A 113,090-nucleotide genomic window follows, 5' to 3' on the forward strand; every position below is an offset into this window, starting at 1 on the left:
CGGGTGAGCTTCGTCTCCACGTCGTCCAGTCGTTCGTCCAGTCGGACGGCCGTCTCGGCGTGGGCCTGGAGCGACTCGCGGACCGCTTCGAGGTCCGCGTCCTCCACGGCGGGGCCCTCGCGCTCGAGCGACTCGACGTCGTCGCGCAGGTCGCGGACCGTCGCCCCGAGTTCGTCGACCTGCGCCCCGAGCGACGCGAACTGCTCCTCGGGGACCTTCGTGTCCGTCTCCTTCTTGAGTTGGACGACTCGGCGTCGTACGTCGTCCAGTTTCCGTTCGACGTCCTCGTCGTACTGGTCGAGACGGTGGTTCACCAGCGGCACCACCCGGTCTTCGACCAGCGACTCCACCGCGTCCTCGTCCGTGGTCGCGTCGCGGTACGCCGAGAGTAGCGCGAGCAGGAGCTCCTCGCGGTCCATCCCCGACCCGGCGGCCCGCTCGGAGAGCCACTCCTCGAGGGGCGGTGGAACGACGACCGACACGGTCCGTCCCTCGGACGGTTCACTCGCCATCACGTTCACGTAGTCGGGAGAGACGTTTAAACGTTCACACGGATTTCGAGCGCGGATTCGGCGGCGTCAGCGTATCTTGCGCACGTCGCTGATGTCGAGGCCCGCGTCCCCGATCTCCGTCTCGAACCGGACGATGTTCTCCTCCTCGATGCGCGAGAGGACCCCGCGGAACTGCTTGACGACCATCGTCCGTGCCCGTGCGGAGCCGCCGGACTCCCACTCGAAGAGGAGTGTCCCGTCGGCCGCGTCGATGAGCTGCCCGTGCTGTTCGTCGGTGAGCGTCTCGTGGTTCACGTGGACGAGGATGAGGCCACCCCACTCGTAGGCGGCCCGCGAGATCCCCTTCAGCAGGACCGGGATGTCGTTCCAGGTCAGTTCGTCGCCGCTGGAGGCGATGAGGTCGGTCAGCGAGTCGAGGACCACGACGTTGCCGCTGGCGTGTTCGGTCAGCCGGTCGCCGAGCGCCTCGGGCACGGAGTTCCGGTCCGAGTTGGCCCCCAGCCCGGTGATGGTGGCGGCCTCGGAGGTGTACCACTCGCGGGGGACCGGCGAGATGCGGAAGTACTCCGGCGAGAGGTCGTGGAACGTCACGTTCGAGAGGCCGCTGTCGACGAGTTCCTCGTCCATCGCGAGTTCCATCTCGTTGCGGACCTGCCGCTCGTCGGTCGTGAACGAGACGTAGTGGACCGCTCCGGGCCCCTCGGCGGCCGGTTCGAGCCCCCCGTAGTAGAGGTCGAACAGGTCGGGATCGCTCCCGATGAGTCCGTTCATGACGGTGCTGGTGTAGGTGAACTCGCGGGCGCCGGCACCGGCCTCGCCCGACAGCAGGACGACACTCCCGGCCGGCGCGCCCCCGCCGACGGTGGTGTCGAGCCGACGGATTCCGAACGGGATGCGCTGCATACACCCCGCTCGGTGGCCGACCGACAAAAAACCGTGAGTCGGACCGTCGACCGTTGCGATACGCTGATACCGTGGACTCGCGAGGGAGTCGCATGGAGAGTACGGACCGGACCGTCTCCCCGTCGGGACGGCCGAGTGAGCTGACCGTCCTCCACGTGGAGGACGACCCGGCCTTCGCCGAACTCACGCAGATCAACCTGGAGCGGGCACGGGACTCGCTGACCGTGGTGTCGGAGACGGACCCGGAGGCGGCCCTCGAGTGGCTGGAGACGGCGGGTGTGGTGGACACCCCACCGGTCGACTGTATCGTCAGCGACTACCAGATGCCGCGGCTGGACGGCATCGAACTGCTCCGGGCGGTCCGCGAGCGGTACCCCTCGCTCCCGTTCGTCCTCTACACGGGGCAGGGGTCAGAGGAGGTGGCGGCCGACGCGTTCGCCGCCGACGCCACCGACTACCTCCGGAAGGACTCGGGCAGCGGAGCGGCCGAGGTGCTGGCGAACCGCATCGAGTCGGCCGTCACCGTCGAGAGCCGGCGGTCAGACTACCGCGAACTGTTCGACGTGGCCGGCGACGGCATCCTCGTCCACGAGACGAGCGGCGGCCGTATCGTCGACGCGAACCCGGCGTTCTGCGACCTCGTCGGCTACGAGCGCGAGCAACTGCTCGGGATGGGCGTCGGCGATTTCAGCGCCGATACCCCGGAGTACGATGCCGAGGCCGCCGCCGCCCGCATCGAACGGGCCGCCACCGGCGGGCCCGAGACGTTCGAGTGGGTCGTCCGGCACGCCGACGGGCAGCTCGTCCCGGTGGAGGTGACGCTCACGCGGGCGGCACTCGGCGGCACCGAGCGCGTCGTCGCGCACGTCAGGGACGTCTCCCGGCGGCGCGAGCAGGAACGCCGGTTCGAGGCCATCTTCAACGGGACGTTCCAGTTCATCGGCCTGCTGGCACCCGACGGGACGCTCCTCGAGGCGAACGACACGGCCCTCGAGTTCGGCGGCGTCGAGGAGACAGCCGTGGTCGGCCGGCCGCTCTGGGAGGCCCCGTGGTGGGCCGGCGACGACGAACGGGTCGCCGAACTCCGTCGCGCCGTCGAGCGGGCCGCAGCCGGCGAGTTCGTCCGGTACGACGTAGAGGCCGAGGGCGTCGACGGGCCGGCCGTCATCGACTTCTCGCTGAAGCCGGTCCGGGGCGAGGGGGGCGAGGTGGCACTGCTCATCCCGGAGGGGCGGAACGTGAGCGACCTGCGGCGGACCGAGGCGGCGCTCAGGGAGAGCGAGCAGCGCTACGAGCGCGTCGTCGAGAACGTCCGGGACGTGGTGTTCGAGACGGACTCCGAGGGGCGGTGGACCTACCTCAACGACGCGTGGGAGGTGGCCACCGGCCACGAGGTGGCGTCGACGCTCGGCGAGCCCTGTCTGGAGAGCGTCCACCCGAGCGACCGCTCGCGGGGGGAGTTCGCGCCACTCCTCGCCGGCGAGGCCGACGTCGGCCGCCAGGACCTCGAACTGCAGACCGCCGACGGCGAGACGGTCTCAGTCGAGGTGTTCGCTCGCGCGGTGCGGGGCCCCGACGGCGAGTTCCAGGGGACCGTCGGCGTCCTCCGCGACGTGACCGACCAGCAGGACCGCGAGCAGGCGCTCTCGCGGCAGAACCAGCGGCTGAAAGCCGCCTACGAGCGCCTCGACGAGGGGTACTACGCCGTCGACGAGGACTGGACCATAACCTACTGGAACGACCGGATGGTCGAGCGGACTGGCCTGGACCCGCCGGAGGCCGTTGGGCAGTCGCTCTGGGACGCCGTCCCGAGTTTCGTCGGCACGGAGTTCGAGATCTACTACCGCGAGGCGATGGCGGCCCAGCGCTCGGTCTCGTTCGAGGGGTTCGACGAGGCGTTCGACCAGTGGGTCGAGGTCCGGGTCTACCCCTCGTCAGACGGGCTCTCGGTCTACTCGCGCGACGTGAGCGAGCGCAAGGCCCGCGAGGACGAACTCGCGCGGATGCGCGACCTGCTGGACATGGCGCAGGAGCTCGCCGGCGTCGGCGGTTGGGAGTACGACGTCCGGACCGGCGAGGGCCTGCTCACGACCCAGACGCGGGTCATGTTCGGCGTGGACGACCTCCCCGAAGGCTGGGCGCCGACGATGGACACGGTCGCCCGGCGGTACCACGAGGACGACCGCGAGGAGTTCCGGTCGGCCGTGCGCGCGGCGCTGGACGACGGCATCCCGTTCGACCTCGAACTCAGGCTCGCCGAGACCACCGCCGACGGCGACCCGCGCTGGGTGCGACAGATCTGTCAGCCGGTCTCGATGGGCGGCGAGACGGTGCTCCTGCGCGGGACGGTGCAGGACGTGACCGAGCGTCACGCCTTCGAGCGCCGACTCCGCAGCCGCGAGCGCGAGATCCGTGAGGAGCGGGCGTTCACCGACTCGCTGCTCGACGCGCTCCCGGACCCGTTCTACCTGTTCGACGCCGGCGGGTGGCTGGCGCGCTGGAACGAGACGTTCGGCGAACGGACGGGTTACGCAGACGCGACGCTGGCCGGGATGCACGTCCTCGATTTCGTCCCGCCGGCGGACGCCGACCGGGTGGAGGCGTGGCTCGACGACGTCGCCGACGGCCGGACCGCCACCGTCGAGTCCGCGCTCGTCACCGACGACGGCGAGCACCTCCCCCACGAGTTCAACGCTTCGCCGGTCTACGACGGGCATGGCCGCGACTACGGGCTGGCGGGTGCCGCCCGCGACATCTCCGCACGGGTCGCGCGCGAGGCCGAACTGGAGCGACAGAACGAGCGGCTGGAGTCGTTCACCTCCATCGTCAGCCACGACCTGCGCAACCCGATGGCGGTGATGCGCGGTGCCCTGGAGAGTGCCGAGGCAGACCCGGAGAGACTGGACCGAGCCCGTCGAGCGCTCGGCCGGATGGAGACGCTCGTCGACGACCTGCTCACGCTCTCTCGGCAGGGCGAGGACGTGGGCGAGACGATGGGCGTCGACCTCGAGTCCATCGCGCGGCGCTCGTGGGGGCTGGCCGACACCGGCGAGGCTGACCTCATCGTCGAGGGGACCGTCGCGCTGCTGGCGGACCCCTCGCGGCTCACGCAGGCGTTCGAGAACCTCTTTCGCAACGCCGTGGAGCACGGCTCGCAGGCTCGGCAGGACGCCATCGAACACGGGAGCGACGACGCCGACGCCGAGGTCCGCGTCGGCCCGCTCCCCGACGGCGACGGCTTCTACGTGGCCGACGACGGCCCCGGCATCCCACCGGAGCGGCGCGACCTCGTGTTCGAGCACGGCTTCACCGACTCGCCCGACGGGACGGGGTTCGGCCTCGCCATCGTCCGCTCCATCGTCGAGGCACACGGGTGGACGGTCTCGGTCACCGAGAGCGAGACCGGCGGCGCCCGCTTCGAGGTGCGCGGCGTCGAGCGGGCCGGCCAGTAGCGCCGCCGCGTCGGCTTGGCTTGGCGCCGGGCAACGCGAGGCTCAATCCCGAAGCGTGCGTCCTGGTGGCATGGCCCTCGAAGACACCCCCTACGACGACGTCGTCTACGTCGTCGACCTGGCTGTCGGCCGTGCCGCCGCCGGGGACACAACCGGCGTGCTGACGCTGGTCGACGCCGCGCTGGAGCGACTGGCGCGGATGCCCTACCCCGGTCTCCTGCGCGAGGCACGACTCGCCGGCACGGACGCCGCCGACAGCGCACGCCTCGGTGACTTCGAGCGGGCAGCCCAGTCGCTCTGGCTGTTCAGACACGTGGTCGAGGACGCCGCCCGCCTCGAGTACCAGACGCTCCTGACCGCCTGAGCGCCGAGAACACGGGGATCGGGATGGGAGGAAGAGGGGTTCGGTCCCGCTCTCGCGTCAGTCCAGCCCGAACAGTCGCTCGCGGAGCGAGCGCTTGCGGGCCTTCTCCGCCAGCAACACGGAGCAGTCCACGTCGTCGACCACGTCCATGACGAGCGAGCCACGGACGAGTCGCGAGAGGAGGCCACGCTCGGTGGCCCCGAAGACGACCATCGTCGCGTCGACAGCCGCGTTCTCGATGGCCGCCTCGACGTCGCCCGTCTCGACCCTGAGCCGTGCGTCCGCGAGGTTGTGTCCCTCGGCCCACTCGCGGAGGAACGCCTCGCCCTCGGCCTCGTCGTCGGCGACGTGCAACAGCGTCACCTCGCTGTCGTACTCCGACTGGAGGTGACGTGCGATGACGGCAGAGAGGTCCGAGTCGGGACCGCCCGCTGTCGGGACGAGCACCCGGTCGGTCTCGAAGCCGCGGTCCTTCAGGACGAGGAAGTCACACGGCACCGCCTCGGTCATCTCGCCGATGCTCCCCTCGACGCGCGAGCGGTCGCCCGGCCCCCAGCCCATCACGGTGAGGTCCGCGTCGTACTGCTTGGCCGCGGCGTAGATCTCCTCCACGCCGCGGTGCGTGACGACGGTGTGTGTCTCCACCTCGACGCCGAACGTCTCGGCGTCGCGGCGGGCGTTCTCCAGCAACTCGCGGGCGCCCGGGTCGAACTCCTCGATGTTCGCGGCTCCCGAGGCGAGCGCGGTCTGGTCGGGCACCTGCACGGTGTGGACCGCGACGACCTTCCCACCCTCCTGCTTGGCGATGGCCGACGCGAGCGAGATGAGGTCCTTCTCGGTCTGCGGGTTCGAGAGCGCCACCATCACGCGGTACTGGCCACCGTCGGGCTGGACGGCGGAGACGGCGTCGACGGCCGAGGCCGGCATCTCCTCCGAGCGCGAGAGGACGTACTCCGAGAGGACGCCCCGTTCGGTCGCCTGCGAGCGGGCGTAGCCGACGTACCAGAGGACGGCGAAGAGGACGAACGCCGCGCCGACGGCGATGACGAACCGCGGCTCGATGAACGCGATGAGCGCGGCCGACAGGATGGCCCCGAGTATCGGCGTGAACGGGTAGAACGGGACGGTGTACGACGGTTCGTACTCGACCACGTCCGTCTCGCGGAAGACGATGAGCGCGACGTTGAGCAGGGCGTAGATGATGAGGTGGAGGATGCTCCCGAGCGTCGAGAGCGTGCGGACGTTGCCGAAGAGGATGAACACGAGGATGAACGCGCCCGTCAGCGCGATGGAGCGGTACGGCGTCCCGAACCGGGGGTGGATCTCGTTCAGGTCCGGCGTGACGATGCGGTCACGGCCCATCGCGAAGTTGATGCGCGAGGAGGCGAGGATGGAGGCGTTCGCCGACGAGGCCGTCGCCAGCAGGCCGCCGACCAGCATCGCGATGGCGCCGACCGGCCCGATGATGATGCGGGCGACCTCGACGACGGCGATCTGGTCGTCGCCCAGCCCCGCGATGAACCCCTGTTCGACCGCCGCGCTCATCACGAACAGCACGAGCGCGTAGATGGCGGTCACGATGAGGACGCTCCCGATGACCGCCCGTGGGAGGTTCCTGCCCGGGTCCTTGATCTCCTCGGCGACGCTCGTGATCTGGACGAACCCGAGGTACGAGACGAAGATGAACCCCGTCGTCGTCACCATCGGGCCCAGCCCCTGCGAGGCCGGGAGGTTCGCCGTGTCGGCCCGGAGCGCGCCGATGACCGTGAACACCGCGAGGATGGCGACCAGGACGACGACGATGACGTTCTGGAGGCGGCCGGTCTCCTTCGCGCCGATGTAGTTGATGCCGATGAACAGCGCCGCGCCGACGAGCGCGACGAGCTTCAGGTACGAGAGTTCGACCACGACGAGGTCGATGCTCCCCTGCAGGCCGAAGATGGCACGGATGTACTCGCCGAACCCGACCATGTAGAACGCGGAGGCGAACGCGAGGCCCATCCAGTTTGCCCATCCGGCGACGGAGCCGAACAGCGGCCCGAGCGAGCGGTTGACGTAGTAGTACGCGCCGCCGGATTTCGGCATCGCGGTGCCGAGTTCAGACGCGGAGAGGGCCGTCAGCAGGGCGATGGCCCCGCCGAGGACGAACGCGCCGACCGCGAGCGACCCGGCCTGCGCGATGGCGGCACCCGGCAGGACGAAGATCCCCGCCCCGATCATCGTCCCGACGCCGATAGTCAGGGCGGCGAGCGGGCCGAGGTCCTTGGCGAGTTCTTCCGTGTCGCCGCTCATGTGGTGTCCTCGTCCGCGTCGGCGCCCGTGGCGTCAGCGTCGTCGCCTACCGGTTCGGGGGCGTCGTGGACGGGGAGCGAGACGACGGGGCGGTCGGCCTCCGTCACCAGTCGGAGTGCCACGTCGCCGGTCAGGAAGCGGACGAGCCGGCCCCCCTCGCGCGGGGTGAAGACGATGGCCGAGGCGTCGTGGTCGCGAGCGGCCGCGAGCAGCGTCTCGACCACGTCGGTCCCGTAGCGAACCTCGGTCTCGACGGATCCCAGTCGCTCGCGGAGTATCTCGAAGCCGGCTTCGGCTTCGGCTTCGACGCCCTCCATCGGGGCCTTGTCGACGGCGCCGCCGGCCTTCTCGACGACGCTCACCGCCAGCACCTCGCCGTCGGCGTAGGGGGCGAACGCGCGGGCGGTCTCCTCGGCGTCCTCGTCGTTGGCGACGGCGACGAGCGGGCGCGAGAGCAGGTCACGGTGACGGTCGCTGTCGGCGGACATCTCAGCCACCCCTCCGGGATAGTCGAGACTCCGTCGGCAGTTGGTCCATACGCATCCTCACTCCGCCACACCGTTTAACGGTTCGTGTCCGGGGGGCCTCGCGATGGAAACCGACTTGTCGGGTCCCACCCACCGGCGTGGCATGGAGGGGTCCCGTTGCGCGTCGTGATCGTCGGTGCCGGGGAGGTCGGCTCCAGTATCGCCGCCAGCCTCGCGTCCAGTCACGAGGTCGTGGTCATCGACAACGACCCGACACGGGTCGACGAACTCACGTACGACCTCGACGTCCTCGCCATCCACGGCGACGGCACGGACGTCGACGTCCTGCAGGAGGCCGGCATCGGCGACGCCGACCTCCTCATCGCCAGCACGGACGACGACCACACCAACATCGTCATCTCGGGCACGGCGAAGGCCTGCTGCTCGTCGTTCACCATCGCCCGCGTGAAGAAGCCCCAGTACCTGCGGACGTGGGAGCCGAACCAGGGCGCCTTCGGCGTCGACTTCATGGTCTGTACGGACCTGCTCGCCGCCGAGACAATCGTCGGGGTCATCGGCCTGCCGACCGCACAGGACGTGGACCTGTTCGCCGACGGTATCGTCCAGATGACGGAGTTCGTCATCCCGGAGGACTCGCCGGTGGCCAACCAGACGGTCCGGGAGGCCGACCGATTCGACTCGCTCACGTTCGCCGCCATCATCCGCGAGAACGGCGACGAGCGCGACCGCATCATCGTCCCGTCCGGCCAGACCGTCATCGAGCCGGGCGACGAGGTGGTCGTCATCGGCTCGCCCGACTCGACCCGCGAGTTCTCCTCGTCCATCGCGCCGGAGGAGGAGCGTCCCCGCGAGGTGGTCATCGTCGGGGGCGGCGAGATCGGCTATCAGGTCGCCCGCCTGCTGGAGGACCGCGGCTTCTCGCCGCGGCTCGTCGAGCGTGACGAGGAGCGGGCGCGCTGGCTCGCCGAGAACCTCCCGGGGACGACCGTGCTCCAGTCCGACGCCACCGACCGCGCGTTCCTCGACCGCGAGAACGTGGGGATGGCCGACGTGTTCATCGCCACGCTGGAGAACGACCAGCAGAACCTGCTGGCGACGCTGCTCGCGAAGCGCCTCGGCGCGGACCGGGCCGTCGCCATCGTCGACACGGGCGAGTTCGCCGACCTGTTCGAGGAGGTGGGGGTCGACGTGGCCGTCTCGCCGCGCGACGCCACCGCCGAGGAGATCACGCGGTTCACCCGCGCACGCCGCGCCGAGAACGTCTCCATCATCGACGGCGACCGGGCCGAGGTGATGGAGGTCGAGGTGGACACGGACTCGGCCTTCGCCGGCCGGCCCATCCGCGAGGTCGCCGCGGACCTGCCCGAGGGCGTCGTCGTGGGGGCCATCACCCGGAACGGGACGCTCATCACCCCGCGCGGTGACACGGTCATCGAGGTCGGCGACCACGTCGTCGTGTTCGTCGACAGTGACGCCGTCGAGGAAGTCAACGCGATGATATGAGGGTGGACTGGCGGACGGTCCTCGCGCTGGTGGGGACCGTCCTCCAGGCGCTGGCCGGGCCGCTGGTCCTCTCGGCGCTGGTCGCGTTCGGCTACGCCGAGTCACCCGTCCCGTTCCTCCTCCCAGCGGCGCTCGCGCTCGGCGTGGGGCTGGTGTTCGCGCGCCTGCCGAGTCGCGACATCGGCATCCGCGAGGCGTTCCTCGTCGTCGCGCTCGTCTGGCTGGCCGTCGGGACCGTCGGCGCGCTCCCCTTCCTGCTGGCCGGCACGGGCGTGTTCGCCAACCCGGTCGACGCCGCCTTCGAGTCGATGAGCGGCATCACCACCACGGGCGCGACGGTGGTCGTCGACTTCGACGCGCACGCTCGGTCGTTGCTGTTCTGGCGTGCCCTGCTCCAGTGGATGGGTGGGCTGGGCATCCTCGTCCTCGCGGTCGGTCTACTCTCCCAACTCGACGTCGGTGGCGCCCAGTTGATGGAGACGGAGACCCAGACCCAGGACGTCACGAAGCTCACCCCCCGCATCGAGGAGACGGCCCGGCTGCTGGGGAGCCTCTACCTCGGGCTGACGGCGCTACTGGTGGTCGTCCTCCTCGTACTGAACGTCGTCGGCCTCGGGCCGAACATGGACCCGTACAACGCCGTCACCCACGCGCTGACGACAGTGTCGACGGCGGGGTTCTCGCCCGAGCCGGCGAGCGCTGGGGCGTTCAGCCCGGTCGTCCAGTGGGTGCTCGTCGCGTTCATGCTCGTCGGGGCGACGAACTTCGTCCTGCTCTACGCCGTGACGCGGGGGCGGCCCCGTCGCCTGTTCCAGAGCGAGGAGTTCCGGTTCTACCTCGGCGTCCTCGCGGGTGGGAGCGCGCTCGTCGCGCTCGTCCTCGCCGTCGACGGGGAGTTCGGGAGCGTGGAGGCCACCGTCCGCCACGCCACGTTCCAGGTGGTGAGCATCGTGACGACGACGGGCTACGCGACGGTGGACTTCGACCTCTGGTCGCCCGCGGCGAAACACCTGCTGTTCCTCGGGATGTTCGTCGGCGGGATGGCCGGGTCGACGACGTGTTCGCTGAAGGCGTTCCGGTGGCTGGTCGTCGCCAAGACGCTCCGGCGTGACCTGTTCACCGAACTCCACCCCGAGGCCATACGGCCGGTCCGGGTCGGCGACCGTATCGTCGACGAGGGGACCGTCCGTGACGTGAACGCCTACGTGCTACTGGGGCTCGTGGGGTTCGCCCTACTGACCGTCGTCGTGGTGGTCCAGACCCGGGGGACGGGCGTCGGCGAGTTCGAGGCGATGGGCATCGCCGCCTCGACGTTCCTCAACATCGGGCCGGCGTTCGGCGCCGCCGGACCGTACGGGAGTTACGCGAGCCTGCCGACGACGACGAAGTGGGTGCTGGTGGTGCTGATGTGGGTGGGCCGTATCGAGATCGTCCCGGTGCTGGTCGTGCTGACCCCGGAGTTCTGGCGCTGAGACCGGCGACGGTGGCCACCGACCCTCGGTACGGTTCCTTCCCGGGCCGGAACGGTGGATTGATGCCACGCCCACGATTGGCACCTGACGTGTTACCGCTGCTCCCCGACGGCGGCACCCGTGGGCTCCGTGTCGACTGGCGGGCCTCCATGAGTCTCGTCGGGACGGTGCTGAAGTTCCTCGCCGTCCCGCTGCTCGTGCCGCTCGCGGTGGCGGTCTACTACGGTGCCGACGTCCCCACCTTCGTCGTGAGCGTCGTCCTGACGTTCGGCGTCGGGGTGGCGATGGAGCGGCTCGACCCCGACCCGGACATCGGCGCCCGCGAGGGGTTCCTGATGGTGGCCGCGACGTGGCTGTTCGTGAGTTTCATGGGCGCGGTCCCGTACCTGCTGGCGGCCCACGGCGTGCCGATGGTGTTCGAGGCCACCTCGCCGACCTCGACGCTCGGCGACCCGGTGAACGCGCTGTTCGAGTCGATGAGCGGCGTGACGACGACCGGGGCGACGGTGATGGGCGACATCTCGTTCGACACCCACTCGCACGCCATACTGCTCTGGCGACAGCTCAGCCAGTGGCTCGGCGGGATGGGTATCGTCGTCCTCGCGCTGGCCATCCTCCCCGAGCTGTCGGTCGGTGGTGCCCAGCTGATGGAGGCCGAGGCGCCCGGCGTCGGCATCGAGAAGCTCACTCCCCGTATCGCCGAGACCGCACGCGTCCTCTGGCTCATCTACTTCGGGCTGACGCTGCTCGAGATCGGCATCCTCTACGGGATGCACGTGGCCGGCCCGCTCGTCGGCTGGCCGGACCTCGCGCCGAACATGACGCTCTACAACGCCGTCGCGCACGGCCTGACGACGATGCCGACCGGTGGCTTCTCGCCCGAGGCCGAGTCCATCGCCGCGTTCTCCGGGGCGGTCCAGTGGGTCGTCATCCCGTTCATGTTCGCGGCAGGGACGAACTTCGCGCTGTTCTGGCGGGTGTTCAGCGGGAAACCGCGCAGGCTGTTCGAGGACGCCGAGTTCCGCGCCTACTTCGGCATCGTCGGCATCTTCACCGCTGTCCTCGCCGGGATGCTGTTCACCGGGATGGCGCCCGTGCTCGACCTCGGCGGCGTCACGCAGGGGAACTTCGAGAACTCGCTCCGACAGTCGGTGTTCCAGGTGCTCGCGATGGTGACGACGACGGGCTACGCCACCAGCGACTTCGCCCAGTGGGGGACCGCGGGGAAGTACTTCCTCCTGTTCGCCATGTTCGTCGGCGGCTCCGGTGGCTCGACCGGTGGAGGCCTCAAGATCATCCGCTGGATGGTCATCCTCAAGTCCGCCCGCCGCGAGCTGTTCACGACCGTCCACCCCGAGGCCGTCCGCCCCATCCGACTCGGCGGGCACGTCATCGACGAGTCGGCGGTCCGGGGTATCTACGCCTTCACCCTCATCTACTTCCTGCTGTTCGGCGTCTCGACCGTGTTCATCGTCGTCGCCGGGGGCACGGGGGACGAGACCCTCACCGTGCTCGAGGGGATGAGCGCGGCGGCCTCGACCATCGGCAACGTCGGGCCGGGGTTCGGTGACCTCGGACCGTTCGGCTCCTACCTCTGGTTCCCGGACGTCTCGAAGCTCCTGATGGTGTTCCTGATGTGGGTCGGCCGGCTGGAGATCATCCCGGTCCTCGTCCTGCTGACGGGCGGCTACTGGCGCTCGTAGGCCGTTCACGCCGTGAACGGTCGTCCAGAGTATGCCAGCCAACTGTTATGATTGCCGGCGCGAACTGGCGGCCACGACCGGACCTCCACGGAGACAGGAGTGTGGAGACGGGCGGGGATTCAGCCGGCGACGCGTGCCGTCCACGCCGCGTGGCTCCCCCACGAGACGAGCGACGGCACGCGCTACTTCAAGACGTTCTTGGGGCTGACGACCAGCGGGGCGTTCTACGAGGGGAACGCGGAGGGCCACCCGGAGCTGACCTGTCTCGAGACGCTGCGGGCCGTCAACCACGTGGTGCGCTCGTGGCTGGCGCCGAACCCGGAGACGACCATCGGGGACCAGCGCTGAGCCGTCATCGGAGGGTGGCCGCCCCGAACGGCGTGCGGAAGCGGTCACACCAGACGCCGACGCCCCGGTAGTCGGCGGGGTCGACGTCGCCCGGGATTCGCTGGAGGAACGTCCCCTCGACGGTCGACTCGCCGCCGTCGGCGCCACCGTCGACGAGGATGCGACGCCCCGCGGCGATCTCGGCGCCCGTGTCGGGGTCCTCGGCTGGCGTCAGGTAGACGAAGACGTCCGGCCCCTGCTCCTGGTCGTAGTCGACGAACCGGAGGTAGTGCTCGCCGTCGAGTTCGACCAGCTGGACGCGGCCGGAGACGTCGTGCCCGGCCTTCCCCTCGAAGCGACCCTCGGAGAGGACGACGGCCCCCTCGGGGAGCGGCGTGTCCACCGCCTGCGTCGACGCCTCGGCGGCGAAGAAGACGTCGAAGACGAACACGCCACCCACCACGGAGAGGGCGGCCACACCGAGTGCGACGACGGTCCGGTTCTGCATGCCACTCGGTGGCTCCCGGAGGCTAAAGCCGTTCTTCGAGGTCGGACTAGAATCTCGGCCGACTGCCCACCGAGTGTGTCACGAGTCGGAGCACACGGCCAGTCCGGTCCCGTCGGCTCCGCCCCTAGGAGAGGTCGTAGTGGACGGCGTCGTCCGACCCGCACGAAGGACAGGATACCGGGGGCGGCGAGAGCGTGGTGCCGCAGTCGCGGCACTCCACGTAGGGGTCGGACCGGCGGCCACCGAGGACGAGTCGCTGGACGAGTGTGTGCACGTGTACCGAACAGTCTACCCTCCGAGACATTGTTACCGACCGAGTGATCCGGTCACGTCGGGTGGATACCCGGGACGGGCCGACGCGGCGTCACCGCTCGGTCTGGTCGGCGCCCTCGCGCGTGGGGTCGTCGACGCCCTCGCCGCCGGGCCAGGTGACGTCGCCCCAGAAGTCAACGCCCATCCGCTGGGCCGCACGCGAGATCATGTGCGCCCCGGTCGGCGCGGTGAGGAACAGGAACAGGATGCCGACGAGCGAGACGAGACCGGCGCCCTGCGGGCCGAAGTGGACGAACCCGGCGAGGAAGACGCTCGCGGCGCCGAGCGTCGTCGCCTTCGAGGTGGCGTGCATCCGGTTGTAGACGTCCGGCAGTCGCAGGAGTCCGACGGCACCGACGCCGAGGAAGAACAGGCCGACGAGGACGAGCGCGATGGTCACAGCCGTGCGGACAGGGCCACCACCGGGCGTGGCGCCGCCACCGTCGGCGACCAGAGGGACGAGGAGGTCCATCATTCGATGATATCACCTTCCGTCACGTAGCGGGCGACGGTGATGGTGCTGATGAAGCCGATGATGGTCAGGACGAGCGCCACGTCGATGAAGAAGCCGCTGCCGGAGTCGATGGCGAACAGCACCGCGATGGCGACGACGGTGGTGCCGATGGTGTCGAGGGCGACCACGCGGTCGGGCGTCGTCGGCCCACGGATGACGCGGTAGCCCGCGAGCAGGGTCACGACGATGGCGCCGAGGATGCCGAACAGGACGACGTCGCCGAGCAGTCCCTCAGCGGCCATCGGACTCACCTCCCGTGTCGTCGGCGGGAGCGACCGTGCCCTCCTCGTCGGCGGCGGTCGCTCCAGCGACGGTGGCCCCGCCGTCGGTGGCCGCGTCGGGCTCGGGCGTCTCCGGGCCGGGGCGGCGCGGCACCTCCAGACTCGGGTCGCGCCCCTCGAACATGACGAGCGCGTAGTCCTCCCACCGGCGGATGGGCGCGAGGACGCTCTCGCGGTCCTTCGCGGAGATGGCGTGGACGTAGAGCGTGTTCGTCTCCGCGTCGTGGTCCATGGTGAGGGTGCCGGGCGTGAGGGTGATGGAGTTGGCGATAGTGGTGATGGCGACGTCGCTCTCGACGCGGAGGGGGACCGCGACCACCTCGGGGTCGATGGGGAGCGACGGGGCGAGCACGCGGTAGGCCACGTCGACGTTCGCGGTCAGGAGCTCCCAGAAGAACGTCACGAGGTACGCGAGCGCCGCCGGCACCACGCGGATGCTCTGGTCGACGGCAAGCTGGTCGGCGAAGTACCGCCGGATGGCGAACGCGACGGCGAGGCCGACGACGAGACCGATGAGGAACTCGCCGGCGACGTTCCGGAGCGTCGCATCGAGCGTCGGGCCGGCCTCCACGCCACGGACGAACAGCCAGAGGACGGCGAGGGCGAGCCCGGAGAGCGGCCACTTGCGGGTCACTCACCACCACCTCCGTGGCCGCCACTGCCGGTGTCGCTCGGGACGAACCGGTCGGGGTCCACGGCCTCGACGTAGGCGTCGACGTCGAGGGCGGCCTCGGCGGCGGCGTTCGCCGCCCCCACGAGCGGGTCGAAGCCGACGCCGAGGGCGACCACCGACACCGCCAGCACCACCGTCACGCCGACGAGGACGCCGTTCCGGGAGGCGCCGATGACGTAGTCCGTCGGCCGGCCCCAGAACGCCTGGTTCCACGCGCGCGTGACGTACGCGATGGTGAGGATGGCGCCGCCGAGCGCCACGGCGAGCCCGAGCGTCGACCCGGCCCGGCCGGCCACGTCGAAGACGAGGAACTTGCCGAAGAAGCCGGTCAGCGGCGGGATACCGACGAGGGCGAGCCCACCGACGAAGAAGGCCGCCGAGAGCACGCGGTCGTGTTCGCTCAGCCCGCCGAGTTTCGGCAGTTCGCACGTCCCCGTCGCCGTCCGCACCGCGCCGCTGACGAGGAAGAGGAGCGACTTGGCGAGGCCGTGGTTGACGGCGTAGACGAGCGCCGCGGCGACGCCGAGCGCCCGGAGGTCGGGCACCGTCGCGGCGACGGCGAGCGGCAGGACGACGAACCCGATCTGGCCGATGCTGGAGTAGGCCAGCAGACCGTCCATGTCGTCCTGCCAGACGGCACCGAAGCCGCCGAGGAAGATGCTGGCTGCGGCCATCACGAACAGGACGGGCCCGAAGAACGCGAGGAACCCCTGGCCACCGATACCGGGGAACGAGACGGGGACGGTGGCGGCCGCGAACACCATGAAGTAGAGGCGGACGATGGCGTAGATACCCACCTTCTTGACGACGCCGGCGAGCATCGCGGTGACGGGTGCCGGCGCCGCCCGGTAGGCCGCGGGCACCCAGAACTGGAACGGGACGATACCCGCCTTCAGCGCGAAGACGGTCAGCAGGACGGCCGAGAGCCCGAGGACGGGCGCGGGGTCGATGCCGAACGCGGCGGGGTCGGCGAGCCGGCGGGCCATGTCGGCCATGTTGAGCGTGCCGATCGTGGCGTAGAGCCCACCGATGGCGAGCAGCATCACCGCGCTCCCGAGCAGGTTGAGCACCGTGTAGAGCAGCGCCGCACGGGTCTGTGCCGGCCCGGAGTAGAACACGACGAGGACGTACGAGGACATCAGCATCACCTCGAACCAGACGAAGAGGTTGAAGATGTCGCCGGTGAGGAACGCGCCGGTGACGCCGACGACCATCAGGTGGTAGAGGGGGTGGTACGCGAGTCGCTGGTCGCGCTGGTCGACGAACTCGAGCGAGTAGACGAGCGCCGCCAGCGAGACGACGGCCGCCAGCCCCAGCATCAGCACCGAGAGCGCGTCGGCGACGAGCGTGATGCCGAACGGGGCGGCCCAGTCGGACACCTGGTAGACGAGTCGACCCTCCGCTGTGACGCGGACGGCGAGGAAGAGGACGGCCACGCCGTAGGCACCCGCACCGAGGAGCGAGACACCCTGCTGGGCACGGGGGTAGACGCGCGTTCCGAGCGCGAGGATAGCCGTCGAGAGCGCCACGAGCAGCGGGATGACCGGCGCCTGTGCGGCCAGCGTGCCCGCGAGGGACGCCTGCAGGGCGAGTTCAGTCATCGCTCACCTCCCGTGCGGTCTCCCCGTCGCCGACGCGTGGCGGCGCGTCGTCGTCGAGGAACGAGAGGCCACGCATGTCGATGGTCCCCTGCTCCTCGTAGACGCGGTAGGTCAGGACGAGCGCGAACGCCGTCGTCCCGAAGCCGATGACGATGGCGGTGAGGACGAGCGCCTGCACCAGCGGGTCGACCGTGCTCGCCGCGCCACCGCCGTGACCGAGGACGGGCGCCGTCCCCGCGCCGGTCGCGCCGAAGCCGACGGTGACGAGGTAGACGTTGGCCGACTGCGAGATGATGACGACACCCCAGACGACGCGGACCACGTCCCGTCGGAGGACGAGGAAGGTACCGACGGCGAACAGCGTGCCGAGCGCGAGGGCGAGGACGAACTCAGTCACGGCGACCACCCCGTGACAACCCCCACGCTCGCGGGGGCTCGCGTGGACTCGGTCATTCGGCACCCACCACCGCGAGGATCGTGAGGAGGGCCCCGACGACGACGAAGTAGACGCCCATGTCGAACATGAGCGCGCTCGCCACCTCGAGTTCCTCGTAGAGCGGGACGTGCTCGAGGAACACGACCCCCTGGGTGAGGAAGGGGAACCCGAGCAGTATCGAGCCGAGGCCACCCACCACAGCGATGGCGAGGCCGACGGTGAACGCTCGGGAGTAGGCCGCGGTCGGCCCCCGGAGGATGGCGATGGGGAAGCCGTCGGGGTGCCGGACGAGCGAGTCACCCACGCTGTCGATGCCGTAGATGACGTACAGCAGCGCGAACGCCGTCGCGGTCAGCACGCCCGCGATGAAGCCGCCACCCGGGAGGTTGTGTCCCTGCAACAGCAGGGCGACCGAGACGAGGACGATTATCGGGACGACCGTCCGGGTGACGGTCCGGGCGATGACGGTGGTGTCGCGCTCAGTCATCGCTGGCACCCCCGTTGTGTGCGCTGGCGGGCGCGTCGACCTCGCCCGCGGCCGTCTCGCTGTCGGGGCGGTCCTGTCCCCGCCCGCGCCCGCGCATGGCGACGAGGACGAGCACCGAGAGGGCGGCCATCGCCACGACGGAGATCTCGCCGAGCGTGTCGAACGCCCGGAAGTCGACGAGGATGACGTTCACCACGTTCCCTCCACCGCCGGCGTCGAAGAAGAACGGGCCGTGTTCGGCCGGGACCGGGGCGGTCTCGAGGAAGTAGCGGTAGATGGGGTCGTCCGGGCTGGCGCCGGTGGCGAGGAGGACGGTGAAGAACACCGCGACGCCGACGGTGCCCGCGACGAGGACGTCCTGGATCCCCTCGCGGCGCCCGATGTCGCCGTAGTACGCGGGCAGGCGGTCGAGGACGAGCAGGAAGATGACGAGCAACAGCGTCTCGATGACGAGCTGTGTCAGCGCGAGGTCGGGCGCGCTCGCGAGCACGTAGAAGACGGCGACCATGAACCCGAGGATGGAGAGGGTGAGCACGCCCGCGACGTGCGAGGGAGCGCCGACGACGGCGAACGCGCCGACGACGGCGACGAGGAGGACGAAGACGATGGGGAGTGCGACGTTGATGCCCTCGAAGGCGGGGAGCGCCGCGCCGGTGGCGACGTAGCCCGCGAGAGCGAGGCCCGCCACGGAGAGGAGGTAGGCCTGTGCGTAGGTGCGGAACAGGCCGGTCTGGACGTAGCGGTCGACGAGCGCACCGCCGCGCCCGAACGCGGCGACGGTCCGGTCGTAGTACCAGTCGGGGCTCGTGACCGGCACGGCCATCGCGCGGAGGACGGCGCCGTGGAGCAGGTCGTACTGGGTGTAGGCGGCCGCGCCGAGCACGATGGTCAGGAGACTCATCCCGAGGTACGGCGTCGGGTCGAGGAGTTTGACCAGCGAGAGTTCGAGCGCGTGTGCCTCGACGCCGGGCGGGAGCGCCGACTCGAAGGCGGACTGGACGATGGCGTCGATGGCCAACTGCGGGACGAGGCCGACGGCGAGTGCGATGGCCGCGAGGAGCGCGGGCGGGGCGAGCATCGCGACCGGGGGTCGGTGGACGTGCCCGAGCGCGTCGGGCTTCTCGCCGAAGAACAGCGAGAGGAACTTCATCGAGTAGAGGAAGGTGAACACGCTGCCGAAGACGGCGACGGCGGGGTAGAGCCAGAAGATGCCACCCTCGGCCTCGGCGACGTAGTAGGCCGTCTCGAACAGGAGTTCCTTCGACCAGAAGCCGTTGAACGGCGGGACGCCGGCCATCCCGAGCGCGGCGATGGCGGTGATGCCGGCGACGATGGGCATCTCCTCGCGTAATCCGCCGAGTTCGTCGATCATCCGCGTGCCGGCCTCGTGGGCGATGATGCCGGCGACGAGGAACAGCGTGGCCTTGAAGATGGCGTGGTTGAAGATGTGGAAGGCGCCGGTCTCGGCGCCGAGTTCGACGCCCGCCGCGCCGCCGAAGCCGAAGCCGGCGACGATGAGCGAGAGGTGCGACGCCGTCGAGTACGCGAGCAGTTCCTTGATGTCGGTCGCGCCGACGGCGAGGATGGCGGTGACGGTCATGGAGAACAACCCGAGCGTGGCGAAGACGAGCATCCAGTCCGGCGTCGGGAGTTCGGGCAGGAACAGCGGCCGGACCCGGCCGACGAGGTAGACGCCGGCCTTGACCATCGTCGCGCTGTGGAGGAACGCCGAGACGGGCGTGGGTGCGGCCATCGCGTTCGGGAGCCAGCCGTGGAACGGGACCTGTGCGGACTTGGTGATGGCGCCCATCCCCACCAGCAACATCGTCGGGACGAACAGGCCGGAGGCGGTCAGGGCTTCGCGCATCAGGTCGGCGTTGCCGATCATCGACTCCAGCATCACGGTCTCGCCGGTGAGGGTCACGGCCTCACCGCCGACGAGGGTGAAGGTGCGGCCGATCTCCGTACCGCCCGCGACGAACGCGAGCAGGAGGAACCCGACGAGCATGAACAGGCCGCCGGCGACGGTGATGAGCATCGACTTGCGGGCCGCATAGCCCGACTCCGGGTCGCGCTGGTGGTGGCCGATGAGCAGGAACGAGGTGACGGAGGTGAACTCCCAGAACATGAACAGGGCGACGAGGTCGGCCGCCAGCGCGACGCCCACCATCGACCCCATGAACGCGAGCAGCGTGGCGTAGTACTTCAGCAGTCCCTCCTCGCCGTGCATGTAGCCGGCGGAGTAGGTGAAGACGAGCACGCCGACGCCGCTGGCGAGGAAGGCGATGAGGAACGCGAGGCCGTCGAGGTAGAACGTGAGCGAGACGCCGAGTTCGGGGATCCACGGGACGTGGACGGCCCCCTCGACGCCGGCGACGAACTGGCTGGCGAGCAGGCCGAACGTGCCCAGCGCGACGGCCGCCGCGTAGTAGGCGGTCCGCTCGCCGAGGAGACGGTAGACGAGTGGCGTCAGCGCCGCCCCGACGAAGGGCAGCGCCAGCGCTCCGAGCACGACGAGGGGACTCGGTTGCACGGGCTATCCGACCCACGGGCGCGACTTAGGTGTTCTCAAAGCCGGTCGCCAACCCGCCGCCCAGGCTACCGTGTGAGTCCGTGCGCGCGAGGTGCCGAGCCGGTGTCGCGACCCCCTCCGACGCACCCCCATATAAACCCGCACCCTGAGGTGAGTGTGTAACAACCCATTTAGCCGGCCTCGACGGGGGTGAGCGGACCGGTGACCGACCGTTCGGCGTTCGAGAGGGTCGAACCCGGCACAGAGCGGCGATTCGGACATTCTGTACGCGCTCTGAAATCGCGTGAGAAAGTCTCAGAGACCGTTTTCGGACCTTAATGTAGACTTAGCACTGGCGTGGGGCGTCTGACGTTTGGTGAACTCCCCTCAACCTTTATGTGCTCGTCAGTGTACGTCGGAATTACGCGACCCGGGCAGAAGACGGCGGGCACCGGCGCGCTGGGCTGGCCTCAACCTCCCCGTGCGCCAGTACGGGTACCACTGTGGTGCGCGGTGTCATAATCCTGCCGGCCACGGAGCCCAACGGGCGCGGAAGGAAAACAATGGATATCAAGAACATCTTCACGGACGAGGACGCGGTGTCGCCGGTCATCGGCGTCATCCTGATGGTGGCCATCACCGTCATCCTCGCCGCCGTGATCGGCACATTCGTGCTCGGACTCGGTGACCAGGTACAGAACAACGCGCCGCAGGCGACTTTCAGCTTCGACTACAATAACTTCGATGGGTCAGATGGTAGTGTCGTCGTAACCCACGACGGCGGTGATACGTTCAACAGCGAAAACACGCAGTCGCTGACGGTGAACGCTGATGGAAGTGAAATTGGTGACTTCAATGTCGCTACCAACGACATATCGGCCGGCGACTCCGCAACCACGAGTGCTATTAGTGGCGGCACAGAGGTCCGCGTAATCTGGACCTCCGCCAACGGCGGTAACACTGCAACCGTCGCCTCTGGTACCACCCCGAGCTAAACAATGGATATCAAGAACATCTTCACGGACGAGGACGCGGTGTCGCCGGTCATCGGCGTCATCCTGATGGTCGCCATCACGGTGATTCTGGCGGCCGTTATCGGCACATTCGTGCTCGGTCTGGGTGACCAAGTGCAGAACAATGCGCCGCAGGCAACCTTCAGCTTCGATTACACCGAGGACGGATCCACCGCTGACTCCTACGAAGTCGTGGCTACCCACGACGGTGGCGACACGTTCACCAACGAGAACACGAACAGCCTTGTCGTTCAGGGGACGGACGATAGTTCGGCCACCATCAGCGAGGCCTTCGGGCTTTCCGGTGGCGTGAGCGCTGGCGATAGCGCTACGCTAAACGGCGCGGGTGACGGCACCGACGTCCGCATCATCTGGACCTCGGCCAACGGCGGCAACACCGCGACCGTCGCGTCCGGAACCGTCCCGAGCTAAATAGAGCCACTCTCGGCTCGTTTCTTCCGTTTATCACCCGCCGAGTGACGACTCCCCGTGCAGAAGTCACGATGCCTTTATCAGATGACTGACCAACGCTAATCCAATGCAAGCCGGTCGGCTCGCCGCGACACTCACCGTCGCCGTGGTCCTCGTCACGTCCCTCCTCTCCGGTCCGCTCGTCGGTGCGGCGGACCTCTCGCCCGCACCAGAGGTAGACGACTCGTTCGGCCCCGGACAGGGGTCGATGAACGTCACTGTCCACTCGGTGCCCGACGAAGCCAGACTCGTCCAGTCGGACTTCGGCGCAGGTGCGTACTTCCTCCGGCTGGACTCGGCCGACGTGACCCTCTCGAACGTGGTCGGCCAGCCAATCCTCGTCTACAAGCTCCGCGTCTCCGGACTCGTCTTCGTCAGTTCGCGCAACACCTTCGTCACGGAGGCCGACGAGGGACGGATGACCGTCCCCTTCGCCGAGGACACCGTCCAGCGCGAGCGGGTGAACGAGAGCGTGGAGGAGTACCCCGCCGAGATCGTCGTCGGTGTCCTCGCCAACGACGAGGAGCGAGTCGTCCACCGGACGAACGTCACCGTCGAGGTGAAGCGATGAGCACGCCGTCGCTCGACAGCGAGCAGTACGAGAGCACCCGCGAAGAGGTGACGGCGACGCTCAAGTCCGTGGGCCGAAGCCTGTTCGGCGACCGACTCGGGCTCACGCTGTTCCTCGCCAGTGTCCTCCTGTTCGCACTCTGGTGGGCCACCGCCGTCCGAATCAACGACAACTACACCATCGCCAACACGCTCGTCGCACTCCTCGACGGCCAGCTCCACCTCGAGAGCGCCCCCTACTTCCAGCACTTCTACGGCCCGGAGGACCGCTTCAACACGCCCGGGATGCACCTCGTCGACGGGAAGCTCTACGGCCGGAACTACGGCCAGCTGTTCTTCGCGCTCCCGTTCGCCGCCGCGTTCCGTGGCATCTTCACCGTCTTCGACCCGCGGCTCGCCGTCGCGGGGCTGTGGAGTCTCGGCCTGCTCGCGCTCGCCTACACGGTCGGCACGCAGGTCGAGCGCCCCGACCTGTTCACCGTCGCTGGCTCGGTGCTCGCACTGGCCGCGTTCGGACTGAACGTCGCACTGGCCACGGACCTCGACCCGACGAACGCGGCGCTGATGGGTCTCCAGCTCTCGACGATGGTCGCCGCGGCGTTCGTGGGCGTACTGGGCTACCGACTGGTCGCCGAACTCTACGACCGACGACTCGGGCTCGCCGCGGGCGTCACGCTCGTCCTCGCCTCGCCCGTCGCGTACTGGGCCGACCTCCCCAAGCGCCACACCGTGACCGCGCTGTTCGTGATGTGCGCGCTCTACACGCTGTATCGGTCGCGAACGGCCGACTCCGACACCGAGGCGTTCCGTTTCCGCGCGCTGAGTTACGTCTGGCCGGGGTTGATGGCGTGGACGCACGCACCCGAGGGGGCGCTGCTCCTCTTCGCCGTCGGCGTGGCGGACTTCGGGACGCGTGGACTCCGTGGCCTCGACGTGCGGCAGACCGCGATGCTCGGTGGCGTCGTGCTCTGCTCGCTGGTGCCGTTCCTCCTCACGAACTACGCCATCTCCGGCAATCCGGTGCTCCCGCCGCGATTCCTCCCGGACTACGGCCCGGCCGTCTCGTCGCTGGTGGGGACGAGCGCCGACGGCGCGGGCGGGGCTGGTGGGGCCGCCGCGGGCAACGCCGCGGCCACCGCCGCGGCGAGCAACGGCCCCGGTCTCTTCAGCATCGCACGCAGTGCCGCCTTCCGCGTCGCCGAGGGGTTGCTCCGGCCTCTCACCGACCCGACGTCCGTCTACCAGACGTTCGTCCGGAGCGGCTACATCGACGGCGTGAGCGTCAACAACGGCGCGCAGGCCATCGACCTCTCCGTGCTGGAGAGCATGCCGCTGCTCGGCGCGTTCGTCGCCGCCCCCGTCGTCGTGGGCCGGTACGTGCGGCGTTCGGGCACCAGTCTCCGCGCGTCCCTCGACCGACCCGTCGCCGTCCTCGACGTGTTCGCGCTCGTCTACACGCTCGGGATGCTCGCGCTCTACCTCCCGAGCCTCCCCATCCACGCACAGGTCACCGTCCGCTACCTCCACCCCATCTACGTCCTCGGGCTCTACGCCGTCGTCCGGTTGCCGGCGGTCCGCCGAATCGTCGCCGAGCGTGGCCGTCTCCTGACGTGGACGTTCCTCGCGAGCGTGTTCGTCGGTGGGCAGTTACTGCTCGCGGGCCTCGTCCTCGTCGACGCGAGCGTCGGCGAGTCCGCGCAGGCCCACGCGCTGTTGAACCTCGCGACGGCCGGGCTGGTCGCCGCTGTCGTCCTCGGTCTGACGGTGCTGGACAGCGACGACCCGCGGGCACTCGCGGCGGGGGCGATCTCGCTCGGGCTCGCCGCGGCGGCGACGGCAGCGTTCGTCCTCCTCTCGCGGCTGTATCACGTCACGAGCGGCGAGTTCCTGTTGCCGCTGGTGCCAGTGTTCTGACCATCCCGTCCCGTTCCATCAGGCTTTAGCACCGGCCACCCGCACCGGCGACATGGACCAACTCGTCGAGTCGCTGCGGAACACGCCCGTCATCCAGAAGGGAGAGTACCACTACTTCGTCCACCCCATCAGCGACGGGGTGCCGATGCTCGAGCCCTCGCTCCTGCGCGAGGTCGTCATCAAGATCATCCGGAAGGCCGACCTCGAGGACGTCGACAAGATCGTCACGCCACAGGCGATGGGCATCCACATCTCGACGGCCGTCTCGCTGATGACCGACATCCCGCTCGTCGTCATCCGCAAGCGCCAGTACGGGCTGGAGGGCGAGGTGGCGCTCTCGCAGGTCACCGGCTACTCGGAGTCCGAGATGTACGTCAACGACGTGAAGCCGGGCGACCGCGTGCTCGTCCTCGACGACGTGCTCTCGACCGGCGGCACCCTGAAGGCCATCACCGGCGCGCTCGACGAGGTCGGTGCCGAGGTCGTCGACGTCGTCGCCGTCATCAAGAAGGAGGGCGGCGAGAACGAACTCGAAGGGACCGACTACGAGGCCAAGACGCTCGTCAACATCCGCATGGACGGCGACGAAGTCGTCATCGTCGACGAGCAGGGCGACGGCTAGTCCGTCTCCCGACCGGGACTGGCACAGGCCAATGGCAGGCTGATACGTCCGCCGCGCGTCCGGTGGACCGATGGTGTCGTTCCTCCTCGTCTACGCGACCGGTGAAGGACAGACCACGAAAGTCGCGACGCGCATCGCCGACGCGCTCGCCGAGCGCGGCCACGAGACCACGACGGTCGAACTCGGCGGCGGGGGCGGGGCCGACGTCGACGTCGAGGCCCACGACGCGGTGCTCGTCGGTGCCTCCATCCACATGGGCAAGCACCAGAAGGCCGTCCGGCGGTTCGTCGAGTCACACCGGGAGGCGCTCGCCGGGAGACCGACGGCGTTCTTCCAGGTCTCGCTCTCCTCGGCCACCGACGAGGGCGCTGCCGAGGCCGCCGAGTACGCCGAGGAGCTGTTCGAGCGGACCGACTGGCACCCCGACCGCATCGGGCTCTTCGGCGGCGCCCTGCGCTTCTCCGAGTACGGCCTCCTCACCCGGTTCATGATGAAACGCATCGTGAAGGAGAACATGCCAGACGTGGACACCGGGACTGACACGGAGTTCACCGACTGGGCGGACGTGGACGCGTTCGCCAACGACGTCGCCGCGTTCGTCGAAGGCAGACTGGGTGTGGTGCCGCCGCGAGCCGACTGACCGAGTCCCGGCGGCGACCGCTCCTCGCGTCGACGGACACTCAGCAAACGCCGGACACAGCAGCCAGAGACCGCCACGGCGACGTTTCCAGTTTCGAGTCGGTGAATCGAAGTCCTGCAGCACCGAATCGGACACACAGAATCCGAGTTGAAACGGCTCGAGAGGCACAGAGAGTCCCTCTCCAGTCCGCTCCGACCACTGACACCCACAATATCTCCCGGAGTATCACTATCGTGAATGGCCGTGTCCGAGTGTCTCAGGCTCGCCAGCGCGTCGAAACGGAGCCCACGGGAGCTATCGATATCCGAGGGGGGTCACCGACCGTGCTCGTGCGTCAGGGAGTCGACGTCGCCCACCGAGACATGAAAGGGACGTTGACAGCCACGAGGTGTCCCCAGACGACCGGATTCGTACACTGCAAATCCGCGAGACAGGCCGCCCCGCATCGTTCACCCACCGCTCGGCACGGTGTCTCTCTCGGGGATTCAACTCGGTGTTCGAGGCTGGAGGCGACTGTAGACGGTTTATCTCGGCCGGAGCCGCTCTCGTTCGCCTGGAGCCGTGTGTCCACAGCCATCGTCCGAGCCTTTCGTTCACGTCTCCTCGCGGCTCATCGTGCGAATTCGTGGGGACACTCGGCTCTGCCGCCCGAATCCGAGTGTTCGTATCACCGGTGAGAACCACGGTTCAGCAACGAGCGTCCCAGCTCCAGAGCGGGAGATAGATATCGGTGGTCGGCTACGCAGCCGACTCATCGGCGGACTCCTCCTCGGACCCGACTGGGTAGGGGTGGAACGCCCCATTCGGATTCACCGTCCCCGATTTCAGGGCACACCGACGGGTGCCCGTCCGTGACGACGACTGTTGGCCGCCACGGACCGCTCGCATCGCGACGTTCTTCGCGGCGTTGTAATCCGCATTCGCACTCGCGCCGCACTCCAGACACCGGAACGTCGCTCTATCCCTCCGGTTGGACTGGTCGCAGTACCCACACTCGGCACACGTTCGTGAGGTTCCTCGCGGTGCGACGAAGACCACCTCGATTCCCTCGCTTTCGGCCTTGTACTCGACGAACCGGGCCAGCGCCGCGTACGCCCAGTAGTGCGAGAACTCGGCTCGGGAGACCAGACACTGGATGCTGGAGAGGTTCTCCAGCGCGATGATCGAACAGTCGTAGCGAGAAGCCTCGTCCACGATCGCCCGAGACACCTCGTGCAACCGATTCCGGATGTACCGGCGTTCCCGGCTCCCGAGACGCTCGACGATTAGGTGCGCAGCACGACTCCCGACCCGTTCGAGTGAACGCCGACGCTTCGCGTGCTCGCGACAGACGTGTGCCAATTCACGGCCCGAGAAGAACCGCGCCGTGCTCGTCACCGCGATATTCTCGACACCGAGGTCGACTCCGAGAACCGCTCCGTTCCCGGCAGTCTCCACCGTGCTCAGCGGCCGACGGAACCCGAGGTGGAGTCTGAGCTCTTCATCACGGAGTGACAGGGTACTCTCCGTCAGCGACCACGCCTCGTCCTCGAGGAACTGGTGCTGATACCCCTCCCCATCGCTCGGCAAGCACAGGTCACACCGGACTCGACCCTCGACCGTCGCGAGCGAGACCGTCCCGTCGTCGAACAGCGAGAGACACCGCGCATCGTACGTCAGCGTTGGCGCGCGGAAGCGTGGCTTGCTCGTCGGGAGCCCCTTCTCACGGCGATCCGCACACGTCTTCAGCGCGGACGCGACCTGTTTCGTCACGAGAATCGCGTGTTGACTGCCCAGGTCAGTCTGCTCTCGAATGGCGTCGTACGCCATCGACTGGATCGTCCGCGCATCGGTCGTGTGTGGCCACGCACACTCGGTCGCCAGTCGGCACGCCTCGTGCCAATCCGAGAGCGTCCGCTCCAGCAGCGCTCGGGCTTCCTCGCTCGCGCGCAGGCGCTTCACCGCCGTTCGGTACTCGTAGTCGGCCACGAGGCCTCGTGGCGCGTGCTGGTATTTGAACTCTCGCCGGAGCGGTCAAGATATCTAATTTGGGCCGAAACGTCACAGAGCAGGCTTTAGAGAGTTTGTTTCGGCAAAAGTAGCGGGAAGAAGATTTGAACTTCTGATCTCCGGGTTATGAGCCCGGCGGAATCTCCTGGCTATCCCATCCCGCTACCTCTTCGTAATCCGACGCGCCGTTTAAGGGTTGTGATGCGGTTCCCGTCCGGGAGTTCTCCCCGTGTCAGTTCGTCTCGTGGACGCGCCAGGTGACGAGCGACTCGGTGACGTAGTTGACGAGCATCCCGAGCCCGATGCCACAGAGCGAGGCCACCAGCAGCCAGAGGTCGACGCCGAACGCCGAGAGGTCGACGAACAGCGCCCGGTAGACGAACGAGAACACCACCAGCTGGACGGCGATGCCGGCGACGCGGACGAGGTTGGAGGTGAGCAGTCGTCGGAGTCGGCTCGTCCCCCCGCCGTCGGCGCTCCGGAACGTCCAGTTGTCGTTCAGCAGGAACATCACGACGATGGCCGTCTCGATACCGAGTGCCTTCGCCACCTCCGGGGCGAGGTGGGGGACGCCGAGGAAGCCCGCGAGTGTGGCGGCCAGCCCGAGTTCGGAGCTGAGCAGGAGGACGGCGTTGTCGCAGACGGCGCCGACGACGCCGACGGAGGCGAACTGGCCGAAGCGGACGACCGAGAGGAGCGACCGGAGCTGGTCGCCGATGGACTGGGTGCTCATCTCACTCGCGCTCCACGAGTGCCGTCTCCTCTCGCGCCCGCGTCGCCGGCGGCGGGGAGCGGTCACCGATGCGTTTCGCCCGGTGGCGGACGACGAACAGCGCCCGACCCATGTCGAGCGTCGTCCGCACGGGGTCGACAGTCGATTCGGGGGCGTCCTCCCACTCGATGGGGACCTCCCTGATGTCGAGGTCGAGCGCACCCGCCACCGCGAGCAGTTCGACGTCCCACGCGAACCCCGGCTCGTAGAGGTGCGGTCTGACCCGCTCCCACGCGGCCGTCGTGATGGCCTTGGCGCCACACTGGTAGTCGTAGAGCTTCGCCGCCAGCAGCCGGCGGGCGGTCCACGCGAAGGCGTCGCCGAGCCGCCGGCGAGCGAACGTCTGGTGGCTCAACACGCGTGCCTCGGGGTGACGACGGGAGCCGGCCGCGACGTCGGCGCCGTCGAACACCGCCTCGACGACGTGGGCGGCGTACTCCGCGGCGGTGCTACCGTCGGCGTCGACGAACAGGAGGTACTCCACGTCCGGCGCCAGCGCCTCGAAACCGGCGGTGATAGCGGCACCCTTGCCCCGGCGCTCGGGGGAGACGGACACCTCCGCGGGGAGGGACTCGAGCGCGTCGACCACGTCCGGGTCGGGGGCGTCGACCTCGATCCGGATGGTGGCGGGCGCCAACCGCTCGTCCAGCCCACGGACGTACGTCGAGAGCAACTCGACGTCCGGCTCGTAGGCCGGGACCACCACACCCAAGCTACCACTCATTGCTCACCTACACCGTGCGCCGGGAGAAAAGCCGTTCGCCTCGGCGAACGCGTTAGGGTAAGATTAGTCAATACTTCTGAGAGAAAACGGATACGGCGAACCGGTCGGACACTCGGCAGTCGGCGGGCGGACGCCGTCGGGCGGCAGACGCCAGGTGACGGCCACGAGAGAGGTCACAAGGGATATAGGGACCCGCTCCCGTCTTCGCGGTAATGGAGTACGGCCTCGTCGTCGTCTGGGCCGCGACGTACCTCGCGCTCGCACTCGCCGCCCTCCCGCTGTGTGGCGCACTGTTCCCTCGCTTCCCCGACCGTGGCGCCGCCTTCGCCCTGCCCGTCGCCCTCGCCGTCCTCGGCGTCGTGGGCTACCTCGTCGGTCACCTCGCCTTCGGGTGGCCCGCACTCGTCGCCGGGCTCGTCGTCCTCGTGGCCGGGTCGTACCTCGTCGGCGAGCGTGCCGACGCCGACCTCGACTACCGCGCGTTCGCCGAGTCGAGCGCCGTCTTCGTCCTCGCGTTCGTCCTCCTCGTCGCGGTGCGTGCCGTCGACCCTGCCGTCCACCCCATCGGCGGCGAGAAGTTCCTCGACTACGGCCTGCTGCGATCGCTCCTGCGGGCGCCGGTCCTCCCGCCCGAGGACATGTGGTTCGCCGGCGAGCCGGTGAAGTACTACTACGGCGGACACCTGATCACGGCGCTGCTGACCGATCTCACGTTCACCGCGCCGCGCTACGCCTACAACCTCGCGCTGGCGGGGTTCTACGCCACCGTCGTCACCGCCGCCTACGGGCTCGCCGGAGCCATCGCCGACGACTATGGCGTCTCGAACCGGCTGGCCGCCGGCCTCGGCGCGTTCTTCGTCGCGCTCGGAGCGAACCTCTACACCGCCGCTCAGACGCTCCTCTGGCTGCTCCCCGAGGGGCTCGCCGGGACCGTCGCGGGCGCCGTAGGCCTCCCGCAGTCGGCGCTCGCGTGGCGCCCCACCGAGTTCTCCTACTGGTCGGCGAGTCGCGTGATGTCCTCCGAGCCCGCGAATCCCGACGCCTTCGCGCTCATCACGGAGTTCCCCATCTTCGCGTGGCTCAACGGCGACCTCCACGCACACATGACGAGCACGGGGTTCCTCCTGCTCGTCGCGGCCATCTGTCTCGCCTACTGGCGGACCCCCGCCGAGGCGCTCATGCGCCGGCGACTGCTCGTCTTCGGCGCGGTGCCGCCGCTGGCGGGCCTCGTCGCGGTCGTCAACACCTGGTCGTTCCCGACGGTGCTGGGCGTGACGTGGCTCACGCTCGCGTTCGCACCCGCCACGCCGCTGTCGCTGTTGCCCCCACGGCTCGCCGACCTGGTGCCCGAGCCGGCCCGGGCGGACGGGAGCGGTGACTCCAGAGCGGACGGCGGGGTCGCGCTCACCGGCCGCCAGCTCCTCCGCGAGGAGCTCACCCGGACCGGCGGGGCGCTCGTCCTCGCCGCCGGCCTCGCCCTGCTGGGTCTGCTCTGGTCGCTCCCCTTCTGGCTCGGGACCGCCTCCGGCCGCTCCGTGGGCGTCGTCCCGGGCGTCAACCGGAGCGCGCTCGGCGGCCTCCTCCTCGTCCACGGTGGCTTCCTCCTCGTGTTCGTCCCCTACGTCGCCCGCCGCGGACTCGTGGCGGTCTCCCAGCCGTACCTCACGCTCGCGACCGTCGTGCTGTTCTCGCTGGCGGCGTGGTCGTTCGGCTTCGCCGGCCTCGCGCTGTTCGCCCCCCTGCTCGTCACCGGCTGGTATCTGCTGCGGACCCGGACCGACGCCGGCTTCGAGACGCTCCTGATGATCGGCGGACTTGGCATCGTCCTGCTCGTCGAGTTCCTCTACGTCGTCGAGGAGGCCGGCCCGGGTCGCCTCAACACCGTCTTCAAGACCTACGCACAGGTGTGGATGCTCTGGTCGGTCGCGGCGGGCGTGATGCTCGCGCGCCTCACCGCGGTCGGCCGTGACTCGCTCCCCGCGTTCGTCGGCCCGGACCGTTCGTGGCGCGTCGCGGGCGCCGTCCTCGCGGTGGTCCTCGTCTTCTCGACGGGCCTGTACGCCGGCTTCGCGCTCCCGCAGCACTTCGAGCGCGGCAGCGCCACCGCCAACGAGGTGGGCCCCACTCTCGACGCGGTCACGTTCGTCGGTATCCAGCACCCGCGCGAGGCCGAGGCCATCGGCTGGGTCGACTCGCTCTCCGGGACGCCCACCATCGTCACCGCCGCCCCCGGTGGCTACCGGTGGGACCCCTCGACCGGGAGAGGGGCGTCGGCTCCCGCCTCGCTGACCGGGGTGCCGACCGTCGCCGGGTGGTACCACGAGCGGGGCTACCGCGGCGGCGAGGTGTTCGCCGCGCGCGTCGACGACGTCGAGACCATCTACACCGGGTCGGAGGCCGAGCAGGCCGCCCTGCTCGCCGAGTACGACGTCCAGTACGTCTACGTCGGCCCGGCCGAGCGCAACCGCTACGGCTCCATCACCGTCACGGACAACGCGGGCGTCACGGTGGCCGAGTCGTTCGACGCGGTGACCATCTACCGCGTCGACCAGTCGGCGCTGGCGGGCTGAGGCGGACCGAGACCGGCACAGGGGCCCGCCGGGAGCCGACGGGGAGTAGAAACCTTCTAATGCGTTTGCCACACACCTGCGGGTATGGACACGTTCGCCCTGGCGACCGGTGACCTGTTCTCGCTGTTCGGGCCGGTCGATACGTATCTGGCGCCGTACATCACGTACGTGCTGCTCGGACTGCTCGTCGTGAACATGGTGTTCCGGGCCGTCGAGTACAACCAGCACGTCTCACAGGCCGAGGATGGGGGGGCCGACGCGCTCACCCGCAATGCCGGCCGCGTCGCCACCAACTTCCTCCTCGTGGTCGGGTCGTTCTACTACCTCACCGTGGAGCCGCACGGCGGGATGGTGTTCTCCGTGCTGTTCCTCGGCGTCTTCATCACCGACCTGTTCGAGTTCGAGTCCCGGAAGGTCGAAGCCCGCCGTGGCATCCCCATCGAGCGGCCGAAAGGCGCCATCGCCGCGTCGTTCCTCAGCCTGCTCTACATCGCCTACCAGACGCTGTTCTTCGTCATCGCGCCGGTCTGGAACGGAATCGTCTAACGCCACCACTGTTTCCTCGTCGGGTGCCCGCTTCGCGGGCACCGCTCCTCGCAGGAACTGGACGAAAACTGCGCCGCTCGCGGCGGGTGAGTGTCCTCGACGACACCGCACTGCCCCGCGACAGTCAGCTGCCTGCCCGGTCAGTCGAAGAATCCCAGACTCTCCTCGACGACGGCCAGCGTCAGACTCCCGTCGCGGCGAATCCGGAGTCGCTCGCCCGCCACCACCAGACCCGAGGATCGGCCGTCGGCAAGCAGTTCGACGGGTGTCTCGTCGCGTTCGACCCGGAGGCCGACGCTGTCCTCGTCGAGCACCCACGAGTCGACGTTCGTGGCGAACGGCGAGATGGGGATGACCGACACCACGCCCGTGCCGGGGGCGACGACCGCACCGTCGGCCGCGCGGGCGTACCCCTGTGACCCGGCCGGCGTGGCGACGACGACACCGTCCGCCCGGAAGCTCTGGACGCGCTCCGCACCACACCAGACGGTGTACTCCGAGATTCGGGCCGGTTCGTCCGTGACGAGCATCAGATCGAACAGGGCCACCGTCTCGCCGAGCGGCGTCACCGCACGGAGGAGCGGCCGCTCGACGGTGTCGAACGCGCCGCGCACGAGGTGGGTGACGGCGTCGACGCCGAGTGCCGGGACCGACCGGAGCGCCGCCCCCGCACCGAACGGGAGCACCGGCACGTCCACCCCGGCACGGACGAGGTCGACCACCGCGGGTTCGCCGGCCGCGACCACCACGTCCGGGTCACTCTCGAGGACCGACCGAGCCTCCCCCTGGACCGTCTCGACCCCGCGGTCGACGAGCGCGTCGACGACGGCCGGGTGCTCACCGGCCACGCCGACGACACCCGCGCCCTCCGACGGTCCGTCCATACTCGGCTCGTCGGACCGCCCCGGCAAAAGCCTGCGGGATACGCCGCTCGCCGGGGGGGCTCGGGCCGGTCGGCCGGCCGCCCTCAGACCTCCCGGTCGACGACGAAACGGGTGAACTCCGCGAGGCGGTCCGCGCCCGCCTCCGTCAGGTCGGCCTCGTCGAGGTGCGCCCGCGCGTCGGCCGCGAGGTCGGCCGCGAACTCGCGGGCGTACTCGACGGCACCGGCGTCCTGCAGGATCTCGATAGCCTCGAGGACCTCCGCGTCGGTGTTCGTCTCGGCCTGCAGGAGGGACTCCAGCCGGGCCGCGGTCTCCTCGTCGACGCGGTTGGCCGCGTGGATGACCAGCAACGTCTTCTTCCCCTCGCGGACGTCGTTGCCCAGCCCCTTGCCGAACTCGCCGCCGTGTTCCATCGCGTACTCCACGTCGAGGATGTCGTCGGCGATCTGGAACGCCACGGACATCGACTCGGCGTAGCGGGCGACCGCCTCCTCGCTCGCCTCGTTGTCGGTGACGGTGGCGGCGAGCCGGGCGACGATGCGGCCCAGACACCCGGTCTTGCAGGCACACATCTCGAGGTACTCCGACTCGGTCACCTCGACGGCGGTCTGGTTGTGCCAGACGATGTCCATCCCCTGGCCGAGGTGGGTCCGGTTCAGCTCGTGCATCAGCATCTCGTAGGCCGCGAGGCGGCGCTCGGCGGGGAGGTCGGCGGGGTTCCGCGTGACGACCTTCAGCGGCAGGAAGTACATCGCGTTGCCGGCGTTCAGCGCCACATCGGTACCGTAGACGTGGTGGAGCGCCTCGCCACCTCGACGCATCGTCGCGCCGTCCTCCACGTCGTCGACCACGATGGTCCCGTTGTGGAGTATCTCGGGGATGCAGGCGTACTCCAGGTACCGCTCGGGGTCGTCGTCGAACGCCTCGACGAGCATCAGGAACAGCACCGCTCGCCACCGCTTGCCGCCCCGGTCCAGCAGCTCCCAGATGGGGTCCGAGAGCGCCCGCTGGACCGCCTCGGCGTCGTACTCGTAGGTAGGGGCCCCGAAGAACTCCGCGAGGTACTCCGTGGTGACCTCCCGCGGGAGGAGCTCGGCTATCGTTGCGTCCACGGCGGGCCGCCACTCCGCGAGGGTCTCGCGCATATCTCGGCCAGCCACCCGGAAGGTAAAAAGGCTGTCTTGCACGTCCGGCGTGTGACTCGCCGGCAGACGCCCCACGGGCGGGGGACCCGGTTGCCCAACACCTATGCTGAGCGCGCCCGCCCTCACCGTATGACCGACCACGACTGGATCGCGGACACCTTCACGAGCGACACCGGCTGGAGCCACCTCGAGACGCTCGTCGACATCGGCGACCGGATGGCCGGGAGTCCGGGCGAGCGCGAGGCGGCCGAGGCCACCCGCGACGCACTCGACGCCGTGGGTGCCCGCGACGCCCACCTCGAGGAGTTCGACGTCCAGGGCTGGGTCCGAGGCGACTCCCGCATCGAGGCCGGCGACACCGAACAGGCGTGCATCGCGCTCCCGCGCTCGCCCGCCGGCGAGGTGACCGGCGAACTCGTCGACGTGGGCTACGGCCTCCCCGAGGACTTCGAGGACGCCGACCTCTCCGGGAAGGTGGTGATGGCCGCCTCGAACGTCCCCTCGTGGTACGACCGGTTCGTCCACCGCCGCGAGAAGTACTACTACGCCGTGCAGGCGGGCGCGGCGGCGTTCGTCTTCCACAACCACGTCGAGGGCTGTCTCGCGCCCACGGGCTCGGTGGGGACCGAGGACGCCCCCATCGGCGACGTGCCCGCCGTCGGCGTCTCGAAGGAGGTCGGCGCCCGCCTCCGCCGCCGCTTCGAGGACGACGAGGTGACCGTCGCCGTCGACTGCGAGGCGCCCGACGCCACCAGTCAGAACGTCCACGCCGACCTCGGGCCGGACACCGAGGAGTGCGTCCTCCTCACCAGCCACGTCGACGCCCACGACATCGCCGAGGGCGCGATGGACAACGGGGCGGGGACGGCCGTCGTCGTCGAGGTGGCGAAGGCGCTCGCGGCCCGCGAGGACGACCTCGACACGCGCGTCCACGTCCTCGTCTACGGTGCCGAGGAGGTCGGCCTCGTCGGCTCGCACCACGACGCCGACGTTCGCGACCACGGCTCGATCGAGGGCATCGTCAACAACGACGGCGTCGTCCGCGGGCGCACGCTCAAGCTCTACACCCACGGGTTCGACGGTCTCGAATCGGCCGCCGAGACGGTGGCAGAGCGGTTCGACCACCCCGTGAACACGACGCCCCGACTCGGGCCGCACTCGGACCACTGGCCCTACGTCCAGTGGGGCGTCCCGGGCATCCACGTGATGAGCGAGACGGGCGACGAAGGCCGTGGCTGGGGCCACACCCGCGCGGACACGCTCGACAAGCTCGAGTCGAGGGACCTCCGCGAGCAGGCCATCCTGCTGACGGAACTCACCGTCCACCTCGCCGATTCGGCGACGGCGGTCGAACACCGCGACCCCGAGTCCATCGCCGAGCAACTGGAGGCCGAGGACCTCGCGCCCGGGATGAAGGTGACCGGCGACTGGCCGTACTGAAGCCGCAAGACACACACGGGGGGCACCGATTGGTCCGCCCATGCGAGCCCTCCTCCTGCTCGTCTGTGGGTGCTGTCTGCTCGCCGGCTGTGGCGGCCTCGTGCCCCACGACGGGCCCGCCTCCCCGACCTCCGAACCGACGGTCACGCCCGCACCCGTCCCCGACGACAGCGCGCCCGTCGTGCTCCCCGGCGTCGGTGCGGACGGTCCGAACGAGACCGAGCGGTTCCGGGCGGTCAACCACGAGGCGTTCGAGAACACCTCGCTCCGGACCCGGACGGTCTTCCAGCTGGAGACCGTCGACGACGGGTCGCCGCTCGCGCGCGCCATCACCACCCGACGGGTCGAGAACTCGACGACGATGCGGTTCGAGTTCCAGCAGTACGCTCCCGACCTGGGCGAGTACGCACCGACCGACGTCTCCGTGTGGGTCGGTCCCGACGCGGCCTTCGAGCGGGTAGAACAGCACGGCGGGACCACCGTCACCCAGCGGCCGGCGAACCCGCGGGACGTGCGCCGCGTGGTCCGTCCCGACCCCGAGCCGCTCGTCGAGACGCTGGGCTCGACGACGCTCCGACGGGAGGACCGCTACACGGTCGACGGCGAGACGTGGTACGTCCTGACCGGCGAGCGTGACCGACTCCCGGCGTTCGTCGACCGGGTGGAGACGACCGAGAACCGCGACGTGACCCTCACCGCGAGGGTGGACGCCACCGGCGTCGTCCGTGCGTTCGTCATCGAGTGGCGCGGCGAGTTCCGGGACGAGGCGGTGTGTGGGACCTACGCGGTCCGCCTCCAGCAGGTGGGTGACGTCACGGCCCCGCGGCCGACGTGGGTCGAGCGTCTGCACGAAGCGACGCCGACACGGGACACCACCGCGCCGGGGACGCCGACACCCAGCTCGGCGCGGGACGGCCGTTAAGGTCACAGCGCCCCTCCAGGGCGGTATGGACAGCCAAGTCCACCTGCTCGACCGCGGACGCATCCAGGCCGACCTGAACTTCGTCCTCGACGGGAACGTGGTCGCCACCGCGAGCGACCCGAACCCGGACCTCGAGTACGGCGAGTTCGCGGTCTGGAACCTGCTGGTCGACCACCCCGAGGGGCTGGTGCTGTGGGACACCGGCTCGCACCCCGAGTCGGCAGAGGGCTACTGGCCCGCGCCGCTGTTCGAGGCGTTCGCGCACCACGACGCCGGCGAGCGCGACCTCGACACCGCCCTCTCCGAGCGCGGCTACGCGGTCGACGACGTCGACGCCGTCGTGATGAGCCACCTCCACCTCGACCACGCCGGTGGGCTCCACCGCTTCGCGGGGACAGACGTGCCCGTCTACGTACACGGCGAGGAACTCAAGTTCGCGTACTACTCGGCGAAGACAACCGAGGGGTCGGTCGCCTACTGGGCGCCGGACTTCGACCACGAGCTGAACTGGCAGGTCGTCCACGGCGACCGGACGCTGTTCGACGGGTTCGAGTTGCTCCACCTGCCGGGGCACACCCCCGGGCTGCTGGGCGCCGAGATCGAGACGGTCGACGGCCCCCTGCTCGTGGTCGGCGACGAGGCGTACATGGAGGCGAACTACGAGGCCGGCCAGTCGATGGCCTCCTCGCTGCTCTGGGACAACCGGGCGTGGTTCGACTCGCTCCAGCGGCTGCGCGAGCGCGAACGCCGGACGGGAGCGGACGTGCTCCTCGGACACGACCCGTCGATGCTGGAGCGCTACGGCGACGGCTGGCTCGCCTGAGCCCCCGAGCAGACTACGACGGTCGCCACTCGCCGTCGAAGCCGGCGAGCCCGCGGACCCTGACCTCCGGCGTCGACTCGGTCGACGCGGCCGTCGGCGTCGCCTCCGACCCGGTGGCCGGTCCGGGGTCGGCGTGCGCATCGCCAGCGGCGTCGGCCTCGACCCCATCGGCGTCCGGGGCGCGTAGGCCGACCTCTCCGTCGAACAGCTGGACGAACGTGCGGAAGGTCTGTTCCGTGTGCGACCCCTCGTCGATGGTGTAGAGCCCGACGCCCTCCGAGCGCCGGACGTGAGCGGTCAGCACGGAGAGGAAGCGGAACACGGGCGCCTCGTCGGCGTAGACGAGGAGCGTCGAGATGGAGTCGACGACCACCACCGGCGAGTCCGCGTCCGCGAGGAACCGCGAGACGGGCATGCTCACGCCGGTCAGGTCGGCGGGCGAGGAGACGGTGCTGACGGGACCGACGGGGTCGGTCCGTCCCGGCGAGCAGTCGACGACGGCGACGTGCCCGGCCGCGAGGAGTCGCTCCGGGAGCGACCGGGCACCGGACGTGGCGGTCACGACGAGGACGTCGCGGCCGGCAGTCGCGGCGGCCGTCGCCACGTCGACGACGAACGCCCGCTTGCCGACCAGCGGGCCGCCGGAGACGAGGAGGTTCTCACCCGTCGTGTCGGCGAGCGCCGCGCTCGTCGACTCACGGCCTGCCGCCCGTCCGCTAGCCTCACTCATGCCGCAATCTGTCACGACTCTCGGAGTGTCATCATATAGAACTTGTGACGAGGGCATCCGGACGTCTGACGCGAGCCTGGAGGCCGGGGCAGGCGTGACGGACGCGCCCGTTCAGGCCGGTGTCTCGCCGTCGCCGCCGGACTTCTCGGCCGGCGCCTCGGCCGCGGCGGGCTCCGTCGTCCCGGACTCGGGGGCGGCGGCGCCGCCGCCACCGTCGAACACCCGTGCCCAGACGACGAGCGTCGAGGGGAGCACGAGCAGCGACGAGACGAAGGCGTAGAACACCGAGAGCGCGGCCAGCAGGCCGAACTGGCCGATAGCCGGGAACACCGAGAGGACGAGCACGCCGATGCCGAACACCGTCGTCAGCATCGACCCCGCGAGCGCACCGCCCGTCCCTCGGACGGTCCGTTCGAGCGCGGTGAACAGGTCGTACTCGTGGTACTCGTCGGCGAACCGGTGGACGACGTGGACCGAGTAGTCGATCCCCAGGCCGATGGTCAGCCCGAGGATGGTCGCCGTGAACGCGTTGAACGAGATGCCGGCGAGTCGCATCGACCCGGCGACGAGCGCCACGGTGACGACGATGGGGAACAGGTTCGCCAGCCCCAGCGACGGGCGTCCCTCCAGCACCCAGTAGATGAACAGGAGGAACACGGCCGTCCCCGCGAGTGCGACGGCGAGGCTCGTCAGCGCCGACTGCAGGATGAGGTCGGAGATGGCCTGGAACACGACGGTCCCGCCGGTGGCGGTGGCCGCGAACCGGAAGTTCCCCTCCAGCTCCTGCGCGTCGGCGGTGGTCTCGGCCTGCGTGGCGTCCGCCTCGACGGAGTAGATGATCTGCGTCGAGCGGTAGTCCTCGGTCAGGTACTCCCGAGCCTCGCCGGCCGACGAGGAGGCGAACAGGTAGTCGTACACCTGTTCGAGGTTGTCGTCCGGGATGCCGTTCCCGTTCGCGTCGTTCCGCTGGACGAGGTCGCGGAACTCGGGGTCGCTCGCGGCCCGCTGTTCGATGACCGAGATGATGCCGGTCGCCTCCGCCTGCCCGTTCGACCGGACGAACGAGTCCGGCGGGTCCTCGCCGGCGCGATGGATGCTCTCCAGCGCGCTATCCTCGCGCAACGGCCCCTCGACGTACATGATGACCGAGGCCGACTGACTGACCGCGAACTTCTCTTCGAGGAAGTTCAGGTCACGGGTGACCGTGTACTCGCTGGGCTTGAACGGTTCGGGCAAGGACTGGAGGTACGCCGGGTTCTCCTCCGGCGGCAGGAAGTCCTCGTTCGTGAACGAGGTGTCGATGTCAGTGGCGTAGACGCCCGCACCGGCCGAGACGGCCAGCATCAGGAGGACGAACACGACCGGGGCGCGGCGGGCGATACCGACGCCGCCGGTGAGCGCCCGACCGAACGCCGACCCCTCCTGGCCCAGCGGCGTCTGGGAGAACGTCGGGATGGGGTACTTCTGTCGTGCCCGGTCCAGCGACACCTTCGCCGCCGGCAGGAACACCCCGAAGATGAGGAAGGTGAACACGATACCGACGCTCGCGACGATACCGAAGTCCGAGATGGGCGGCAGCGCCGAGGTGAGGTTCGCCGAGAACCCGATGACCGTCGTCCCCGTGACGATGAAGAACGCGACGAGCAACTGGTCGGTCGCGGTGGTCATCGAGTCGTCGATGTCGTAGCCGAGCACCCGCTCCTCGCGGTAGCGATTCACCGCGTGGATACCGAAGTCGATACCGACCGCCAGCAACAGTGGCGGCACCGCGATGAGGATCTGGTTGAACGGGATGCCCGCCAGCCCCATGAACCCGAACGTCCAGACGATGGTCATCAACAGACAGAACAGCCCCAGCAACAGGTCCATCAGGTCGCGGTAGGCGACCACGAGGAACAGGAAGATGAAGAACACCGCCGCGGGGATGACGATGATGAGCGAGTCGCCGATGACGTTGCCGAACTCCGCGGAGATGATCCCGTTCCCGAACACACGGATGTCGCCGTCGACGGTGCTCGTGATGTACTGCGCGCGCAACTGGATGGGCGTGAGCGGCGAGCTACCGCCCTGTCCGGCCGACTCGGAGACGCCACCGGGGAGTTCGTGCGTGACGACGCCGATGGTCGCCGAGGCGCTCGCTGCCTCACGGTTGTAGTCCCTCGAGACCAGCCCACGGATGCCGCCGCGGTCGTCGGCCTGCCGGACCGCCCGGTCGATCTGGCCGGGCGTGGCCCGCTCGATGGCGGCGATCTGCTGTTCGAGCGTCGTCGCCGACGGGTCGAGCGTCCGAGCGACGATGCTGGCGACGCCGGAGGTGGAGTCGACCCGCAGCCCGTCGGCGTCCTGCAACCGCTGCTGGACCTCCAGCATCCGCAACATCTCGCGTTGCGAGAGGACGTTCTGGCCCGTCTGGATGAGCTGTGTGCTGCCGGTGTCGGTGCTGAACGACGGCCCGAACTCGCGCTGGACGTCCTCGAACGCGCGCTGGGCGGGGACGTCCTGGGTGAACCCCTCGGTCCCGGCGTCGGTCGAGACGTTCGCCAGCCCCCCCGCGAAGATCGCCGTCAGGACGAGGAAGACGACGACGATTCGCTTGGGATGGTTGACGATCTGGTCGTCCGCCGCGTCGATGAACCGCTGGTAGTCGACAGGCCCGGCCATCTACGGACGCCGTCCTCGGACGGCGAACGCGACACCACCGAGGAGCAGGACGGCCGCACCGATGCCGAGGCCACCCACGCCGAACGGGACCGTCGAGAGGATGCCGCCACCCTCGCGGGCGGTCACCGAGACGGGGATCTGGTAGGTGTCCGAGAGCTTCGTGTCACCGTCGGGTTCGGTGTACTGGAAGTCCATCGAGACGGGGTAGTCCTTCGCGGTGGCCGATCCCGCGGCCGAGATGGAGAACACCAGCGTGCGACTCTCGCCCGCTGGGATGCTGTCGACGAACGCCTCGTCGTCGTCGACGGTGATGGGCGAGTCGGCGAACAACTTCGCCGTCACGTCGGTGAGCTCCTGCTCGCCGTTGTTCGTCACCGTGATCTCCATCGTGGTCGAACTCCCGGCCTGGACGCTGACGTTCGAGTCGACGTCGAACACCTGGCGCTTCGGCCCGATCTCGTGGCGGGCGTACAGCGGGTCGGACTCGCGGGCTTCACCGTCCCCGTCGTCGTACTGCAGGCGGTAGGTGAACTGCCGGGGACCGTCGCGGGCCTCGGAGGACACCTCGACCGCGTACTCGAACGGGACGGACTCGCCGGGCGCGAGGTCACCGACCGCGTACTCCGTCTCGGGCGTGTCCACGTTCGCGCTCACGGGCTGGAGTACCAGCACCGCGTTCTCGATCTCGCTGGGACCGTCGTTGACGAGTTCACCCGAGAGCGTGCCCTCGTCACCGACACGGAGCGTCGCGTCCGTGTTCGCGAGCGAGAACGACTGCTCGGGCGCGGGCGTCACCCCGACGGTGACGGCCGCCGACTGCGCGTCGGTGCCGTCGGCGTCCTCGTAGGCGACCGTCGTGTCGACCGTGTAGGTCCGGTTCTCGGCCGTCGGCGCGAACGTGGCCTCGACGGTCACCTCGCGCGACTCGCCGGGGGCCCACTCCCCGACGAACGAGGAGGCCGACGGCGACCCGCCGAACGTCAGCCCGGCGTTGCTCGACTGCAGCGAGACGGTGGCGTCCGAGAGGGCCCGCTCGCCGGTGTTCGTCATCGTGAGCGTGAGCCGGCCACTGTCACCGGCGCTGGCGGTCACGTCGGTCACCTCGGCGGCGAACGTCTGCTCCGGGGCCGGGACGACGGAGAGCGTCACGGGGGCCGCGCTGGCGGTGCGCCCGTCCGGGCCGGTGTACGACACCGTCGCGTCGACGGTGAAACTGCGGTTCTCTGCGCTGGGTGCGAACGTGGACTCGACGGTCACCTCGCGTGACTCGCCCGGCGCCCACTCCCCGACGAACGAGGAGGCCGACGGCGACCCGCCGAACGTCAGCGCGGCGTTGTTCGACTGGAACGCGACCGAGGCGTCCTGCAGGGTTCGGTCGGCGGTGTTCGTCAACTCGACGGTGAGCCGGCCGGTGTCGCCCGGCGCGGCCGTCGTCGAGACGGTACGGGTGGTGAACGTCTGCTCGGCGGCCGGGACGACCCCGAGCGAGAGCGTCTCCTCCTGCGGGACGCCGTCGCCGTCCTCGTAGGAGACGGTGCCGGCGAGCGCGAGCGGGCGGCGCTCGGCGTCGCCACCGACGCGGGCGGCGAACGTGAAGTTCCGCACCTCGCCGGCTTCCCACTCGCCGACGTAGGACTCGGCGCTGGGCGACCCGCCGAACGTCAGGTCGCTGTTCTTCGACTGGAGGGCGAACGAGGCGTCCGAGGCGGCCTCGTTCCCGGTGTTCTCCACGGCGACGACGACCTCGCCGGTGCCGCCGACGGGCGCGTCGGTCTCCGAGGAGACCACCTCGAACGTCGCCTGCTCGGTGACGCGGATGGTCACGTCGATGGTCTCGGTGACGGTCTCCTGAGACTGGACACGGTTGGGTGGGTCACCGGCGATCTGGTTCGTGTACGAGTAGGAGACCTCGACCGGCACGTCGTAGGTGCCCGGCTTCGCGTCCGCGTCGACGTGGATGTCGAACTGGGCGGGCACGGGCGCCTGCGTGCCGACCGAGCCGACGGCCACCTCGCTGGTCTGCACCTCGATCGGCGCGTCACCCGCGGACATCTCTAACGTCGTGCCACGCGCGGTGGTGACGACGCTGCGCTCCGTGGGGATGGTCTGTTCGACGAGGTCGGCCTCGCCGCTGTTGACCACGTTGACGGTGAGCGTCGTCGACTCACCGGGGGTCACCCGGTTGTCCGACAGCACCAGCGAGATGTCCGGTTCCCCGCGCGTGATGGCGGCGGCGGGCGTCGGGACGACGAGCATCGCGACCAGCAACAGGACGGCGACGGTCCGGAGCTTCATGCGGCGGTCACCCGTGGGTCGACGGTGAAGGGCATCGTACCCCCACTCACTCGGGGGACCAGTATAAGCCCCGGTGCACTCCGGCCCGGTTCATCGGCGTTCCCCCTGCCCCCCCACCGTGTCGGGATGACGGTCGGCGGGCCCGCTCGGCCCCCGACCGAACGAACGTTCGGTAATCACGGCTGAACGAACGTTCGGTAGGGTTATGTACTTTCCGACCTGTCAGTACGACAGGAATCCGACGCGACCGTGTCGGCCCGGCCACATGAGAGAGGACCAACCCTTCGACGACGAACCCGCCACGACCGAGGAGCGCATCATGCACGCGACCTACGAGATGCTCGGTCGGCACGGGTACGCGGGCCTCTCGATCGGGCGGATCGCCGAGGCGGCCGACCTCAGCAAGTCGTCGGTCTATCACTTCTACGACGACAAGGAGGACCTGCTGGTGGCGTTCCTCGACGGGATGCTCGAGTGGTTCCGGGGGCAGTTCGCCCAGGATCCCGAGGAGGATCCGGTGACGGCGTTACGCGAACAGGCCCGGAGCGTCGTCACCGGCGTCCCGCCGGGCGCACCGGCCCCCGTCGACGAGGACGGCGTCCCGTTCGGCCCGTTCGTCGAGCTCCGGGCGCAGGCCATCACGGACCCGGCGTTCCGCGAGCGGTTCACGCGCATCGACGCGCTGTTCCGACAGGAACTCGCGGAGGTCGTCGCCCGCGGCATCGAGGACGGCGTCTTCCGCGAGGTCGACCCGGACCGGACGGCCGAACTCCTGTTGACGCTGTTCATGGGGGTCGTCCTCCGGCGCTCGACGGCCGACGGGCTCGACACGGACGGTCTGACGGCCGAGCTGGAGCGACTGTTCGAGACGTACCTGTACGCCCCGGACGCTCAGTAGGACTCGACCAGCCCGTAGGAGGTGTTGAGGTAGTCGATGATCCAGTCGACGGTGTCGGGGTCGTACGTCCAGAAGCCGTAGAACGTGCGCGGTTCGCGCTCCTCGGCGAGCAGCGCACACTTGTTCACGTCGACGCCGCCGCCGTCGTAGACGACGAACCACGAGGTCTCGATCTCGCTCGAGCGCTCGACGTGGATGGTGAGGTCGGTGTCGTGGCGGGGGACCTCGGCGTCCGGGTACGCGTAGGCGTGGACGTCGAGGCGTTCCTTCTCCGCCAGCCGCTTGTAGACGTCCATCTGGTCGTCGAGGATAGAGAGCATCTGGAAGCCGGCGTGGAGCTGGCCCTTGCCGAGCCGCCACGCGCGGTCTTCGATCTCACGGGAGGCCGCCACCATCTGCCCCGTGTCGTAGGACGTGAACATCGTCTCGTCCAGGTGGTCGAGGATGGGGCGGTACGAGCCCTCCTCGAACTCGGGGTCGTTGGGGTCGGCCTGCGAGAGGATATCGTCGATGCTCGCGGCCGTGACGAACTGGTCGTCCGCCTCGGGCGTGTCCTTCGAGAGCACCGCGAACCCACCAGGGCGTCCTGACTCCGTCCGCTCGTGTTCGACTGTGAGGTTTCTGTCGTGGAACCGCTCGCGGACCGCGGCGACGGTCTCCTCGTCGGCGTTGAAGACGGTGAGCGTCTTCTCGTGGCTCTCGACGCCGGCGATGAGTTCGGTCAGAGACATCCCTGTTCAGTCGAACCGTCGATACTCACCTTTATAGTTCCTGCGGCGGCGTGGTCCAACATTCGGTCGCCAGACGGAGGTCAGAGACCCCGAGGCGTCCGTCCCGTCCCCCCGACGCCGGGGCCCGCTCGCTGGGCACGGCGAGATAGGGTCGCCGGCCCACCCGCCGTATTAATACACATACTTCACGATTAATGTCTGCTATAGACTAGCAAACTCTTTAGTCTGCCCGCCGCCTCCCTCCGATTATGCTCAGTGCGGGTGACAGCAGATGACCGACGAGGAACTCGTCTGGCGTATCGCCGGGGGGTCCGGCGACGGCATCGATTCGACGAGTCAGAACTTCGCCAAGGCGCTGATGCGTTCCGGGCTGGACGTGTTCACGCACCGTCACTACCCCTCGCGCATCCGCGGTGGCCACACCTACGTGGAGGTACGCGCGGCGGGCGAGGACGTCGCCTCACGCGGCGACGGCTTCAACTTCCTGCTCGCGCTCGGTGACTCGTTCGCCCGGAACGAGCGCGAGGGCGCCATCTACGGCGACGAACGCGCCAAGCCGCTCTACGAGAACCTCGACGAACTCCGCGAGGGCGGGGTCGTCGTCTACGACGAGGGCCTCCTCTCTGCGGACGACGCCGAGGACTTCGAAGCGCGCGCCGAGGAGAACGACTGGCACGTCTACCCCGTCGACCTCCGTGGGATGGCTCGCGAGCGCGGGCGCGAGGTGATGCGCAACACCGCCGGTGTCGGCGTGACCGCTGCGCTGCTCGAGTACGACCTCGACGCCGTCGAGGACCTCATGCGAGGCCGGATGTCCGGCGACGTCCTCGAGGCCAACCTCGACATCCTCGAGTCGGCCTACGAGGCCGCCACGGAGTTCGAGTTCACGCACGACCTCCGGATGCCGACCGGCGAGCACGACGAGGAGCAGGTACTCGTCAGCGGGTCGAACACCATCACCTTCGGCGCCATCGACTCCGGCTGTCGGTTCATCGCCGGCTACCCGATGACCCCGTGGACGGAGGTGTTCACGCTGATGAGCCAGTACCTCCCCGACATGGGCGGTATCTCCGAGCAGGTCGAGGACGAGATCGCCGCGGCGGCGCTCGCCCTCGGGGCCTCCCACGCCGGCGTCAAGGCGATGTCCGGCTCCTCGGGCGGCGGGTTCGCGCTGATGTCCGAGCCCCTCGGCCTCGCCGAGATGACCGAGACGCCCATCGTCCTGCTGGAGTCGATGCGGGCCGGGCCCTCCACGGGGCTGCCCACGAAACCCGAGCAGGCCGACCTCGAACACGTCCTCTACACGAGTCAGGGCGACTCGAACCGCGTCGTCTTCGCGCCTGGCGACGCGATGGAGGCCTACGAGCAGACCCGCGACGCGTTCCACTTCGCCTACGAGTACGGGATGCCCGCCATCGTCGTCTACGACCAGAAGCTCTCGGGCGAGCTAAAGAACGTCCCCGCGTCGTTCTTCGACCGCGACCCCGACCCGTCGCTCGGGGCGACGCTCACGGAAGACGAGATCGCCGAGGCCGCCCACCACCACTCCGGGAAGTTCGAGCGCTACACCCACGACTCGGAGACCGGCGCGGCCCCGCGCTCGGTGCCCGGCCAGCGGGGCGGGCGCTACCTCGCCTCGGGGAACGAACACCACCCGACCGGCCACATCAGCGAGGACCCACACAACCGGGTCACCCAGATGGACCGCCGGATGCGGAAACTGACGTCCGTGCGTGCCGAACTCGACGAGCGCGACCACGAGGCGTCGAACCAGACCTACCACGGCCCCGACGACGCCGAGTACGGCATCGTCACGTGGGGGTCCAACCAGGGGACCGTCCGAGAGGCCGTCGACCGGCTGAACGACGCCGGCCACTCGGTGAAGATGCTCTCGGTGTCGGACCTCGCGCCGTTCCCCGCGACGGAGGTGACCGAGTTCCTCGAGTCGGTCGAGAGCGCCCTCGTCGTCGAGATGAACGCGAGCGGGCAGTTCAAGCGGCTCATGCAGGGCGAACTCGGTCGCTTCGGCGAGCTGCTGACGAGCTTCCTGAAGTACAACGGCGAACCGTTCGAACCTCGCGAGATCGTCGAGGGGTTCGAGTCGATGGCGAACGGCGAGGACGTCCACGGGGACGACACCCGCCTCGTGCGGGCGGCAGGTGACTGACAATGAGTGTATTCAGTGCGATCGGCGAGGAACGTGAGGTCGACCAGAACGAGTACACGCCCGGCATCGAGCCACAGGCGACGTGGTGTCCGGGCTGCGGTGACTTCGGCGTCCTGAAGGCGCTGAAGGGGGCGATGGCCGAGCTCGGCCGCGACCCCGAGGAGGTCCTGCTGGTGACCGGCATCGGCTGCTCGGGCAAACTGTCGTCGTACTTCGAGAGCTACGGCTTCCACTCCATCCACGGCCGCTCGCTGCCGGTCGCGCGGGCCGCCAAGCTCGCGAACCCCGGCCTCGAGGTCGTGGCCGCGGGCGGCGACGGCGACGGCTACGGCATCGGCGGCAACCACTTCGTCCACACCGCCCGGGAGAACCACGACCTGACCTACATCGTCTTCAACAACGAGATATTCGGGTTGACGAAGGGCCAGACCTCCCCGACGAGTCCGAAGGGCCACAAGTCCAAGACCCAGCCCCACGGCTCGGCCAAGGACCCCATCCGGCCGCTCTCGATGGCGCTCACCGGCGGGGCCTCCTACGTCGCCCGGACGGCGGCGGTCAACCCCAACCAGGCACAGGAGATCCTCGTCGAGGCCATCCAGCACGACGGGTTCTCCCACGTCGACTTCCTCACCCAGTGTCCGACGTGGAACAAGGACGCCAAGCAGTACGTCCCCTACGTCGACATCCAGCAGAACGAGGAGTACGACTTCGACATCACGGACCGCAAGCAGGCGGCCGAGGCGATGTACGAGGCCGAGGGCGCACTCTACGACGGGACCGTCCTGACGGGACGGTTCTACCACGACGAGAACCGCCACTCCTACGGCGACGAGAAGCGCTCGGTCGGTGAGATGCCGGAGACGCCGCTGGCGGAGCGCTACTTCGACGAGGAGTACGAGTGGGAGCGGAGCTACGACCTGCTCGGCCCGCACAAGTAGCCCACGGTCCCGACCGCGGCTTCTTTCGACCTGTCCGACGGCACCGAGCGGTGTGCGAGTCGCGGCACACACGAGCCAGCACCGCACGGCGAAGCGGTCGTCCCTTCCCTCCCCCGCCGGGAGCGGCCTCCCTTGCCCGTCCCGAAAGCACCATGGCCGACGCGCCGCTCCGTTCGACTAACGAATGCCACGGGTCACGGTGTCCGCGGGCGCGCGGGTCCACGCGGGGTTCTCGAACCTCTCGCTGGCGCGCGAGCGCCTCTACGGCGGTGTCGGCTTCGCCCTCGCGGAGCCACGCGTGACCGTCACCGCGACCCCCGCGGAGTCGGTCGACGCCGACGCCCCCTTCGCCACCTACGCCGAGCGTGCCTGCGACTGCCTCGGGGTCGCCGGTGCCGACGTGACCGTCGCGGAGCGACTGCCGCGACACGTCGGCCTCGGCTCCGGGACCCAGTCGGCGCTCGCCACCTACGCCGCCATCGCGGCGGCGCACGGACGCACCCCCCGACCGCGCGCGCACGCCCCAGCGCTCGGACGGGGCGGCCGCTCGGGCGTCGGCGTCGCAGCGTTCGAAGCCGGCGGCTTCGTCCTCGACGCCGGCCACCCGACGGAGCGGTTCACCACCGACCCGCCCGCGACGGGCGAGTGGCGCGTCCCCGCCGTCTCCGCCCGGCACGACCTGCCCGAGACGTGGCGGGTCGTCCTCGCGCTCCCCGAAGCCGACCCCGGCCGCCACGGCGAGGCCGAGGACGAGAGCATGCGCGCGGTGATAGAGCGGGCCGACCCGACCGTGGCCGGGGAACTCGCGTCGCTACTCGTCGGCCGCCTCCTCCCCGCGGCCGCGGAGGGCCGACTCGACGCCTTCGGCGACGCGCTCGCGGCGTTCGGCCGCCTCAACGGCGCGTGGTACGCCGACGTGCAGGGCGGGGTCTACCGCCCGCCGGCCGGCCGGCTCGTCGAGACGCTCGCGGACTCGCCCGCCGTCGTCGGCGCCGGCCAGTCCTCGTGGGGGCCCGCGGTCTGGGCGCTCACCGACGCCGAGCGGGTCGACGCGGCCCGCGGCGCCGCCGCGGACGCCCTCGCCGACCTCGACGCCCCGGGCCGCGTCCTCGTCACCCGGCCCACGAACGAGGGGGCACACGTCGACGAAGCGACTGGATCGGGGACCGCTCAGCGCGACTTGTAGTCCCGCTGTTCGACGTCGACCGTCTCGTAGCCGGCCGCCTCCCACGCCGTGAACCCCCCGTCGAGGTGCGCGACGTCTCCGTAGCCCATCTCCTGCAGTCGTTTCGCCGCCAGCGCCGAGCGGCCCCCTTCGTTGCAGTAGAGCACGTAGCGGCGCTCGGGGTGGAAGTACTCCTTGTAGTAGACAGTGTCCGGGTCGGCCCAGAACTCCAGCATCCCGCGGGGCGCGTGGTGCACGTCCGGGATGGACCCCTCGATCCACACCTCGCGGATGTCGCGGACGTCGAGGACGACGAACGCCTCGTCGTCGCCCCGTTCGTCCAGCTCGGCCCGGAGGTCCTCGACCGTGAGGACCTCGACGTGTTCCTCGGCTCGCTCGGCCATCGTCCACGCCCGCACGTCCGGTTCCAGTTCGAAGTCGGCCATGGCGCCTCTGGTCCCCCCCGGCACAAGAAGCTTCGCCGCGAGAGTGAAGTACGGCGCCGCGGTACTGGAGACGATGACGGACCACGACGGCGTCGAGGCACGCTCGGTCGGCGGCCACCCCGTCAACGGTGTCGCCGTCGGCCCCGAGACCCGGTGTGCCCACTGGGCCAGCGACCGTGACGTCGTCGCCATCCGCGCACCGTGCTGTGGGGTCTACTACCCCTGTGTGGCCTGTCACGAGGCGCTCGCTGACCACCCGCTCTCGCCCATCCCCGAGGCCGAGTTCGACGACCCCGGCGTCCTCTGCGGGGTCTGCGGGACGGCCCTCACGGTCCGGGCGTACCTCGACGCGGAGCAAGCCTGTCCGGTCTGCGACGCGGCGTTCAATCCGGGCTGTGCGACCCACTACGACCGCTACTTCGAGGGGTTCTGAGTCGGACCGGTGGCGACACCCGAACTGGGTCGGTACCGTCGAGCGCGTCGACCGATGCCTTATCACCCGAGAGGTCACACCTCCGGACAGATGACGAGACAGGGGGTGGACCTGACGGCCGTCCCGGGCGTCGACGACGCACGGGCGGCCGGACTGCGGGCCGCCGGGTTCGAGACGGTGTACGACGTGGCCGACGCGGACGGGTCGGCACTCGAACGCGCCGACGGCGTCGAGGCGTGGCTGGTCCCCGGTCTCAGACAGGCCGCGAAGGAACGCCGTGGCGACCTCGACACGGTGTTCGTGGCCGTCGCGGCCGAGACGCGGGCGACCCGCGACGAGGTGTTCGACGCCTTCGCCGCGTTCGCCGCCGACCCCGGTCCGTTCGCCACGAAGGTGCAGGCCCTCCACGCCCGCTTCGGCGAGGTCGGCAGTTCCATCTTCGACCTCGAGACGCGTGAGACCACCCTCGACGCGCTCTACCCGTTCTTCCGCGCCGGGTTCGAGCGCGTCGAGGACGTGGCCGACGCCTCGGTGGCGGAGCTGGCCGCGACGACCGACGTCGACCGGGCGACCGCGGGGGCGGTCCGCGAGAGTGCGCTCGCACACCTCGGCCGCGAGGAGCCAGCGCCACCGGCGCCCGAACCGGAGGGAGCAGAAGAAGAGGAGCCGGACACTACGGACCGGGCCGGCCGGGACGAGGCCCTCGCGCTCCTCCGGGCGGGCGTCGGTTCGGACGCCGAGTTCCGGCCGGACCAGTGGGAAGCCATCGACGCGCTGGTCAACGACCGCGCCCGCCTCCTCCTCGTCCAGCGGACCGGGTGGGGCAAGAGCTCGGTCTACTTCATCGCGACGCGACTGCTCCGGGCACGGGAGGCCGGCCCGACGCTCATCGTCAGCCCGCTGCTGGCGTTGATGCGCAACCAGGTCGCCGACGCCGCCGCGGAGTTCGACCTCCGGGCCGAGACCATCAACTCCAACAACGAGGACGAGTGGGAGGCGGTGACCCGATCCGTCGTGGAGGGTACCTGTGACCTGCTGCTCGTCTCCCCCGAACGGCTCGCCAACCGTGAGTTCCAGCGTCAGGTCCTCGGCAGGATGGAGGGGACGTTCGGGATGCTCGTCGTCGACGAGGCCCACTGCATCTCCGACTGGGGCCACGACTTCCGGCCGGACTACCGCCGCATCCGCGACATCATCGCCCGCCTCGACCCCGAGGTGCCGGTCGCCGCCACCACGGCCACCGCGAACGACCGCGTCGTCGACGACATCACCGACCAGCTCCCCGAACTCAGAGTGCTCCGCGGCTCGCTCCTGCGCGAGTCGCTCCAGTTGCAGGCGATGGACCTCGGGAGCCGCGAGCGCCGCCTCGCGTGGCTGGCGGAGAATATCGACGGCGACGGCCACTCCGGCATCGTCTACTGTCTGACCGTGCGCGACGCCGAACTGGTCGCCTCGTGGCTCACGAGACAGGGGCTCGACGTCCGCACCTACCACGGCGGTCTGGACGGCGAGGAGCGCCGCGAACTCGAACGGCTGTTGCTCGAGGACGAGGTCGACGCGCTCGCGGCCACCAGCGCCCTCGGGATGGGGTTCAACAAGCCCGATCTCGGCTTCGTGATCCACTTCCAGCGCCCGCCGAACCTCATCCGCTACTACCAGGAGATCGGTCGGGCGGGGCGGAACCTCGACCGGGCGACCGCCGTCCTCCTCGCCGGCGAGGGCGACGACGACATCGCCGAGTACTTCATCGAGAGCGCGTTCCCGAGCCGAGAGGCCTTCGAGGCCGTCCTCGAGGCCGTCGAGGCGAACCCGGACACCGTCCACCAGTGGAACGTCTACCAGCACGTCGAGGACGTGCGGACCGGGACCGCCCGCACGTGTCTGGACATCCTCGACGTCGAGGGTGCCATCTCGCGACGTGAGAACGGGTTCGTCCGCACCGAGGAGCCGTGGCACTACGACGGCGAGCGCTACGAGGCCATCACCGAGCAGCGCTGGGCGGAACTCGACCGCATCGACCAGTTCGTCGGGACCGACGCGTGCCTGATGCGGTTCATCGCCGCGGAACTCGACGGCGAACTCGAGGCCGACTGTGGCCGGTGTGCGAACTGCCGTGCCGACGACGTCGTCCCCCGGACCGTCGAGGACGAGTCGCTCGTGGAGGCCGCCGTCGACCACTTCCGTGCCGAGGGCCGGAGCGTCCTCAGCCCCCGGAAGATGACCTACACCGAGGCCGGACGCCGGACCGCCATCGACGACGACCGGCGACTCGAACCGGGCCGGGCGCTCTCCGCGTGGGACGACCCCGCGTGGGGCGACCGGGTGCAGGCCGGTGTCGAGGCCGGCCGGTTCGACGACGACCTCGTCGCGGCGGCCGCCGACCTCGTCCGGGGGGACTGGAACCCCGACCCCGCGCCCGAGTGGGTCGCCGCGGTCCCCTCCGCCTCGACACCGGGACTGGTCGAGGGGGTCGCCCGCCGACTGGCGGCCCGACTCGACCGCCCGTTCGTCGACTGCGTGGCGCAGGTCGGCGAGAAGGCGTCACAGCGCGACGTCTCGGGCAGCACCGAGCAGTGTGCGAACGTCCGAGGCGCGTTCGCCGTGGACGGCCGCGTCCCCGATGGGCCGGTGCTCCTCGTCGACGACACCGTCGGCTCGCGGTGGACGCTCACCGAGGTCGGCGGACTGCTGCGAGAGGCCGGGAGCGGAGCCGTGTACCCGCTCGCGCTGGCCCGACGCTGAGGCGTCGCCGCGACGAGGCCTGCTCCGTGGCACCCGGCGGAGCCGACCTCACGGACTCGCACGCGAGGTGGGTAACAACAGGAAGAACACGAACGGGGAGACGAGGACGACCACCTCGCCGAGCAGCCACGCGTCGTGGAAGAGGACACCGAACGAGGGCGGGAGCCCGAGGATGCCGTGCCGGAGTGCCCACTCGCTGGTCGCACCGATCAGGAACAGCGCCACACCGAACAGGACGCTCACGAGCACCAGTCGCCGGTAGGCACGCCGGTCGATGCCGCCCGGCGTGCTCCCCTGACTCCCGACCCCGACCGGGTAGAGCGGGCGCTCCCCGCGGTGCCGGAGTGACGAGAGCGTCGTCGCCCCCGACTCCACGCCGACGGCCGCCTCCGGGTGCCGCCGGAAGAACGGCAGGTCACGGTGGTCCGTGACCCCCTCCACACACTCGGCGTCGTAGTGCCGCCGGTCGCACCGGAGCCAGGTGTGGCCGTAGCCACCGCCACCGTCCTCCAGTATCTCGACCGCCACGTCGTCGCCCACTCGCTCGGCCACCGTCCGGGCCACGTACTGGCAGTAGTGGAGGTTGATGTCCCGCGCGTCCGCGACGCGTGGGCTGACGGGTTCGGCGAGCAAGCGGTCCCGAACCTCGCGGAGGGTGCGGGTGAGCTCCGCCGCCATAGTGTGCCAATACGTGTCATATCGTGTAAACGGTGTCGCTGGCGCTCGTCCCGGTCGCACGCCCGCCCGACGAGCGGGAGTGTCGTCACTGGCTACCGTGGAGAAGGCGAGAAGAGGACGTCCTCGATGTCGGTCTCAGTCGCCGAAGACCTGCCGCGTGTTTGCGGTTTTGCCACCCATTGTCACCCAGTTTTATGTGGGTTGCTAGGAGTCTATGTGTATGAGTCGGAGCGAAAGAATTAGTGTTCGGGTGACCCCGGAAAGGAAGACGAAATGGGAGTCAGTTCTAGCTGAATCGAACGAGTGGCACAACATGACGCATCTCGTCGTTCAAGCAATTGAAAACGAGATTGGTGAGCCGCAACGAACCGGGCCTCGTGCTGAAGGTGAGACGGTGGCGGCTGAAGTCGACTTGGGGCCGGTGCTGGACCGACTTGATGGAATAGAGGAAACGATGGGGGACATGGGTGACCGCCTTGACGACATCGACGTGAGGGTTGACGATAGCGACGCAATCCTGAACATTGCGACGGATATTATGGGGATTTTGCCCACGGTGAACTCGTCGGATGAACTTGAGCGCCCGCGTGACGTGGATGATGGCCGTCCGGTTGGAGACCGCATAAAACGGAGTGGGGGTGAGGCGTTCGTTTTGGAGTGGGCGAAGGAGACGTATGATTACCCGGGGCACTTGGTAACGAGGGGGCTGGACAAACTTGTCGCGGAAATGGGGCAGTTCGAATCCTACACCCGGGAACCGGATTACTCGGAGGAGTACGTTGAGGACCCTGAAACAACGGAATACGAGCGTGAAGCGGAACTGACGCCGGGTGAAGCGTCTATGGAATCACCGTACCCTATGACGCAGTATTACCGGGTGCAGGACTGATGGACCGCGAAAAGTATGAGGACCGGTATCCGGAGCCGGACGCCGGTATTCTGTGGGAGTTTGAGCGGGATAAAAAGGCAACCAATATCGACACGTCTGCCCGTGTGTGGGCTTCTGGAGCGCGAACTTTTGCGACTTGGTTGCATGAGAACGAGGATACGGGGATACTGGAAGCGTCAGCGCGACAAGTCAGGCGGTACTTTGCCCACGTTTCAGAGAAGTACGCGATAAACACGCAGGGAGGTAAATACCACGGTGTTCAACACCTCTACGAGTGGCTCGTGAATACTGAGCAACTCGGTGAGAACCCTGCGGAACGGTGGTCACGGGAAGCCCTTGGGATCGGTGTCCCTACGGAAAGAGAAGAACGGGAGCAAGCGGCTGAGGACGACGACTCGTATTACTGGTTGTCGAAGTCAGAAGTGGAGCTTCTCTGGGAACGCGACAACTTACCCGGACCGCGCCTGCGTAACGAGATCGCCGTGAAGCTACTGTGGTACACAGGTCTCAGAACTGAAGAACTGGCGTCTGTCCGCATTGAGCCGGACGATGAGCACAGTCTCGGTCTATTTCGTGACGAAGGCCGTATTCGGGTGGCCAACGCCAAGGTGTCCGGTACTCGTGACGTGTGGTATCCTCGTGAACGGCTCGAACTATTGCTCGCGGATTGGCTGGATTTCGGTGGGCGTGACGCCTTGAGTCCGTACGCTGAAGATTCGCAGTACCTGCTCGTGACGGACCAGTCGGAGCGGATGCGTCCGTCACATATCAGTCGGATAGTCAAGAACGCGGCTCAGAACGCGGGGATAAACGAAGTTGTTGACCGGGATGTGAATGGAAAAAATCGCTGGAAGGTCCGGGGGCACGTTATGCGTCACTCAATGGCCACGTATCACGCTAATATTTTGGGCACGCCAATCCCGGTGCTCGCAGACGCACTTGGGCACCGAAAGCTGACGACGACAAGACGGTATATTCACGAGGATGAGAGTGCGGTTCGGAAGGCGATGCAGCGCGTGGATTAGTCGGAGTTGAGGAGTTCTTCTAGTCGGTTCACGACTTCTTCTTCCGTAATCGTCTCATCTTCTTCGTTGACGACTTTTGACACGATCCCCATGGTTGCGTTGTCCATGAGAGAGGTTGTGATGTCGTCGGGTTTGTCCGTATCTGTCAGCATGAGTCGGGTTCCGAGTCCGTCGTAGTTTTCGCGCACTAGGGCGTCTTCTTCTTTGATTCGTCGAATGGATTCCTGCACGGCGTCCGTGTATTCGGGCCACGGGGCAACGTCACCGACAATCTCGTTTTGGTATTCTGAGCGTGTGAGGTACGGGTTGGTCATGCGTTAATCGTGGTGTGATTGTACGGTAAAACTGTGGATTTCGTGGGTGGCTGAACGGTGGGGGAGTATTGTGACGGGTTTGAGTTTGAGGTTGGGCCGGGTGATGAGGAGATGAGTGTGCAGGAGCGGGTGACAAGGTTGGAGCAACAGGTGGAACGTATATGGGAGAACATTGCGAGGATGCGTGGGGACTTGCGGACGGTAAGGGACTTGGAGGAGCAGGTGGAAGTGTTGGAGGAAGAGTTGGAGGGCCGGGCGGGGGCCGTGTGAAGAGGATTTTATCCGGTGTGACTACCGGGGGTTGAGTCGGTTATTCGCGTGATGTTAGCCTTGCGTGCTCGAACAAGGTTTAAATGGGTACGGTGTTAAGTTATGACAACGACAATAACAATGTCTAGTAAAAACCAAGCATCACTATCCGACTGGAATCAGCCAGATTCAGGAGGTGACACAGACGAACAGCAGAATGAACAACCAGTCGCGTTCACCGACTACTCAGAAACCGGTGACACCGACGTGGAAACAGTTTGTCGTCATTGTGGGCGTGAGGCCATGCACGACTCAGCACGGATTCTGACGCCTGACACGGGACGTTACGCTGGTGAATTACACGGGTGCTACGCTTGCAGGACGCAAGAGGAGATCGACTCTTACGCCGGGATGCCCGGCCCGCACTCAGGCGCAAATTCGGAGAACGCTCGCGCAGACACTTATGAAGGCAGTCGGATGCACAAAGGAGCCACGGAGGTGGCGGGTGATGATTAATGTCGTCTACGGAGTCTGGTGGCGAACCGTCAGTTCGGCCACTTTCTGAGGTGCTGGATTCCCGGGTGCCGCTTGACGTTTACTGTCCAGAAGTCGAACTGACTGAAGGTGAACTCGACGCAATCGAGAAACTTGCTTACGGGCGAAACGATACCGGCTACAACCAACGAGGGGGTGGTACGGTGTACGGCTCGCAGGAGATGGGTAACCGTTCGCGTGGGATTCATCAAACCGGACTACTCGGGGAAGCGTTGGTAGCGAAGTATTACAACGGCAACATCGATGGAATCGACAAGACTCTCACTTGGACCGGTGACGATGGCGTGGATATAGTGTTTGAGCGCGAAGACCGTGACATAGCCGTAGATGTGAAAACCGTGGACTGGGGCTTCGAGAAGGGTAGTGTCCCGTATCTCAAGGTTAAGGCCTCCAAGTTTAACGCTCAAGAAGTTGACCTGTATATTCTCGTCGAAAAGACGGGTAAGCAGTCGGGCCGAATCATTGGCCACATCGAGCCGGAAGACCTCGTGGAGCAGGGGTACAAGTTGGAGCGCGGGGAGGACATCGAGGACCACCCTGACTTTGACGCTGAGCAGTACGAGGGACGCACGTCGTTTGCTGGGTACGTGACTAATCTGGTTGCTGATCCGGCGCTTCTGACGCTTGCGAAGCCCGCTGACGAGTTGTAGAGCGGTTTGGGGTTCTTTCGGATTTTTCTAATTCCGCATAAGGGAGAGTCATTTAAACCGGCTGATACCTGATATTTTGGTAAGGACAAGTAGTCCATAGAAGCCTCCCTAACCGTCGCGGACGAGTTGACTCGTTGACTCCGCGACTGCCCCCTCTGACGAGTCACATCTGCAACTATGCACTCAACAGCAGCCGCTCAAACCGATGGTGAACTGACTCATGACTGCGAAGACTGCGAAGAATGCCATCTATGTGATTGGGATTCTCGGTGTCAATCCTGTACGACTTGCGAGTCGTGTGAGTGTCCGTCTGAAGACGCTAACACGGTGTTACAATGGTTTGAGCGTAGGCGTGAGATATGTATCAACTGCTTCAGGATACAACGGTACGGGCAGACTGAGCGCGGTCACGTCGAAGACGAAACCGGGCACTTGTATTCGGATTTGTTCCACAGTGAGTGTGGTGTTGGAAGTCAAAGCCCGGCCACCGTTCACCGTGGGTGGGGGCCGGGAGAAGACCCGCTACCACTCTCCGGGAGTGGTTCAGAAAAGGGTCTCACGGATGTGTTGAACGCGCTTCTTCGACTTCTTGAGTTGCTGTATATTCCTCACAATCGGGAGACCGCGTTCGACGAATTGCGTGAGCGGAAGTCTTCTGATTCGTGGTCTCGTCGGGATCGGGATTGTCTGCTTCACGCTTTGGATGCGGGAGTGGACGTGGATTGGTTCACGACACAAGTCGAGGATTTTGATTGGTTGGAGAAGGTGGCGTCGTTGTCGTTCGCTCGTTCGGAGTAGCCCGAGTTCGACTCTCGGGACGAGCTTGGGGCCACAAGGCCCCGTTGGTTGTATAGTCTGATGGCATTCGGTTCTGTCTGTTCGACAGAGAGGGTAATACAGAATCTGCGTGTTTGCGGGGGTTCTGGGCGACGCTTGTCTACTTTGTCGCCTCTACTCATTCGGTTTCATTGGTTTGTTTTGAGCATCCCGGGTTTGGGGTGCTCATTCTACCCGTTTCTGGTTGTGTTCTCGGGTTCGATTCCCGGGGCGGGTATCCCACATCTTAGTGGGTCACATGTGGCCCCTGTCACCGGGTCTGCGGTTCAGGTGACACACACACATAATCATGATTGACAAAATCACATCGAAACTGGAGTCGAATCCCCGGCTCCAACTCGTGCTCATCATGCTTTTCGTCTTCACCGGAAAGCTGATGGACACGGCCACGACATACCTGTTCTGGGGTGCTGAAACCCCTACTGGGCAAGTCATGGAGGAGCAGTCCTCCATCGTCGTTTCCCGTGTCGCTGAGTACGGATTACAGACAGGGATTGGAGTATGGACACTAGAACAACTTACAATCGGTATCGGAGCCACGCTGCTCGCGTACGCGCTCATCCGTGTAGCCACTCAGCGTAGTGACTACGCCGTTCTTGGAGCAGGAGTCGTTGGCGGCGTCATGGGTGGAATTTCGGCTTATGCCGCGATGTCGAACATCGGTTACTACACCGGTGCCGATCTCGTCCCAGTCAGTATTTACGGGACAGTCAACCCGTCAGTAGCCGCTGTATGGGCATTTGGTCTCGGTGTTCTCGGGTTGATCCTGATTCGTCCAGACCCACGCCCGTACGTGCGTATGATTCCACGTCCGTCGCAACAGACTGTGAGCGCGGTGTTCGCAGTCATGATGGTCACATCTGGGTTCGTCGGAATGGTTAACTTCGGTGGTGATTATAGTCCCGTTGAAAAGGTTGCAGCTGCCCCTACCATAGTGGATGATTTCGAGGAGGGGAATGGGCACTTCCTTGAAAGTAGTAGTGCGACTGATGTGCAGCAAAACAAAGTTTATCAAGGAGACTACGCACTCGAAACAAGTGGTGGGACCGGGACTGTGTTCGACGACTCCGTGAGCGCGTCATACTCACAGTTTTCGGGGTCTTTTCGCGCAAGCACACAACCCGTGAACGGCTATTACTCAGGCCTCACGATAGAAGGGGGTAGCGGGATGATTGGGCGGGTCATCATACATCCGGATACTGGAAAGTGGGCGTACCCCGATCCTAACTCGGCTCAGTACATCAACATGAGTGACGCGCAGGCTGAAATCGGTGCATGGCATCGAATCAAGTTCGTGAACATCGATTACACGGCTGAAACGTACGATATTGTCGTCGAGGATAAAACCGGTGCTGTTGTAGCGTCCGCGTCAAGTGTTGGATTCGAAACATCAGCGAGTCAAATCACACAAGTCAATTATGGACGTGACGCCGCGGGACCAATGTATTATGACTCAATAACCGCCGATGGGTACACATTCACCGAGTCTGTCAGCGGGACGGTCAGGGATCAGTCTGGTGCTCCTGTCGCTAATGCGACGGTGCAGGTGACTGGTGTCAGTTCTGCGGTGTCGAACCAGCAGTCGGAGATTGATTCGATTACGAACCCGGTCCCGTCGAGTTGGGATGCGTCTCGTGCGTTGACGGGTGATGGTGGCGTCCTCTCGACTGGTGCTTCTGATGGGGCTGCCGTCCCATTGATGTATTCTCCTGAAGAAGTCGGTGAAGGAATCTGGGTCACATCGACACCGGACCTTAGCGATCCTGACCTGAAATCTGAGGACGGGGAGACGAAGGTTGCGCTTTTGGCCGTTGACCCGACAGCGGGTGACGGCATATTCGAGAATGAGCACAACCAGCAAGTGCCGGGTAAAGTAATCGATGACGCGAACATCACGCTAACGAAACTCACTCCGTCCGGTGAAGCAGCAAGTAGTCAGACGTATGAAGTCAAGGAACACGGTGACGACGGTGGGTTCGGTGACCCAAGCAAACTGCCTTACGCGGTTGCTACGGTGACCCCGGGTTACTACCAGATGGACGTGTCCAGCGAGGACAAGTCCATCACGTACACCGTTCGTATTGGTGAGCGTGGACAAATCGTGTCCGCTGTATTGACCGACCTTCAGACGCAGTCTGGTCAGGTCAGTCAACGCGCACAAGACGTGCGCTCTAAGGTGTCTGGTGGTACGCTGTCCACGGTCACCGTTCAGACTGACGCCAATGGTCAGTTCACGGCTGACGTGGGTCAAGACTTCACGTTCGTGTCGGTTCAAGCCTACAAGTACGGTGGATTGCTGAACGGAAACTACGAGAATGTGAGCGCGACAAGCGTTGATAACCGCTCGATTCAGGAGGCGGAAGAACTGATGCGTCAGCAGGATTACAAGGGTAGTGTTGCGCTCCCGGCTGGTGTCACGACGACTCAGCCGCCAGCCAGCAACGTCGATGTCAGGGTCATCTCGGCTCCGTCGCCGTATCAGAACCTCAGCGACTTCCAAGGTAATTACGAGGACTGGCAGGGCTTCTTGAACAATTGGACTGACAGCGAGTTGCCCGGTGTCATCCAAGACGAGATCGGGGCGTACAACAGCACCGAGTTGCAGGAAATCCGTGGAGAACTGAAGAAGTCGGTTGAAAGTAATGAGGAACTGCGGCAAGAGTACCGTGACGCGCTCGCAGAAATTCGCAACCAAGACCCACGTCAAATCGATGTTGACCTTGGCGATGAGACGAACGGGTCTGACGCAGAACTCCGTGAGGAGATCACGGCGCTTCAGCGTTCGATCCAGTCACTCCAATCGCAGGTTGACGCGGAAGACTCTGCTGGTCAGGTCAGCGACGGGCTGGCCGACTACTCGGTGACTCTCCCGGCGCTGACTGATGTGAGTAAAGATGATGTTACAGTCCTTGCACACTACTCGGATGGTACGACAGAGATTGTCGGTGAGGAGTACGTCAGCGTGGAGGACACGCAACTCTCATCGGGTGAACTTGGTGACACCATTCGAGTCACGGATTACGAGATTAAGCAAGACCCCGCCAATGTGCGGTTTGAGGTCATTGCTGACACCGACGATGGACTGGTGAAGGAGACTGAAGGAATCAATAATCCGGCGTTTGCTGGTAGCAGGCCCGGTGTCGATTCCATCAGCATCAGTAATCTGCATCCTCAGACTGGTTCCAACGTTGTCGTCGGGATGAGTCCTGACGATAGTGCGGTGTTCGGGTCTGTTGACAGCGTGAACGTGATTGCTCCTGACGGGTCTACTGTCAGCACGACGGCTGACGGGAACGAGTACACGATTCCTGTTGAGCAGACTGGCACACACCGCGTCGAGATTGTTTACAGCAACTCGAACGGTGACCAGTTCCGCGAAGTGTTCCGGTTCGATAGCCGTGATTCCTCGTTCGAGAACTCTCCTTCCGTGCGGCTGAAGGAAGGTAACTCCGGGCAATATGCTCTGGTGAGCAACATGGACGGCGCAAACGTGGAACGGGAAGCAGGTCAGACAACGGTGTACGCACAATTCGCACGGGGCGATGTGCCGAACCGAGTCCACCTGTACCCGTCACAAGCGACTGACTCGAACGGCCAAGTCAACGTCGAAATCGTTGAAGGGGCCAGTCAGCAGTCGATTAACAAGCGTGTGGTGACTGAAATCCACATGTCACAGTTGTCTGAGGACGCGACTGTGTATCGTTCCAACGGCCAGCCCATCACCACGGAAGGTGTTGGGTATGGTACGATTGAAACGTCAGAGAATGGTACTGTCATCACGACGTACACGGACGCTGACGGCACAATATCGCTGGACGTGAACAATGACCCCGGGTTCGTTGAGCGCACACAGTACCGTGTGGACTCGTTCATTCAGGGGTTGCCGGTTGACATTCCCGGGCTTAGCATCGGAGGCGTCGCGCTTCTGATTCCGTTCGGGTTGTTCTTCGGGCGACGACTCGCATAGACTACTAACTAACCTTACCGTTATCTGGTGATTCTTACGGTGGTTCGATTCCACCGAGCGGCCTTAGAAGCAGAAATAATCTGCTCAAACTACAAGCATGACTGACAAGCAAAAACAGAACAACGAGAAGACCGTCTCACGCCGAGACGTACTCAAAGGGGGTGCAGCCCTCGGTGTCGCGGCAACAGCCGGGACCGGTGTTGTAGCCGCTGACGGCGCGACAGAACTCATCGGTGTCGACGGGTATGTCGGGTACGATGTCCCGGACGAAGTAATCCGGTACAGCGGTAACCCCGGTATCGGTGTAAAGTACGCGGAAGGCGAATACAGCACGATCAGCGACTGGATTAACGGTTCTGATGACCGGCGAGAAGTGAAGCATCTGTCATCGTACCGTATCGTGACGCTGAGCGCCCCAATCAATCACGTCACACACGCGGGTGTTGACCGTGTAATTGGTGACGATCCACTTGAGGCTAAGTCGTACGTTGAGGGTATCTGGTTCGACGTTCGGATGTCGTTGACAGACCCTATCAGTACGTTGAAAGCCAAGTCAGAGGCTTCTACTCCCCGGTCTCTACTGTATTCCGGGGCGTTTGACCAGACCGGGGTGGCGTACCGTGACGACGTGCAGCAGAAGACGATGACTGATGCGGTGGCGGCTGTCGGGGCTGACAACGTGACTGCTGACGGTTCTGGTGTCACGGTGGCCGTGATTGATGACGGTGTGTCGTACACGAGCAACCTGTTCGGCTCACGAGTCACGGCTGCACGGAACTTTATTTCTGACACCGAAGTTGACCCATCGGCAACGTCGCCAGCATGGTCAGCAGTTGCGAGCGGTAGTGACCACGGGACGTGGGTTGCGTCAGCAATTCTTGGAAACCCCACAGACACGACGTACACCGGTGTTGCACCGGCGGCGAACCTGATTATTTGCAAGGCGCTGGACTCGGATGGCGGCTCAACCACCGATATTGCGGAAGCAATCCGGTACTCCGCGGATAACGGTGCTGATGTAATAAACATGAGTCTCGGGTCACGGGTTTACAGTCCGGGCATGACTGACGCCATCGAGTACGCCGAACAGAACGGTGTCACGGTGGTTAACGTAGCAAGCGGGAACGCACGACAGCAAGGTGTTGGCCGGTTCGTTAACACTCCCGCCGACGTGCCTCTTGACTCCGTGATGGCTGTCGGAGCCACGAGCGTCTCGACGAATGCTGATGAAGTCAAGTCGGCTTACTTCTCATCGGTTGGTCCTGACCCGTCCGTGGCAGACCTCTCGGGAGCAGAATCAGCGGGTGAAACCGTTGACATCGCCGCTCCCGGTATGGAGATTGAGGCGCAGATCGATGGTTCGACGAAGACATACAGCGGTACGTCGATGGCGACACCGCTCGTGTCTGGTGTTCATGCGCTCGCTCTGAGCGATTCAGCACTATCGACTGAGGAACTGGTGTCCCGTACAGCCGCGACTGCGACACGTGTCCAGAACGTCGGTGTCACGGAGTGTGGGGCTGGTGTAATCGATGCGGCAGACCTCATCAGTAACACCGAGTCGAGTGACGCCCAAGAAGACGTGCTGACGCCTGAAGCGTTGGCTCGTGACGAAGCAAACCGTAGCATGGGCGGGCGATTCGGCTCGCAAATCCGACGGCTTGAACTTCAATTCGGAATCTAAAAATGAAGGACGATGCCAGTACCCGACGAGACTTTTTGCGGGGTGTGGGAGCGGCAACAGCCCTGTATGCAGGGACTGGTGTCGTTTCCGCTGACCACACCGCTGACCCTGACGGGGACGCTGACGACGAATACTGGAACGCCAAACCGTCCGGTGTCACCATCTCGTACGACGAAGCACTCCTCAGCGAGTATCAGCCGTACCTTCGCGTCTCGCATCTCAACGAACAACCCGTCGGAATGTATGCGTGGGTAGTTGATTCAACGGATAGAGACACGCAAGCATTGGTTTACTGGACGTATTACGCGCTACAAACCGGGTTATCGTCCGCTGATTCACACGTCCAAGACCGGGAACCGATCTATGTGTTCCGCGACACAGACACCGGTCAGATCGAAGAAGTCGTGTATAGCGGCTACCATTGGCTGGCGGCCCGTACACCGACACCCCAAACATCGGGGAATCATCCTATGATGTACGTGGTCAAGCCGTGGCATCATTACGTGGGTGCGAGTGATTCAGGGCGGCAAATCGACTTACAGCCATTGCATGACGTGTTCGGCAGTTGGCTGGTGAATGGGTGGGCGGAACATCTCGCACCGGGCACAGTCACGAATCCGTGGGGTATGCGGTCTCGTGAGTCATGGTGGCGGAGGAGTTCGTTCGACTTCAGTTTTGCAGAAACGTTCGCTCAAGTAAACCTCTTGTTGGGGCGTAAAGGCGCTGACACAACCGATCTCTAAACACGACTTGGTGTGCCGATGACCCCTGTTTTGTGGGCGAGGCAACTTGTGTCGGTGTTTGAGAAGCACCCCCTAAGAGGCCGTCAGGCCTCTTCCACTCATCTTGGTAGTTCCTACTCGGTTCGATTCCGAGTGTGAGTCTAAATCCCAGTACCATCCCGGGATGGGTCAGTCACGAGCGACACACGTGACTGTCAAAACAAAACTGTGTCAACTTGAAACAATGTTGAATTTCAACAAGAAGACTGGTCTCAGCGTTCTCGCGGCGCTCATGCTTGTCATGTCCGTATTCTCGGGCGTGGGCATGGCCGCGATTGACAACGAGACCACAACGACAACAAGTACCTCTGACATCGTTCAGGGGACAGCAGTATCGATTAACAGCACATCAAGCGGCTCCTACACGCTTCAAGCAGACTCGCTGACCGCTGACGGTCAGTTTGAGATTCGGGACGCTAACGGGAACGTCCTGATCGTCGCTGACAACCTCACAGTAGTTGACAGCGCATCTGGGACGTACTCAGCGAGTATCAGCGACTCTGACCTGCGCCAGAACGTCAACCTTGACGACGGCACAGCAGCCAATCTGACGCTGGTGGCCATCGACGACACGACGCTGGACGACGCAAATCAGACTGAATCCAGCGTGACGTTCGACGTGACGGCTGACGACTTCAGCAGCCGCTCTGTGGACGCTAACTCCACGGGCGTCGATCTCGGTGACGAACCGACGGAAGTCCTCGGTCTCTCCTTTGGGGAGCAGGACGCAGAAGTGGACATCAACGGCGTTGCTGTTGACGGTAACACCAGCGAGGTTGTTATCGACACGTCTGACGCCGAACTCACGGACGCGCTTGCGCTTGAGGGCCTCGACAGCGAGAACCCGGTCATTGAGCAGTCTGCTAGTGTTGGCGGGGAGCACGTCCCGCTTTACTACGGGGCCGCTCCCGCTGACGAGGATGGCGCTCACGTCGTCGCTGACGGCGACGATTACGTGTTCGTCCCCGCTAGCGGTGCGAACTACACGTCTGGCGACACCGTTGACATCACGATCAGCAGCGAGGGCTTCGGTGTTCTCGACGCTGGTGACGTTGTTGACCTGTACGAGTCCGCTGACTACGGTTACACCGGATTCTTCAGCGATTACACGAGTAGCATGATCCCCGGCTTCGTCGGCGGATTCAGCCTCATCGGTGGCGCGTTCGTTCTCGTTCGCCGTCGCAACGTAGCGTAAAACCACACACTTCAAAATTATTAAACTATGTTAAGTGATACACTCGGAAGCAATCGCAGTAACGCACTATATCGTCTCACATTCTTCATCGGAAACGTCGCAACGGGATTCGTCCCGCTCGCAGCAGTGACCGCGCTCGGTTTTATCGCCGGGATCGTGTTCATGCTCGGTGACGTTCTCAAAGGCCTTGTAACGGACTCTGACGCCAGTCTGGGCGAGTCACAGTCCATGGGGCTGTGGATGTGGGGGATCGACATGACCGCGTGGATGCTGTTCGGGGATCGTGACTTCCCGTTCCTCCCCGACTTCTGAGACCGGCTCAGAAGCATTCCAGTCAGTATGTGACTCCGTAATCGTATAGGCACACAAACAACCTGTGCCGTCCTCTGGGCGGCCTCATTCTTGCTCCTCGTGGATTAGCACGTCATCACGTGCGCGTGTTGGGTTCGACTCCCAACAGGAGCCTCAGCGGCAAACCAATATTACAATGATTTCGCCGTACCCTGAGCCCGAGCAGGTCCGGTGTGGACGCATTGAATGTGAGGGTGAGACAGGTGAGTTCAGCAACCACCTCGACTCTCTCTGCATCCGATGCCCCGCCTGTGACCGTATTCTCTGGCTCGACTACAACACAACTCAATTAGAACAATGAATAGTAAACTCACAGCAGTCCTCTTCGCGGTCCTCATCGCTACAAGCGGTGTCGGTGTCGTGTCAGCGGACCACACCACCTCAGTCTTCGATGATCTTACCGAAGGCGACGGTGTGGTGGCGCAGACAGTCGCCGGTGTAGACGGTGTTAAAGACCGTCTCGTCCGCTCAGCCATGGACCGATTCGGGGACGACGACACAACAGTGACAGACTCGGCTTCAGCATTGAAGTCAGAAATAAACCAGAACTCAGACCTGTACCAGCAGCGTTTGAACACGAATATTGACGCCTCAACGACTCGTGACACCATTGAGGTCACGCATTGTCAGGATGGTAACAAGCAGGTGCAGTACGTTACCGCTGACGTTGTTGACGGATCGTACACCAATCTGAGCGTCGTTGACTCGACGAATCGAACCGCTGACGAATGGGTGTACCTTGAGGAGCCAGCCAGCGAGAACGTTGCTGACGAACTCCAGTCACTCCGCCAGTCCTACATTGGTAGCGGTGACGCTATCCCCCGGTCTGCGGCTGTCGGTCTCGGAGCCGAGTACAAGGGATCAGCGTCTACGAGTCTGATGGAGCACGACAAGCCAACGTGCGGTGAGAACTGATGGGTGTTCTCGACTACCTTGGTGACTCCTTTGGAACCGTCAAGGATTGGACCGTGGACGCCATCACGGACACGGCTGACCTCATCGTTGATGAAGCGGAAAACAGCATTAATTACGGGTCTGTGACGCCGTTGGAGCAGATGCGTGGGTCCGTTGTGATTGCGTCCCTTGCGATTGCGTCGTCGTTCGTGACGTTCGGCGCGACATTAGCCATCGCGGGAGTGATGGGCCTCACATTCTTGTGGGGATTAGGCCGATGGTTCTGGGGTCTCGGCGGCGAACTCAGGTGATTAATTGATGCGTTTCACACCGACACTCGTGGTTCTCATGCTTCTCATCTCTGGGTTAGCAGCCGTGGCTCCAGCCACCGCCGCCCCGGAACGCATCGACTTGGGTAGTGACCCACTCGGCGCAGACGACGCAATCACGCAGTATGAGGAAGACGGCTCCGTGAAGCAGAATCTGACCCGTTACGACATGAGTATCGGGTACATGGACGACGCCGAGACGCTGGACTGGTACGAACCAAGCACAGCGTCAGAACTCGGGAATGAATGGCTGACAGTGTGCTACAATGAGGACATTCCCCGTGAATACACGTTCATAGTTGACGATTCGTACTTCAACCCGGTAACTGAAGAAGCCGTAGAATCGCGTACAGGAGATGTGACGGCTGAATACGAGCCGACAGAAGGCCGGAACGGGACACGGGTCACAATGACGTTCAACGGGGCTGGATGTCACGCATTCCCGGTGTCGAACGCTGACTCGTTCGTATTCGGATACAGCGGTGACTTGAAGGAACGGGTTGAGAACTCGACTGGTTGGAGTCCAACCATCCCGGGCATCTCTGGTAGCCCTGACTGGAACCTGATTAAAGGCTCAACGCTTGATGACCGCACGAGCGTCGCCATCCCGATTACGCAGGAGAACGCAACAGTTCAGTATCGCGTGTATTCGGATGGTGAAACCCGGTGGCGGCCTGTTCCTGAGTCCAGTCAGGAATCGCATCCCGTCTACACGATGACTAAGGACGGGGACCCCGACACAACCTACGTTGTGAGCCGTACGTCGGAAGCACCTCAAGTCAGATGGATAGAGGGCACGCCCGGGGCTGGTTCATCCATCTCTTCGGCTATCGATGATATTCTGAGCGGTCTGCAGGACTTCATCGATGACTTGACACCAAATACACCCGGTTCGATGGTGATAGTTCATGCTTGAAATTGATGTTAATCCCACGACAATCCTGTTGGTATTGGTTCTCGGGGGTGCGGTGTTTTTTGCATTCGCATACCTCGCAGCAGCACTTTCACAGTTCATTTTCTTGTTCGGTGTCCTGATTATATTGGCCATCTCGTACGGTATCATCGTACGAATCAAGAAGCGACTCAGGGGGGATAGCCGCAACGGCGGCGGTGGTCTGTAATGGCGCTTGGACTTGGCGCATCGCTGGGGATCGCGTTGGTGGCCACGATTGGCATCATCGCTTTGTCCGTGATGTTCAACGACTCCATGAAATCGTTATATGATGTGCTCCGAACCGCCCGGGGTCTCGCGTATCTGGTTCTCGGTTCGTTGTCTGCTATCGTGTTTATCTCGACGGGGAACATGGCGCTCATGGTTCTCGGATTGATTCTCGTGTTCTTTCTTGTGACGTACTTCTTATTCGACTATTATTCGCCGTGGAGTGCGGCTTCACGGCGCTTCTAACACTTCTGACTGGTGTCTTCGGTGGGGTTCGATTCCCCGCAGAAGCCTCAATGAATACAAAATCAATCGAGGAGCAACTGCAACGAGCCTACGATATTTTGGCTCGTGCAGACGTTCCAGACGGTCTTGAATCGGACGCGAATGAAACGCTGAACGTTGTCGTGGCCGAGTTAGCGCGACGACGCTCGGAACGATCATACACACGTCACGTGTCAGCCGTTATTGCACGTGAGCACAGCCTGAAGCGACGGGGAAAACGTGACCAACCCCTGTGCAGGTGTCACGACAGCCTGTGCCCGCTCAGTCGTGGCCGCCTACCCCCACAGTTGCGCCCATCATCCTCATCGAATTTCGGGAAGAGCGACGCTGAAGACCTGATCGAATCCTATGAGGAAACCCATCCAGAAGCAGTCGTATTGCGCGAAGCACGTGAGGAATGGCAGGACGATCTCGCTGACATGGAACGACGACTCCGCGAAACAATCGCCCGCATCAAGTCACATCGAACACAGACAGGAGGTTCGGACAAGTATACAGCAGTTAACGGTGGTGCAGAATGACTGAAGAAACACCTGACCACGTTATCGGTGACGAGACACGAGCGGTTAGTGACAACGTTGCTTCGAACACCGAATCCGAGCAAGAGCAAAAGCGACGCATAGTAGTGAAGCGCGGTGTGAAAACCGTGTACGAATACCTGACGCTTGGACGGTATCGGTCTGCTGGTGTTATTTTGCGTGACCGGTTACTGCCCGCATTAGACATCGATGACGTGACGATTGAAGGCGCTGACGACGTGATTCGAGGATCAGAATTGGACTGGTATTACGATTCGGTGAAAGCGTTCCTCAGAGCACCAAACCAATACATTAGAGCAGCACCAGAACGTGGGGACACAATTCGTGAGAACGCGCTGGAGAACGCTGTGAACTCGGCACACGGATACGAGTCACCGAGTCGTAGAGCGCAGACAGTTGTAAAAGAAACCGCTCAGTCGGCCCACTCGGCTGCTATCGGGCAGGGGATTATTCCGCGAACTCTGGACCGTAGCAGTCGGGTAATGGGTCTCAGCGTCCAGATGGGTCTTCAACACACGAGTTGGACAATGGACATGCCTGACCCGGTGTCGATGTTCCGGGGTGAGAAGGACATGCCGTTCGTGCTTGCCGTCGGCGACACGAGTTCAGGTAAGTCTACGTTTGTCGCGAGAGCCGTTGAAGACCGCTACGAGGCCGGTCACAAAGTCCTCGACATTCATGACCGGAAGAAGCTTGAGAACGGTGTGTACGACATCGCACAACAACAGCAGACACTCCGGGAAGTCCGTCGGAAACTCGGCCTCCAGCCGGGGCTCGACGAACAAGACGACGAAGATGACCGGGAACTCGAAATATACGTGCCTATCTCGTCGAATCTGAAAGAGAAGAAGGTACTATACTACGAGGACGGAACGTGCCGTATCAAGCCGTTCGCTGTCGATGTCAGTAGCCTTCCCGACACACTTCTGAGCGCGTTCGCAGGCAACCTGACACAGAACCAGTCGGCTGAATGGAACAATCAACTCGAATTGATCGAAGGTGACTGGACGCTCGCCGATCTGGTGGAACGGATTGCTGAGGGAGACGCTGACGACACCGTTAAACAGGTTCTCATCACCCGGCTCAAGACGATGCAGTCGAACGGGTGGCTACGGGACGCTGACTCCGATTACTTGCTCGATTGGGAGAACATTTTCCGTGACACAGACACCATCACGTGCTTCAGCACGAGTTTGATGAAGGATGACCGGTCAAAGTACCGAGTCTTCCTATACCTGTTGAGCACGATTTACTCGGAGCGTGAGCAGAAGCAGGACGGCGCGTACGCCCCTGCTACCATCGTAATGAGAGAACTATCCCATATCGCACCATCCCGGACTAATCGGTCAAGTGACCCTGTTGAACAAGGACTCCAAGACCGAATCTCAGATAAAATGCGTAAGGTAGCGTCCGAATCCGGTCACGAACAAATGGAACTCGTGAGCGACACGCAGCATTGGAAACAAGTCGCTAAACGTGTTCGTGAACACTTGAACGTCGTTGTGATGTATCGGCTGGACTACACAGCCGCTGAAGACCCGTTCTCGGATAAGTTGGGGCGAGTCAAGCACAAATACATTCGGACAGTCACGCAACAAGAGACCGGCGAGGCAACTGTTATTGCCGACAATCAACGGATTCAGGGCGAAGGGAAGTCGTACCGGTTCGTGCAACCCGTGCAGATGGTGCCCCCGGCGTGTCATCACGTGGATCGAAAAGCGCAATACAATACTGGATGGCTCTGCCGTGACGCGTACACCGACGAATACTTGGACGAGATACCGTCTGATTGGCCGGTTGACGTTCCCCCACGGCTCCGTGTTGACGCTCCTGACATCGACGAACAGAATCAGCACGAAGGCATTGTCGCGTTCTTACGTGATTGTACGTCAATGGACGACAACGAGCGAGCCCCGAAAGAAGACATGCGTAAAGCGTATAGCGCGTTCGCTGAAGAGCACGGGTACGATCTGCACGAGTCATCTGACTCGTTCGGCCAATGGGTGGCTGAACTCGTCGACGTTGAAACTGGTTCTGGTGTCCGTGCCCGGCAGTCAGACCTGAATCGTTCACAAGACGACTATGACTCACAGCGTCCGTATGCCTATGGTGGCATCCGCTTGAATCAGAAAGGTCTGGATTACCTGAATCAGCAGTAGACTCCTTCTCACCGCGTTTTATTCGTTCTGCACCGGTGTTTTTCGGTGTTGACCCCTACACTTCACCCGATTATTCTGTCGCTTAGCTACGGTGCTGCCGTTCTTGTGTAACCAAGAGCTTCTGCAGGGTGATTACACAAGATTCTCAGAACTCGTGTTTCGCTCTTCGCGTACGCGCAGGCAGCCGGGCGTGTGTCTGTGGGTGGGTGTGCTCGAAGAAATATATCTAGAAGCTTGATTCGGGCGCACACTCCCCCGTGCGCGTGTATAGTTGGGTAGGTTACCTTACAGCCTTCATAGACTCATAGACAACCCGACGCCATCACGTGATTATTCGGGTAGACAAAGACACAGACAAATTAGACGAGTCGGTACTCGTCTCCAGCCGGTTCGATGACGCCCTCATCGTACACCAACTTCTTCAACACTCGGTCTCCGAATGGTTGCGGGTACTCCGCGCTCAGGTACTCGTGAACCCGTTTTCGTGGCGCTCCACCGTCGACACCATCGCGTAGATCGGAGCGGATTGTCTGCCTGAGTTCTTTCATTGCTTCTTCGCGGCTGACTGTTCCTTCTGTCGCGGCCTGATAGTGATACCGTGACAGCGTTGGGCGGCGCGTTCCCTCACGGAGCAACTCGCCTGTGGTGTTAGCGGCGTCGACTGCTACTTCATCCAAGTCGTCGGACATCAATCGCTCGCCCTGCACCGACACAACCCAAAGCGTCTCACCGTCAGCGTCCTCGATTTTCCCGGCTTCCACAACGACGCTTGACCGGGGACGACTCCGGTCTTCGCTTGAACGTGCTTGACGGAACCTCACCCGTGAGTATAGCCCGTACACGACACGGTACACCAGCGCCAGAACGACACCAGCACCGACACCGTACACGAGCGGGAACCCAATGATTGCGCCCACACCAGCAACTGACGCGATGATGACGACAGTCGCAACTGGTTTCACACCAGCACGAGCAAGTGCCGTAATCGATGCACGGGCACCGTACTCACTCACACGGGCTTGAACGTCGGGGACGCTACGGATGCCACGAACAATGACGACACCGACAATGACACCGACAGCGAGTAGTGCGACTACTTGACGAACCGTGGTGGCCGTCACGACATCGAGCAGTTTCTGGAGTGCGTCCAGAGACCCGATGACGTACACGAGAATGAACGGGATGGGAACAACCGCTATGAGTTTCAACACGAGCTGCTCCCGCTCGCTCAATTCCTCCTCGTATTCGTACAGCATGACTGCTGCGGCAACCAACACGAGCGCGATTAGCCACCAAAGGCCGTAAATCCATGATGCCACCGACACGTACACGGCCAGTACGAGTGCGAACACAGTGTCCACAAACGGGATACTCGTCGCTATCGAGAGAACGGTGTCCAGCACCTGACCGAGTGTGACACCTGTATCGGTGTTGAAGCCGATGTCGAACGTGACGACACCGACAACAGCGAGGTAACCGAACACAGCCGTCAGGATGGCCTCAAGTGCGAACTTACGCGACAGCCCCGAAAGTGATGGGATACCGGCGCCGATAGTCTGCTTGATGCCCCGGACCGCTGACGGTGACTCAACTTCTTCCTCACCGCGAGCCAGTCGCTTAATCCGTTCAGGACTGGCTTCATCCGGCGTGTAAACGACGGTCTTCCAACCACTCCAACTGACCAGTTGACTGTTGACAACGGCCTCCTGCAGTCTGCGTTCGGTGTCCAACACTTTCCGAGGGATACCCACGCTCATGAGAAGCACGAGAAGCATCCCGACAAGGCCGAGAACCAGCGCAAACACTTCAGAGTATTCAAGCCCGAGAACGGACTGAAGAGGCGGCATCATTCGGAATCACCGCCATCATCAGCGTAATCCCAGTCAGCCCGCTGGGTGGACGTGTTGATACCATCCTGCTTAACGCGCTTCATTTTTCTACCGAGACCATCTTCCGGCTTCAGGGACTCTGAAGCGTACAGCATCGCATCCTTGTACGCAGACAGGTACTGAGCCTCGAACTGCTCACTCGACGCGGCCAGCATCCCGTACAACGCGTTCAGAAGGAAACGGGACGGGTTAGCCGAACCATCTTCACGAGCGTAATCTGACGACGCCACGTACTCCAGAACGTCAGCAATCGCGTCAGCGTACAGGCTGATATCTTCATCGTACACGTGTTGCACGTCGACACCAGTCTCGTCAGCATGGTCTTGCACCATCTGCGAGAGTGACTCGTATTCGGCCCCGGGAACAGACGGCAGTTTGTGCGCTCGCACACCTTCACGCATCGGTTTCCGGGGAATGTCGTCAAGATTGAGTGCGCCGTACGCTTCGGATGGCGCATCCTTCACCCGTACACGTGTGTGGTCAGGGTCAGGGTCTTGAGCGGTGGCTTCGTCCTGAATGTCAGCGGTCAGCACGTCACCGGTGTCGTCCGTGACGTAATCCATGACGTAATCACCGGACTGGATGACTGGTGCCAGCATAATCTGCTTCAGACTGGCTGGTGTCATCGCCGCTCCGAGAGTGTCGGTGACGGTGAACAAGTTGTCTCCGAGGTTCTGACGAACGGGGGCGGCCATCCGCTCCGTAAGCCCCGGTCCTTCGGTTAAGCCCTCTTGGCGAAGCATCTGACGGGCCAACTCTTGGCGCACGACAGAACGTGCTTCTTCAATCGAGTCGGCTTCACCGAGTTTCTCCCTAAGTTCCTTGTTGCGGACGAGCGCAACCATGAGCAGAGTCACAGGAACACCGGCCATGACCGCTAACACGGCGAGGCCACCCGGCGTGAAAAACAGGGTCACGAGAAGCGTGAGAATCGTGCCTGTAAGCGCCGACAACGGACTGATGATGAACTTAATCCATGCGACACCGCGCTCAATCCACGTGTCCACAATCTCTTGCTCTGTCGCGTAATCAGACAGGGGTTGGACGACAAGAGTCTCCCAATGCTGACTGGCGTTCGTTGTCTCCTCGTACTCAGACGCCGGGACGTGTGCGAGGTCAGCACCCGATACGCGGACTCTGCCGACGTATGTGGTGGTTTGTGGGCCACCATCCACTTGCACGTTGGCGGGCTTTTCCACGACACCAACCGGGGACGTGCTATTATTCTGCGTCCACGGCGGTGACTCGCCCACTAATGCCCATTCTTGCCATTCAGCGAGTTGCCGGGCTTCGGTGTCAGTCATGTTATTGACGTTGCTGGACTGCCGCCCCCAGTTATTGACCGCATCAATCTGTTCATCACTCAGCGTGTCTGGAGACTGCTGAGTAGCCCACAGAATCCATTTCTTGTTGGGTTCACTCGTGACGTTGACATCGCCGACGGATTGGCGGACCGTCCACCGGATCGTGTACGTCCCAGACTGACCGCTGCTGTCGAGAACGTACTGACCGATGTCAGGGTCATAACGGACGCTGGCACCGTCTTGTTCAACTTGAACACCGAGTACGCGACTGGAGTCGAAATTAGTCGGTTCTATGTATTGCACCGGACCACGAACCTCGTATATTGTCCCGTTCTGGGATTGCGTGGTTTGGACTTGGCTACTGACGTAGTGCGGCTGCCGGATGTCCAGTTGCGCCGCTTGTGTTTGATTTGCTTGCTGTGCGACTGCCATCCCCATCGGCATTGACACCGCTGAGAAGACGAGAATAAAAGCGAGAAATGCTTTTGCTACATGATTCATGATTTATCACCTGTTTGTTCATCGAACTGTTCTGAAACCTCTTCGTCGAACGACTCCACCGTATCTGACGGCATCGAACCGGGGCGTTCCCCGTCGACGCGGGCCGCTTGCTGAACCGCCTGCTCACGGCTCAGTCCCGCTGACTGCATCAAGCGGAGAGCCACGTCCAAGCGCCGGTACATCTGCTCATCAACGTCCTTCGCAAGCTCTTCCGAACGAGCCTGCTGCTTCTGATACTTCCGCATCAACTCAGGCATCTGCACATCGGTCATCACCGAGTAATCGGCCCGGATGTTACCCACCATTTTACGCGGGATTAGGGACGGGTACGTGGCTTCACGGTCTATGTCACGGCTTGTAGGCCGCGTTTCCAGACCGTCAGTTAATGTGACGTACAGGTCACCAAGCGTGTCTGTCCGCACAACAGCGGTGCGGCCACCCGGGAGGTAGTCACGAGCCGGGGCATCACCAGAGTCACCACTTCGATGCAGTTTGGCTCTGATGTCCCGCTTACTCCCGAACACGTCACGGATACGTAACTTGTCGAGTTCACCGCGAACATTGACGCTCGTACCCGGTTCAAACACGAACCCGTCTTCGTCAGGGCCGTCAGCGTTCACCTCTACCTCAGCGGCAGAGTCGGCTTCACCGTACCTGACGCTTGCAGTTTCACCCGTGAACAAGATACTCCAATCCAACTCACGGATTCGGTTGAACGCGCTTTCCCGGCCTTTCTGGAACGCCATAATCACCGCCGCAATCCCGAACGTAACCGCCAAGAGCGGTGTCGTCGGAAAGAGTTGGGACGTGTACAGCCCGAATCCGAGAACGAGCGTGATGAGGACCCCTGTAATCGCGGCTCTGCGTGGCGTTGACGGTTTCAGACGCTCAATCAGCCCGGGTTTTGATGGGTCATCCCACGAGTGCGGATCGGTGTCAGACCCGTCACCACTCCCGAACGTGACCGGTAGTTTATCAAGCAGACTCATTCCGAATCACCCGTTCGTTTGTGGTGGCGGCGATGATCCGAATACTCGGCCAGCATCGCAAACCCGACAAGAGCGATGAACACTCCCACGCTCATGACGACGAACCCGGCCAGTAACCCGCTAATTGTGAGACCAGTCACTACCGCGCTCATCATTCAGAATCACCCCGAAGACGGGACCCACATTTCTGACAGACTTGTGCCTGTTGTTTCTCGTGTTCGATACGATCTTCAAGGCCGTGAGCGTCCGCACTCGCCGCTGTAAGCGGCTCAGTACGAACTGTGTAGCACTCATCGCAAACAATATCGTAGCGTCCTAATCCATGATACAGGACGTGTTTGCTGCGGCTATTCACTCTTTGAGACATACTAATACAGTTGAAAATCAGGTATCAGGCCGTTTAAACGACTCTCCGATAAACTGAATCAATACACGGGCGCATCATCGATTCCGTCAAACCCACGGTGAGACACGTACAACGCTAACGCGTACATCAGCATCTGAACCTCGGATTCTGTCGCGCCTTCCCTCAATCCAGAAGACGCGTACCCTGAGAATAGAAGCACGAGTTCATCAGGCAGTTCCGACGGCGGTGTTCTTTCATGACCAACGTAGTCACCAATCGCGGTAGCCGTTCGGGCAACTGTGTCGGGTTCATAGTCTTCTGCTCGTTCCTGAACTGCATCCACGACTGCGCGTTCAAGCGCGAAGGCAGCCCGGCTTGGGACATCAATCTGTTGCATAGTCGTAACTACGGTGTCAAACAAGATAAGAAGCTGGAAAAACGGAAGTAAAGCGCCTACTGAACCGGATTAGAGTCTGTGGAGAATGAGGTGACGCGCCGACATCAACGCGATTACCTCGGACGAATAATGCAGATGAACTTGCTCACCCGCACCCCAGTCGTCTAAATACACCATCGCCGCCGAACCATCAGTTCGCACGCTCACAAACACGTGAATTTTGGTTTCCGGGTTAGTGTACATCATACCAATCGATGAGTCATAAACCGTCACTTCGTCTTTCGCGTACGAGCCGATCTCGTCGTCGAACGCTTCCATAGTCGTCTTGACTTTCTGCTGAATTTGAGTCGTCATAGTTGTGTTGTGGGCCATTCCGGCCCGAGCTAAAATATAGATAGAACACCTGAAACCGGGTTTATTCGTCGTCCACGTACTCGAAGCGGATTTCGTCGCACGTAGGCCATCCACGCGGAGTCGTCACGAGATTCTGCTTAATCGTGTACCATGCTTCGTCTCGTGCCATCTCCATACCCTCACGAACAACGGCTTCAAAATCGTCGTCTTCAGGGTCTTCAGAACCGTGTTCAAGAGTCGCTTGACGGGCTTCGTCCCAGCGAACACCGTGCGAAAAGTGAGTTGGGAGTTTACGCGTCTGGACTAAGTTATCGATACGAATCCGAGTCCAGCCACGCGTGTGAAGACCGGTTTCTTGTGTGGTGAGTTTAACCGTCTCTGCCGGGTTGTCGTCGCACCACGTCACGTACTTCGCCAAGTCCTCGTAGCGCCCGTACTTGTGTGGGTTATCCCATTTTTGTCGGAACGCTTCACGGAGCGCGGAGAGTGAGATTTCAATTGTTTGCGGTTCTTCGTCTTTGGAGTTTGTCTTTTGACTCATCCTATCATAATATAGATGTTTGATTAACTTATACCTTGCCCGCTTACGCAAGGCCGTTGTAACCGGGTTCCCAACATCTGCAGGCAGCCCGAGCAGCCCCGGACCGGCCGTTAAGTATCAACCACGAGTATGTTAGGATGCGTCCGGGAGTCACCGGATGCCACCCTACAAGTTCACCCTACGGAGAAGGAATCCCAATCACAAGCTCAAACCCGAACCGGCGGTGCAAATGCAAACCGCCACCAAGCTCACCAGAATAGGATTGTTGTTGTGGTTTTTGCGGCGCCGGGGATCATTACCCCGGCATCGGTCTTCTCGGAACTACCTCAGAGAGACTTTACTCTGAGAAATGTACGTAACCGAGATACTGTGACAGATGCCGAGAGAGTCCATACTGTTCTCCGTGACGGATTCAGAAGCACACTCCACGGAACAAAACGCATCCCGTGATACTGGTCTGTTCGACGCAGAGCGCCGCGTTACAGCGTAAATCATCAACGGTAGTTCCTTCTCACAAAACGAACACCTCACTCCCCATCACCCACGGTCACTTCTTCGAGTGCTTCCGATACACGGCCATCATCGGCTTCACGGTCCAGATACCAGTCACGGCGCTCATCGTCTTTCCAGATGTTCATCAACGTCTGCCGAGTGACGTTTCGCGTGTCACGAGCAACAGACCGATACGAATCCCCATCATCGATACGTTCGATGGCATCACACATATCGACGAACCCTGTCTCTCCATCGTCGTAATCCGGGGACATGTTCGGTGCGAGATAACCTTCGACTCGAACGAATCCAGCAGGAACTTGCCCAAGCCACTTCCCCTCTTTTCGGGCGCGACGAAGCCCTGCGCGGGTACGGCGAATTAGTGAGCGACGTTCTTCAGCGGCGACTGCCGCGATGATGTCCGCGATGAGTCTTCCGTGACCATCGGGTTCAATCGTACGCACAGACCCATTAACGACGTGGATAGTCACGGCGTGGTCTTCACACACGTCGAAGAACTGTTGTGCGAGCAGTCCGCGTCGGGCAATCCGACTAATTTCCCAGACGATTACGTCGGTGTAGTCGTCGTTCTCGATCTCGTCGATGAGTTGCTGGAAGTCTGAGCGACTGGCCGACGCGCCGGAGGCTTGGTCTGCGTAAATGGCCACGTCACCGAAGTCGAGTTCGCGTTGGTTGAGCCATTCTTCGATGTCGTCTCGTTGGTGTTGTTCTTCTTGTTCTGCTGTTGAGCGGCGAATGTATGTCGCGTATTCTTTGGTGTCTTCTGTCATGATTTTCGAGTTCAGGAGTGAGTTTGAGTCGGGTAGCTTACCACCAGAGACTGTAATAAACCACGGTAGTCGTTTGCAGTTCTGTAAGCTGTTGCCCAATCGCTCACACCCCCTTACTGGAAAATCAGGTATCCTATCGGAAAAGCAACGTTTACCGAACACGGAACAGGTGGAGCTGTAACCCGTGTTTGGTAAGAATCTCAGAACTCCGACTTCCACCCCCGGAACTCGTGAATGAAGGAGATCGAGAACGACACCGAACACATGGTTCTGACCTGCCCCAAATGTGACGGCCAACTCAACGAACTAAGCGTCGACGGCCCACCCGGAACAACCGTGTTCAATGAAGTCATGAAACTGACTGCTTCCAAAACACTACGAATACAAGCAGTCTGTGAGGCATGTGACGAAGTAGTCGAACGTGAAGTCACCATAGACCCCTACCGCGAAATCAAGAACTGGACCGACAATCAGGACCGCCACTCCGGCTCCTCATAAAGCGCCAACGAGCGCACAATGTCACCAATACGTCCAGCGTCGTCCGCCCGCAAGAACGCATCACGCTTGTCTTCACACCGTGAGCGCGGGCACACCCACGTACTATCCACGTCGTCGCCGAAGAACTGCCAATCCGCCACATCCCGCTCAACAGCACGGCCACACACCGCACACCGCACCGCTTTCTCCGTCGGGTCTGAGAACACGTTCCGATTAGGTTGTTCACCAAAATGCTTCTCCCACACCGTCCGCTCACTCATCTGAATCACCCACGGAAAGATGCTCATCCTGCTCCTGAATATTCTCCATCACCTCCTCAGAATATTCACGGTACTCAACCAACGGGTCAAACACTTCGAATCCGAGATACGTGTAGTGATCGATGCGCTCGTACTCATCGGCTTTAATCGCATCATCCACCAATAACCGCCAGTTCAACATCTCATACAGAACCGAGTGTGAGAGTGACACCAATCCGGCCACAGACAACACAATCTCGGACGCGGTATCCCGGTCATACATGCTGTTCTCAGCGATCTCGTCAACCATCTCCTCATACTTCAGCGGCATCTCGTCCAGCACCTCATGGTAATTCCCATCCCCATCATCCTCCCACAGACGCACGTGACTGGTATCCAAGGCCTCAACCCATTCTCTAAAATCGCTCATATCACCTGTAAATCAGGTGTCAACCCTTTTACGTCACTCCCCGTCCTGCGGAATCCCTGCCGCTTCGAGTGACTCAGCCAAACTACCAAACTTCCGAATGAACGTCTCAACTTCCGCGTTCGTCAATCTATCCGGTCCCTTCAAATCCGCTGTTTTCGGTACTGGGTCATCCATCCCGTAATCCCGTTTAAGTTCATACACACGCCACAATTCCGAGATAAGTTCCTGCTCAGAATACCCCTCACCCGGGTAATCTGTTGACTGCTCCAACCCCGCCTCATCAAGAACCCCACCCCACGACGACACCCCAAGAACACTTTCTGCCGTACCCACCGCATACGCTCCGTACTCGATATACTCAGGTGTGCTCACCGTACCACCACCAACAACCCGGTTCACACGCCTGACATCGGTAACGATCTCATTCCCGTCCACATCCGGCTCACGCTTCGACGTTATCCCGGCAGCGTCCAATGACCCAAACCACGAACCGTAACGATGAACAAACGCTTCACCAACACGATCCAACTGCTCCTCAGACCCGTTCAAAGCACCCAAAAGCTCGTTAAGAGTTGGTGTTGAGTTTTCCCGTTCAACGTAGTCAATGATGAAGAAGATCAGGTCTGACGAATCAACACCATTCGCTCGTTCAGCGTCGAGAACTTCAGCTTCCACAAGGTATTCGTCCCAACCGGTCAGTATGTCGTCGTCGAGAAGGTCCCCGTGAGCGTGCTCGTAATCGACTGAGCTTGGTAACCGTCCTTTCTCAACAACAAACCCACGTATCCACTTGACGATAGAATCGTCCATACTACTGCTGTTAGTCCCACCTGCTTGACTCTCTGGGTCTCTACAAGAGAAAATACACGCTTCAACCCCCGGTAGTCAACCCGAATAATTCCCGGCACAGAACACCTTCTTACCCGGTTTTAGAAAAACACGAAAGAACAAACACCCGATTTCGAGCGCGAGACCCACCCCAAGACCGCAGCCGTGAACCCACGGTTCACAGGCTTACGCGACACACACGACTTCGAACTTGGAGTCGAAGTCGTTCCAGTTCAAACGGTGGCAATCCTCATCCTCCAGCGGACGGCCACACGACGGACAAACTTCCATACTGTACTAATAAATCAGGTATCAGACTTATTAACACCCACGCTGTTGTGCGGTTCCCACGTGTTTGGTAAGAATCTCAGAACTCCGACTTCCACCCCCGGAACTCGTGAATAAAGTAACCACACACCGACTTGTTTGATAAGACTATGCCACACCCACACACCTCCGTAGAAACCGAACGCATCAACCCCGAGTCGAACTGGACCTCTTACACCGAATCCCAAGCCGCCAAACCCACCAACCGTTACGTCTACACCGACTGGCTCGATACCCACCACAAATACGTTCTTCAACAGTACCAACGTCACCCGGACACCCTCCAAGTAGAACGCAGCGACGGAGAAGAAGCACCGAGCGGGCGGCCCGGAATCGATCTCGAATACTACGGCAGAATCATCTACAACCTACGCAAGCAGAACACACGCTTCCACGACTCAGTAACAGCCGGTGATCTCGTAGACGTAGAACAGAAAGCCGCAAAAGACCCTCACGGAACCTACGAACTATACAAGCATCAGCACGACTCCCTGCGACTCTTCAACGGATACTACTTGTTCACGATGTACCGACAACCCCAACCCGGCGTCTATGTTGTTCCATGGCATCGCCCCATATCCGCCCACCGTCTCGACGAACTACTAGAGCTGAACTGGAACCGGACAACTCACCCAACCTTTGGCCGGTGTAAAAGAGCATCCCTCACGGCCACCAAGCTCAGACGACGACTCTCTCGTACACCTTTATCATGCTCCCGCAACCAGTCCAGATTAATCCGAGGCTCATCATATGTCTGAAACAGACTCACTCTCCCCACTTGGCGAAGAGGTCAAAGAAATACTCACCGACTGTGTTGACGGACTGAACGAACAACTCTCCCTCCGAGACCTTGAAGCCGTCCTGAGCGGTGATAAAGACGACTTACAATCCAGCGATCTCGGGAGCAAACCCGAAACCTACGCTGAAAACAACCTAATCTATCCTCTACTCGAAATCATGGGGTTAGCGTACACCGAACAACCCTACGGTGGCGGAAGTCACGCCGAAGACGAACGGGACATCGTATGGCCCGACTTCGAACTCGACACCATTGACGAGTACACAATCGGTGAGAACAAACCGTTCAACAACATCCAGAACGCGCACAAGGAAACCCTCCAATATCTTGACCGGCGTTCCATCGGCGCGGATTACGCTATCGCTACGGACGGATTCACGTGGTGGCTCTACAAAGTTGAGCAATCCGGTGACCGGACAAGCTTCCCACGCATCAAAACAGTCGAACTGAGAGAGTTGCTTCGGCAGATAGCCCTGAACAAACGGTACATTGAGACCAGTACGCTCACGGAACCAGACATCGACGGAACCATCGAAGAGTTCGTCGAATTATTCGAGCACGACGCCTTCCAACACTACACCTCTCAGACCGCACCCATCGAACTCCGAGACAGTCGAGAGGCCGACGTTGAAGAGTTCTACCAACTCTACATTGAGTACCTGTTCGGCGAATCCGATGAGCACGACGAACCCACTTGCCTAATGGACGACATTCGCTCCCCACGAGGAGCGAACGAGCACGATGAACGGAAGTTCGCGATCACTCTTATGAACCGCCTCCTGTTCATCAAATTCCTCGAAAAGAAGGAAGTCATACCACCAGAAACCCTTATCGGGAGAGTTCGCTCATACGAGTCTGAGGACTTCACCGGTAACTTCTACGACACCCAAATCAAACCGCTGTTTTACGATCTGTTCAACAAGGAAGTCCCAGAACGCGAATCAAAGCATCAGAGCGGATGGTTCGAACAAATACCGTACTTGAACGGTGGTCTGTTTCGTCCAAATATAGACGATGAGGAACGCTACCAACTGGAAGACAGAACACTCCCTGACATCATCCGCAACTTAATCGAAGGCCACAGACTGAGTGACCCAGACGGAACCATTGACCCCAGTATTCTCGGGTCTGTATTCGAGCGAACAATCAACCATATCGGGGGTGAGTTCGGGACACAGAAAGACATCGGCGCATACTACACGCCGGGTGACGTAACCGAGCTAATCACTCAACAAGTCGTAGACCCGAAAGCCCGCGATGTAATCATTGACTCGTACGCCGAAGACTATGACGACACCGTTCGCGGACGAATGGAAGACCTCGAACTCGGTGAAATACTCCGCCGTGTAGAAGACGGAGAAGGATGGTTCGGTGACGCAGACGGAACTCGTCGTGCCTATGACCGGCTCGGAGACCTCCGAGTCGTAGACCCTGCCTGCGGGTCTGGTCACTTCCTCACCACCGTCATGGAAGAGATACAGCGCATCAGACGCGGCCTGCTGCGCGGCCTGAACCGTGGCGAAGACCCGGACCCAGAAACCGAGTACGAATCCAAGCGCGAACTCGCACTTAACAGCATCTTCGGCGTCGACGTGGACCCCATCGGTGTCGAGATCGCCCGCCTGCGCGTGTGGCTCAAAATAGTTGAGGACGACTGGGACGAATCCTTTGGACGCCTTCCAAACATCGAACTCAACGTCGTGTCTGGGAACAGCCTAATCGGCTTACCCACAGAACAGACCGGTCAGACTTCGGTATCAGTCTGGGATGATAGACTCGACGAACTCGTAGAGGTCAGAAAGCAGTACAAGCAAGAAAACCCTGATGTAGAGAAGCAAGACGTTCTCAACCGGTTAGAAGAGCTAAGAGACGAGCTTGATGAAGAGTATCTACAACGACTCACCCAAACCGTAGACACCTCAGTCGAGACCGCGAACGAGTGGGCAGAATTACTCAACGGTGTGAACGGAAGCACTCTCCACCCAACAATCACCTCTGTGAAACTGAAGCGTGACGACGAAGAAGCATTTTCTGACTCGGAAAAAGAACGACTGAGCAGTCTCGGATTCAGCGCACACACCTACTCTGCACGACTCAACATCGAACGCCGTCACGACAACTTACGGGACGGGAAAGCAACACAGTCACACGCCGAAATCACCGAACAAATCACCGACGAACTCACCGAACTCATTGAAGGGAACTACTGGTTCGAAGAAGTCGAACGCCAACCCCTACAGTATGACCTCGACAACATTCTCGGTGACCCCTTTCATTGGATCGTCGAATTCCCCGAAGTCGCCAAAGAACAAGAAGACGGGAACGGCCACACAATCGAGTTCGACATCGTACTCGGAAATCCCCCGTACGGCGACATTATGCGAGACTCCGAGAAGACACTTGCCTCCCATTACACCACCGGTGACATCAACGACGTATCAGCCCCGTTCGTTGAACGACAAATACGCTTACTCGGCGACGGCGGTCACTTCGGAAACATCACAACCTTAGGTCTCGTCTACTCCAGCAACCTCCAAGACCTCCACGACTTCGTGCGCGAGAACATCGAACAAATGGACATCGCCTGCTTCGCTCACCGCCCGCAACAAGTATTCCCGAACGCCATCGTCCGCGTCGCCATCATGACCGGACAAAAAACAACCCCTGAAAACGGTGGCACAATCCAGACCTCAAAATTCCTCCAGTTCGACGTTGAGAACCGGAAAGAAGTGTTCGAGGGCATTACCTACCTCCCCGTTGAAGGACTCGAACTCCGCGAACGAATCGGTGGCTCAGACCGCAGCTACGAAGTCCTCCCGAAAGTCGGAGACGAAGAAGTGAAAGGAATGCTCGAATCTCTGGAGTCACACTCCGATCTCATCATCGGAGAGACCGAGTCCGACACCGAAACCGACTACCCGGTGTACCGACGCCGTGGTGGCGGCTACTGGCTCAACGCCGTTCCCGAAAACATTCACGGTGACGTGACCACAATCGAAGAACTCTACTTCGACACCGAGCTTGAGCAGCAGACCGTGTTCCTCATCGTGAACTCGTCCCTGTTCTACGTCTACTGGATCGCGTACGCAGACTTCCGACACCTCAACACCGGCCACATTCGACGCTTCCCAATCCCACCCGTCGAAGAATTACGCGAGTACGAAGACGAAATACTGGACGTAGCTGACCGTGTCTGGACCCGAATGGAAGACGTTCACGCTGGTGGCACCCGTGACCAGTTCGACATGCCTGCGGTCAAACCCCTTATCGATGAGGCCGACGAGCTTCTGAGCCAAATCTACGATACCACCGAAGACCAACTCGAATACGTGCAAAACTACAACTCTCAGTACGGGCGTCGCTCCACCGGCTCCACCGAACTCAGCGAATACTAAACCCTTCTTTACTCACTCAGCGTACACTTTCTCACCCATCAAATACTGACCGTCAAAATTTGAACTTCAAACCTGAGCCTCAAACAACACTTCAAAAACCCTATAAATTTGAAGTCAAACCCGGGAACGTCAATAAATACAGTCTTACACCCCGTTAGAAAACCCTGTAAGAACACAGAAGCGAGGAACACCACTCCTCACACACTCCTCAAATAACTTAAGTATCGGAGCACCCCGAAAAGGGGAACTCCTCGTTCACCGTGAACACCCCGAAAACAGCAGAAGAAGAAAAAGAAACCCTACCGAATCAGAAGACTCAGATCATCGAAGTGAAAGAGTCCCACTCAGAAGTGAACAACCACTCAAACCCCTCAATACCTCCCCGGACAGAATAATCAGCCCCGGGGAAGCACTCAACATCGACGGAATCAACAGCATCCCGAAGCACCTGAAGCCGAGTCAGAAGCACCCGATCAGCATCAAACCGATACGAAGTATTAGTCTCATAATCAGCGAGTCGGAACAGACTGGAATCCCGCTTATCAATATCCAAGGAACCCCAATCCATACCGACGTGAGTCACAGTCTCATCAACAACGATCTCGTCACCCGTGTGCTCAACGTCGTCGCTACTGACGACGAACCACTCGTTCTCCACCTGAAGAAACACCATCTCCACGTCAGGACCAACACCAGCACCGAACGAATCCCGCATATCAGCGAGCGTCCGCGTACACGGCGTATCAACAACGTACGACGGAACACTCACACCAGTCACCAACTCCACGTCAGGACCATCAGAGACGCTCTCCAACAGACTCAGCCGCCGGTCACACACCGTCCCAGTCGGCACGTCAACGAACTCGACTTGTGACTTCGGAAGCGACGCACTCGTGAGCTTGCCGTTAAAGGACGCGCTCACTAACTGGGACCCGTTGCTGAGTCGGCGAACCTCTTCTACGATGATTGCTTTCCCTGTCTCGTGCTTGAGTTCACCAACCACCCACATGTCCTCGTTGTTGCGGCTGAATCCACGGTCTTGGACAAGCCACGCAGGCACACTAACGGCCACCGCATCATCCCCGTACATGTCGTACACGGAAGCAGTAGCGGCTAACTGCTGGTCTCTGTGCAGACGCATTCCTTCCAACGCATCCTGCCAGTCCGTGGGTAGCACGTCGTCAGGATTCAGCACAGTCTGTTCATTCTCTTCCTTGTCAGACTCCGACTCACGGGTGTCACCCCCATTCTCGTCGAAGTCGTTGAGTGTAAACTGACTCATACCTACACGTAGCAGCCCCACCTTTTAATACCTTACCCGCGCACGCAAGGCTACTGTCTAACGGTTACGCCCAAGAAGAAAGCCCCGACTGAGAAACGTCACCAGAAGCCGGAACATCGTAATTACACCACAAAACCTCCGTACGCTCCGAACCAGACTGACCAGCCTGAGCACGAGTCCCACGCTCAACCCGAGACCACCCAGACAACATCCCCTCGTACAAATCAGACGTGTACCCGCTTATCGCCACGTCACCCTCCACATCAGACAACACCTCCAACAGTTCGCGGTGATCTTCTACACCCATCTCATTCTCACCATACTCACCACCCGTCGAACGCGTCTCCGCCATATAAGGCGGGTCAAGATAAAACACGGTGTCAGGACTATCGTACTCCTCAATCACCGCAACAGCGTCCCGAGACTCAATCCTGACACCGTCTAAGCGTTCAGCCGCCGAATCAAGTTTGCTAATGTGGTTCCGCCACCGCGAAATCGAACCGGCCATATCACTATACGATTCTCGCCGAACAAACGAGAACTGTGACTCCACGGCAGACAACGCCAACCCTGCGCGTGCCTGATTACACACGGTGAAGAATAACCGCGCTTTCTCAACTTCATCAAGTCCGGGATCGTCGTGATGGTTGAGCGCGTACTCATACTCTTCACGAGAGTATGGGGTTAGTTGTAGCGCCCGAATCAGGTTGTCCGGGTTGTCACGCAGAACACGGTAGAAGTCTGTCAGAGACTCGCTCAAGTCGTTGTATACGTCTACGTTTGATGGTTCTCGATGCAGTAGTATCGATCCCGAACCCCCGAACGGTTCGACGTAGGTGTCAGACGTTGGGAGCAGTGGAAGAATCCATTTTCTATGGCTTGTCTTTCCACCGTACCATGATATTGGTGTAATGTTGTTTGGTTGACTCATATCACATATTAGCAGCCTCATCCTTTAGTACCTTACCCGCGCACGCAAGGCTCAAGTGACTTCACACCCTACTCTTACACAGGATTACAATGACGAGTAAGAACACAGAAGAACGCACACGAGACACGGAAAGCGGGAGGTTCGAGAGTGAGATCAGTAAAGAGCAGGTTCGGATGGCCGTCATGGCTCACGCAGACGAACCCATGACCACCAGCGACGTACACGACACCGTTGGAGGTAGCCGTCGAACCGTTCTCCACTACCTGCAACAACTCGCGGAGAACGACGAGATCAGCGTGAGGAAACCCAGCGAAAACTACGCGCTCTGGTCACGTCCCAAGCACGTCGAACAGGAGAACGACGTTGAAACCGATGGCGGAACCCACCGTGTTGACGCAGTAAGCGCGGACGAGTTCCAGTTCTGAACCCGGTAGAACAACATCTTCACACAAAACCCCGTAAATCCCTATGTCAAATAGGCGTATCCCTATGTCTCACAAGATTCTCAAGTGATAATGTTGTTGTGACCCCCGAACGGCGAAAAACGATGGGGGGACGGGGGGAGGCGTCAAACACGAAACCCACGGTAGAGGCCGTGAGGCCGCCGTTCCGTCTCTCGCCAACACGTCAGGCACCCTAACGTGTCAACTCGTTGGGAACAACTTTGCCCCCCATATTATTATATAACTATTTATTTCATAGATGTATGTATGTATGTAAGTGAAGAGAGTATATTACGGATGAAAACCTATGTAAGAAATAGGGATGTTTATGTGGATAGCGTGTTTTTGTTCAAACGCATATGAGTCAGCGACGAAAGGCACGAGGAATCGTGCAAAGCGACGACGTGTATCAGCAAGCAAAAGAATGGTGCGACAACCACGGCTACCAGATTGGTGATTTCTATGAGAACGCGGCGCTAATCGCCCTCGGGCGGCGTGATTCCGTCCCCGGAGAGTTCTTAGATTTGGTGGACGAGAACGGCGTAGAAAAGAAACTTGACGCCCTTCTGGACCATCACGGTATCAGCGGTGACGGCGACACCCCCACCCCGGGGGAGGGGGACTCTTTTTCGCCGGTAGAGGGTCACAACAACATTTCTGACGACGACGTTGAAGACGACGAAGTTGTTCAAGGAGAAGAGCAGGAGGACGACGAGACTGAAGACGTGGGAGAAACTGAGGAGATCAGCGACTTGGTTGAGGCCGCGAAAGAGTCGGGCGAAGCGTTCAGTTGGGACGAGATGAAGGAGTGGGCGGCTACCGTGCAGTCTATGGACGACTCCGAGCGTCGGAGTGTTCGGCTGCACCCTGACCGCGTTGGCGAACTTAAGAAGTCACGGGACGCGCTGATGCCCGTGTTCTACGGCCTTATCGCGCACGAGCAGAACGAGAAGAACATGCCGTGGTATCCTGTTGAGCGGGTGAAGGACCTGATGCGGGAGTATTACCCGGACGAGAACCCGTCCGAGAATACGTTGTTCCGGCGGTCTGATGCGTCCGGGAATTACTATGATAATCTGTGCTCGGAAGGGTGGTTTGTGACGAATCCGCGTAACAACGTGATTTCGACGAGCACGGAGAGTATCCGTAAAAAGATGGATGAGTTGCTGGAGACAGGTATTAAGGATTATGTGGATGAGGTTCAGCACGACGATTCGATGGGGCGGAAGAAAGAGTGGGCTGAATCCAAGCCTGAGTCTTACGGTGGGCAGAACCCGGATTATTATCGGACGACGGCTGGCCGTATGTGGGCTGAGTGGTTCGAGATCGCCGCTAAGGTGCTGGATGATGAGGAGGTGAAGGAGAACCGGAATTCGTCTGTGGAGACGTATGAGGCGGTTCACGAGCATGTGCGGTGGGCGGCGTACACCGCTCTGAGCGACAACGTGGAACAGCGTGAGTATGACGTGACGAAGCGCCCTGAGACGCGTGAGGAGAAGGAGCAGCGTGAGGAGAAAGACAACCGGAGTGATAAGTCGCGTCAGAAGTCGAATCTGATTACGATGTAACTGGTTTTGGTGGTTGGCGTTCGACAGGACTTCTCGGTTTTGTAGCGGTTATATTTCTATGATTTGGTGCAGCGAGCAGCCGCAGCCGTGGGGCTGCTCGTGATATTGGTGATGCCTGCGTTTTTCTGCTTTGGGAACGAACACCGTGGGTAGGATGTGGCCGCTTGACTGGTCTGAGCTAAAATCGAAGACCGTTAGACGTGATGAAGGCCGATGCCGTGAGTGTGAGGAACCAGTCGAGTACGTGGCGTACGAGAAGTGACCCCCGGAGTACGGTTGGGGGACGAGTAATCTTGTGAGTCTGTGCGGGGTGTGCGCCGAAAAAAGTGCAGTTCGAAGCGGCCCGTGTCACCGATGCGGCAAAGATTGCCTAATCGGGTGACATTGGCTCAATCGTTCGAAAACATCTGGCGCATCATCGGGTGCATCTCCATGAGCTGCTCCTCGGCGATCTCCTCGTACAACTTGTACGTGATAGAGACCGTCAGCAGCAGGCCCGTACCGGAGACCTGCCCGATGGTGCCGAGCATGTTCGCCCCGACGGCGAGCAGGCCCACGAGAGCACCGCCGATGACGGTGACCTGCGGGATGTACCGCTCCAGCACCTTCTCGATGACGCCGGGCGACTGGCGGAACCCCGGAATCTGCATCCCGGAGTTCTGGATCTGCCGGGCGGTCGCCTCGGGACCCATGTCGGTGGTCTCCACCCAGAAGATGGCGAAGATGGCGCCACCGATGACCATGAACGTCAGGTCCACGCCGATGCGGACGAGGATGTCAAGGGTCCGGGGCCCGAGCGCCGGGATCCAGTCCTGCGGCGAGTAGATGGGCGCGAGGTAGTAGAACAGCCCACCGGTCGGCTCGGCGATGCCGCCGGCCGTCGTGTAGGTGCCCAGCCACGCGGGCATCCCCTGCCACTGACTGTTGAGGATGCGCCCGAGGAACTGGACGTTGGCCTGCAGCGCCCGGACAAGGATCATCGGCAGGACGCTAGCGTAGATGAGCTTCACCGGGAAGCGGCCACGGGCGCCCTTCACGCGGGCGTGGCTCAGCGGGATCTCCACGCGGACCGACTCGGCGTAGACGACGATGCCGAAGATGGCCAGCGTCGTGAACAGCGCGATGATCTGGCCCTGCTGGAGGAAGATGTCGTTGAGACCACCGGGCGTGAGCGGGCTCCGGACCTGCACCGCGCCGGTCAGGATGCCGACCCACGTCGGGAAGAAGCCGTTGTAGTTCGTGCCGAGCGCCTCCCACGCGAACAGCCCACCGATGAGCCGCTGGGAGACGCCGGCGATGATGAACAGCCCGATACCGGACCCGACGCCCCACTTCGAGATGACCTCGTCCATGAACAGGATGAGGAGCCCGCCGACGAAGATCTGGGCGAACATCAGCCACTTGACCGTGGCGACGCCGTACTGCTGGGCGAGCGCGGGGCTCACCGGAAGGAAGTTCCCGGCGAACACCATCGGCAGCCCGGTCAGCACGACCATCACCACGACCAGGAGCTTCTGGAGCCCCTGGTAGAGCGCCTGGTCACGCGGGTTCTGCGTGTCGAGGCCGAGCAGGTCGGCACCGCCGAGCAGTTGCAGGACGATGGACGCCGTGACGATGGGTCCGATACCCAGCTGCAGGATGGTTCCCTGTCCTCCCGCGAGGATGGTGCGGAACTGCCCGAACGCGTCGCTCCCGGCACCGCCCGACGGCAGGCCGTAGAGGAACACGTTCGTCAGGAAAAAGTACAGCACGAGCACGCCGGCCGTCCAGCCGAGCTTTCGGCGGAACGGCACGTGACCCTCGGGACGGGCCACTGCGGGCATGCGCGTGAGTACCGGTTCGGCGGTCTCCTTCCAGCCCATGATATCTACTCGTTGTCCTCGTCTGCCGTAGGTTCTTCGGCCGCCTCGTCCTCGGATTCGGCGCGCTCGGCACCGCGCTCGGAGAGCACGGCCTCGCCGCCCGCGGCCTCGAGGGCCGCCTCGGCGTCGGCCGAGAAGGCGTCCGCGGTGACCGTCAGGGCACCGTGGACCTGCCCGGCACCGAGCACCTTCACCACGTCCGCCTCGTGGCCGTCCTCGACCACGTCGCGGGCGTCGATGGCGTAGCCGTCACCGTCCGCCTCGGCGAGCCCACGTTCGGCGAGGACGATGGCGTCCTCGTCCAGTTCGCGGACGTTGATGGTCTCGACCACCTCGTCGGTCTTCTGGGGGCGCTTGAACCCACTCTTGCCACGCGGCGGGTAGAGCGCCTTCTCGTGCTTGTCGCGGCCGGCACGGCCACGGCCACCGCGGTGACCGGCACCGCGTCGCTTCTTGTGCGAGCCGCCGCCGTGGGTCCGCGAACCGCGCTGTCGTCGTTTCTTGGACGTCATTATCGCATCGCCTCCAGCAGTTCGCTGATGTCCTCGGTCTCGTGCTTGCCGAGCTGGCCACCCTCCTTCGTCGGGTGCTTGATGCCGTCGTGGCCACCACGCGGCGGGTGCAGCCGGAGCGTCGGGGAGAGCCCCTGCTCGCGCAGGGTCGTCTCCTCGGCCAGCAGCGCCTCGGCCAGCGCGTCGAAGTCGTCGTAGTCGGTGTGCTCGGCGAGCCACGCCTCGTCGACCTCGGCGTCGCCCTCGGCGGGCTCGGCCCGCTTTCGCAGCACCGTCGCGACGGCCTCCTGGGTGGGCGTCCCGTGCGCCACCCAGTCGTTGACCTTCGTGATCATCCCACGGTAGGTGGGCGTCTCGGGCACGAGCACGCAGTGGTTCACCTTGTGCAGGTTCAGCATCCCCAGCGTGTCTCGGACCGCCTGACTCTGGTTGACCTCACCGCGGAGCTGGACGAGCGCCTGCATCACTCCGACACCTCCTGCGTGCGGAGCGAGCGCGGGCCACGGGCCTGCGAGGCGTTCTCCAGCGCCGTGTAGGTGGCCTTCGCGAGGTTGAGCGTCGTCCGGGTGTTGCCGAACGACTTCGTCCACGCGTTCTCGACGCCGGCGAGTTCCAGCACCTTCCGGACGGTCTCGCTCGCGGCGAGTCCGAGTCCGAGCGGGGCCGGGATGAGCTCGACCGTCACCGAGCCGGCCTTGCCCTTCGTGCGGCGGGCCAGCGAGTGGGGCTGGTCGGAACGGTCCTCCCAGGAGCCCGAGCCACGCTCGACCTTGATCATGTTCAGTTTCGCGATGCCGATGGCCTTCTGGATGGCGCCGCCGACCTGGTCGTCACGCCCCTCGGCGTAGCCGACGAAGCCGTCGCGGTTGCCGATGGCGACGACACACCGGAACTTCACCCGGCGGCCGGAGTCGGTCATCCGCTGGACCATGTTGATGTCGAGCACCTCGTCCTCCAGCCCCGGGAGGAGCTGGTCGACGATCTCGGGCTCCTTCAGCGGGAGGCCCGAGTTCAGTGCCGTCTCCATGTCGCTTATCTCTCCCTCCGCGACCTTGCGGCCGAGGCGGGTCTGCGGTTCCCAGCCGTGACTCATGCTGTCTCCTCCATGATTCGCTCTCGTACCTCGTCGAAGTGCTCGGGGAGCGTGGCCGCGTCGAAGTCGCCGCTGTACAGGCCGTCCTGCATCTCGGCGTACTCGGCGATGTGCTCACCGCGCGTGCGTTCCCACTCCGCGAACACGTCGTCGTTGTGCGGGACCTCGAGCCCCGCGTCGATGGCACCCTCCTGCACCGCGAACACCTGATTGCCGGGGGTGGCCGTGTTCAGTCCGATGTCGAGGACCGCCTCCTCGAGACCGGCCTCGACGGCACGCACACCGGCGAGCAGTCCCGTCAGGTACGCCGCCGGGAGGTTCGAGGTCGGTGCCTCCCAGCCGTACTCCGACAGGTCCTCGCTGGACGCGGCCGCCACCGTCTCGTCACCCTGCGGGCCCGCGAGTATCAGCTGCGCCCTGACGTGCCGGTTGCTCTTTCGAGCGACCAGGCGGGGTTTGCCGGATTTCAGCAGGCGCAACCGCTGGTGGTAGTTGGTCCGGGCCTCGCGCCGACGCCGCATCGGCACCTTGTACCGGGGTCCGGTCGCCATCAGTTCTCACCTCCCAGTGCGTCGACGTCGTAGTCGTAGTTGTTCCGCATGTATCGTTCCAGGTCCGCGACGGAGTCGAACTCGCCACCCGAGGCCATGTTGTACAGCTCGCGGTAGGCCGAGCGGTCGAGGCCGCCCTCGTCGCGGTGGGACTTCAGGGCCTTCCGCTGCGCGCGGATGCGGCTCTGCCAGTCCTGCTTCTTGTTCTGCCGACCACCGGCCTTCCCCTTGCGGGAGCCGGCACCCTTGCGGTGGCCGTACGCTCGCTTCTGCTGTCGCTCGCGGGCCCGTCCACGGGAGTTGCCGCGGGCCGTCTCGGCCCGGATGGCACCCTCGTCGACGAGTTCGCGGATGTCCTCACGCGTGATGGCGTCCGCGATGTCCGCCTGCGCGTCGTCGTCGAACCGGACGCGGTTCTTCCCGACACCCAGGACGTCCGCGGCCAGTCGCCGCTGTGCTCGCAGGTCAGTCATTGTTCAACCTCCGTCTCGTGGTAGGTGGGGTTCAGCACCCGGATACCGGCCTCGTCGGCCTCCTCCTCGAGGGTCGCGCGCTTGCGACCACCGACGGTGCTGGCGATGCGGGCCGCCTGCGTCTCCGGGTCGATCGCCTCCAGGTCGTCGAGGTTGTGCACGAGCACGTCCTCGAACCCGGAGGGGTGCAGGCCCCGGACCGCCTTCGGCGTCCGGAAGCCGGCCTCGACCTTCGGGCCACGCGATTTGAGGCCCTTGCGCTGCTTCGAGAGACCACCACGCGGGCGGCGCCACGACGTCGGCGTCCGCTTCTTCTTGTGGTAGTCCTGCCGGAAGAACTGCGGCTTGCCGATGGTCCGACGCTCGGTCAGCAGGCGCTGCTCGCGCTCGCTGAGGTCCGGCGTCTTCTCCGTCAGCTCGGCGGAGACGTACTTCGGGACGTGTTCGGTCTCGACGTCCTCGTCGAGTTCCTCGTCCTCGACCTCCGGCTCCTCGTCCTCGACCTCTGCCTCGGTCTCCTCGGAGACCTCGAGGCCACCGACGTCGGCCTTGATACGCGCGGCGAGCGCGTTGCCGATGCCGGAGACCTCCGCGAGGTCGGACTGGGAGGCACGCTTGACGTCCTCAACGGTCTCGTAGCCCGCCTCCTCCAGCGCCTCGGCCTTCGCCGGGCCGACGCCGCTGATGTCGGTCAGTTCCTGCGGCTCGTCGTCCGCCATCAGGCCTCACCTCGCTGGGGCTTCTCCGTGATGTAGACGCCGTCCTGGAACACGCGGGTGTCCTTGTCGTTCACGCGGGTCATCTGCTCGATGCTCGCGGCCGTCTGGCCCACGTCCTCGATGGACGGGCCCGAGATGGTGAGTTCCTCGCCGTCGACGTCCACCTGCGTGTCACCACGGATGGTGACACGACGGGGGTGGCGCTCGCCGAGGAAGTTCTCGATGACGACCTCGCCGTCCTCGGCGCGGACCTGCATCGGGAAGTGTGAGTAGAAGACCTCCATCTTGTACTCCCAGCCCTCGGTCACACCGTGGATCATGTTGCGCACGTGGCTCTCGAACGTTCCGACTGTGGCGTTCGTCTTCGCGTCGGTGGCTCCGGCCGTGATGACGACCGCGTCGCCCTCGACGTCGACCGTCACGTCCGGGAACCAGAGGCGGCGGGTGACGCTGCCTTCCGGTCCGGAGACGGTCACGTCGAGGTGGTCGACGCTCGCGTCCACGTCGTCCGGAACCTCGATTCGTGTTTCTTCACTCATTGTCAGTATACGTAGGCGAGCACCTGGCCACCGATGCCCTGTTCGCGGGCCTCGTAGTGGCTCATGATGCCCGAGGAGGTGGTCACGACGAGCGTCCCGTAGTCGCGGGCGGGGAGGAACCGCTTCTCCCACTTCTCGTACTCGTCGGCGCCCGCGGAGTACCGGGGCTTGACCGCGCCACACTGGTTGATGGCGCCTTTCAGTTCGACCTCGAACTTGCCGGCCTTGCCGTCCTCGACGCGGGTGAACCCGTCGATGTACCCGCGGTCGTAGAAGACCTCGAGGATGGAGCCGATGACGTTCGAGGCGGGCTCAACGGTCTGGGTCAGGTGGCCGACGCGCTCCGCGTTGTCGATACCCGAGAGCGCGCTGGCCAGTGGGTCGTTGTCCGCCATTGTTAGCTGTACTTCTTGAAGCCCATCCCGCGAGCGATCTCGCGGAAGCACTGTCGGCAGAGCCAGATGTCGTACTTGCCGACGAGTCCCTGCTCGCGCCCGCAGCGCTGGCACTCCTGGACGTCGCCGGTTCGCTTGGCCACCTGCTCTCCGGTCTCGGTTTCTGTCTCGCTCTCGCTCATTCTGACACCTCCACGTCGTACTCGGCCTCGAGGTACGCGACGGCGTCCTCGGCGTTCAGGCGGTGGGCCTTCGGGATGCTCCGAGCGACCTTGTCCCGCTTGCGAACGCGGTAGCCGGGGCGGACGAGGTTGACCGTCACGTCCAGCCCGTAGATCCCGATGTTGGGGTCGTACTCCTGACTCGGGAAGTCGGTGTGTTCCTCGACACCGAACGAGAAGTTGCCGACCTGGTCGAACTGCGAGGCCGAGAGCTCGACGAGCGGCAGCGTCGTCTCGAGGAACTCGTGGGCCTCCTCGCCGCGAAGGGTCACCTTCGCGCCGATCGGGTCGCCCTCGCGGACGCCGAACTCGCCGACGGTGTTCTTCGCGACGGTCCGGACCGGCTGCTGGCCCGCGACCTCCTCGAGGATCTCCTCGGCGTTCGCCAGCTCGCGACCGCCCTCACCGACGCCCATGTGGACGACGACCTTCTCGACGCGCGGTTGGCGCATCTCGTGGAACTCGGCGCTCTCGCTCATTCCTCGGTCACCTCCTCACTCTCGTCGGAGAGGTCCTCGGTCTCGACGGTCTCGCCGTCCTCGTCGGACGTGAAGTTCTCGTCGATGACGACGACGTAGTCCTCGACCGTCTCGAACCAGCCGTCGTCGGTCTCCACCCGAACGTTGTTCGGGGAGGAGGAGGCCGTGACGGTGATCTCCTCGATCTCGCCGATCTCGCCGGCGTGCGTGCCGGCGACGGCGGTCACCAGCGCACCCTCCTCGTAGGGGAAGTGCGCGACGACCTCGGCGGTCTCGTTGTCGACGACGATCGAGTCCTTCGGGCTGTAGGCGCCCTCCTCGGTCGTCAGCGTCTGGCCGTCGTGGAGCGTGAGCTGGTAGACGCCGTCGCCCACCTGCTGTTTGCCCACGACCTTGCCGAGCTTCGACCCCGCGCTGTCCTCGTCGATGGGGGACAGCGCCAGCCGTCCGCCCTCGTCGGGGAACACGCGGTAGAACTCCTCGCGCGCTGCGAACGCGACGATGTCGAACATCCCGATGGGACGCTCCTCGTCGCTCACGGCCTTGCCGTTGACCAGCACCGAGTCCTGGCCGAGCGCGTAACGCGCCTCCTTGCGCGTGTCCACGTAGCCGAGGACGTCGCGCAGCAGGATGAGCAGGGGAACCCCTGCCTCACCGTGTGGGCCGGCGTCGGCCTTGACGGTGAACGTGTTCGTCTTGCGCTCGATGGGCCACGACTTCGGCACCGAGAGTCGCTTCTGGTGTCGGGTCATTCGTCGTCACCTCCGAGTGCCTCGAGCCGCTCCTCGCGGCGGTCGTCATCGAGGTCGAGCTTCGTGACGAGCAGGTTCGAGGCGTCCAGCGGACGCGGCACCTCCTCGCCGTCTGCCTTCTCCAGCGTCACGCCCTCGACGTGGACGACCGCCTTCTTCAGGTCGACCGTGGCGACCTCGCCGGTCTCGCCGGCGAAGTCACCGCGCTGGACCTCGACGGTGTCGCCCACGTTGACGCGGACGCTTCGCGTGCCGTACTTCTCCCGGAGGTCCTCCGAGAGGTGCGCGCGGACCTGGTCCTGCTTCTCGTGGAGCGGGGCCCGGCGCTGTCGGGTTCGCTGTTTGGATGGTTGTCGTGTCATACTATCATCGTCGCGGTGGACGCGATGCTGCCGAACCGCTCGGCCACCTCCCGCGCGATGGGACCTTTCATCTCGGTCCCGCGGGGGTTCTGGTCTTCGTCGACCACGACCGCGGCGTTGTCCTCGAACTTCACGCGGGTCCCGTCCGGCCGGCGGAACGGCTTCCGCTGGCGGATGATGACCGCCGGCAGCACCTGCCGGCGCATCTCCGGGGTCCCCTTCGTGACGGAGACGGTCACCAGGTCACCGAGCCCCGCTCGGGGGTGTCGGTTCTTCGTGCCGGAGTAGCCGGCGACGGAGATGACCTTCAGCTCGCGGGCACCGGTGTTGTCCGCACACACGATGCGCGAGCCCTTCTCCAGTCCGGGGGTGACGTCGGCGTTGAGTGCCTCCATCAGTCGTCACCTCCCTCCTCTGAGACGCGTTCGATGACCACGTGGCTCTTCGTCTTCGAGAGCGGTCGTGTCTCGCCTATACGGACCGTGTCGCCGACCTCCAGTTCGAGGCAGGGCGGGTGGTGCGCGGATACCCGCGACCGACGCTTCATGTATCGGTCGTACTTGGGTACCTTGACGTCGTACTCCCGCTCGACGACGACGGTCTTGTCCATGTCTGTGGAGGCGACCCGGCCCTCGATGGTCTGTCCCCGCACGCCGAGCGTGCCGTGGAACGGACAGTTGGGGTCCGTGCAGGTCTCCTCCGGTTCTGGTACGTTCAGTCCTATCGCCATTTCGAATCACCTGTGACTTCGGTCCGTCGGGCCGGGTCTGCCACGAGTCGAGCGCCCTCGACGGTGACGTACGTGCCATCGTCGAGTTCGAACTCGAACGTGCAGTCGGCCTTCGGTACCTGCATCCGAGACGCCCCGATGAGCAGGGTGTTGCGGGTCTCGTCGACCACGTCGCCGGCAACGCCGACGTACCCCTCGTGCCGGGCCTCGACCACGCGGACCCGGAGGCCCGCGAGTTCGTGCCGGGGGAGCGTCTCGGCGGTCAGCACTACGACGACACCTCCTCGGCGTCGTCGAAGTCGCCCTCCTCGTTCTGGATCGTCTTGATTCGGGCGATCGCTTTCCGCAGCTCGCCGACGCGGCCCGGGTTGTCCGGGGCGCCACCGGCGGCCTGCACCGCGTTCGCGTTGAGCAGCTCGGTCTCGAGCTCCTCCAGTTCGGCCTCTCGCTCGGCCGGCGTCATGTCGCGGATCTCCGCAGCGTGGAGCACGGTCATTCTTCCTCGTCCTCCTCGTCAGCGGCGTCTGCGTCCTCGGCCTCGTCCATCTCCTCCATCAGGTCGGCGGCCTCCTCGTCGGCCTCCTCGCTGACCTCGGACTCGATGGCCTCGTCGACGGCGTCGAGGTCGTCGCCCTCCTCCTCGGCCTCGGACGCCTCGTCCTCACCGGGCAGGTCGGGCTCCTCGATGACCTCCTCGTCGTCGAACTCGGGGACCTCCTCGTCGTCGAACTCCGCCTCGACGTCCGGAGCGTCCTCGACGTCCACGTCGCCCTCGGCGGCCGCCTCGGCCTCCGCGAGCAGCGCGTCCACGTCGCCCTCGGGCTCCTCGATGAACTCCTCGACGTCGACGTCCTCGTAGACCTCGAAGTCGTCCGGGAGCTTCGCGTTCGGCGGGATGATGCGGACCTGCACGCCGATGGTACCGAGCTTCATCACCGCGACACCGGTGCCCCGGTCGACGATCTCGTCGGCCGGCTCGCCGTTGTGCTTGATGTAGCCGCGGTTGAACTTCTCGACGCGCGAGCGCGCACCCGTCACCTTCCCGCTCAGGATGATCTCGGCGCCCAGCGCGCCCGAGTCCATGATGCGGTCGATGGTGGTGTGGCCCGCCTTCCGGAAGTACCAGCCACGCTCGAGCGCGTTGGCCAGTCGGTCCGCGACGATCTGTGCGTTCAGGTCGGGTTCGTCGACCTCCTGCACGTCGATCTGCGGGTCGTCCAGGTCGAAGCGCTCCTCGAGCTGGGTCGTGATCTTCCGGATGTTCTTCCCGCCCTTGCCGATGACCATCCCGGGCTTCTCGGCCTTGAGCTGGATCTGCGTGCCCATCGGCGTCTTGGCGACGTCCATGCCACCGTAGCCGGCGCGGCTCAGTTCCTCGTGGAAGAACTCGTCTATCTTCGTCCGCTGGATACCGTCGTGGATGAACTGCTGTTCGTCTGCCATTATTCGGTCACCTCTTCGAGGACGAGTTCGACGTCGACCTGCGGGGTGTTCCAGGCGCTCGCGCGCCCGAAGGCACGCGGCTTGCGGCCGGGGGACTCCCCGACCTTGTGGGCGGCGACGTGCGCGATGCGCATCGCCTCGCCCTCGAACCCCTGGTGGTCGGCGTTGTTGACGGCGTTCTCGAGCAGGTCGAGGAACGCCTTCGAGGCCTTCTCCGGGTAGCGCCCGGCGTCCCAGCCCTCGATGTCCGAACGGTGGCCCACGCCCGTGTTGTGGGACCGGAACGGCACCGAGCGCTCGCCCTCGACGACCGCCTCGAGGTACTCGACGGCCTCGCTGGCCGTCTTGCCCTTGATCTCGCGGGCGATGGCCTTGCTGTGCTTGTGGGACATGTGCTTCTCCCGGAGCATCGCTTTCGCGGTGGTCTCGGGGTCGGCGTCCACTGAGTAGTTGATTCCCATCGTTATATCACTTCAGTGGCACGAACTTCGAGGAGCGGGTCGCGCCGATGCCGGCCTGTCCGTGTTCGACCGACGACCGCGTGAGCTGGAACTCGCCCAGGTAGTGCCCGATCATCTCCGGCTCCACCTTGACGCGCTCGAACTCCTGTCCCGTGTAGACGGCGAACGTGAGCCCCACGAACTCCGGGAGCACGATCATGTTCCGCAGGTGCGTCCGGATGGGGTCGTTGGCCGTCTCCTCCTCGGTCCTGGCTCGGGCCGTCTCGAGCAACTTCTCCTGCTCGACGGTGAGCCCGCGCGTGATGGTTCGCCGCTGTCGTGCGGGGAGCAGTTCTGCGACCTCGTCGAGCTCCATCTCCTGCAACTCGTCGAGCGTGTGACCGCGGTACGTGAACTCCTCGTCCTTCTCGCGGCCGATCTGGTACTCGCTGCTCATGATTTGTCTCGACCCCCTTTGCCGCCGCGACCGGTGCGCTTGCTCGCGATGTCACCGACCTTGCGGCCCGGCGGGGCGTTCCGGGAGATGCTCTTGGGCTTGCCGGGGTGCTGGCGGCCACCGCCACCGAACGGGTGGTCGACGGCGTTCATCGCCACACCACGGACGCGCGGGTACTTCGTCCCGCGAGCCCGCATCTTGTGGTGCTTGTTCCCGGCCTTGACGAACGGCTTCTCCGTCCGGCCACCGCCGGCGACCACGCCGATGGTCGCCCGGCAGTCGGGCGACAGCCGGCGCATCTCGCCGGACGGCAGCTGGACGACCGCCACGCGCCGGTCGTGCGTGAGCAGCGTCGCGCTCACGCCCGAGGAGCGGGCGAACTTCCCGCCGTCACCGGGCTGTCGCTCCACGTTACAGACCGGGATCCCTTCCGGGATCTCGGCCAGCGGGAGCGTGTTCCCGGGCTTGATCTCGGCCGTGACGCCGACCTGGATCTCGTCGCCCACGGTGATACCCTCGGGGGCGAGGACCAGTCGGCGGTCCCCGTCGTCGAACTGCACGTCCGCGACCGGGGCCGACCGGGCGGGGTCGTGCTCGATGCCGACGATCTCACCGCGGATCAGGTCGCCGTCCTCGGCCTTGCGGTGCGACAGTTCGGCCTTGTAGCGGTGCGAGGGCGCACGGAACGTGGGCCCACCGCGGCCGCGTCGTTGTCCCTGGATTCTGCGTCCCATCTTAGAACACCCCGATACGCGAGGCCACTTCCTGGGCGTCGTCGTCCTCGTGGAGGGTGACGGTCGCCTTCTTCGTGCCCTGCATCGTGTTCTGCGTGTTCACGTTCGTGACGCGGACCTCGAAGCGCTCCTCGACCTCCGCGGCGATCTCGGGCTTGGTGCCCGAGGAGTCACAGATGAACTCGAGCTTGTTCTCGAAGTCCATCTTGTTCATCGCCTTCTCGGTCACGAGCGGGTGCTTGACGAGGCTCATCGGTCCGCCACCTCCTCGAGCGCGCTCTCGGTCCAGACCGTCAGTCGACCCGGCGCCGTCCCCGGCGCGAGGTCCTCGGCGGAGACGTTCGCCGCGGTGGCGACGTCGACACCCGCGAGGTTGCGAGCGGCCTTCGACGGTTCGGTGCTGGTCACGAACAGGATGGACTTGGGCTCCTTGTACTTGCGGCCGCGGGAGGTCCCGCGCCCGGCACGTACCGTCTTGCCCTCGTCCGCGCGTTCGACGTCCCCGTGGGCGCCGACGGCTTCGAGGAAGGACACCACGTCCTTCGTCTTCACGAGGTCCTCGAACTCGTCGCTCACCACGAGCGGGAGTTCGAGGTCCTCGTCGAAGCGGTGGCCGCGCTCGGCCACGAGGTCGGCGTCCGTGGTGGCCGCGATGGCCGAGCGGACGGCGAGCTTTCGCTCCTTGTCGTTCATGTCCAGCGAGCGGTCCTTCTCGGCCTTCGGCGGGTGGGCCACGCGGCCCTTCACCGCCTGCGGCACGCGCCGGCCCTGCCCGTTCTGTCGCGGGACGTGGGCCATACCGCGGCCCGAACCCATCGACTCCGCGGGCGTGCGGAGGCCGGCGAACTCGTCGGTGCCGTAGGCCTGTCGTCGGTTGGCCCGTGCGGCGGTGACCGCGCGCTTGATGAGATCCGGCCGGAACTGCGTCGTGAAGACGTCCGGCAGGTCCACCTCGCCCGCGTCGCCGCCGTCCAGGTCTCGTACTGTGGCTTTCATCCTTGGTTAGAGGCGGTGGAGACGTAGCGCACCTCGGGGTCGAGGCGCGGCTGGTCGGTCGGTCGGACGGCGGGACGGAAGCGCAGCAGGCGCTTGTTCGGTCCCGGCAGCGACCCCTTGACGAGCGCGTACTCGCCGCCGACCTCGCCGTAGTTGACGAAGCCGCCGTCGGGGGTCACGTCCTCGTCGCCCAGCGCGACGAGCCGCTTGTTCAGTTCGGTCCGCTGGTGGTAGCCGGTCTGCCCCTGCTGCGGGACGGTCGACCGGACACGCGAGGGGTTCCACGGGCCGAGGTTGCCGATGCGTCGGCGCCACCCCTGCCGGGCGTGTTTGCCCTTGCGCTTCTGGACGCCCCAGCGCTTGACCGGACCCTGGGTGCCCTTGCCCTTCGTGATACCCACGAAGTCGGCGTACTCGCCGGCGCGGAACACGTCGGTCACGGAGTGGGCCCCGCCCTCGGCGAGCAGGTCCATCCCGAACTCGACGCGGTCCTCGACGGAGCCGCCGCCGACGCGGGTCTCCATCACGTCGGGCTTGCGCTTCGGGACGCTCGTCTCGGCGGGCACGGTGTGGGTGATGACTCGGACGTCGGCCACCTCACCGGCCTCGAGCGCGTCGCGTACCTCGCTGTCGTCCATGCTGTACTCCCCGTTCGGGACCGAACGGGCGCGGGCGAGGTCCTCGTGGAGGTCCTCGGCCCAGACTTCGGTGATCGGTCGCGTCCCGTACGGCGTGTCCTCGTAGACTCGAAGGGCCGCCGCCCGCATGGGCGGGGTCTCCACGACGGTCACAGGGACCGTCTCCTCCATCCCCTCGCGGGGGGAGTTGGGTTCGTCGTTGATCATCACGACGTGGGTCATACCGGCTTTGTACCCGGCGAACCCCTGGAGCCCCGGCTGTCCGTCGGCGTCCGGCCAGGTCGAGATGGTGGGCACCTCGCTGGTCGCACGCTTGCGGGGGCTGAACCCCATCGAGCCTTTTCGTGGTCTGCTCGGTTGTGGCATTGGTCTGTGTGGTTCTGTCTGGACTATCGCTCCAGATTCAGGGGCGCGAGCGTCGCGAACATCGCCTCCTCCGTCCGGACGACGTCGCTCCCCTGTCGCGGAACCGTATTGAGCCAGAGGTCGAACCGGGCTAGCGGTTCGTTTCCGTCGGATTCGTCGCTCGTCTCCACGGTGGAGACGGTCTCCTCGTTCGGCCCACCGCCGAAGATCTCCGGTAGCCCCCGGTCGGGGGCGCCGAAGACCACGGTGAGTCCACCCTCGGTGTCGACGCGCTGGACGAGACTGTCCAGCCGCGACACCGTGAGTTCCTCGCCGTGGCGGGACGCGGCGATGCGGAGCCCAGCGTCCGAACGCTGGAGCGCCGTCTCGACCGCTTCCCGTTCGACTGTGAACCCTGGGAGGGGTTCGTCCACGAGCTTTGCGCGGAGTGGCCGTCGCGAAGAGACCCTGATGGTCACGCGTGCTCCCTCGCTCGGTGACGCCATCGACGGCGGCACCGGGAGGGAGACCGGGTGTTGCAGTCCGCAATTGACCCGAACGCGCCCGTCAGGTCCGACCTCGGTCACGATTCCCTGTCTTAACGACCCCGAACCCTTCGATCCGGAGCCGGTCTGTGAGCCGACGCGGAGCGGCGGCAACACGCCGACGTGCTCCAGTTCGTCGCGCACGTCCCACGCCTCCTTTCGGAGGTAGGGGGGTGTGGCCGCGTAGGCCAGCACCGTGGCGACGAACCCGCCACCGTACCGCCCGTCCTCGCCCCCGGAATCGGGGTAGACGACGAGTCGGTCGACCCGGAACACCGCCGCCGCACGGGCGACGTAGCCGAGTTTGCGAGTCGCCTCGCGTTTGTCCTCGGCCTCCCGGACCAGCGATGACGGCACGAGCACGGTTCGTGTCATGCCGTGACGCTTCCGCGTCCGTCCACTAGACGGTAGCGATATGGTACCGGAAGCACCCGTAAAAGGGTAGCGCTTTGCCGGGTCCTAGAGAGGGCCTATCACGCGTGAGTCGCTCGCAGACGGGAGTTTCGTGCCGAGCGATCTGTCCCCTCACACGACCCTCGCGTCGGGGTCGATGGTCGGCGTCGAGACCGGGGTCGGAGCCACCCCTGCGGGTCCCCCTCCGACCGGACCTGCCGCCATGCTGTCGCTACTCCCGGTCCTTCTTCGCCGCTCGACCCAGTTCCCGCTCGACGCTCTCCACCTTCTCGCGTGCGCGCTGCTCGCGCGTGCGCTTGTCGTCTATCTTCAGGAACGTCGAGACCCGGTCGCCGTCGACCGCCCGGTGGGCCGCCTCGCAGGCGTCGAACAGCGTCCCGACGTCGTCGGCCTCGATCACCGTCCCCATCGGGTTCGTCTCGTAGGCCACGTCGAACGCGTCGAGCGCCGCGACGGCTTTGGCCACCTCGCTCGCCATGCTCCCCTCGCGGACCGGTGCGACCGACAGGAGTGCCACGACTGCCATACACTGCCGTCGACGTGCACCACTAAAACGGTGGCCCGCGACCCACCCGGTATGAGATCCACACGCGTCGAGGCCAACGGCCTCACCTTCGAGTGTCTCGTCGAGGGCGACGGCGACCGACTCGCGCTCTGCCTCCACGGCTTCCCGGACGACGCCGGGTCGATGGCCCCCCTGCAGGAGCGCCTCGCGGACGCCGGCTTCACCGCCGTCGCGCCCTACATGCGGGGGTACGCCCCCACCGACCCCGCTCCGGACGGGGTGTACACCGCGAGTGAACTCGGCCGCGACGCGGTCGCACTGGCGGAGCGCCTCTGTGCAGAACACGACCTCACGGAACCGGTGCTGGTGGGCCACGACTGGGGAGCCGTCGCCTCGTACGTCGCGAGCGTCTCCTCGCCCGAGACCTTCGAGCGGATGGTGACCCTCGCGGTCCCACCCCGGTTCGACGCGCTCCTCCGGGCGCACCCGGGGCAGTTCGTCCGTTCCTGGTACATGTGGTTCTTCCAGCTCCCGGACGTACCCGAGCGGGCGCTGCGGTGGAACGACTACGCGCTCGTCGAGTTCCTCTGGGGCGTCTGGTCGCCGACGTGGCAGCACCCGCCCGAACGCTTCGAGGCGGTTCGCGAGACCTTCGACACCGACGAGACACTCGAGAACGCGCTCGAGTACTACCGGCAGATATCCGGTGGGCTGTTCGAGCGTGCCGTGACCGACCGGACACCCGCCGTCGACGACGAGCCCCACATCGAGGTTCCGACGCTCGTCCTCCACGGCGACGAGGACAGCTGCATGGCGCCCGCGCTCTTCGAGGACATCGGTGGCGTCTTCGCCGCGGGAACCCCACACCGTGTGGTCCGTGTCGCCGGCGCGGGTCACTTCCTCCACCAGGAGCGTCCAGACGTGGTGGGCGAGGAGGTCGTCGAGTTCCTGACCGCCTGACCGCGGGGGAGCGGGCGACTTTTTCCCCGCCCGCAGCGTCCGTTCGATATGAACTTCCGTCAGGGAGCGGGCCGGGCACGAGCGGTGCTGCACGCCGTGTTCCGCGAGGTGCGGAGCGAGAACGTCACGTTCATGGCCGGCAGCATCGCGTACCACGCGTTCCTCTCGCTCCTGCCGTTCCTCCTGCTCGTCCTGTTCGTCGTCTCCCGCCTGGGCGACGAGGAACTCGCGCGGACGCTCGTGAACGCGATGGCGGGCTACCTCTCACCCGAGACGGTGGACGTGCTCGTCGACGCCGCGCTGAACGCCACCGGCGACGGCCGACTCTCCGTGGTCGGCGTCGTCGTCCTCGTCTGGGGGGCGCTCCGCATCTTCCGCGGGCTCGATACCGCGTTCTCCGACATCTACGAGTCCGAACACGAGAACACGTTCCTCGACCAGGTGCGCGACGGCGTCGTCGTCTTCGGCGCCATCGGCCTCGCGCTGTTCCTCGTTTCGCTGGCCGACGCGCTGGTCGCGGTCCCCTCGTTCGGGCCCGCGGACGCCGTCGTCCGGCCGTCCCTCTCCATGCTCACGCTCACCGTCGCGTTCCTCCCGATGTACTACATCTTCCCCGACGAGGTGGTCTCCGTCCGCGAGGTGGTGCCGGGTGCCCTCGTCGCCGCCACCGGGTGGACGGCGCTCAGCCTCGGCTTCCAGTTCTACGTCGGCGCCACCTCGACCGCCTCCTACGGCATCGTCGGCGCCGTCATCCTGCTCATCACCTGGCTCTACTTCGGCGGCCTCGTCCTCCTCGTCGGCGCCGCCGTCAACGCCGTCCTCGCCGGGCGCTCCGAGGACGTCGCCGGGATCGCGTGGGACGCCGCCCCCGAGCCGAGCGGCGAGGGCGACCCGACGGCCGACGACGCGGCGTTCGTCGCGGGCGTCGAGGAACTGCAGGCGGCGTTCGACACGAAGCCGGGGACGGTCCGGTTCGTCGTCGGCGACACGGACGTGACCGTGGAGGCCCCCGACGAGGTGGCGTTCGACGTGGACACCATCGACCGTCCGGACCTCCTGGGCGGCGACCGCGAGACAGCGACCGTGACGATGCGCTGGGACTCGTGGAAAGACTGAGGACGCGAGGACCGCGGACAGGGCGGCCTCAGGAGACGAACGTGACCCCGGCGAACTCGAAGCGGGCGCCCCCGTCGGCCGCCCGCGTCACCCGTGCCGACCAGCCGTGGTCGGCCGCGAACCGACGGACGATGGCCAGCCCGTAGCCCGTGCCGCCGCCGGTGGAGACGCCGGCGTCGAACACACCGGTCCGCTCTCCCTGCGGGACGCCCGGCCCGTCGTCGGCGACGTAGAACCCCAGCGGTTCGGCGTCCGGCCCCGCCTCCGCCGCACGGAACGTCCCGAGGCGGACGGTCACGTCCGGCCCGGCGTGGGTCAGGGCGTTCTGCAGGACGTTCTCGAACAGTTGGCGCAGGATGGCCGGGTCCGCGAGCACCTCCCCGTCGGACTCGACGACGAGTTCGGCGTCGGGACTCGCGATGTCGGTCCACACCAGGCTGGCGACGCCCTCGAGCGACACGGACTCCTGCTCCCCCATCCGATAGCCGTTCTCCGCGTACGTCTCCAGGTCGTCGATGATGCGGTCGGCCCGGTCGAGCGCGGCCCTCGCCGCCTCGACGTGCGACCGCGAACCGGTGTCGACGCCCGAGGCGTCGAGTAGTTCGAGGTTCCCACGCGCGACCAGCAACGGGTTCCGGAGGTCGTGCGAGACCGTGGCCGCGAACGTGGCGAGTTCGCCCCGCTCCGAAGCGGACGCTCGCTCGGTGCCACCTGCTGGGGGCGGCTCGTTACCGTCTATCATACACTCTCCCACCCCGTACTTCGCGCTCACCACACATCGGCCGTCTGCTTGTAGGATACGGGTGTTTAAGTCGGGGCGCTGGAGACGGCTCTCTGGCTGATGATTTATGACCCAGTGGCTCTTGGTAGTCGAGAGAACACCACCGTGGCAATCGTCGCCGAACTGGAGATCCCCGCCGACACGTTCGACCTCGGTCGAGTGACGAGCGTCGGCGGCCCGATCCACCTCGAACTCGAGCGCGTCGTCCCCTCCGGTGGCGAGGTGATGCCGTTCTTCTGGGCGACGGACTGTCCCGACTTCGAGCGATTCGAGCGACGGGTCCGCGAGGAGCGGCTCGTCGAGGAGCTCACCGCAGTCGTCCAGTTCGACGACCAGGTGCTCTACCACGTCGTCTGGGGCGAGACGACCGCGAGCCTGACCCGCGCGCTCGTCGCCACCGACGCGACCATCCTCGAGGCGCGAGGGAACGACCCGTGGGAGTTCCAGCTCCGCTTCCGAGACCGTGACGACCTCCGCGCGTTCGCCGACCACTGTCGAGAGACGGGCATCGAGGTCGACCTCCAGCGCGTCTACGAACTCTCGGGCCCCAGCCCACAGGAGAGTGTCGACGCGCTCACCGACGAACAGCGCGCGGCGCTCGTCGCCGCGGTGAGCGGGGGCTACTTCGAGGTCCCGCGACGGACCACGCTCGGGGCGGTGGCCGACGAACTCGGCATCAGCCAGCAGGCCACCTCCGAGCGCGTTCGACGGGCCGCCGACCGGGTGCTGCGCGGGGCGCTGTCGATCACGGAGGAGTGAGGAGGTGGGGATTCCGACGCGGTCGCACGGCGTCGGCCGGACGTAGCGCGCGACACGCGACGCGGTCGCTCGGGAGTCTGCCTCGGTAGAAGTGCGCTGGCGGGGATTTGAACCCCGGTTGTGACCATGGCAAGGTCACGTGATACCACTACACTACCAGCGCCTGTCTGCACTCCAATCTAACCCGGGTGGGAAGTATAAGGGTTCCGGAACCCCGCCACGGGAGCGCCACGGTCTCACGGACAAACCCTAAGCGAGAACCCGCACAACCCCCGCCATGGACGAACTCAACGTGATGGCCATCGAACTGGTCGACGAGGCCATCGACTTCGCGGACGAACTCGCCGTGGACGTCTGGGAACTCGACAACGGGGCCACAGTCCTCGACTTCGGCGTCGAGACGGTCGGCGCCGTCGAGGCCGGCCTCCTCCTCACCGAGATACAGACCGCCGGACTGGCGACCGTCCGCTCCTCGATGGGCGAGGTGGCCGGCGCGCCGCTGACCCACGTCGAACTCTCGACGGACCACCCCGCGCTCTCGTTGCTCTGCTCGCAGAAGGCCGGCTGGGAACTGGAGACCGAGCAGTTCGCCGGTCTCGGGAGCGGCCCGGCGCGCGCGCTCGTCGCCGAGGAGGAGGAGTTCGCCCGCACCGGCTACGCCGAGGAGAGCGACTTCGCCGTCCTCGCCGTCGAGACGGACGTCCTCCCCGTCGCCCCCGTCGCCGAACAGGTCGCCGAGCGCGCGGGCGTCAACCCCGAAGCCACCTTCCTCCCCGTCTTCGCCACCGCCTCGATAACGGGGAGCGTCACGCTCGCCGCACGCGCGGCTGAACTCGCCGTCTACCGCCTCTCGGAACTCGGCTACGACCCGCTCGACGTGCTCTCGGTGACCGGGGAGGCGCCCATCGCACCCGTCGGCGCGGACGAGGAGACGGCCATCGCGCGCACCAACGACGCGCTGGCCTACGGCGGCCGGGTCCACATGACCGTCGCCGAGCCGTTCGACCGGTTCGACGAGGTCGCCTCCACCGCACGCGACCAGCACGGCGTCCCCTTCGCCGACATCTTCGAGGCCGCGGACTGGGACTTCACCGAGGTGGACCGCGGCGTCTTCGCGCCCGCGCAGGTGACCGTGGACGTCCTCGGTGGCGACACTCACGTCGTCGGCGAGACGGACGAGGCGCTGCTGGCCGACTCCTTCGGGCTGTGAGGGCGAAGGTCAAGGTCGTCCCGCCGGCCCCGGATTCGGTGGGGGCCGTCCGCGAGACGTGGCGGGCGGTCGCGCTCGTCCCCGAACCCGAGGAGTCCTGCTGTGCCCGCCTGATGGACCGGGCCGACGTCCCCGCACAGGACGAGGCAAAGGAGTGGCTCACCTTCCTCCGCGGCCTCGGACTGGTCAGCGAGGGCGAACGGGGCTACCACCGTCTGCGCGAGGACCCCGGCGAGGTCGACCTCGCTCGCCGCTTCCGCGAGGGCGTCTACGGCGTCGAGACGCTCCTCGACCGACTCGACGCCGACCCGGTCGACGCCGACGCCGCGTTCGAGCGGTTCGCCGACCGGGTGCCGAACTGGGAGCGTCACCACAACGCCGACTGGGAGTCGGTCTGGCGCGAGCGCGTGGGGCGGCTGCTGGGGTGGGCAGTCCTGCTGGGGCTCGCCGACCGCGTCGAGGGCGGCTACGTCCGGGCCGACTGAGCGTCGGTCGGCACCGCTACCCTCTTGCCCACCGACCACTCACACCGGGACGTGACCGAACGCCGCGTCGACACCGTCCTGTTCGACCTCGACGACACGCTCTGTTCGTACCGCCGTGGCGGCGGCGAACTCATCGAACTGGCGTTCGAGCAGGTGGGCGTCGACCCGTTCTTCGACGTGGTCGACTACCACGCCCGCTACCCGGAGTTCGTCGACGACACCGAGACCGTCGAGGAACTCCGCAGCGACTGTTTCGCCGCCATCGCCGCCGACCGGGGGTACGACGCCGAGACGGGTCGGGCGCTCGCGGACGCCTTCGCCGCCGAGCGCGACCACCGGAACGTCGAGGCCACCCCGGGCGCCCACGAGGCGCTCGAGCACCTCGCGGACGACCACCGCCTCGGCCTCGTCACGAACGGCGCGCCCGAGATGCAGGCGAAGAAACTGGACGGCATCGGCATCCGCGACGCGTTCGACGCCCTCGTGTTCGCGGGCTACGACACGCCCGGCAAGCCCGACCCGGCGCCGTTCGACCACGCGCTCTCCCGACTCGACGCGGCATCTGACCGGGCGGTCCACGTCGGCAACTCACTCGGGTCGGACGTGGCGGGCGCGCACGCGGCCGGCGTCGGCTCGGCGTGGCTCCCCGACGGCACGCACGACGGCCCGCCGGAGCCGACGCCGGACTACACGCTGGACTCGCTGCACGACCTGCAGGCGCCGCCGTGGCGGGAGTGATTCGTCACCAGCGGTCTACACCGGTTCGACCCACGAGTCGTCCGCCCTCAGGGTCTCGTCGAGTTCGAGGACGATACGCTCGGCACCGGCGGCGACGCTTCCACGCAGCCGCCAAGGATCCGTCGACTCCACCGTGACGGCGGTGTGACACTCCCAGATGAGGTCGGACTCGAGTGGGTCTAAACCACTCTCGAGGAGGAACGGAACGACGGTCGGGTGGCTCAACAACGACATCTCGAGGTTGCTGTGGAGGAACCAGTGGCAGTACTCACAGACGAGCGAGACGACCTGCCCGAGGTCTACGTTCTTTGGGTCGGGAAGGAGTTCACCGTCCTCGCTAATAGATACCGACGTCTCGCCGGCACAGTACGGGCAGAAGCCGACGAGCATCGAGAAGTGGTCGATCAACAGCCGTTCACGCAGGACTCTGTACGCGGCCTCCCCCTCGCCGGCGGCGATCGATTCTGCCGCCCGCCGTAGTCCGCCAGCGGGGACTGGATACCGCATATCGACGAGTTCGCACTCTGGACACCCACGGTGAATCCGTCCGTCTTCTATCCACGTTTCCTTTGGAACTTCACAATCGGTACAGACTCGCTCGGTCGCCACACGTCGCCCCTCCATCTCCGCGACGAGACTATCCTCCTCCGTCTCGAAGATGCCCGCCCGCAACCCCCGGTAGACGTTGATTCCCTGCAGTGAGAGGCGGTACCCCTCGTCTGTCGAGAGGACGAACTGGTCGGTCAACTTCTGGAGGTGGTAGTTGAACGTCCCGCTGTCGGCCACGTCCGACGCTTCGTAGAGCCGCGAGAACGAGATGGTGGAGAACTCGCCGGGGTCGCTCAGGTCACCCAGCGACTGGATGATCCTGAGACGTGTCTCGTTCCCGAGCAGGGAGAACGCCTCGGCCCCTCCGCCTGGCATGGATGTGCTGCGGCGCCTCACGGTTTAACTGTCACGGTCACAACGTATCATCCACGTTACTGGAGCGAGGTCCAGACTAGAATTTTGTCGCCACCGTACACACCTGTGCATGCCACGGCACAGCTGTGCCGTGTTGGCCGGTGTGGCGCTCGCCCGGGTGCCTCTGACATCACCGGCTTTCGGGACGGGCCGAACGTTCTTGCACCGACGAGCCGTAGCGTCGCGCATGCCACACCAGGGGGTTCCGGGGACGGCGAGCGTCCGGGCCGTGACGCTCGACCTCGACGGAACGCTCTGTCGCTACCGGGAGTCGGCCGAGACGCTCCTCGAGCGGGCGTTCGAGCGGACCGGCGTCGACCCCTTCTTCACCGCCGCGGCGTACCGCGAGCGAGCGGGGCGCTACCTCGACGGCACGGACACGAGGGCGGAACTCCGGGAGGCCTGTTTCGCCGACATCGCCGAGCGCCGGGGACGCGAGCGGGCCGTCGGCCGCCGCGTCGCTACGGTCTCCGCCGGGCTGCGCGACCACGGCGACGTCGAACCCCTGCCGGGGGCGCTGGGAGCCGTCGAACGCCTCGCGGGGAGCTACCCGCTCGCGCTCGTGACCAACGGCGCGCCGGAGATACAGGCCCAGAAGCTCTCGACGCTCGCCCTCGAGGACGCCTTCGACGTCCGGGTCCACGCGGGCTACGACACACTCGCCAAGCCCGACCCCGCGCCGTTCATCGACGCCGTCAGGCGACTGGAGGTGCCCCCGGCGAGCGCCGTCCACGTCGGCGACTCCGTCCGGGCGGACGTCTGGGGTGCCGACGCCGCCGGGATGCAGACCGCGCTCCTCGAGGGCCACGAGGACCGGCCGCCCCGGCCACACTACCGGCTGGCGTCGATGCGTGATCTCGCCGACCCGCCGTGGGGCTGAGCGGCCGGGGCCTCGTTCAGCGCACCTCGACGTGGAACGGCCGTTCGGCCTGCCCGCGCTCTTCGGCCATCCGCACGAGTCGCTCGACGCGCTCGTCCATCGGGGGGTGCGTCGAGAGCAACCGCGTGAGCGGGTCGTCCTCCTCGGCGTGGACGTAGAGCGTCGCCAACAGCCCGCTCGCGGGGTGGCTCGCCCGTTCGATCTTCCGGAGCGCGCGGGCAAGTGCCACCGGCCGACCGGTGAGTTCGGCCGCCCGACGGTCGGCCCGGAACTCCCGGCGGCGCGAGTGGGCCCGTACCGCGAGCGTCAGCACGAACAGCACACCCATCACCGCGCGAGCGACGGCCGCCCGGAGGGAGTCGGCCACCCCCGGCCGCGAGGCGGTCCCGAGCGGGTCGCCTCGGATCCAGGCCCTCCCGCGCGAGAAGCCGCGGAGCAGCAGCGACAGCGGGAGGACGGCGAGCGCGACGAAGCCGACGACCGTCCGGACCAGCGAGAACGCGAGCGTCTGGACGAG

Annotated in this window: 114 protein-coding genes and 2 tRNA genes (2 of these 116 only partly in view); 49 read left to right on the top strand and 67 right to left on the bottom strand. The window is 64.6% G+C overall.

Annotation, left to right across the window (positions count from 1 at the left end):
- Positions 1-512, bottom strand: the 5' portion of a protein-coding gene (locus N0B31_RS09920; RefSeq protein WP_260643706.1) for a hypothetical protein. Its footprint begins 316 nt before the window's first position; only the first 512 of its 828 coding nucleotides appear in the window; it begins with the start codon at positions 510-512; the stop codon falls past the left edge of the window.
- A gap of 66 nt (positions 513-578) precedes the next feature.
- On the bottom strand, positions 579-1,415 hold the full coding sequence (locus N0B31_RS09925; protein WP_260643707.1) for an RAD55 family ATPase: 837 nt from the start codon (positions 1,413-1,415) through the stop codon (positions 579-581).
- A gap of 92 nt (positions 1,416-1,507) precedes the next feature.
- Here N0B31_RS09925 and N0B31_RS09930 point away from each other — a divergent pair, with 92 nt between their 5' ends.
- Positions 1,508-4,867, top strand: a complete 3,360-nt coding sequence (locus tag N0B31_RS09930; protein ID WP_260643708.1) for a PAS domain S-box protein — start codon at positions 1,508-1,510, stop codon at positions 4,865-4,867.
- Positions 4,868-4,937: 70 nt separating this feature from the next.
- Entirely contained in the window at positions 4,938-5,231 is a 294-nt protein-coding gene (locus N0B31_RS09935) for a hypothetical protein (protein ID WP_260643709.1), read from the top strand.
- A gap of 57 nt (positions 5,232-5,288) precedes the next feature.
- On the opposite strand, the gene N0B31_RS09940 is transcribed toward N0B31_RS09935, so the two are convergent.
- Together N0B31_RS09940 and N0B31_RS09945 are read right to left on the bottom strand one after the other, a co-directional pair.
- Positions 5,289-7,523 carry an amino acid permease gene (locus N0B31_RS09940; protein WP_260643710.1) on the bottom strand — a complete coding sequence of 745 codons (2,235 nt, stop codon included), beginning with the start codon at positions 7,521-7,523 and terminating at the stop codon, positions 5,289-5,291.
- The gene (locus N0B31_RS09945) at positions 7,520-8,011 is read right to left on the bottom strand and encodes a universal stress protein (RefSeq protein ID WP_260643711.1); all 492 of its coding nucleotides are present in this window, start codon (positions 8,009-8,011) and stop codon (positions 7,520-7,522) included. Before N0B31_RS09945 ends, N0B31_RS09940 begins: the two co-directional genes overlap by 4 nt.
- Before the next feature lie 156 nt (positions 8,012-8,167).
- On the opposite strand from N0B31_RS09945, the gene trkA reads away from it, so the two are divergent.
- From trkA to N0B31_RS09965, 4 genes are all read left to right on the top strand, one after another.
- On the top strand, positions 8,168-9,514 hold the full coding sequence (gene trkA / locus N0B31_RS09950) for a Trk system potassium transporter TrkA (RefSeq protein ID WP_260643712.1): 1,347 nt from the start codon (positions 8,168-8,170) through the stop codon (positions 9,512-9,514).
- Positions 9,511-10,986 carry a TrkH family potassium uptake protein gene (locus tag N0B31_RS09955; RefSeq protein WP_260643713.1) on the top strand — a complete coding sequence of 492 codons (1,476 nt, stop codon included), beginning with the start codon at positions 9,511-9,513 and terminating at the stop codon, positions 10,984-10,986. The genes trkA and N0B31_RS09955 overlap by 4 nt, the downstream gene beginning before the upstream one ends.
- Before the next feature lie 149 nt (positions 10,987-11,135).
- Positions 11,136-12,689, top strand: a complete 1,554-nt coding sequence (locus N0B31_RS09960; protein ID WP_260643976.1) for a TrkH family potassium uptake protein — start codon at positions 11,136-11,138, stop codon at positions 12,687-12,689.
- A 99-nt stretch (positions 12,690-12,788) separates the two neighbouring features.
- A complete protein-coding gene (locus N0B31_RS09965; protein ID WP_260643714.1) occupies positions 12,789-13,037 on the top strand; it encodes a hypothetical protein in 249 nt (82 codons plus the stop codon).
- A 4-nt stretch (positions 13,038-13,041) separates the two neighbouring features.
- On the opposite strand, the gene N0B31_RS09970 is transcribed toward N0B31_RS09965, so the two are convergent.
- The 9 genes from N0B31_RS09970 to mbhE form a co-directional block, all read right to left on the bottom strand.
- Complete coding sequence (locus N0B31_RS09970; RefSeq protein ID WP_260643715.1) at positions 13,042-13,524, bottom strand: DM13 domain-containing protein; 483 nt, start codon at positions 13,522-13,524, stop codon at positions 13,042-13,044.
- A 124-nt stretch (positions 13,525-13,648) separates the two neighbouring features.
- Positions 13,649-13,798, bottom strand: coding sequence for a zinc ribbon domain-containing protein (locus tag N0B31_RS09975; RefSeq protein WP_260643716.1), 150 nt, complete (start codon positions 13,796-13,798; stop codon positions 13,649-13,651).
- Positions 13,799-13,888: 90 nt separating this feature from the next.
- Positions 13,889-14,308: a monovalent cation/H(+) antiporter subunit G gene (mnhG, locus tag N0B31_RS09980; protein ID WP_260643717.1), complete on the bottom strand. Its 420-nt coding sequence runs from the start codon at positions 14,306-14,308 to the stop codon at positions 13,889-13,891.
- Positions 14,308-14,592, bottom strand: a complete 285-nt coding sequence (locus N0B31_RS09985) for an MrpF/PhaF family protein (RefSeq protein ID WP_260643718.1) — start codon at positions 14,590-14,592, stop codon at positions 14,308-14,310. The genes mnhG and N0B31_RS09985 overlap by 1 nt, the downstream gene beginning before the upstream one ends.
- A complete protein-coding gene (locus N0B31_RS09990) occupies positions 14,582-15,265 on the bottom strand; it encodes a Na+/H+ antiporter subunit E (protein ID WP_260643719.1) in 684 nt (227 codons plus the stop codon). The genes N0B31_RS09985 and N0B31_RS09990 overlap by 11 nt, the downstream gene beginning before the upstream one ends.
- Positions 15,262-16,905, bottom strand: a complete 1,644-nt coding sequence (locus N0B31_RS09995; protein ID WP_260643720.1) for a complex I subunit 5 family protein — start codon at positions 16,903-16,905, stop codon at positions 15,262-15,264. Before N0B31_RS09995 ends, N0B31_RS09990 begins: the two co-directional genes overlap by 4 nt.
- The gene (locus tag N0B31_RS10000) at positions 16,898-17,302 is read right to left on the bottom strand and encodes a sodium:proton antiporter (RefSeq protein ID WP_260643721.1); all 405 of its coding nucleotides are present in this window, start codon (positions 17,300-17,302) and stop codon (positions 16,898-16,900) included. The genes N0B31_RS09995 and N0B31_RS10000 overlap by 8 nt, the downstream gene beginning before the upstream one ends.
- A 52-nt stretch (positions 17,303-17,354) precedes the next feature.
- Positions 17,355-17,828 carry an MnhB domain-containing protein gene (locus N0B31_RS10005; RefSeq protein WP_260643722.1) on the bottom strand — a complete coding sequence of 158 codons (474 nt, stop codon included), beginning with the start codon at positions 17,826-17,828 and terminating at the stop codon, positions 17,355-17,357.
- Positions 17,821-20,361, bottom strand: a complete 2,541-nt coding sequence (mbhE, locus tag N0B31_RS10010; RefSeq protein ID WP_260643723.1) for a hydrogen gas-evolving membrane-bound hydrogenase subunit E — start codon at positions 20,359-20,361, stop codon at positions 17,821-17,823. Before mbhE ends, N0B31_RS10005 begins: the two co-directional genes overlap by 8 nt.
- A 542-nt stretch (positions 20,362-20,903) precedes the next feature.
- On the opposite strand from mbhE, the gene N0B31_RS10015 reads away from it, so the two are divergent.
- The 6 genes from N0B31_RS10015 (at position 20,904) to N0B31_RS10040 (ending at position 25,570) form a co-directional block, all read left to right on the top strand.
- Positions 20,904-21,335: a type IV pilin domain-containing protein gene (locus tag N0B31_RS10015; protein ID WP_260643724.1), complete on the top strand. Its 432-nt coding sequence runs from the start codon at positions 20,904-20,906 to the stop codon at positions 21,333-21,335.
- Positions 21,336-21,338: 3 nt separating this feature from the next.
- Positions 21,339-21,785 (top strand): type IV pilin domain-containing protein, encoded by a 447-nt coding sequence (locus N0B31_RS10020; RefSeq protein ID WP_260643725.1) that lies wholly within the window; start codon positions 21,339-21,341, stop codon positions 21,783-21,785.
- 106 nt (positions 21,786-21,891) lie between these two features.
- Positions 21,892-22,395, top strand: a complete 504-nt coding sequence (locus N0B31_RS10025) for a hypothetical protein (RefSeq protein WP_260643726.1) — start codon at positions 21,892-21,894, stop codon at positions 22,393-22,395.
- Positions 22,392-24,308 carry a hypothetical protein gene (locus tag N0B31_RS10030; protein ID WP_260643727.1) on the top strand — a complete coding sequence of 639 codons (1,917 nt, stop codon included), beginning with the start codon at positions 22,392-22,394 and terminating at the stop codon, positions 24,306-24,308. The genes N0B31_RS10025 and N0B31_RS10030 overlap by 4 nt, the downstream gene beginning before the upstream one ends.
- 52 nt (positions 24,309-24,360) lie before the next feature.
- Positions 24,361-24,930: a hypoxanthine/guanine phosphoribosyltransferase gene (gene hpt / locus N0B31_RS10035; protein ID WP_260643728.1), complete on the top strand. Its 570-nt coding sequence runs from the start codon at positions 24,361-24,363 to the stop codon at positions 24,928-24,930.
- A 70-nt stretch (positions 24,931-25,000) separates the two neighbouring features.
- Positions 25,001-25,570 (top strand): flavodoxin domain-containing protein, encoded by a 570-nt coding sequence (locus N0B31_RS10040; protein WP_260643729.1) that lies wholly within the window; start codon positions 25,001-25,003, stop codon positions 25,568-25,570.
- A gap of 738 nt (positions 25,571-26,308) precedes the next feature.
- Here the strand turns inward: N0B31_RS10040 and N0B31_RS10045 are convergent.
- From N0B31_RS10045 to N0B31_RS10060, 4 genes are all read right to left on the bottom strand, one after another.
- Entirely contained in the window at positions 26,309-27,538 is a 1,230-nt protein-coding gene (locus tag N0B31_RS10045) for an RNA-guided endonuclease InsQ/TnpB family protein (RefSeq protein WP_260643730.1), read from the bottom strand.
- A gap of 110 nt (positions 27,539-27,648) precedes the next feature.
- A tRNA-Met gene (locus N0B31_RS10050) sits at positions 27,649-27,723 on the bottom strand.
- Positions 27,724-27,791: 68 nt separating this feature from the next.
- Positions 27,792-28,292 (bottom strand): GtrA family protein, encoded by a 501-nt coding sequence (locus N0B31_RS10055; protein WP_260643731.1) that lies wholly within the window; start codon positions 28,290-28,292, stop codon positions 27,792-27,794.
- A gap of 1 nt (position 28,293) precedes the next feature.
- Positions 28,294-29,055, bottom strand: a complete 762-nt coding sequence (locus N0B31_RS10060) for a glycosyltransferase (RefSeq protein WP_260643732.1) — start codon at positions 29,053-29,055, stop codon at positions 28,294-28,296.
- A 212-nt stretch (positions 29,056-29,267) separates the two neighbouring features.
- Between N0B31_RS10060 and N0B31_RS10065 the strand changes: the two genes are divergently transcribed.
- Entirely contained in the window at positions 29,268-31,625 is a 2,358-nt protein-coding gene (locus N0B31_RS10065; protein ID WP_260643733.1) for a DUF2298 domain-containing protein, read from the top strand.
- 84 nt (positions 31,626-31,709) lie between these two features.
- Positions 31,710-32,171, top strand: coding sequence for a DUF7313 family protein (locus tag N0B31_RS10070; RefSeq protein ID WP_260643734.1), 462 nt, complete (start codon positions 31,710-31,712; stop codon positions 32,169-32,171).
- A 140-nt stretch (positions 32,172-32,311) separates the two neighbouring features.
- Here the strand turns inward: N0B31_RS10070 and N0B31_RS10075 are convergent, their stop codons facing one another.
- On the bottom strand, positions 32,312-33,055 hold the full coding sequence (locus tag N0B31_RS10075; RefSeq protein ID WP_260643735.1) for an NAD(+)/NADH kinase: 744 nt from the start codon (positions 33,053-33,055) through the stop codon (positions 32,312-32,314).
- Positions 33,056-33,138: 83 nt separating this feature from the next.
- Positions 33,139-34,200, bottom strand: coding sequence for a polyprenyl synthetase family protein (locus tag N0B31_RS10080; protein ID WP_260643736.1), 1,062 nt, complete (start codon positions 34,198-34,200; stop codon positions 33,139-33,141).
- 129 nt (positions 34,201-34,329) lie between these two features.
- Here N0B31_RS10080 and N0B31_RS10085 point away from each other — a divergent pair, with 129 nt between their 5' ends.
- The 3 genes from N0B31_RS10085 to N0B31_RS10095 are packed head-to-tail and all read left to right on the top strand — an operon-like array spanning position 34,330 to position 37,385.
- Positions 34,330-35,640: a M28 family peptidase gene (locus tag N0B31_RS10085; protein ID WP_260643737.1), complete on the top strand. Its 1,311-nt coding sequence runs from the start codon at positions 34,330-34,332 to the stop codon at positions 35,638-35,640.
- Positions 35,641-35,680: 40 nt separating this feature from the next.
- On the top strand, positions 35,681-36,562 hold the full coding sequence (locus tag N0B31_RS10090; protein WP_260643738.1) for a hypothetical protein: 882 nt from the start codon (positions 35,681-35,683) through the stop codon (positions 36,560-36,562).
- Between the two features lie 25 nt (positions 36,563-36,587).
- Positions 36,588-37,385, top strand: a complete 798-nt coding sequence (locus N0B31_RS10095; protein ID WP_260643739.1) for an N-acyl homoserine lactonase family protein — start codon at positions 36,588-36,590, stop codon at positions 37,383-37,385.
- Between the two features lie 13 nt (positions 37,386-37,398).
- Here the strand turns inward: N0B31_RS10095 and N0B31_RS10100 are convergent, their stop codons facing one another.
- The 3 genes from N0B31_RS10100 to N0B31_RS10110 form a co-directional block, all read right to left on the bottom strand.
- Positions 37,399-38,115: an RAD55 family ATPase gene (locus N0B31_RS10100; RefSeq protein ID WP_260643740.1), complete on the bottom strand. Its 717-nt coding sequence runs from the start codon at positions 38,113-38,115 to the stop codon at positions 37,399-37,401.
- Between the two features lie 111 nt (positions 38,116-38,226).
- Positions 38,227-40,776, bottom strand: a complete 2,550-nt coding sequence (locus N0B31_RS10105) for an efflux RND transporter permease subunit (RefSeq protein WP_260643741.1) — start codon at positions 40,774-40,776, stop codon at positions 38,227-38,229.
- Positions 40,777-43,071 (bottom strand): COG1361 S-layer family protein, encoded by a 2,295-nt coding sequence (locus tag N0B31_RS10110; RefSeq protein WP_260643742.1) that lies wholly within the window; start codon positions 43,069-43,071, stop codon positions 40,777-40,779.
- Positions 43,072-43,336: 265 nt separating this feature from the next.
- On the opposite strand from N0B31_RS10110, the gene N0B31_RS10115 reads away from it, so the two are divergent.
- Positions 43,337-43,969 carry a TetR/AcrR family transcriptional regulator gene (locus N0B31_RS10115; RefSeq protein WP_260643743.1) on the top strand — a complete coding sequence of 211 codons (633 nt, stop codon included), beginning with the start codon at positions 43,337-43,339 and terminating at the stop codon, positions 43,967-43,969.
- Here the strand turns inward: N0B31_RS10115 and N0B31_RS10120 are convergent.
- Entirely contained in the window at positions 43,963-44,700 is a 738-nt protein-coding gene (locus N0B31_RS10120; RefSeq protein ID WP_260643744.1) for a DICT sensory domain-containing protein, read from the bottom strand. The two genes, N0B31_RS10115 and N0B31_RS10120, sit on opposite strands and share 7 nt — an antisense overlap.
- 271 nt (positions 44,701-44,971) lie before the next feature.
- Here N0B31_RS10120 and N0B31_RS10125 point away from each other — a divergent pair, with 271 nt between their 5' ends.
- From N0B31_RS10125 to N0B31_RS10135, 3 genes are all read left to right on the top strand, one after another.
- Complete coding sequence (locus N0B31_RS10125) at positions 44,972-46,867, top strand: 2-oxoacid:acceptor oxidoreductase subunit alpha (RefSeq protein WP_260643745.1); 1,896 nt, start codon at positions 44,972-44,974, stop codon at positions 46,865-46,867.
- Between the two features lie 2 nt (positions 46,868-46,869).
- Positions 46,870-47,805, top strand: coding sequence for a thiamine pyrophosphate-dependent enzyme (locus N0B31_RS10130; protein ID WP_260643746.1), 936 nt, complete (start codon positions 46,870-46,872; stop codon positions 47,803-47,805).
- Between the two features lie 184 nt (positions 47,806-47,989).
- Positions 47,990-48,991 (top strand): beta-ribofuranosylaminobenzene 5'-phosphate synthase family protein, encoded by a 1,002-nt coding sequence (locus tag N0B31_RS10135; protein WP_260643747.1) that lies wholly within the window; start codon positions 47,990-47,992, stop codon positions 48,989-48,991.
- On the opposite strand, the gene N0B31_RS10140 is transcribed toward N0B31_RS10135, so the two are convergent.
- Positions 48,976-49,416, bottom strand: coding sequence for a rhodanese-like domain-containing protein (locus N0B31_RS10140; RefSeq protein WP_260643748.1), 441 nt, complete (start codon positions 49,414-49,416; stop codon positions 48,976-48,978). The genes N0B31_RS10135 and N0B31_RS10140 overlap by 16 nt on opposite strands.
- Before the next feature lie 73 nt (positions 49,417-49,489).
- On the opposite strand from N0B31_RS10140, the gene N0B31_RS10145 reads away from it, so the two are divergent.
- On the top strand, positions 49,490-49,849 hold the full coding sequence (locus N0B31_RS10145; RefSeq protein ID WP_260643749.1) for a CHY zinc finger protein: 360 nt from the start codon (positions 49,490-49,492) through the stop codon (positions 49,847-49,849).
- A 90-nt stretch (positions 49,850-49,939) separates the two neighbouring features.
- On the top strand, positions 49,940-52,591 hold the full coding sequence (locus N0B31_RS10150; RefSeq protein ID WP_260643750.1) for a RecQ family ATP-dependent DNA helicase: 2,652 nt from the start codon (positions 49,940-49,942) through the stop codon (positions 52,589-52,591).
- Positions 52,592-52,639: 48 nt separating this feature from the next.
- On the opposite strand, the gene N0B31_RS10155 is transcribed toward N0B31_RS10150, so the two are convergent.
- The gene (locus N0B31_RS10155) at positions 52,640-53,269 is read right to left on the bottom strand and encodes a DUF7860 family protein (RefSeq protein ID WP_260643751.1); all 630 of its coding nucleotides are present in this window, start codon (positions 53,267-53,269) and stop codon (positions 52,640-52,642) included.
- Positions 53,270-53,489: 220 nt separating this feature from the next.
- Here N0B31_RS10155 and N0B31_RS10160 point away from each other — a divergent pair, with 220 nt between their 5' ends.
- Both N0B31_RS10160 and N0B31_RS10165 read left to right on the top strand, forming a co-directional pair.
- Positions 53,490-54,158, top strand: coding sequence for a hypothetical protein (locus tag N0B31_RS10160; RefSeq protein ID WP_260643752.1), 669 nt, complete (start codon positions 53,490-53,492; stop codon positions 54,156-54,158).
- Positions 54,158-55,183, top strand: coding sequence for a tyrosine-type recombinase/integrase (locus N0B31_RS10165; RefSeq protein ID WP_260643753.1), 1,026 nt, complete (start codon positions 54,158-54,160; stop codon positions 55,181-55,183). Before N0B31_RS10160 ends, N0B31_RS10165 begins: the two co-directional genes overlap by 1 nt.
- On the opposite strand, the gene N0B31_RS10170 is transcribed toward N0B31_RS10165, so the two are convergent.
- Positions 55,180-55,497 carry a hypothetical protein gene (locus N0B31_RS10170; protein WP_260643754.1) on the bottom strand — a complete coding sequence of 106 codons (318 nt, stop codon included), beginning with the start codon at positions 55,495-55,497 and terminating at the stop codon, positions 55,180-55,182. The genes N0B31_RS10165 and N0B31_RS10170 overlap by 4 nt on opposite strands.
- A 111-nt stretch (positions 55,498-55,608) precedes the next feature.
- On the opposite strand from N0B31_RS10170, the gene N0B31_RS10175 reads away from it, so the two are divergent.
- The 12 genes from N0B31_RS10175 (at position 55,609) to N0B31_RS10230 (ending at position 71,132) form a co-directional block, all read left to right on the top strand.
- Positions 55,609-55,767: a hypothetical protein gene (locus tag N0B31_RS10175; protein WP_260643755.1), complete on the top strand. Its 159-nt coding sequence runs from the start codon at positions 55,609-55,611 to the stop codon at positions 55,765-55,767.
- A gap of 494 nt (positions 55,768-56,261) precedes the next feature.
- Positions 56,262-56,951: a hypothetical protein gene (locus N0B31_RS10180; RefSeq protein WP_260643756.1), complete on the top strand. Its 690-nt coding sequence runs from the start codon at positions 56,262-56,264 to the stop codon at positions 56,949-56,951.
- Positions 56,952-58,077: 1,126 nt separating this feature from the next.
- Complete coding sequence (locus N0B31_RS10185; RefSeq protein ID WP_260643757.1) at positions 58,078-61,755, top strand: carboxypeptidase-like regulatory domain-containing protein; 3,678 nt, start codon at positions 58,078-58,080, stop codon at positions 61,753-61,755.
- Between the two features lie 97 nt (positions 61,756-61,852).
- A complete protein-coding gene (locus tag N0B31_RS10190; RefSeq protein WP_260643758.1) occupies positions 61,853-63,439 on the top strand; it encodes a S8 family peptidase in 1,587 nt (528 codons plus the stop codon).
- A gap of 2 nt (positions 63,440-63,441) precedes the next feature.
- The gene (locus tag N0B31_RS10195) at positions 63,442-64,182 is read left to right on the top strand and encodes a twin-arginine translocation signal domain-containing protein (RefSeq protein WP_260643759.1); all 741 of its coding nucleotides are present in this window, start codon (positions 63,442-63,444) and stop codon (positions 64,180-64,182) included.
- A gap of 223 nt (positions 64,183-64,405) precedes the next feature.
- The gene (locus tag N0B31_RS10200; protein WP_260643760.1) at positions 64,406-65,416 is read left to right on the top strand and encodes a hypothetical protein; all 1,011 of its coding nucleotides are present in this window, start codon (positions 64,406-64,408) and stop codon (positions 65,414-65,416) included.
- Positions 65,417-65,542: 126 nt separating this feature from the next.
- Entirely contained in the window at positions 65,543-65,728 is a 186-nt protein-coding gene (locus N0B31_RS10205; RefSeq protein WP_260643761.1) for a hypothetical protein, read from the top strand.
- 336 nt (positions 65,729-66,064) lie between these two features.
- Positions 66,065-66,682, top strand: a complete 618-nt coding sequence (locus N0B31_RS10210) for a hypothetical protein (protein ID WP_260643762.1) — start codon at positions 66,065-66,067, stop codon at positions 66,680-66,682.
- Positions 66,682-66,972, top strand: a complete 291-nt coding sequence (locus N0B31_RS10215; RefSeq protein ID WP_260643763.1) for a hypothetical protein — start codon at positions 66,682-66,684, stop codon at positions 66,970-66,972. Before N0B31_RS10210 ends, N0B31_RS10215 begins: the two co-directional genes overlap by 1 nt.
- Before the next feature lie 7 nt (positions 66,973-66,979).
- Positions 66,980-67,906, top strand: a complete 927-nt coding sequence (locus N0B31_RS10220) for a hypothetical protein (protein ID WP_260643764.1) — start codon at positions 66,980-66,982, stop codon at positions 67,904-67,906.
- Between the two features lie 204 nt (positions 67,907-68,110).
- Entirely contained in the window at positions 68,111-68,395 is a 285-nt protein-coding gene (locus N0B31_RS10225) for a hypothetical protein (protein ID WP_260643765.1), read from the top strand.
- Between the two features lie 556 nt (positions 68,396-68,951).
- On the top strand, positions 68,952-71,132 hold the full coding sequence (locus N0B31_RS10230; RefSeq protein WP_260643766.1) for a hypothetical protein: 2,181 nt from the start codon (positions 68,952-68,954) through the stop codon (positions 71,130-71,132).
- Between the two features lie 359 nt (positions 71,133-71,491).
- Here N0B31_RS10230 and N0B31_RS10235 read toward each other — a convergent pair whose 3' ends face one another.
- From N0B31_RS10235 to N0B31_RS10265, 7 genes are all read right to left on the bottom strand, one after another.
- Complete coding sequence (locus N0B31_RS10235) at positions 71,492-72,982, bottom strand: hypothetical protein (protein WP_260643767.1); 1,491 nt, start codon at positions 72,980-72,982, stop codon at positions 71,492-71,494.
- Entirely contained in the window at positions 72,979-74,826 is a 1,848-nt protein-coding gene (locus N0B31_RS10240; protein WP_260643768.1) for a hypothetical protein, read from the bottom strand. Before N0B31_RS10240 ends, N0B31_RS10235 begins: the two co-directional genes overlap by 4 nt.
- Positions 74,823-75,815 carry a hypothetical protein gene (locus tag N0B31_RS10245; protein WP_260643769.1) on the bottom strand — a complete coding sequence of 331 codons (993 nt, stop codon included), beginning with the start codon at positions 75,813-75,815 and terminating at the stop codon, positions 74,823-74,825. Before N0B31_RS10245 ends, N0B31_RS10240 begins: the two co-directional genes overlap by 4 nt.
- A 425-nt stretch (positions 75,816-76,240) precedes the next feature.
- Entirely contained in the window at positions 76,241-76,558 is a 318-nt protein-coding gene (locus N0B31_RS10250; protein WP_260643770.1) for a hypothetical protein, read from the bottom strand.
- A gap of 69 nt (positions 76,559-76,627) precedes the next feature.
- Entirely contained in the window at positions 76,628-76,876 is a 249-nt protein-coding gene (locus N0B31_RS10255) for a hypothetical protein (RefSeq protein WP_260643771.1), read from the bottom strand.
- Positions 76,877-76,973: 97 nt separating this feature from the next.
- A complete protein-coding gene (locus N0B31_RS10260) occupies positions 76,974-77,453 on the bottom strand; it encodes a hypothetical protein (RefSeq protein ID WP_260643772.1) in 480 nt (159 codons plus the stop codon).
- Between the two features lie 527 nt (positions 77,454-77,980).
- On the bottom strand, positions 77,981-78,736 hold the full coding sequence (locus tag N0B31_RS10265; RefSeq protein ID WP_260643773.1) for a recombinase family protein: 756 nt from the start codon (positions 78,734-78,736) through the stop codon (positions 77,981-77,983).
- A 234-nt stretch (positions 78,737-78,970) separates the two neighbouring features.
- Between N0B31_RS10265 and N0B31_RS10270 the strand changes: the two genes are divergently transcribed.
- A complete protein-coding gene (locus tag N0B31_RS10270) occupies positions 78,971-79,234 on the top strand; it encodes a hypothetical protein (protein ID WP_260643774.1) in 264 nt (87 codons plus the stop codon).
- Between the two features lie 252 nt (positions 79,235-79,486).
- Here the strand turns inward: N0B31_RS10270 and N0B31_RS10275 are convergent, their stop codons facing one another.
- Together N0B31_RS10275 and N0B31_RS10280 are read right to left on the bottom strand one after the other, a co-directional pair.
- On the bottom strand, positions 79,487-79,903 hold the full coding sequence (locus N0B31_RS10275; protein WP_260643775.1) for a hypothetical protein: 417 nt from the start codon (positions 79,901-79,903) through the stop codon (positions 79,487-79,489).
- A gap of 33 nt (positions 79,904-79,936) precedes the next feature.
- Positions 79,937-80,713 carry a hypothetical protein gene (locus N0B31_RS10280; protein ID WP_260643776.1) on the bottom strand — a complete coding sequence of 259 codons (777 nt, stop codon included), beginning with the start codon at positions 80,711-80,713 and terminating at the stop codon, positions 79,937-79,939.
- 455 nt (positions 80,714-81,168) lie between these two features.
- On the opposite strand from N0B31_RS10280, the gene N0B31_RS22725 reads away from it, so the two are divergent.
- Positions 81,169-81,816, top strand: a complete 648-nt coding sequence (locus N0B31_RS22725; RefSeq protein ID WP_380627521.1) for a PD-(D/E)XK family putative nuclease — start codon at positions 81,169-81,171, stop codon at positions 81,814-81,816.
- Positions 81,809-85,252 carry an Eco57I restriction-modification methylase domain-containing protein gene (locus N0B31_RS10285; protein WP_260643777.1) on the top strand — a complete coding sequence of 1,148 codons (3,444 nt, stop codon included), beginning with the start codon at positions 81,809-81,811 and terminating at the stop codon, positions 85,250-85,252. The genes N0B31_RS22725 and N0B31_RS10285 overlap by 8 nt, the downstream gene beginning before the upstream one ends.
- 316 nt (positions 85,253-85,568) lie before the next feature.
- On the opposite strand, the gene N0B31_RS10290 is transcribed toward N0B31_RS10285, so the two are convergent.
- Together N0B31_RS10290 and N0B31_RS10295 are read right to left on the bottom strand one after the other, a co-directional pair.
- Positions 85,569-86,534 carry a hypothetical protein gene (locus N0B31_RS10290; protein ID WP_260643778.1) on the bottom strand — a complete coding sequence of 322 codons (966 nt, stop codon included), beginning with the start codon at positions 86,532-86,534 and terminating at the stop codon, positions 85,569-85,571.
- A gap of 64 nt (positions 86,535-86,598) precedes the next feature.
- Entirely contained in the window at positions 86,599-87,465 is an 867-nt protein-coding gene (locus N0B31_RS10295; protein WP_260643779.1) for a DNA adenine methylase, read from the bottom strand.
- An 89-nt stretch (positions 87,466-87,554) separates the two neighbouring features.
- Between N0B31_RS10295 and N0B31_RS10300 the strand changes: the two genes are divergently transcribed.
- Together N0B31_RS10300 and N0B31_RS10305 are read left to right on the top strand one after the other, a co-directional pair.
- Complete coding sequence (locus N0B31_RS10300) at positions 87,555-87,890, top strand: hypothetical protein (RefSeq protein ID WP_260643780.1); 336 nt, start codon at positions 87,555-87,557, stop codon at positions 87,888-87,890.
- Positions 87,891-88,297: 407 nt separating this feature from the next.
- Positions 88,298-89,476 carry a hypothetical protein gene (locus tag N0B31_RS10305; protein WP_260643781.1) on the top strand — a complete coding sequence of 393 codons (1,179 nt, stop codon included), beginning with the start codon at positions 88,298-88,300 and terminating at the stop codon, positions 89,474-89,476.
- 389 nt (positions 89,477-89,865) lie between these two features.
- Here the strand turns inward: N0B31_RS10305 and secY are convergent, their stop codons facing one another.
- The 26 genes from secY to N0B31_RS10435 all read right to left on the bottom strand — a co-directional run bounded on the left by secY (position 89,866) and on the right by N0B31_RS10435 (position 104,702).
- Positions 89,866-91,338 carry a preprotein translocase subunit SecY gene (gene secY, locus N0B31_RS10310; protein WP_260643782.1) on the bottom strand — a complete coding sequence of 491 codons (1,473 nt, stop codon included), beginning with the start codon at positions 91,336-91,338 and terminating at the stop codon, positions 89,866-89,868.
- Positions 91,339-91,343: 5 nt separating this feature from the next.
- Positions 91,344-91,850, bottom strand: a complete 507-nt coding sequence (locus N0B31_RS10315; protein WP_260643783.1) for an uL15m family ribosomal protein — start codon at positions 91,848-91,850, stop codon at positions 91,344-91,346.
- On the bottom strand, positions 91,850-92,314 hold the full coding sequence (locus N0B31_RS10320; protein ID WP_260643784.1) for a 50S ribosomal protein L30: 465 nt from the start codon (positions 92,312-92,314) through the stop codon (positions 91,850-91,852). Before N0B31_RS10320 ends, N0B31_RS10315 begins: the two co-directional genes overlap by 1 nt.
- The gene (locus tag N0B31_RS10325; protein ID WP_260643785.1) at positions 92,314-92,943 is read right to left on the bottom strand and encodes a 30S ribosomal protein S5; all 630 of its coding nucleotides are present in this window, start codon (positions 92,941-92,943) and stop codon (positions 92,314-92,316) included. Before N0B31_RS10325 ends, N0B31_RS10320 begins: the two co-directional genes overlap by 1 nt.
- Positions 92,940-93,494: a 50S ribosomal protein L18 gene (locus tag N0B31_RS10330; RefSeq protein ID WP_260643786.1), complete on the bottom strand. Its 555-nt coding sequence runs from the start codon at positions 93,492-93,494 to the stop codon at positions 92,940-92,942. Before N0B31_RS10330 ends, N0B31_RS10325 begins: the two co-directional genes overlap by 4 nt.
- Positions 93,494-93,967 (bottom strand): 50S ribosomal protein L19e, encoded by a 474-nt coding sequence (locus N0B31_RS10335; protein ID WP_260643787.1) that lies wholly within the window; start codon positions 93,965-93,967, stop codon positions 93,494-93,496. Before N0B31_RS10335 ends, N0B31_RS10330 begins: the two co-directional genes overlap by 1 nt.
- Complete coding sequence (locus N0B31_RS10340) at positions 93,964-94,686, bottom strand: 50S ribosomal protein L32e (RefSeq protein WP_260643788.1); 723 nt, start codon at positions 94,684-94,686, stop codon at positions 93,964-93,966. Before N0B31_RS10340 ends, N0B31_RS10335 begins: the two co-directional genes overlap by 4 nt.
- A complete protein-coding gene (locus N0B31_RS10345; protein ID WP_260643789.1) occupies positions 94,686-95,225 on the bottom strand; it encodes a 50S ribosomal protein L6 in 540 nt (179 codons plus the stop codon). The genes N0B31_RS10340 and N0B31_RS10345 overlap by 1 nt, the downstream gene beginning before the upstream one ends.
- 2 nt (positions 95,226-95,227) lie before the next feature.
- Positions 95,228-95,620, bottom strand: coding sequence for a 30S ribosomal protein S8 (locus N0B31_RS10350; protein WP_260643790.1), 393 nt, complete (start codon positions 95,618-95,620; stop codon positions 95,228-95,230).
- A gap of 2 nt (positions 95,621-95,622) precedes the next feature.
- Positions 95,623-95,802, bottom strand: a complete 180-nt coding sequence (locus N0B31_RS10355) for a 30S ribosomal protein S14 (RefSeq protein WP_260643791.1) — start codon at positions 95,800-95,802, stop codon at positions 95,623-95,625.
- Complete coding sequence (locus N0B31_RS10360) at positions 95,799-96,320, bottom strand: 50S ribosomal protein L5 (protein ID WP_260643792.1); 522 nt, start codon at positions 96,318-96,320, stop codon at positions 95,799-95,801. Before N0B31_RS10360 ends, N0B31_RS10355 begins: the two co-directional genes overlap by 4 nt.
- Positions 96,317-97,072 carry a 30S ribosomal protein S4e gene (locus N0B31_RS10365; protein ID WP_260643793.1) on the bottom strand — a complete coding sequence of 252 codons (756 nt, stop codon included), beginning with the start codon at positions 97,070-97,072 and terminating at the stop codon, positions 96,317-96,319. Before N0B31_RS10365 ends, N0B31_RS10360 begins: the two co-directional genes overlap by 4 nt.
- Positions 97,069-97,434 carry a 50S ribosomal protein L24 gene (gene rplX, locus N0B31_RS10370; protein ID WP_260643794.1) on the bottom strand — a complete coding sequence of 122 codons (366 nt, stop codon included), beginning with the start codon at positions 97,432-97,434 and terminating at the stop codon, positions 97,069-97,071. The genes N0B31_RS10365 and rplX overlap by 4 nt, the downstream gene beginning before the upstream one ends.
- Positions 97,431-97,829, bottom strand: coding sequence for a 50S ribosomal protein L14 (locus N0B31_RS10375; RefSeq protein ID WP_260643795.1), 399 nt, complete (start codon positions 97,827-97,829; stop codon positions 97,431-97,433). Before N0B31_RS10375 ends, rplX begins: the two co-directional genes overlap by 4 nt.
- Positions 97,829-98,164 carry a 30S ribosomal protein S17 gene (locus tag N0B31_RS10380; RefSeq protein WP_260643796.1) on the bottom strand — a complete coding sequence of 112 codons (336 nt, stop codon included), beginning with the start codon at positions 98,162-98,164 and terminating at the stop codon, positions 97,829-97,831. Before N0B31_RS10380 ends, N0B31_RS10375 begins: the two co-directional genes overlap by 1 nt.
- Complete coding sequence (locus N0B31_RS10385) at positions 98,155-98,433, bottom strand: ribonuclease P protein component 1 (RefSeq protein ID WP_260643797.1); 279 nt, start codon at positions 98,431-98,433, stop codon at positions 98,155-98,157. The genes N0B31_RS10380 and N0B31_RS10385 overlap by 10 nt, the downstream gene beginning before the upstream one ends.
- Positions 98,433-98,660, bottom strand: coding sequence for a 50S ribosomal protein L29 (rpmC, locus tag N0B31_RS10390; protein ID WP_260643798.1), 228 nt, complete (start codon positions 98,658-98,660; stop codon positions 98,433-98,435). The genes N0B31_RS10385 and rpmC overlap by 1 nt, the downstream gene beginning before the upstream one ends.
- Positions 98,657-99,607 carry a 30S ribosomal protein S3 gene (locus N0B31_RS10395; RefSeq protein ID WP_260643799.1) on the bottom strand — a complete coding sequence of 317 codons (951 nt, stop codon included), beginning with the start codon at positions 99,605-99,607 and terminating at the stop codon, positions 98,657-98,659. Before N0B31_RS10395 ends, rpmC begins: the two co-directional genes overlap by 4 nt.
- Positions 99,607-100,068: a 50S ribosomal protein L22 gene (locus tag N0B31_RS10400; protein ID WP_260643800.1), complete on the bottom strand. Its 462-nt coding sequence runs from the start codon at positions 100,066-100,068 to the stop codon at positions 99,607-99,609. The genes N0B31_RS10395 and N0B31_RS10400 overlap by 1 nt, the downstream gene beginning before the upstream one ends.
- Before the next feature lie 7 nt (positions 100,069-100,075).
- On the bottom strand, positions 100,076-100,504 hold the full coding sequence (locus N0B31_RS10405; protein ID WP_260643801.1) for a 30S ribosomal protein S19: 429 nt from the start codon (positions 100,502-100,504) through the stop codon (positions 100,076-100,078).
- The gene (locus N0B31_RS10410) at positions 100,501-101,238 is read right to left on the bottom strand and encodes a 50S ribosomal protein L2 (protein WP_260643802.1); all 738 of its coding nucleotides are present in this window, start codon (positions 101,236-101,238) and stop codon (positions 100,501-100,503) included. Before N0B31_RS10410 ends, N0B31_RS10405 begins: the two co-directional genes overlap by 4 nt.
- A 1-nt stretch (position 101,239) precedes the next feature.
- Entirely contained in the window at positions 101,240-101,491 is a 252-nt protein-coding gene (locus N0B31_RS10415; RefSeq protein ID WP_260643803.1) for a 50S ribosomal protein L23, read from the bottom strand.
- A complete protein-coding gene (gene rpl4p / locus N0B31_RS10420; protein ID WP_260643804.1) occupies positions 101,488-102,234 on the bottom strand; it encodes a 50S ribosomal protein L4 in 747 nt (248 codons plus the stop codon). Before rpl4p ends, N0B31_RS10415 begins: the two co-directional genes overlap by 4 nt.
- Positions 102,231-103,238, bottom strand: a complete 1,008-nt coding sequence (locus N0B31_RS10425) for a 50S ribosomal protein L3 (protein ID WP_260643805.1) — start codon at positions 103,236-103,238, stop codon at positions 102,231-102,233. Before N0B31_RS10425 ends, rpl4p begins: the two co-directional genes overlap by 4 nt.
- Before the next feature lie 23 nt (positions 103,239-103,261).
- Complete coding sequence (locus N0B31_RS10430) at positions 103,262-104,137, bottom strand: putative RNA uridine N3 methyltransferase (RefSeq protein ID WP_260643806.1); 876 nt, start codon at positions 104,135-104,137, stop codon at positions 103,262-103,264.
- A gap of 250 nt (positions 104,138-104,387) precedes the next feature.
- Positions 104,388-104,702: an MTH1187 family thiamine-binding protein gene (locus N0B31_RS10435; protein ID WP_260643807.1), complete on the bottom strand. Its 315-nt coding sequence runs from the start codon at positions 104,700-104,702 to the stop codon at positions 104,388-104,390.
- Positions 104,703-104,753: 51 nt separating this feature from the next.
- Between N0B31_RS10435 and N0B31_RS10440 the strand changes: the two genes are divergently transcribed.
- Complete coding sequence (locus N0B31_RS10440; RefSeq protein ID WP_260643808.1) at positions 104,754-105,641, top strand: alpha/beta fold hydrolase; 888 nt, start codon at positions 104,754-104,756, stop codon at positions 105,639-105,641.
- A 48-nt stretch (positions 105,642-105,689) separates the two neighbouring features.
- A complete protein-coding gene (locus tag N0B31_RS10445) occupies positions 105,690-106,757 on the top strand; it encodes a YihY/virulence factor BrkB family protein (RefSeq protein WP_260643809.1) in 1,068 nt (355 codons plus the stop codon).
- Between the two features lie 28 nt (positions 106,758-106,785).
- Here N0B31_RS10445 and N0B31_RS10450 read toward each other — a convergent pair whose 3' ends face one another.
- Positions 106,786-107,499, bottom strand: coding sequence for a sensor histidine kinase (locus N0B31_RS10450; RefSeq protein WP_260643810.1), 714 nt, complete (start codon positions 107,497-107,499; stop codon positions 106,786-106,788).
- Positions 107,500-107,643: 144 nt separating this feature from the next.
- Here N0B31_RS10450 and N0B31_RS10455 point away from each other — a divergent pair, with 144 nt between their 5' ends.
- Entirely contained in the window at positions 107,644-108,297 is a 654-nt protein-coding gene (locus N0B31_RS10455) for a helix-turn-helix domain-containing protein (RefSeq protein WP_260643811.1), read from the top strand.
- Between the two features lie 92 nt (positions 108,298-108,389).
- Here the strand turns inward: N0B31_RS10455 and N0B31_RS10460 are convergent.
- Positions 108,390-108,460: transfer RNA gene (locus N0B31_RS10460), tRNA-Gly, on the bottom strand.
- A gap of 114 nt (positions 108,461-108,574) precedes the next feature.
- Between N0B31_RS10460 and mch the strand changes: the two genes are divergently transcribed.
- From mch to N0B31_RS10475, 3 genes are read left to right on the top strand one after another with little or no spacing between them, the layout of a single operon-like run.
- Positions 108,575-109,507: a methenyltetrahydromethanopterin cyclohydrolase gene (mch, locus tag N0B31_RS10465; protein WP_260643812.1), complete on the top strand. Its 933-nt coding sequence runs from the start codon at positions 108,575-108,577 to the stop codon at positions 109,505-109,507.
- Positions 109,504-109,992, top strand: coding sequence for a double winged helix-containing putative transcriptional regulator (locus tag N0B31_RS10470; protein WP_260643813.1), 489 nt, complete (start codon positions 109,504-109,506; stop codon positions 109,990-109,992). Before mch ends, N0B31_RS10470 begins: the two co-directional genes overlap by 4 nt.
- 51 nt (positions 109,993-110,043) lie before the next feature.
- Positions 110,044-110,730 (top strand): HAD family hydrolase, encoded by a 687-nt coding sequence (locus tag N0B31_RS10475; RefSeq protein WP_260643814.1) that lies wholly within the window; start codon positions 110,044-110,046, stop codon positions 110,728-110,730.
- A 15-nt stretch (positions 110,731-110,745) separates the two neighbouring features.
- Here the strand turns inward: N0B31_RS10475 and N0B31_RS10480 are convergent, their stop codons facing one another.
- Positions 110,746-111,654, bottom strand: a complete 909-nt coding sequence (locus N0B31_RS10480) for a DUF7351 domain-containing protein (protein ID WP_260643815.1) — start codon at positions 111,652-111,654, stop codon at positions 110,746-110,748.
- A gap of 226 nt (positions 111,655-111,880) precedes the next feature.
- Between N0B31_RS10480 and N0B31_RS10485 the strand changes: the two genes are divergently transcribed.
- Positions 111,881-112,573: an HAD family hydrolase gene (locus tag N0B31_RS10485; RefSeq protein ID WP_260643816.1), complete on the top strand. Its 693-nt coding sequence runs from the start codon at positions 111,881-111,883 to the stop codon at positions 112,571-112,573.
- A 16-nt stretch (positions 112,574-112,589) separates the two neighbouring features.
- Here the strand turns inward: N0B31_RS10485 and N0B31_RS10490 are convergent, their stop codons facing one another.
- Positions 112,590-113,090, bottom strand: the end of a protein-coding gene (locus N0B31_RS10490; RefSeq protein ID WP_260643817.1) for a M48 family metallopeptidase. Its footprint extends 504 nt past the window's final position; only the last 501 of its 1,005 coding nucleotides appear in the window; its start codon lies off the right edge, out of view; it ends in the stop codon at positions 112,590-112,592.

It is taken from the genome of Salinirubellus salinus, assembly GCF_025231485.1.
GTDB classification, from domain to species: domain Archaea; phylum Halobacteriota; class Halobacteria; order Halobacteriales; family Haloarculaceae; genus Salinirubellus; species Salinirubellus salinus.

Bases quoted from the DNA above. Each gene is read 5' to 3' on its own strand.
- N0B31_RS09925 (WP_260643707.1), bottom strand. From the start codon at position 1,415: ATGCAGCGCATCCCGTTCGGAATCCGTCGGCTCGACACCACCGTCGGC.
- N0B31_RS09930 (WP_260643708.1), top strand. From the start codon at position 1,508: ATGGAGAGTACGGACCGGACCGTCTCCCCGTCGGGACGGCCGAGTGAG.
- N0B31_RS09935 (WP_260643709.1), top strand. From the start codon at position 4,938: ATGGCCCTCGAAGACACCCCCTACGACGACGTCGTCTACGTCGTCGAC.
- N0B31_RS09940 (WP_260643710.1), bottom strand. From the start codon at position 7,523: ATGAGCGGCGACACGGAAGAACTCGCCAAGGACCTCGGCCCGCTCGCC.
- N0B31_RS09945 (WP_260643711.1), bottom strand. From the start codon at position 8,011: ATGTCCGCCGACAGCGACCGTCACCGTGACCTGCTCTCGCGCCCGCTC.
- N0B31_RS09955 (WP_260643713.1), top strand. From the start codon at position 9,511: ATGAGGGTGGACTGGCGGACGGTCCTCGCGCTGGTGGGGACCGTCCTC.
- N0B31_RS09960 (WP_260643976.1), top strand. From the start codon at position 11,136: ATGAGTCTCGTCGGGACGGTGCTGAAGTTCCTCGCCGTCCCGCTGCTC.
- N0B31_RS09970 (WP_260643715.1), bottom strand. From the start codon at position 13,524: ATGCAGAACCGGACCGTCGTCGCACTCGGTGTGGCCGCCCTCTCCGTG.
- mnhG (WP_260643717.1), bottom strand. From the start codon at position 14,308: ATGGACCTCCTCGTCCCTCTGGTCGCCGACGGTGGCGGCGCCACGCCC.
- N0B31_RS09985 (WP_260643718.1), bottom strand. From the start codon at position 14,592: ATGGCCGCTGAGGGACTGCTCGGCGACGTCGTCCTGTTCGGCATCCTC.
- N0B31_RS09995 (WP_260643720.1), bottom strand. From the start codon at position 16,905: ATGACTGAACTCGCCCTGCAGGCGTCCCTCGCGGGCACGCTGGCCGCA.
- N0B31_RS10005 (WP_260643722.1), bottom strand. From the start codon at position 17,828: ATGACTGAGCGCGACACCACCGTCATCGCCCGGACCGTCACCCGGACG.
- N0B31_RS10015 (WP_260643724.1), top strand. From the start codon at position 20,904: ATGGATATCAAGAACATCTTCACGGACGAGGACGCGGTGTCGCCGGTC.
- N0B31_RS10020 (WP_260643725.1), top strand. From the start codon at position 21,339: ATGGATATCAAGAACATCTTCACGGACGAGGACGCGGTGTCGCCGGTC.
- N0B31_RS10025 (WP_260643726.1), top strand. From the start codon at position 21,892: ATGCAAGCCGGTCGGCTCGCCGCGACACTCACCGTCGCCGTGGTCCTC.
- N0B31_RS10030 (WP_260643727.1), top strand. From the start codon at position 22,392: ATGAGCACGCCGTCGCTCGACAGCGAGCAGTACGAGAGCACCCGCGAA.
- hpt (WP_260643728.1), top strand. From the start codon at position 24,361: ATGGACCAACTCGTCGAGTCGCTGCGGAACACGCCCGTCATCCAGAAG.
- N0B31_RS10040 (WP_260643729.1), top strand. From the start codon at position 25,001: ATGGTGTCGTTCCTCCTCGTCTACGCGACCGGTGAAGGACAGACCACG.
- N0B31_RS10055 (WP_260643731.1), bottom strand. From the start codon at position 28,292: ATGAGCACCCAGTCCATCGGCGACCAGCTCCGGTCGCTCCTCTCGGTC.
- N0B31_RS10060 (WP_260643732.1), bottom strand. From the start codon at position 29,055: ATGAGTGGTAGCTTGGGTGTGGTGGTCCCGGCCTACGAGCCGGACGTC.
- N0B31_RS10065 (WP_260643733.1), top strand. From the start codon at position 29,268: ATGGAGTACGGCCTCGTCGTCGTCTGGGCCGCGACGTACCTCGCGCTC.
- N0B31_RS10070 (WP_260643734.1), top strand. From the start codon at position 31,710: ATGGACACGTTCGCCCTGGCGACCGGTGACCTGTTCTCGCTGTTCGGG.
- N0B31_RS10075 (WP_260643735.1), bottom strand. From the start codon at position 33,055: ATGGACGGACCGTCGGAGGGCGCGGGTGTCGTCGGCGTGGCCGGTGAG.
- N0B31_RS10080 (WP_260643736.1), bottom strand. From the start codon at position 34,200: ATGCGCGAGACCCTCGCGGAGTGGCGGCCCGCCGTGGACGCAACGATA.
- N0B31_RS10085 (WP_260643737.1), top strand. From the start codon at position 34,330: ATGACCGACCACGACTGGATCGCGGACACCTTCACGAGCGACACCGGC.
- N0B31_RS10090 (WP_260643738.1), top strand. From the start codon at position 35,681: ATGCGAGCCCTCCTCCTGCTCGTCTGTGGGTGCTGTCTGCTCGCCGGC.
- N0B31_RS10095 (WP_260643739.1), top strand. From the start codon at position 36,588: ATGGACAGCCAAGTCCACCTGCTCGACCGCGGACGCATCCAGGCCGAC.
- N0B31_RS10100 (WP_260643740.1), bottom strand. From the start codon at position 38,115: ATGAGTGAGGCTAGCGGACGGGCGGCAGGCCGTGAGTCGACGAGCGCG.
- N0B31_RS10105 (WP_260643741.1), bottom strand. From the start codon at position 40,776: ATGGCCGGGCCTGTCGACTACCAGCGGTTCATCGACGCGGCGGACGAC.
- N0B31_RS10110 (WP_260643742.1), bottom strand. From the start codon at position 43,071: ATGAAGCTCCGGACCGTCGCCGTCCTGTTGCTGGTCGCGATGCTCGTC.
- N0B31_RS10115 (WP_260643743.1), top strand. From the start codon at position 43,337: ATGAGAGAGGACCAACCCTTCGACGACGAACCCGCCACGACCGAGGAG.
- N0B31_RS10120 (WP_260643744.1), bottom strand. From the start codon at position 44,700: ATGTCTCTGACCGAACTCATCGCCGGCGTCGAGAGCCACGAGAAGACG.
- N0B31_RS10125 (WP_260643745.1), top strand. From the start codon at position 44,972: ATGACCGACGAGGAACTCGTCTGGCGTATCGCCGGGGGGTCCGGCGAC.
- N0B31_RS10130 (WP_260643746.1), top strand. From the start codon at position 46,870: ATGAGTGTATTCAGTGCGATCGGCGAGGAACGTGAGGTCGACCAGAAC.
- N0B31_RS10135 (WP_260643747.1), top strand. From the start codon at position 47,990: ATGCCACGGGTCACGGTGTCCGCGGGCGCGCGGGTCCACGCGGGGTTC.
- N0B31_RS10140 (WP_260643748.1), bottom strand. From the start codon at position 49,416: ATGGCCGACTTCGAACTGGAACCGGACGTGCGGGCGTGGACGATGGCC.
- N0B31_RS10145 (WP_260643749.1), top strand. From the start codon at position 49,490: ATGACGGACCACGACGGCGTCGAGGCACGCTCGGTCGGCGGCCACCCC.
- N0B31_RS10150 (WP_260643750.1), top strand. From the start codon at position 49,940: ATGACGAGACAGGGGGTGGACCTGACGGCCGTCCCGGGCGTCGACGAC.
- N0B31_RS10155 (WP_260643751.1), bottom strand. From the start codon at position 53,269: ATGGCGGCGGAGCTCACCCGCACCCTCCGCGAGGTTCGGGACCGCTTG.
- N0B31_RS10160 (WP_260643752.1), top strand. From the start codon at position 53,490: ATGAGTCGGAGCGAAAGAATTAGTGTTCGGGTGACCCCGGAAAGGAAG.
- N0B31_RS10165 (WP_260643753.1), top strand. From the start codon at position 54,158: ATGGACCGCGAAAAGTATGAGGACCGGTATCCGGAGCCGGACGCCGGT.
- N0B31_RS10170 (WP_260643754.1), bottom strand. From the start codon at position 55,497: ATGACCAACCCGTACCTCACACGCTCAGAATACCAAAACGAGATTGTC.
- N0B31_RS10175 (WP_260643755.1), top strand. From the start codon at position 55,609: ATGAGTGTGCAGGAGCGGGTGACAAGGTTGGAGCAACAGGTGGAACGT.
- N0B31_RS10180 (WP_260643756.1), top strand. From the start codon at position 56,262: ATGTCGTCTACGGAGTCTGGTGGCGAACCGTCAGTTCGGCCACTTTCT.
- N0B31_RS10185 (WP_260643757.1), top strand. From the start codon at position 58,078: ATGATTGACAAAATCACATCGAAACTGGAGTCGAATCCCCGGCTCCAA.
- N0B31_RS10190 (WP_260643758.1), top strand. From the start codon at position 61,853: ATGACTGACAAGCAAAAACAGAACAACGAGAAGACCGTCTCACGCCGA.
- N0B31_RS10195 (WP_260643759.1), top strand. From the start codon at position 63,442: ATGAAGGACGATGCCAGTACCCGACGAGACTTTTTGCGGGGTGTGGGA.
- N0B31_RS10200 (WP_260643760.1), top strand. From the start codon at position 64,406: ATGTTGAATTTCAACAAGAAGACTGGTCTCAGCGTTCTCGCGGCGCTC.
- N0B31_RS10210 (WP_260643762.1), top strand. From the start codon at position 66,065: ATGAATAGTAAACTCACAGCAGTCCTCTTCGCGGTCCTCATCGCTACA.
- N0B31_RS10215 (WP_260643763.1), top strand. From the start codon at position 66,682: ATGGGTGTTCTCGACTACCTTGGTGACTCCTTTGGAACCGTCAAGGAT.
- N0B31_RS10220 (WP_260643764.1), top strand. From the start codon at position 66,980: ATGCGTTTCACACCGACACTCGTGGTTCTCATGCTTCTCATCTCTGGG.
- N0B31_RS10225 (WP_260643765.1), top strand. From the start codon at position 68,111: ATGGCGCTTGGACTTGGCGCATCGCTGGGGATCGCGTTGGTGGCCACG.
- N0B31_RS10230 (WP_260643766.1), top strand. From the start codon at position 68,952: ATGACTGAAGAAACACCTGACCACGTTATCGGTGACGAGACACGAGCG.
- N0B31_RS10235 (WP_260643767.1), bottom strand. From the start codon at position 72,982: ATGATGCCGCCTCTTCAGTCCGTTCTCGGGCTTGAATACTCTGAAGTG.
- N0B31_RS10240 (WP_260643768.1), bottom strand. From the start codon at position 74,826: ATGAATCATGTAGCAAAAGCATTTCTCGCTTTTATTCTCGTCTTCTCA.
- N0B31_RS10245 (WP_260643769.1), bottom strand. From the start codon at position 75,815: ATGAGTCTGCTTGATAAACTACCGGTCACGTTCGGGAGTGGTGACGGG.
- N0B31_RS10250 (WP_260643770.1), bottom strand. From the start codon at position 76,558: ATGCAACAGATTGATGTCCCAAGCCGGGCTGCCTTCGCGCTTGAACGC.
- N0B31_RS10255 (WP_260643771.1), bottom strand. From the start codon at position 76,876: ATGGAAGCGTTCGACGACGAGATCGGCTCGTACGCGAAAGACGAAGTG.
- N0B31_RS10260 (WP_260643772.1), bottom strand. From the start codon at position 77,453: ATGAGTCAAAAGACAAACTCCAAAGACGAAGAACCGCAAACAATTGAA.
- N0B31_RS10265 (WP_260643773.1), bottom strand. From the start codon at position 78,736: ATGACAGAAGACACCAAAGAATACGCGACATACATTCGCCGCTCAACA.
- N0B31_RS10270 (WP_260643774.1), top strand. From the start codon at position 78,971: ATGAAGGAGATCGAGAACGACACCGAACACATGGTTCTGACCTGCCCC.
- N0B31_RS10275 (WP_260643775.1), bottom strand. From the start codon at position 79,903: ATGAGCGATTTTAGAGAATGGGTTGAGGCCTTGGATACCAGTCACGTG.
- N0B31_RS10280 (WP_260643776.1), bottom strand. From the start codon at position 80,713: ATGGACGATTCTATCGTCAAGTGGATACGTGGGTTTGTTGTTGAGAAA.
- N0B31_RS22725 (WP_380627521.1), top strand. From the start codon at position 81,169: ATGCCACACCCACACACCTCCGTAGAAACCGAACGCATCAACCCCGAG.
- N0B31_RS10285 (WP_260643777.1), top strand. From the start codon at position 81,809: ATGTCTGAAACAGACTCACTCTCCCCACTTGGCGAAGAGGTCAAAGAA.
- N0B31_RS10290 (WP_260643778.1), bottom strand. From the start codon at position 86,534: ATGAGTCAGTTTACACTCAACGACTTCGACGAGAATGGGGGTGACACC.
- N0B31_RS10295 (WP_260643779.1), bottom strand. From the start codon at position 87,465: ATGAGTCAACCAAACAACATTACACCAATATCATGGTACGGTGGAAAG.
- N0B31_RS10300 (WP_260643780.1), top strand. From the start codon at position 87,555: ATGACGAGTAAGAACACAGAAGAACGCACACGAGACACGGAAAGCGGG.
- secY (WP_260643782.1), bottom strand. From the start codon at position 91,338: ATGGGCTGGAAGGAGACCGCCGAACCGGTACTCACGCGCATGCCCGCA.
- N0B31_RS10315 (WP_260643783.1), bottom strand. From the start codon at position 91,850: ATGACGTCCAAGAAACGACGACAGCGCGGTTCGCGGACCCACGGCGGC.
- N0B31_RS10320 (WP_260643784.1), bottom strand. From the start codon at position 92,314: ATGCAGGCGCTCGTCCAGCTCCGCGGTGAGGTCAACCAGAGTCAGGCG.
- N0B31_RS10325 (WP_260643785.1), bottom strand. From the start codon at position 92,943: ATGAGTCACGGCTGGGAACCGCAGACCCGCCTCGGCCGCAAGGTCGCG.
- N0B31_RS10330 (WP_260643786.1), bottom strand. From the start codon at position 93,494: ATGGCGACCGGACCCCGGTACAAGGTGCCGATGCGGCGTCGGCGCGAG.
- N0B31_RS10335 (WP_260643787.1), bottom strand. From the start codon at position 93,967: ATGACTGACCTGCGAGCACAGCGGCGACTGGCCGCGGACGTCCTGGGT.
- N0B31_RS10340 (WP_260643788.1), bottom strand. From the start codon at position 94,686: ATGGCGGACGACGAGCCGCAGGAACTGACCGACATCAGCGGCGTCGGC.
- N0B31_RS10345 (WP_260643789.1), bottom strand. From the start codon at position 95,225: ATGAGTGAAGAAACACGAATCGAGGTTCCGGACGACGTGGACGCGAGC.
- N0B31_RS10350 (WP_260643790.1), bottom strand. From the start codon at position 95,620: ATGGCGGACAACGACCCACTGGCCAGCGCGCTCTCGGGTATCGACAAC.
- N0B31_RS10355 (WP_260643791.1), bottom strand. From the start codon at position 95,802: ATGAGCGAGAGCGAGACAGAAACCGAGACCGGAGAGCAGGTGGCCAAG.
- N0B31_RS10360 (WP_260643792.1), bottom strand. From the start codon at position 96,320: ATGAGCGAGAGCGCCGAGTTCCACGAGATGCGCCAACCGCGCGTCGAG.
- N0B31_RS10365 (WP_260643793.1), bottom strand. From the start codon at position 97,072: ATGACCCGACACCAGAAGCGACTCTCGGTGCCGAAGTCGTGGCCCATC.
- rplX (WP_260643794.1), bottom strand. From the start codon at position 97,434: ATGACACGACAACCATCCAAACAGCGAACCCGACAGCGCCGGGCCCCG.
- N0B31_RS10375 (WP_260643795.1), bottom strand. From the start codon at position 97,829: ATGGAGGCACTCAACGCCGACGTCACCCCCGGACTGGAGAAGGGCTCG.
- N0B31_RS10380 (WP_260643796.1), bottom strand. From the start codon at position 98,164: ATGGCGATAGGACTGAACGTACCAGAACCGGAGGAGACCTGCACGGAC.
- rpmC (WP_260643798.1), bottom strand. From the start codon at position 98,660: ATGACCGTGCTCCACGCTGCGGAGATCCGCGACATGACGCCGGCCGAG.
- N0B31_RS10395 (WP_260643799.1), bottom strand. From the start codon at position 99,607: ATGGCAGACGAACAGCAGTTCATCCACGACGGTATCCAGCGGACGAAG.
- N0B31_RS10400 (WP_260643800.1), bottom strand. From the start codon at position 100,068: ATGGGAATCAACTACTCAGTGGACGCCGACCCCGAGACCACCGCGAAA.
- N0B31_RS10405 (WP_260643801.1), bottom strand. From the start codon at position 100,504: ATGAGCAGCGAGTACCAGATCGGCCGCGAGAAGGACGAGGAGTTCACG.
- N0B31_RS10410 (WP_260643802.1), bottom strand. From the start codon at position 101,238: ATGGGACGCAGAATCCAGGGACAACGACGCGGCCGCGGTGGGCCCACG.
- N0B31_RS10415 (WP_260643803.1), bottom strand. From the start codon at position 101,491: ATGAGCCTCGTCAAGCACCCGCTCGTGACCGAGAAGGCGATGAACAAG.
- rpl4p (WP_260643804.1), bottom strand. From the start codon at position 102,234: ATGAAAGCCACAGTACGAGACCTGGACGGCGGCGACGCGGGCGAGGTG.
- N0B31_RS10425 (WP_260643805.1), bottom strand. From the start codon at position 103,238: ATGCCACAACCGAGCAGACCACGAAAAGGCTCGATGGGGTTCAGCCCC.
- N0B31_RS10430 (WP_260643806.1), bottom strand. From the start codon at position 104,137: ATGACACGAACCGTGCTCGTGCCGTCATCGCTGGTCCGGGAGGCCGAG.
- N0B31_RS10435 (WP_260643807.1), bottom strand. From the start codon at position 104,702: ATGGCAGTCGTGGCACTCCTGTCGGTCGCACCGGTCCGCGAGGGGAGC.
- N0B31_RS10440 (WP_260643808.1), top strand. From the start codon at position 104,754: ATGAGATCCACACGCGTCGAGGCCAACGGCCTCACCTTCGAGTGTCTC.
- N0B31_RS10445 (WP_260643809.1), top strand. From the start codon at position 105,690: ATGAACTTCCGTCAGGGAGCGGGCCGGGCACGAGCGGTGCTGCACGCC.
- N0B31_RS10450 (WP_260643810.1), bottom strand. From the start codon at position 107,499: ATGATAGACGGTAACGAGCCGCCCCCAGCAGGTGGCACCGAGCGAGCG.
- mch (WP_260643812.1), top strand. From the start codon at position 108,575: ATGGACGAACTCAACGTGATGGCCATCGAACTGGTCGACGAGGCCATC.
- N0B31_RS10480 (WP_260643815.1), bottom strand. From the start codon at position 111,654: ATGCCAGGCGGAGGGGCCGAGGCGTTCTCCCTGCTCGGGAACGAGACA.
- N0B31_RS10485 (WP_260643816.1), top strand. From the start codon at position 111,881: ATGCCACACCAGGGGGTTCCGGGGACGGCGAGCGTCCGGGCCGTGACG.